Raw genomic sequence first — 115343 nt, forward strand, 5'->3', positions numbered from 1 at the left:
GGGACGCCGCTGCGCGCGCCGGACGCGGTGACCGTCGCCCACGGCTGGTCCTCCGCCGCGCTGACCCCGTACCCGCTGCGGGACGGGGCGGCGCCGAAGGCCGGCGAGGTTGTGCTCCAGCGGGAGTTCGGCGCGCGGGTCGGGCAGACCGTGCGGCTGACCAGCCGCACCGGGGCCGTCGAGCTGCGGGTGGCCGGGATCGTCGAGGGCGACGTCCCCGGTCAGGGCGCGGTGTTCGTCGTCGACGGGCAGGTCGGCGAGCTGTCCGGGCTGACCGGGCCGACGGCGGTCGCGGTGCGGGCCGACGCCGGTGGGATCGACGCGCTGCGGGCGCGGCTGGGCGACGCCGCGAACGTCCACACCGGAGCCGACCGGGTGACCGGCGACCTGCCCGGCGCGATGCCCGACTACATCGGCGCCATCTCCATCTTCGGGTTCGTCCTGGGCATCACCGGGTTCGCCGCGGTGTTCGTGCTCACCGGGACGGTCTCGCTCGGGGTCCGGCAGCGGCTGCGGGAGCTGGCGCTGCTGCGTACCGCCGGCGCCACCCCCGCCCAGCTGCGCCGCCTGCTGCGGCTGGAGGTCGTGCTGGTCACGCTGGCCGCCTCGGTGCCGGCGGTGCCGGCCGGGATCCTGGTGGCGGAGCTGGTGGCGGCCCGGTTCCGGGACCTGGGCGCGGTGCCGCCGCAGTTCACCGTCTCGCTCAACCCGCTGGTGCTGGTCGCGGCCGTGGCCGTGGGGCTCGCGGTGACCGTGCTGGCCACCGGGATCGCGGCCAGGCGGGCGGTGCGGATCGCGCCGACCCAGGCGCTGCGCGAGACGGTGACCGCCAGCGGCGCGGGGTGGCTGCCCCGGGTCGTGGTGGCGGCGGTGCTGGTCGCCGGGGCGGTCGCGGTGCTGAGCCTGGTGCCGCTGGGCGGGCCGTTCGGCATGGGCATGGGGTTCGTGTCCTGCTCGCTGCTGCTGTGCGCGGTCGCCGCGCTCGGGCCGATCGTGGTCGGCGCGCTGACCACCCTGCTGTCCCCGCTGGCCGCGCTGGGCGGGGTCCTCGGCCGGGTGGCCGGGGCGATGACCAGGGCGGAGAGCCGGCGGGTCGTCGGGGTCGCCGTGCCGCTGACGCTGATGTTCGCGATCAACGCGACGATGCTGCTCAACGGCGACATCCTCACCGAGGTGACCGCCGGCCAGCAGGCCGCCCGGGGCGCCCCGGCGACCGTGCGGGTCGCCGCCACCAACGCCCCCGGTCTGCCGTTGGACACCGCCGGGGAGGTCGCCGCCCTGCCGGGCGTGACCGGCTCGGCGGCCACCCTGGGCACCCGGGTGGTGGTCGACCTCGGCGGCAAGCCCGAGGACTACCCCGCCCAGGGCCTGCGGGTCACCGGTGAGCGGGCGCTGGACCTCGGGGTCACCTCCGGCGAGGTCGACCCGAGGGACGGCACGGTCGCTGTCAGCGAACCGCTGGCGGCCGACCTGGGGTGGCGGGTCGGCGACCGGCCGGTGTTCTGGCTGGCCGACGGCACCCGCACCGAGCTGACCGTGACCGGCGTGTACGCGCACTGGCGCGGCTTCGGCGACCTGGTGCTGCCCGCCGGGCTGGTGGCCGCGCACGATCCGGGCGGGCTGGTCTCGGCGCTGTACCTTCGGGGCGGGCCGGAGTTGGCTGCCTCGGTCACCGACCGGTGGCCGGCGCTGGCCGCCGCCACCGACCCGGGTGCCGCCCCGCCGGACGCGGCCAACCAGCAGGCGGCGTGGGAGCTGATGGTGGTGATCTCGCTCGGGTTCACCGCGATCGCCGTGGTCAACACGTTCGCCGTGGCCACCGGGGCGCGTCGCCGGGAGTTCGCGGACCTGCGGCTGGCCGGGGCTACCCCGCGTCAGCTGCACCGGATGCTGACCGGCGAGACGGTGATCACCGTCGCGGTCGCGCTGGTGCTGGGCTGCGTGATCAGCGGGGCGGTGGTCGGCACGTTCAGCGTCGCCCAGGACGGCACCTGGCGGCTGTTCGCCGAGCCGCTGCGCTACCTGACGATGGTCGGCGGCGTGGCGCTGCTGGGGCTGGTCGCCGGGGCGGTGCCGGCGCGGCTGGTGGTCCGCCGCCGCGCCCTGCCGCTGGTCGAGGAGGTGGGCTGAGGGTGGTGCGCCGGGCGGGCCGGGCGGTGGCTCATCTGGTGACCAGTGTGGTCGCCGGGCCGTTCGTGTTCGCCTGGGCGCTGGCCACCACGCTGGTCAGCGGCCTGCTCTCGTTCACCTATCTCGCGCCGCCGGTGTTCCTCGGCGCGACCTGGGTGACCCGGCGGGTCGCCACGGTCGAGCGGCTGCGGGCGGGGCTGGTGCTGGGCCGGCGGGTGGAGGCGCCCTACGGCCCGGCACCGCGCACGCACCTGTGGCGCCGTGGCCGCGCGCTGGTGCGGGAACCGGCGACGTGGCGGGACCTGGCGTGGTGCGTGCTGGCGCTGCCCTCGGGGCTGGTGGGTCTGGCCGGGCTGATCGCCACGGCGGTGGACCTGGGGCTGGTGCTCGCGCCGGCGTGGCTGTGGTCGGTGCCCAACCCGTACCTGCCGGCGGCGGTGGACTGGATGTTCAACACGGTCGGCGGGCGGTTCGTGCTCACCGTGGCCGGGCTGGCGCTGGCCCCGGTCGCCTGGTGGATCGTCACGACGCTGGCCAGGGCGCAGGCCACCGTGGCCGCGGCGTTGCTGGAACCGGGTCCCCGGCAGCGGCTGGCCCGCCGTGCCGCCCAGCTGGCCGACACCCGCCGGCGGGTGGTCGACGCGCAGGCCGCCGAGCTGCGCAGGATCGAACGCGATCTGCACGACGGGGCCCAGGCCAGGATCGTGGCCGCCGGCATGACCCTGGCGCTGGCGCAGCGCCAGCTGGGTGGGCAGCCGGCCGGGGCCGAGGTGGCGACCGCGCGCCGGCAGTTGGACGAGGCGCTGGCCGAGCTGCGCCGCCTGGTGCGCGGGATCCACCCGCCGATCCTCACCGACCGGGGTCTGGTGGCCGCGCTGGCCGCTCTCGCCGGGGACGCGCCGTTGCCGGTGGCGATCGAGGCCGGTGAGCTGGGGCCGCTGTCGCCGGCGGTGGAGTCGGCGGCGTACTTCGTCGCGGCCGAGGCGCTGGCCAACGTCGTGAAGCACGCCGGGGCAAGCGATTGCGCCGTCACCATCGCCTGCGACGGCGACCTGCTGACCGTCGAGGTGCGCGACGACGGGCGGGGCGGCGCCGACCCGTCCGGGTCCGGTGTGGACGGTCTACGCCGCAGGGTCGAGGCCCTGGACGGCACGTTGTCGGTCACCAGTCCGGTCGGTGGTCCGACCGTCGTCCACGCGGAGTTGCCATGCGGATCGTGATCGCCGAGGACCTGTTGCTGCTGCGCGAGGGGTTGGTGCGGCTGCTCACCGGGACCGGGCACGAGGTGGTGGCCGCCGTGGCGTCCGCGCCGGAGCTGGAGGCGGCGGTGGCCGCCCACCGGCCCGATCTGTCCATTGTGGACGTACGGTTGCCGCCGGGTTTCCGCGACGAGGGACTGCGCGCGGCGCTGGCCATCCGCCGCCGCGAACCCCGGACACCGATCCTGATCCTGTCCCAGTACGTCGAGCGGGTGTACGCGGCCGAGCTGATCGCCGACGGCAACGGCGCGGTCGGCTACCTGCTCAAGGACCGGGTGACCGCACTGGACGAGTTCCTCGACGCCATCGAACGGGTCGCCGCCGGCGGCACGGCCATGGACCAGGAGGTCGTTCGCCAACTGTTCGCCCGCAACAGCGGCGACCGTGGGGTCGCCGCGCTCAGCGCGCGGGAACGGGAGGTGCTCGGCCTGGTCGCCCAGGGCCTGTCCAACTCCGCGATCTGCGCGGCGCTGACCCTCGCACCGGCGTCGGTCGACAAGCACATCGGCAACATCCTCACCAAGCTGGACCTGCCGCCGGCACGGGACTCACACCGGCGGGTCCGCGCGGTGCTCGCCTATCTCAACCAGTGATTCGAGGAATCACCCGCCGCCGCACCGGGTTGTCACCGGTATGAGCATCGAGATCGGCGTGATCCTGCCGACGTCCACACCAGACCCCGACCGCCCGGTTCTTGGCGACGTCCGCGCCAGCGCCCGGTTCGCCGAGCAGGCCGGGATCGACTCGGTGTGGTCGACCGACCACCTGGTGGCCAGTGGCCCGATGCTGGACAGCACGGTCGCCCTGGCGACGGCCGCCGCCGTCACCGACCGCCTCACCATCGGCTACAACGTGATGCTGCTGTCGCTGCGCCCCTCGGCGTGGGCGGCCAAGCAGGTGGCCAGCCTGCAGTACGTCTCCGGCGACCGGCTGGTCCTGGGCGTCGGCACCGGGAACCCGGCACACGGCGACACCGCGTGGCGCGCGGCCGGACTGTCCTACGCCGACCGGGGAGCGCACACCGACGCCGCGCTGCGGGTGCTGCCGGGTCTGGTCACCGGCCAGCGGGTGGAACTCGACGACGGCACGCGGGTCGCGATCGCCCCCGGCGCGACCATGCCACCGGTCGTGGTGGCCGGCGACGGGCGGGCCGCACTGCGCCGCGCGGCCCGTTTCGGCGACGGCTGGGCGACCATCGCCGCGCCGCCGAGGCGGGTGGCGCAACGGCTGGCCGAGATCGCCGAACTGGCCGCCGGGCACGGTCGTGCGCCGGTGCGGGCCACGGTCGTCGCGCCCGAGTTGGATGCCGATCCCGCGCGGGCGGCCGAACAGCTCGCCGAGTACGAACAGGCCGGCACGGAGCGGGTGATCCTCGCCCCGACCGGGCCGGACTGGCAGCGGGACTACGAGCACGCGGGCGCCCTGCGCGCGGCGTACACCGGGTAATCGGTCGACTGTCCGAAATGGACCGGCGTAGGCTGCGCCGGTGAACAACGCCGTGCGCTGGTCGAACGACATCCTGGCCTTCGTCCTGGAACTGGGTGCGCTGGGCGCCCTGTGCTACTGGGGTTTCGCGACCGGGTCGACCGTGCTGACCAAGCTCCTGCTCGGGCTCGGCGCACCGCTGCTGGCGGCCGTGGCCTGGGGACTGTTCGCCGCGCCGAAGGCGACCTTCGCGGTGCCGCTGGTGGCGGTGCTGGTGGTCAAGGCTGCCGTGTTCGGCGCGGCGGCGCTGGCGCTGTACGTGCGCGGGCACCGGACACTGGCCATCGGGTTCGCCGTCGTCGTGGTGGTGAACACGGTGATCGTGACGATCGCACGCGCCAACGAGAGCTGAGCCCGACCGGCGACGACGCGGGCGCTGTCGGGCGAGGATGTGGAGCGCTACCGGGCGACGATGTGCAGCGCGACGCCGACGGAGATCAGGATCGCGCCCAGCAGGATCAGCGCGCCGGTCGCGGTGAGCGCACCGGCGACGAACACCAGGCCACCGACGATGTCGACGGCCAGCCGGGTGGCGAGCCGCTGGTAGGGCCGGGGAGCCGGCTCGTGGTCGCGCAACATCCTGGCGAGCACCGGATCATCGGTTTCGAACCACTGCTCGATCGCTCTGAGATGGCGGTGTTCGTCATGGCTGAGCATGCTCACTCCCGCGCGTCGGTGCCCTGGCCGCCTCCGTCGAGGCCTGTGGTGGCGGTTACCCCGTCGTCGCGGCGGGAAACCCGGCGCAGCACACCGGCGATGGCCAGCAGCGCGATCGTCGCCACGCACACCGTGGCGACGGCCGCCAGCAGTGGGAGCTGGAACTGCGGCTGACCGGGCGTCGGCCTGGTCTGGACCAGCAGGTGCGTCATCAGCGCCGTGACGCCCAGGGTGAACGGGGCCGCGAGCCCCGCCAGTACCGGCGGTGCCGCCGCCTGGTCGGCCAACCGCTCGGCGACCGCCGCGACCCCGGCGACCGTGCCGACCCCGGCGGCCAGGACCAGCACCGGTTCCAGCGCGACAACGACCGTCTCGTTCGGACTGTCCATCCCGGAGACCAGGTACGCGGCGACCAGGCCGGCGATGACCACCAGCAACCCGCCGACCCCGAGCCGCAACCGCCACCGGGACAGCGCGGCCAGGAACCCGAGCGGCACCGCGGCGACCGCCACGGTCAGCGCCAGCGTCGGCGCCTGCACCTGGGCCAGCGGCACCGGCATCACGATCGCGCCGAACACCCCGAGCAGAGCTCCGGCGACCAGACCGCCGAGCAGCGCCCGCCACCCGGCCACCGCACCCACCACCAGGCCACCGGCGAGCATCCCGATCCCGAGAAGGAGCAGGGCCTGGTCGGGATCCCCCAGGTTGAACGCGGCGCGCGGCGACGGCCAGAGCAGCAGCAGTGCCAGCGGGGCGAGCGAGGCCACCGCGCCGGCCACGGTGACCCGCACCGGCGGCCGCTCGATCCGCCCCGACCCGGCGGCGAAACCGGCCAGCGCGGTCACCGCCGCGACACCCACCAGCACCAGGACCAGCGTCGGCCGGAACTCCCGGAGCGGGTCGGTCTGGTCAAGGTGGACGAACGTCAACGTGCCCACCAGCTGGCTCGCCACCGCCGCACCGGCCAGCGCCACCCCGACCGCGTGCCGCCCCGCCTGCCACACCACCATCGCCGCGCCCAGCGCCCCCACGACGGTCAGCGGCGGCCAGCACGCGCTCACGGCCAACACCAACCGGAACGTCAGGTCGTTGCTGACCAGGTCGGGTGTCACCCCGGCCTCCCGGAGGTTCGCGGGCACCGCGCACGCCGCGCCGGCCAGCAGCAGCACCGGCCAGCCGCGCGCCGGCGCCAGCCGCCAGACGAGCAGCGCGAGCACCGCCGCCACCACCGGCGGCCACGCCGGCAGCCCGCCGAACTCGACACTGCTCACCAGCGTGCTCAGTCCGCCGGCGGAGGTGTTGAGGGCGAGCAGGAGAAGGCTGCCCACCGCGGCGACGATCACCAGGTACGGGCGTCTGACGGCGTCCGGCATCGTGGTTCCCCCAGGATTGTCCACCCGATCGGGCGAGCATCATGGCACGGGCGGGTCAGCCCGGGAACCCCAACCGGTCACTGATCTCGTCGGCGCCGTCGATGAGCGTGGTGGCCCGCTCGTGCAGCACCGTCTCGGTCAGCCGGTGCGCCGGACCGGACGCGCTGAGCGCCGCGAACACGTTGCCCTCCGGGTCGCGGACCGGTGCGGCGACCGCGTTGAGCCCCACCTCGTACTCCTCGACCGTCACCGCGTAGCCGCGCCGCTGGACCGTCTCCAGGTGTTCGGCCAGCTGGTGGCCGGTGGTGATGGTGTTGCGGGTGAACCGGCGCATGTCGCGGGACATCAGCTCGGCGCGGCGCCGGGCGGTGCGGTGGGCGAGCAGGACCTTGCCGCTGGAGGTGGCGTGCAGCGGGGTGAGCAGCCCCACCCAGTCCGCGCAGCCGCCGCCGACCTGGTCCAGGTTCACCGCGTACCGGGCCTGCGCCACCGCGATGTTCACCGTCTCGCCGAGCTCGCCGGCCAGGCGTTCGCACACCGGACGCCCCCGGCGGGTGATCTCCAACCCGCCGGACACCGCCCCGGCCAGCCGCACCACCCCGAACCCCAGCCGGTAGCGCCCCCGATCCTGCGACTGCTCGACCAGCCCACGCCGCTCCAGCGCGTTGAGCAGGCGAAACGCCGTCGACTTGTGCACCCCCAGCTCGGTGGCGACCTCGCTGACGCCGCCGTCGCCCTCCCGCGCCAGGATCTCCAGCACGCTGATCGCCCGGTCGACCGCCTGCACGCCGGTGCCGGTCCTCGTGACGCTCATGGGCCGCACTATAGGCAGACCTACGATGTGCCCGTGACCATCAGCGTGTTCGACCTGTTCAGCATCGGTATCGGACCGTCCAGTTCGCACACCGTCGGCCCGATGCGCGCGGCGCGCACGTTCGTCGACGGGCTCGCGGCCGACGGACTGCTGGACTCCACCCGCTCGGTGCGCGCCGAGCTGTTCGGTTCGCTGGGCGCCACCGGCCACGGGCACGGCAGCGACCGGGCGGTCCTGCTCGGCCTGGAGGGCGCCGACCCGGAGACCGTCGACACCGACTCGGTGACCGAGCGGGTCGACCGGCTGCGCGCCGCGCGCCGGGTGAGCCTGGCCGGCAGCCGGGAGATCGCGTTCGACCCGGACACCGACCTCGTGCTGCACCGGCGCCGCAGCCTGCCGGCCCACCCCAACGGCATGCGGTTCCACGCCCGCGGCGAGGGCTGGGAGCGCGAACGCACCTACTACTCGGTCGGCGGCGGGTTCGTCGTCGACGAGCAGGCCCAGGGCGCCGACCGGATCAAGGTCGACGACACCGAGGTCGCCCACCCGTTCCGCACCGGCGCCGAACTGCTCGCCCACTGCCGGCGTACCGGCCTGGCGATCAGCGACATCCTGCTGGCCAACGAGACCTCCTGGCGCGGCCACGCCGAGATCACCGCCGGCCTTGACCGGATCTGGGAGGTCATGCGCGAGTGCGTGCAGCGGGGCTGCACCCGCGACGGCGTGCTGCCCGGCGGGCTGAAGGTCCGCCGCCGCGCGCGGGAACTGCATGAGCGGCTCTGCGCGGAACCCGAGTCGCCGGACCCGCTGCGGGTGATGGACTGGGTGAACCTGTACGCACTCGCGGTGAACGAGGAGAACGCGTCCGGCGGGCGGGTGGTCACCGCGCCGACCAACGGCGCGGCCGGCATCATCCCGTCGGTCCTGCACTACTACGACCGGTTCGTGCCAGGGGCGTCGGCGCAGGGCGTGCGCCGGTTCCTGCTCACCGCCGGCGCGATCGGCGTGATCTACAAGGAGAACGCGTCGATCTCCGGTGCCGAGGTCGGCTGCCAGGGCGAGGTCGGCTCGGCCTGCTCGATGGCCGCCGGGGCGTTGTGCGAGGTGCTCGGCGGCACCCCCGAGCAGGTGGAGAACGCCGCCGAGATCGGCATGGAGCACAACCTGGGCCTGACCTGCGACCCGGTGGGCGGCCTGGTGCAGATCCCGTGCATCGAACGCAACGCGATGGCCGCGGTGAAGGCGATCAACGCCGCCCGAATGGCCATGCACGGCGACGGCAACCAGGTGGTCTCCCTGGACAAGGTGATCAAGACCATGCGGGAGACCGGGCGGGACATGAAGGTCAAGTACAAGGAGACCGCCCGCGGCGGGTTGGCCGTCAACGTCATCGAGTGCTGATCAACCCGCGCGGGCGGGGGCGGTCACCGGCGGGCGAAGTCCGGGGCGTGCTCGGGGCGCAGACCGATCGCCACCAGGTACGCGGGAATCGTGCGCAGTACGGGGAACATCCGGGTCATGGCCAGCGGGCCCTTGGGCAGGTGATCCCGTTCGCCGGTGATCACCGGGCCGATCACCACGCCCTGCAGGAACCGTTGCAGGGCCTGGGTGGCCGCGGTCGGCAGCCAGCGGCGACGCCGGATCCCGGCCAGGTGTGCCGCGTCGACGCGGCCGGTGCGCAGCGGTCCGGCGAGCAGGGCGGCGGTGGCGACGGCGTCCTGGACGGCGACGTTGATGCCGACGCCGCCGATCGGGGACATCGCGTGCGCGGCGTCGCCGATCAGCAGCAGGCCGTCGGTGTGCCAGCGGTGGAGCCGGTTGAGCCGTACGTCGAGCATCTTGACCTCGTCCAGCGAGGTGATGGTGTCGACCCGGTCGGCGACCTCGGGGGCGAGGGCGGCGATCCTGGCGCGGAAGCGTTCGACGCCCTCGGCGCGCAGGGCGGCGTCGTCGCCCTTCTTCAGGAAGTAGGCGACCTGGTAGTAGTCGCCCCGGTTGATCAGGATGACGAACTCGTTGCCGCGCACGTGGGCCTGGATGCCGCTGACCTCGCCGCCCTGTTCGGGGCGGGGCAGGCGGAACCACCAGACGTCGAACGGGACGGGGAACTCCTTGGCGTGTAGGCCGATCTGGTCGCGCAGCAGCGAGGTGCGGCCGTCGCAGGCGACGGTCAGGTCGGCCCTGATCTCGCCCTCGGTGCCCTCGGCGGTGCGGTAGCGGGCGCCGACGACCCGGCTGCCCTCCCGGATCACCTCGGTGACCTGGGTGTTCATCCGCAGGGTGAAGGTCGGCTCCTGCTTGGCCGCGTCGGCCAGCAGGTCGAGGAAGTCCCACTGGGGGACGGTGGCGACGTAGTTGTAGGGCGGACGCAGCCGGGTGAACTCGCCGATCACCGCGACGCCGCCGGCCGGGTCGGGGAACGCGATCCGTTCCAGGCGGCTCTGTGGCAGGGCCCGGAACTCGGCGCCGAGGCCGAGTTCGTCGAGCAGCCGGACGGTCGAGGCGTGCACGGTGTCGCCGCGGAAGTCGCGCAGGAAGTCGCCGTGCTTCTCCAGGACCTGGACCTCGACGCCGGCGCGGGCGAGCAGCAGGCCGAGCACCATCCCGGCGGGACCGCCGCCGACGACCAGGCAGGTTGTCCTCTCCATGACCCCTCCAGTATTCATCACATGTTGAATAACTCCAGGATGCACACGTCCGACGCCCGCGTCAAGGGGCCGGCCGGAGGAGCGCGGGGAGCCCGACGGGCGGAATCCTCGAAACAGGTTCCCCGGAATTGTCGGAGAATTGTCGTTGATTTCCGGCCGTCTTCTGGGGACACTTCTGGTGTGCACCGAGGACGGTTCGACGAGGATTCCCCGGCGGTGTCGGGTCCGGGTCGATGTGTGTCTCATTGGGCCGTTCGTGGCCAGTTGCTGACACATCCGTAACGCGGGACTGACAACCAGCGATACAGCCTAATCAGCGGCCGCTGGAGTCTCGCTCACTTAATCGTGACAGAAGCTCGACTATCACCTCGTTAGCCGAATCGGCGGAGGGCGGCCACGGCCTAGCCTCTCCTGATGACCTTTGGGCTTGTGCCGTTCCCGACCGGCGCCACCTCGGCTGCTCGCAGGCTGGCGCGCGCGGGAGGAATATCGCACCAGCCCGCCACAATTCACGCCGTCTGTCTCGACATCGACGACACACTCGTCGACTTCACCGCGACCGCCCGAAAGGCCCTTTCGGACATGATCGGTCGCGACGACATGTGGTTGAAATGGCAACGAACCACCGACGAGCACGTGGCGAAGGTCGTCGCCGGGGATCTCGCCTACGAGGACATGCACGAGGCAAGAACCAAGGCGTTCATGGCCGATCTCGGCGCCCTGCTGGACGACGATCTGGTGGCCGTGCTGGAGCGCCGGCGCAGTACCCAGCTGCGCACCACCTGGCGGCTGTTCGAGGACACCCTGCCGTGCCTGGACTGGCTGCGCGCCGCCGGACTCAAGCTGGCCGCTGTGACCAACGCCTCAGGGGCGCACCAGCGGACCAAACTGGAGCGTCTGGGCATCGGCCGCTTCTTCGACACCGTGCTCATCGCCGGGGAACTCGGCGCCGCCAAGCCCGACCCGGTGATCTTCCACACGGCCTGCTCGCGGATGGACGTCGATCCCGACCAGACCCTGCACGTCGGCGACCTCCTGGAAGCCGACGCCCTCGGCGCCCGCGACGCCGGCCTGCACGGCGTCTGGCTCAACCGCTCACTGGACGACGCCCGGCCGGCCACCGGCATCGCCATGATCGAGACCCTCGCCGACCTGCCCGAACTGCTGGTCACCGAGTACCGGACGCCCACGCTGGCTGTCACCGGACCCCTGTCAGGGGGAGCCGATTTCCGGTCGGCACGGGGTGTGGTCTAACATCTGTTCCCGTCACTACGGACAGTGAGTCGCAAGCTCCTGGGCCGCCGTGACATTGGGGTATGGTGTAATTGGCAGCACGACTGATTCTGGTTCAGTTAGTCTAGGTTCGAGTCCTGGTACCCCAGCGGAGAGAACGAAATCACCAGCTGATAAGGTTCTCCCGATCCTGGCCCCGTCGTCTAGCGGCCTAGGACGCCGCCCTCTCAAGGCGGTAGCGCGGGTTCAAATCCCGTCGGGGCTACATCCAGTCATGGTGGCGTTGACCTGTGTCAACGCCACCATGACTTGTTTCTGCGGCACTGCCGGCGGGGCCCGACAGGGTTCGCGTGGAATGCCTCGTGGAACGAACGCCGGCGAGCGGCTATCCACAAAGGACTGTTGGTGGAACGGGCTGTGCCCTGCGGGTCGACCGGCTCGTCCTTCGGTGGCCCGGCGTCGTCGTCGAACGGTTGCCGGGCGATCCAGGACCCGGCTGGTGGACGAGTGGTTGCGAGCCGGACCGTGCCGGACGGGGTGCTGTGACCGCGTGCCTGCCCTGTCGTGAGCCGTGCACGCTGGGGCCGCCGGTGGACGCGGTCCGACGCGGTACCGCAGAGGTGGACGGTCTGCGGTTGACCGAACCCCACCGTGCGGGCCAGGCGGGCGGTGCTGGCCATGTGGCGGACCGAGGCCGTGGGCGACCTGCACCGGGCGGTGGTGCGCACGCTGCGGGAGGTGGCCGACGGTCCAGGGGTGGATCATCGGCAACGGGCGGAGATCCGCTACGGGCTGGGCAGACTCCTGGTGCGGTAGGACGAGTACGAGGCCGGTGACGCCGAACTGGAGCGCGCGGCGAGTGGGTTGGCGCACGACCCGGCCACCGCCGGGTCGGTCATGACCTACCTCGCGTGGCCGCTGACCACCCCGTGGCCGGCTTCCCGGCACCGGTACTGGTTACGCAGGGCGACAGCACTGCTGCCGCAGGGTGCGAGCGTCCGGCGTCAGTCTCGAACCATCGCGACCCAGCTCAGCTCGGCCATGCGCAAGCTGGGCGTGCCGTCGCGGACCGCGCTGGCTGTGACGGTCCTCCGGGACGGCCGCCATCTGGCGGGCGCCGACTGGTCCGTTCGGGCGTGTACCTGACGTGTCCCGGTCATCGACCGGTGTTCTTTCAGCATTCCGACTGATCGCAACGGCGGTCCTCTCGTCGACGCTGAGGCCTGACCGAGCACCCGATCGAGGAGGCAACCCACATGCCGCAGGATCGGCCGACCGACCCGGACGCGGCGGGCAGCGTGCCTGTCGAACCGCCGGCAGCGGACCCGGCCGAGCTGTCGAGCGCCGAGCCGGACCAGGTCACGGGCGCCGACGGGTCGGGTGCGCCGAAGCGAGGGCGACCCGAGGGCTTCGAACCGTTGTGAGCCGACAACCCCGATGCCATTTTTGGGAGTACGTAGTGAAGATGGGAAGTACCACAGTGAGACGCGGTGCCGCCGCGCTCGCCACGGCCGCAGCGCTGGCGGTGGCGGGCCCGGTGCCGGCGTCCTCCGCCGCACCGCCGACCGACAGCGGCGGTCTCGACAGCTCCGGCATGGACAAGCTGGCGTCCTCGTTGCTGACCGGGTTCGAGAAGTCGGGAGGCGCGTCGCAGGACTTCTGGGTGTCCTTCGACGACCGCGCGGACCTGACGGGCGCGGCCGAGATCGAGAACTGGGCCGAGCGGGGCCAGTTCGTGGTGGACCGGTTACGGGACACGGCGAAGAAGGCTCAGGCCGACACGGTGTCCGCCTTGGACGCCGCCGGGGTGGACTACAAGTCCTACTGGGTCACCAACGCGATCCGGGTGCACGGCGGCGACATGACGCTGGCCGTGCGACTGGCCGGCGAGGCCGAGGTGGAACGCGTGTTCGCGCCCGTGGCCTACGAGCGTCACGAGCCGGTGGAGCAGAAGGTCACCGGGAACCGGCTGAATGCGGCCGAGGTCGTCGAGTGGGGCGTGTCCAACATCAAGGCCGACCAGGTGTGGGAGCGCTACGGCGTACGCGGCGACGGGATCGTGGTCGCCAACATCGACAGCGGTGTGCAGTTCGACCACCCGGCGCTGGTCTCGTCGTACCGGGGGTACGACGCGGAGAAGGGCTCGTTCGACAACGACTACAACTGGTTGGACGTGTCGGGCTCGTCGTCGTATCCCAACGACGGGCACGGGCACGGCACGCACACCATGGGCACCATGGTCGGCGACGACGGCGCGGCCAACCGGACCGGTGTCGCGCCGGGCGCCAGGTGGATCGCGGCGAACGGCTGTTGCCCGTCGGACCAGGCGCTGATCGACTCGGCGCAGTGGATGCTCGCACCGACCAAGGTGGACGGTACGGCGCCCGACCCGGCGAAGCGGCCGCACGTGGTGAACAACTCGTGGGGCAGCGACGTGCCGACCAATGACCCGTTCATGGAGGACATCCTGACCTCGTGGGCGGACGCGGGGATCTTCGGTGTCTGGGCCAACGGCAACGACGGCGCGCTCGGTTGCGAGTCCTCGGGGACGCCGGGCAGCCGGACGATCAACTACTCGGTCGGCGCCTACGACTCCGCGAACGCGATCGCACCGTTCTCGGCGCGGGGACCGGGGCAGGACGGCGAGGTCAAGCCGAACATCACCGCGCCAGGCGTGAACGTGCGGTCCGCGATTCCTGGTAACCGCTACGGCACCATGTCCGGCACCTCGATGGCCACGCCACACGTGGCGGGAGCCGTGGCCCTGCTGTGGTCGGCCGACCCGTCGCTGGTCGGCGACCTCGACCGCACCCGACAGCTTCTGGACGACACCGCGACGGACACCGCCGACGACCAGTGCGGCGGCACCACCGACGACAACAACGTCTTCGGCGAGGGCCGGTTGGACGCGCTGGCGCTGGTGAGCGCCACGAACCAGGCCGAGCTCGGCGAGGTGACCGGCACGGTGACCCACGACGGGACCGGTGAGCCGGTGCGCGGCGCCGCCGTGCGGCTCACCTCCGGCGACCTGGTGCGCTCCGTGCGCACGGCCGACGACGGCTCCTACGGCGCGAACGTGCCGGTGGGGGAGTACCAGGCGACCGTGACCGCGTTCGGTTACGAGACGACCACGGTCGCCGTCACCGTGACGGCCGGCCAGACCACGAACACCGACGTGCGCATGCCAGCGGTGAAGGGCTTCACGGTCTCCGGGAAGGTTCTGGACGAGGCGACCGGCAAGCCGTTGCCGGGCGCGAAGGTCACCGTCGCCGGCACCCGGTTCGCCACCACCACCGGCGCGGACGGCGGCTACTCCGTGCCGAACGTGCCGGGTCCGGCCAGCTACCTGCTCACCATCGACGGCGGACGATGCACGACCGGTCCGCTGCACCGCGGCATCGACCTGCGGGGTGATCTGACCGTGCCGACGATCAGGGCGCCGCGCCAGATCGACACCGCTATGGCGGATGGCTGGTGGGACGGTCCCTACGGATACAGCTGCGTCCAGGAACCGGTCGAGTGGATCGGCGGTGACACCGAGATCGAGCCGCCGACCTCCACCTGGGGGGCGACGAAGCTGACGATGCCGTTCGGGTTCACCTACTACGGCCAGTACTTCGAGACGCTGTACGTGAACTCGCACGGTATGGCGAGCTTCTCCAGCTACGGCGAGGAAACCAGGATCAACTTCGGAGTGAAGGCGTTCTACTCGACCTTCGTCGAAGATCCGGACTCGAAGATGTACACCAGGTCGGCCGGGCAGGCGCCGAACCGCACGTTCACCGTGGAATGGCGTGAGCACGCGATGGCGAGCTACGCCGGGCTGGTCACGGCCGCGCTGACCCTGCACGAGAACGGCGACATCGTGTTCGCGTACAAGGATCTCGATCCGAACAACCTGGGTGAGTTGGGTGCGGCGGCCGAGATCGGCCTTGAGTCGCCCAGCCCGGACCTCCAGGCCGGGAAGCCGAACGCGCTCACGCTGTCCCACTACGAGCCGGTGCTCAACGACGACTACCAGTACCACTTCTCGTTGCCGTCGGCCGGCACGGCCATCGGCAAGGTGACCGACCAGAAGACCGGCAAGCCGATCCCGGGGGCCACGGTCGACCTGTACGGCCCCACCGGCAAGTTGGTTCGTCGCCAGCTGACCGACGACGCCGGCCGGTACCGCGCCGAGTTGTTCACCGGTCAGCGCTACCGGATCACCGCGGTCGCCCCACCCGGGTTCACCGTGGTGTCCAGCAAGGACGTCACGACGACGGCCGACCGGGGGGTGATCACGGTCAACCACGCGTTGGGGTCCGGCGGTTTCGACGTCGGTCAACGAGAGCTGAGAATCCGTGCCGGGGACACGAAAGCCCTGCGCGTGACCAACAGCGGACGAGAACAGCTCGACTGGTACGCCACCGCGCGGGTGCCGGGGTCGGGTCCGGCGCCGGGAACCGCACTGGGCTCGCTCACGATGAACGTTGTGGTCACCGGTGTCGAAGAGGTGAACGAGACCTACTGGGTCAGCAGCGTGGCCAGCACCGGCGGGCAACTGGCCCAGGTCACCGCCAACGGCAGGCCGACCGGCAAGGTGATCGACACGGCGTCCGTGTCGAGACAGCTGGGGACCGCGACCCAGGTCGTTCCAGGCGACCTCACCTGGCTGCCCCGCCGGAACTGGTTGTGCATGAACGTCCTGCAACCGGTCACCGTGTCCGACATCGTCTGCGTGGACCCGAACTCGTCCACGGTGACGAGACGGATCCCGACGGGGATGCCCGCCACCACTCGTGGGGTCGGGTTGGCCTACGACGAGGACCGTGACCTGTTCTTCGTCGGCGTCGCCCACGTCAGGGCCGGCTACCAGCAGCGCATCCTGACGATCGAGGGCGTCGAGCACCAGGATCCCGGCACCACCGTGAACACCTGTCTGATCACCAGGCAGGCCCGGGGCCTCGGCTGGAATCCGACGTCGCGCTCACTGTGGACGACCTCCCAGCAGCTGACGGACTTCCCCGTCAAACAGCGCACCTGGCTGCGTCAGGTGGATCCGGAGACCTGTTCGGAGATCTCCGCGATACCCCTTGACCCGGCACAGGGCCTGTCGACCATGGGCCTGGACCTCGACCCGGAGGGCAACGCGGTCACCACGGTCACCGCCAGGTTGGGATTCAGCACGGTGGCAACGGGTGATCCGATCGCGAAGCGGGTTGACTGGTTGACCCTGTCTCCGGCGCAGGGCTCCCTCGACGCCAGGCGACGCCAGAACATCGACCTCACCGTGAACCCCGCGACCGTTCCCGACGGTGCGGACACGGTCGAGGTGGTGCTCCACGGGAACGGCGGCGCGACCCCCACGGTCACGATCCCCGTCACCGTGACCCGCTGACGAACCTGGCACGACGGCGCCCCCGGAACTCGGTTCCGGGGGCGCCGTCGTGCGTCGAGGACGGCAAACGGCCAGGACGCGGTCCGCGCCCTGGAGTTGGGGCGTCGGCAGAGCAGATCACGGCCCGTTGTCGCCGTCGAGCGGCCGGGGCGCAGGGGTCGACTCATCAGTGCCGAAGGTGGACATCCCGACGGTCGCGATTGGTGCGATCCGATGTGCGGACAATTTCTACCTGATCGAGTGACTACAGGGCTTTGTTCAAGGTCGGCGTCCTAGGGTTGCGGTCATGCATCTGGCTCCTCATGAGCGCGACAAACTTCTGGTGTATGTGGCGGCGAAACTCGCCGAGGAAAGATTGGCGCGCGGTGTTCTGCTGAACCACCCGGAGGCGATCGCGCTGATCACCAAACACATCCTCGAAGGTGCCCGGGACGGGAAGTCGGTGGCGACGCTGATGCAGACCGCGCGGTGTGTGCTCCGGGTGGGGCAGGTGATGGACGGGGTGCCGTCGATGATCGACGAAGTGCACGTCGAGGCCACTTTTCCGGACGGCACGAAGCTGGTCGTGGCGGAGAGCCCGATCCACCTGCCGTGAGTCCGGGTACCAGGTCCGAGGACGAGGAGTCGTGAACGCGTGAAACCGGGAGAAATTCTGCCGGGTAGCGGAGACATTCCGCTCAACCCCGGTGCGGAGACGATCGAGGTCACCGTGGACAACACCGGCGACCGGCCTGTTCAGGTGGGTTCGCATTATCATTTCGCGGCGGTGAATCCGGCGTTGAAGTTCGACCGGGCGGCGGCCTGGGGATTTCGGCTGAACATTCCGGCGGGGACCGCGAAGCGGTTCGAGCCGCGCCGCTACGGTCCGGTCGAACTGGTGCGCATGGGCGGTGACCGGGTCGTGCCCGGGCTGCGTCCGGAGTACGCGGGCGAGCTCGACGACCGGGGCGCGGATCCGACGCCCTACGAGTACGGCGCCAAGGGTGAGGGGCCGGCCCGGTGAGCGGGGCCGCGCCCACCCCGCGCGACAAGTACATCGACCTGTTCGGCCCGACCACCGGCGACCGGATCAGGCTCGCCGACACCGACCTGTTCATCCAGGTCACCGCGGACCTCAGCCAGGGCGCCGGCTCGGGCGACGAGGCGGTCTTCGGCGGTGGCAAGGTGATCCGCGAGTCCATGGGCCTGTCGAGCCGGACCCGCGCCGGCGGCGGCACCGTGGACGTGGTCATCACCGGCGCGGTCGTGCTCGACCACTGGGGTGTGGTGAAGGCCGACGTCGGGATCCGCGACGGCCACATCGTCGGGATCGGCAAGGCCGGCAACCCGGACGTCGACCCGTCGGTCGACCCCGCCCTGGTCATCGGACCGTCCACCGAGGTCGTCGCCGGCAACGGGAAGATCCTGACCGCCGGTGGGGTCGACTGCCACGTGCACTTCATCTGCCCGCAGACCGCCCAGCTGGGACTCGCCTCGGGGCTGACCACGTTGATCGGCGGCGGCGCCGGACCGGGCGAGGGCAGCAAGGCCACCACGGTCACCGCCGGCCCGTGGAATCTCGCCCGGATGGCGCAGGCGCTGGACACCCTGCCGGTCAACGTCCTGTTCCTCGGCAACGGGTGCTCCACCAACCCGCGGGCGCTGCGCGAACAGCTCACGGCCGGGGCCGGCGGCCTGAAGATCCACGAGGACTGGGGCGCGACGCCGGCCGTCCTGGACATGGCGCTGCGGGTGGCCGAGGAGACCGGGATCCAGATCGCGCTGCACGCCGACACCCTCAACGAGGCCGGGTTCTACGAGTCGACCCGCGACGCGATCAACGGCCGGTCGATCGCGGTGTTCCACGCCGAGGGCGCGGGCGGCGGGCACGCCCCGGACATCGTCAAGGTCGCCGGGCTGCCGAACGTCCTGCCCTCCTCGACCAACCCGACCCGCCCGCACACCGTCAACACCGTCGACGAGCACCTGGACATGGTCATCGTCTGCCACCACCTGAACAAGGCGCTGGACGAGGACATGGCCTTCGCCGCCAGCCGGATCCGCGCCGGCACCATCGCGGCGGAGGACGTGCTGCAGGACATGGGCGCCATCTCCATCATGAGCTCCGACGCGCAGGCGATGGGCCGCATCGGCGAGGTCGTGTCGCGAACCTGGCAGACCGCGCACGTGATGAAGGCCAAACGCCCCCACGAGGAGAACCAGGGACCGGCGGACAACGTGCGGGCCCGCCGCTACGTCGCCAAGTACACGATCAACCCGGCCATCGCGCACGGCATCGACGCCCACGTCGGGTCCGTGGAGGTCGGGAAGATGGCCGACCTCGTGCTGTGGGACCCGAAGTTCTTCGGCGTGCGACCGCACGTCGTGCTCAAGGCCGGGTTCGCCGCCTGGGCCGCGATGGGCGACGCGAACGCGGCCATCCCCACCCCACAGCCCTACCTCGGCCGGCCGATGTTCGCCGCCCAGCCGCGCGCCGCCTCGGCCAGCAGCGCGTTCTTCGTCGCCCCCGGCGCGGACGTCGCCGCGCTGCGGGACCTGGGGGTCACCGCCGACCTGGTGCCGATCGGGAGCACCCGTGACGTCGCCAAGGAACACATGAAGGAGAACTGCGCGACACCGCTGATCGAGGTCAACCCGGACACCTTCGCCGTCACCGTCGACGGGGAACGCGTCGTCGAGAACCCGGTCAAGGCCGTGCCGATGGCCCAGCGGTACCACCTGTTCTGATGCCCACCATCCGCAACGGGCTCGCCGTCCTCGCGCTCGCCGACGCCCGCCTGCCCAACGGCGGCCACGTGCACTCCGGCGGCGTCGAGCAGGCCGCCGCCAGCGGTCTGGTCACCACCGTCGAGGACCTGCGCGAGTTCCTCTACGGGCGGCTGCGTTCGGCGGGGTTCACCTCGGCGGTGTTCGCCGCCGCCGCCACGCACGCCGCCGCCAACGGCGAGGTCGACTGGCTGGTGCTCGACGCCGAACTCGACGCCCGCACCCCGTCGCCGGCCCAGCGCGAGGCGTCCCGCGCGCAGGGCCGGGGCCTGGTCCGCGCCGGTCGGGCCGCCTGGCCATCGCCGGCGCTGGACACCCTGGTCGCCGTCACCGGCCGGCCGCACCACCCGCTCGTGCTCGGGGTGCTGGCCGCCGCCGCGGGCACCGAGCCGTGGGCGGCGGCGCTGGTCGCCGGCTACCAGTCGGTCAGCGGCCCGTCGTCGGCGGCCGTCCGCCTGCTCGGACTCGACCCGTTCGCGGCCAACGCCGTGCTGGTCGACCTGTCCGGGGAACTCGACCGCCTCGCCGACACCGCCGCCGCGCTCGCCCACCTCCCCCCGGGGGACCTCCCGGCGCCCGGGTCACCGGCGCTGGACCTGCTCGCCGAAGCACACCACCACCATCACCGAGAAGAGGTGCGTCTCTTTGCCTCCTGACGGCCACCACCCGCACGGCCACCGTCACCCGGTCTCGTTCGACCCGACGGTCACCGACCACGACCGCCACGAACCAACGCCCCTGCCCGGGCGGCCGTTCCGGCTCGGCATCGGCGGGCCGGTCGGGAGCGGCAAAACCGCGCTGACCGCCGCCCTGTGCCGCGCGCTGGGCCCCGACGTGAACCTGGCCGTGGTCACCAACGACATCTACACGACCGAGGACGCCGACTTCCTCCGCGCCGCCGGTGTCCTGGACCCCGACCGCGTCGAGGCCGTCCAGACCGGCGCCTGCCCGCACACCGCCATCCGCGACGACATCACCGCCAACCTCGACGCCGCCGAACGCCTCCAGGAACGCCACCCCGACCTCGAACTGATCATCATCGAGAGTGGTGGCGACAACCTCACCGCCGTCTTCAGCCGGGGTCTGGCCGACCGGCAGATCTTCGTCGTCGACGTCGCCGGCGGCGACAAGGTGCCCCGCAAGGGCGGCCCGGGGGTCACCACGGCCGACCTGCTCGTGATCAACAAGGTGGACCTGGCCGAGCACGTGGGCGCCGACATGACCGTCATGGTCGCCGACGCCCACCGCATGCGCGGGGACCGGCCGGTCACCACCCAGTCGCTCACCCGCACCCCCGACGCCCCGGACGTCGCCGGCTGGGTGCGTCAGCAACTCGCCGTCCCTCTCGGCGTCTGACCCGTGCGATCCGAGGCGATCCTGGAGGTCGAACGACTCGCCGACGGCACCACGACCATCCGGGAGCTGCGCTCCGAACCGCCGACCCGGCTCATCCCGCGCCGGTCGGCGGTGCCCAGCCGCGACGGCGGCGTGACCGTCCGCACGGTCGCCTCGGCCGCCGGCCCGCTCGGCGGTGACCACCTGCGCCTGCGGGTCCGGGTCGGGGCGGGCGCACACCTGCGGCTCATCGGCACCGGCGCCACCCTCGCCCTGCCGGGGCCCCACGGTGAACCCAGCACCTCGACCGTCCACCTCCGGATCGACCCCGGCGGACGACTCGAGTACCTGCCCGACGAGACGATCGTCTGCGCGGGCGCGGACCACCACACCGAACTCCGCGCCGACATCGCCGCCGGCGGTGAGTTCCGCCAGCGCGAGATCCTCATCCTCGGCCGGCACGCCGAACCGCCCGGCCGGCTCACCACCGGCACCTACCTCACGCGCGCCGGACGCCCCCTGCTGCGCCAGACCCTCGACCTCACCGACCGCAGACTCCTGGCCAGCCCCGGCTACCTGGTCGGCAACAAGGTCCTGGCCACCGAGATCGTCGTCGACGACCGGACCCCGCCGGGCCCCGCCGCGGGCGACGGGTGGTCACTGACCCCGCTGGCCGGCGGCGGCGCCCTGGCCACGGCGCTGGGCCCCGAGCATGTGACCGCCGTGCACCGGCTCGCCGCCGCGCTCGACGGCACGCGCCTCAGGTGAAGACGGTGGTGGTCAGGATCTTGGTGACGGTGTCCTGGACCGGCTTGGTCAGTTCCCGCTTGTCGCCGTCGCAGCGGACGTGGACCAGCAGGTTGCCCTTGCGGAACATGAAGTACATCAGGACCATCACGCCGTTGTGGCGGGGGACGGTGCCCAGGCCCTCGTCGATCTGGGGGCCGAGGTTGTCGACGGTGTTCCGGTCGTCCTTGAGGTCGAAGACCCTGGCCGCGGTGCCCTCCAGTTCCTTCTTGCGGTCCGCGTAGGACTTCGCCGCCTCGGTGTTGTCGGAGACGTAGACCTCGATCGTCCTGCCCGCCACGACGTAGTCCGACCAGTAGACGGTGGCGAACTCGAACGTGAGCTCCTCACCCAGCTCCGCCGGCACCTCCAGGCTGAACGGCACCACCGGCGGCGCCTGGTCGATCGGGCCCTTGCCGGTCAACGTCGTCTCGTCGAACTGGACGCTGGTGAACACCTGGTCGCCCAGGTCCAGGACGTCCTCGGGCAGGCCGTCGGCGGTGGGGGCCGACATCGTCAGGGTCACGGTGACCGCGCCCTTGGCGGCGATGTAGAACCGCTGCGTCGTCGGCTCCTCACCGGGGTCGTCGAACGACATGTCGCCCCAGTAGCCGGGCACCCCGTCCACCTCGAACTCGGTGGGCTGGACGTTCTTCTCCTTCCACAGCTCCATGTTGCTGTCGAGCAGCTCGGAGTCGTCGCGCGCGGACTCCTGGACCCGGAACCCGATCATGAACTCGACCGGGTCGAGCGTCGTCGTGTACAGGCCGGTCAGGTAGTGCTGCCGGAAGCTCTCGACCTGCTCACCGGCGTCGAACGTGATCGGCGGCTGGCCGTACTCCGGGGTCATCCTGACCGGCTCGGCCGGCGCCCCGCCGCCGTCCGACGAGCCAAGCGGCACCGCCGTGCCCGACACCTGGGTGGCGCAGCCGGCGGTCACCAGCGACACCACCGCCGCCAGGGCCGCCACCACACGCGACGTTGACCTCATCTGGTTACCAGCGCTTCCTGATCGGGGACCGTCCCGACATGGTGCCCGGTCGGTCCCGCCCGGCGCAGTCGTTCCGCTGTCCTCGCGCTGTCCCCGCGCGCTCACACTCCACAGAGGAACCGTGCGGGGTCGCGACGTCACAATCCGTCGAGCTGTCTCGTCGGTGTACCGGAGAGCTTCGGCACACAGGTGGGAGACGACAGGTGGCGACAGACACAACGACCGGCGGTCGCGCGCTGGTGGTCGGCCTCGGGGTGAGCGGGATGGCCACGGCGCTGCGGCTGCGGCAGATCGGCTGGACGCCGGTCGTCGTCGAGCGGGCCGCGCGCCGGCGCGCGGGCGGGTACTTCATCGCGATGTTCGGCCCCGGGCTGGCCTCGGCCAGACGACTCGGGATCCTCGACCGGCTGGAGAACAAGAACGCGGGCGGCGTGTCCTTCGACGTCGACCGGGCCGGGCGGCGCAAGCCCGCCCTCAGCTTCCAGGACTTCCCCGGCCCGCCGTGGCTCATGCGCCGCGGTGACCTGGAACAGGCCGCCTACACCGCGCTGCCCGACGACGTGGAGATCCGCTACGGCACCGAACCGACCGCCATCGCCCAGGACGCCGACGGGGTGGACGTCACGCTCACCGACGGCGCCGGCGACACGGTCACCGAACGGTTCGACCTGGTCGTCGGCGCCGACGGGCTGCGCTCCACGGTGCGGCGGCTGGTGTTCGGCCCGCACGAACGGCACCTGCGCCGCCTCGACCACATGGCCGTCGCCTTCCAACTGCCCGGCCCGCTGCCCGGCCACCGCGGCGACGACGGCGTCATCATGCTCGAACCCGGCCGGTCGATGTGGGTGTTCCCGTTCCGCGACAACCCACCGACGGTGTTGCTGAACTACCGCACCGACGACGTGGACGCCGAGTTCACCCGCCCGCTGGAGCAAAGACTGCGGGAGGTCTTCGGGCCGGAGCCCACCGGCGCGGCGCTGGGGGCGGCGCTGGACGCGCTCGGCTCGGCCGACAACGTGCTGTTCGACTCGGTCGAGCAGGTGCACCTGGACAGCTGGCAGCGCGGCCGGGTCGTGCTCGTCGGCGACGCCGCCTGGTGCGTGACGCTCTACTCCGGCATGGGCGCCTCGTCGGGCATGGCCGGCGCCGACCTGTTGGGCACCATGCTGGCCCGCCACCCCCGCGACCTGCCGGCGGCCCTGGCCGGCTGGGAGCGGCGGCTGCGCCCGCACATCGAGTTCCTCCAGCACAACGGCCAGCAGATGCGCAACCTGTTCGTGCCGCCACACCGCGGCCAGATCCTGCTGCGCCGGATCATCGTGCGGCTCAGCCGGTTCCCGCTCACCGCCCCGCTGATGACCATGGTGCGCGACCGGGGCAAGGTCGGGCGGATGATGCGGGCGGACTTCGCCCACCCCGACCCGGTGTACGCGTAGGGTCGGGGGTCGTGACGGAACGGATGCCCGACGACCTGCCGGTGGTGGAACGCACGGCGGTGCGGGTCGTGGTCATCGACGTGCGGGACGCGATGCTGCTGTTCCACACCCGCCAACTCCAGTACCCCGAGCACGGCACCTGGTGGGAACTTCCGGGCGGCGGGATCGACCCGGGGGAGACCTACGCGCAGGCGGCTGTCCGCGAACTCCACGAGGAGACCGGGATCGTCGCCGAGGCCGCGCGGATCGGCACCCCGAACTGGCGCCGCCGCGCGACCTTCAAGCACCGGGGGGAACGGCGGCTGCAGGACGAGGTGATCGTCACCCTGCGGCTGCCGGTCCCCGGCCCGGACCTCGACACCTCCCGGCGCACCGACTACGAGCTGGAGGACTACTTCGACCACCGCTGGTGGCCGGTGACCGAGGTCCTCGCCAGCACCGGGAGGTTCTACCCCGGGCGGCTGCCGGCCCTGCTGGGCCCGTTCCTGGCCGGCGAGCCGATCGAGGAGCCGTTCGAGGTGTGGTCCTGACGGTGGTCACCACTCAGTCGTAGACGTCCTGGTTGAGGAACCGGGCGAACGCCCGCCACGAGTTGGGCCCCATCACGCCGTCGACCGGCCCGGTGTAACCCCACTGGGCGCCCAGCCGCTGCACCGCCGACCAGGTGTTCACGCCCGGAACGCCGTCGACCGGCCCGGTGTAGCCGTACCCGCGCATCGCGCGTTGCAGCGCCATGTACGTGTACTGGCCGGGGGCACCGTCGATCGGCCCGGTGTAGGACCACTCCAGCGACAGCCAGTGCTGGGCCCGCTGCCAGAACACCGGCCCCGGCACGCCGTCGGTCTCGGTGGTGGTCTTGGGCAGCTTCGCCGGCTCGCCCGGGGTGACCACGTCGAACGCGCCCGGCCTGGCGACGTTCAGGTCGACGCGCAGGCCGCCGACCGTGCCCTGGGAGGTGTACTGGTGCGCGCTCCAGCCCGGGTACGCCCCGCCGAGGTTCGGCTCGCCGGGGTAGCTGCCGTTGTTGGCGCCCCAGGACGCCACCCACAGCTTCGCGCCGGTGGCGATGGTGCGCGGCCACGAACCGGCCCGCAGCGCGGAGGAACTCATGTACAGCCACGGCACGTGGTCGCCGATCCGGTCGTGCACGCGGGTGAAGAACGCGGCCACCTCGGCGTCGGTCCACAGTCGGGTCGAGTCGTCGAGGATCTCGTTGTCCAGGGCGATCACGTCACCGCGCCGGTAGTCCACCAGGTTGTTCACCAGGTGGTCGGCCGCCTGCCCCGGCGTGGAGAAGTCGCCGGTGACCCAGTAGTGGCCGACCCGCAGGCCGGCCGCCCTGGCCCCGGTGACCTGGGTGGCGTAGTGCGGGCTGGTGTACGGGCCCTCCCGCAGTTGCGAGCCGCCGGCCTTGACGATCACGAACTCGTGGCCGTCGGCGCGGGCCCGCGCGAAGTCGATACCGGCCTGCCAGGTGGACACGTCGATGCCGGTGACGACGTCGGGTGGCAGCGCGGCGGAGGGAACAGCGGTCGGTGTCGCGACGGCGATCGCCGCCGCGACGAGTGTCTGTGCCAGCACGGGGGCCCCTTAGTCGTACTTGTCCTGGTTGACGAACCGGGCGAAGCCGCGCCACGAGTTCGGGCCCATCACGCCGTCGATCGGCCCGGTGTAGCCCCAGCGGGCGGCCAGCCGCTGCACCGCGGCCCACGTGTTCACCCCGGGCACGCCGTCGATCGGGCCGGTGTAGCCGTAGCCCCGCATGGCCCGCTGCAACGCGGCGTAGGTGTTGACGCCGGGGACGCCGTCGATCGGGCCGGTGTAGCCCTGCTCGATGCGCAGCCAGTTCTGGGTGCGCTTCCACATGATCGGGCCGGGCACGCCGTCGGACTCGGTGGTGGTCTTGGGCAGGCCGCCGCCACCGCCGCCGAGATAGGTCAGCGGGTTGATCCGGGTGCCGGACGGGTTGATCATGTGCCAGTGCAGGTGCGGCCCGGTGGAGTTGCCCGAGCCCGGCGCGCCGGCCGCCCCGCCGGACAGCGCCACCACCGCGCCCATGCCCACGCGGGTTCCGTTGCCCAGCAGGAACTGCGACAGGTGCATGTACTGGGTGCGGTAGCCGTTGTCGTGGGCGATGGTGACGGTGTGCCCACCGGTGCCGTTGTAGGGGATGTTGGTGACCACACCGCCGCCGCAGGCCGGCAGCCGGGTGCCGACGCCCATCCCGAAGTCGATGCCGCCCGCCGATCCCCGGTCGAGGTGCTCCTGCCAGGTCCCGGTGATCGGGTAGCCGCTGAAGGGGTTGTAGAAGCCGGGAACGGCGGCCAGGGCCTCACCCGCGCCGATCCCGACCCCGGTGGCCGCCACCGCCCCGGCCACCGCCGTGCCCCGCAACAACGTTCGCCTGGTGATTCCGTCCATTGACCGACTCCCGGGTGTCGAGGTGCTGTGCGCTCGAACCTAGGGACCGCGCGGGAACCGGGCATCGTGCGTTCGACCGACGGCCATTCGGGCCAGTCACAGGTCGTCGAGCTCCACCAGGCCGTCCTGGATGGCGCGGGCGACCAACGCGGCCTTGGTCGGTGCCTCGCGGCCGCGCATCGCGTACTTGACCCGGATGTGTTCGAGGTGGGTGTTGACCGTGCTCAGCGAGATCCCCAACCGGCGGGCGACGTAGTCCTTGGACTCCGACTGGAACCACTCGACGAGCACCTCGGTCTCCCGCGCGGAGAGCACCGGCCGGTGCGCGGAGCGGTCGCCGGCCAGCGCCCCGGCCAGCGCGGGCGGGGTGTAGGGCTGGCCGGCCGCCGCGGTGACCGTGGCCTCCAGCAGGTGTTCGGCGCCCTCGGCCTTCGTCAGGTAGCTCAGCGCGCCCAGCTCCAGACAGCGCAGGGCGATGTCGTCGTCGGCGCGCATCGAGTAGACCACCACCCGCCGGCCGGCCCGCACCAGCCGGCGCAGCTCACCCAGGGCCGGCGCCGGACCGCCCAGGTGCAGGTCGAGGATGACCACGTCGGCGGTGGCGCCGGGGCCCAGCCACGCGGCCCGCACGTCCGTCCCGGCGGCGCACACCTGGATCGGCGGGTCGCCGCAGGACAGCCAGTGCGCCACCCCGGCCTGGATCGCCGGATGGTCGTCGATCACGACGGCGGTGACCATCGGGCCTCCGTTCGTTGGTACTCACCATAAGTGCCGGACTCGACCTCGACGCCGTGCGCCGCCCACGCGACCTGCGGCCCGGCCACCGCATCCGACACCACGGCCACCCGGACCTCCGTCGCCGTGCGCAGCACGCTGACCCTGGCCCTGGTGCGCGCGTGGGACAGCGTCACCGCGACCGGGGCGGTCAGTTCGCGGCGCACGGGCGCCGGCACCGCGACGGCCGCGCCGCTGACCGCGAGCGAGACGTCCACCCCGCGCCGCTCGGCCACGTCCAGACACGCGGAAACCTCGTGCACCAACGGATCCGGCACCTCGTCGTTCTCCGCGAACAGCCGGCGCAGCTGGGTCGCGGCCAGCGCGCAGCGCCGCCGGGCCGGCTCGCCGCGCGGGTCGAGCACCCCGTCGGCCAGGTCGGCCAGCAACGGCAGGGTGGTGCCCAACTGGCCGGCGAACACGTCCCGCTGGCCGCGCTCGGCCTGCTCGACGGCCAGCACCCTGGTCGCCAGCCGGTCCCGTTCGGCGGCCACCGCCATCGCCTGGGCGGTGCGCCGGTGCAGCATCCGCGCGATCAGCGCCACCGCCAGCTGCACGCTCAGCGTGCCCAGCGCGACCGTGCCCGCCTCGGCGATCCGCTCCCGGTCCGGCGACCCGGCGACCGGGAACCAGACCACGCTCACCGCGACGTGCCAGCCGAACGCGACCAGCAGCGGGCCGACCCGGTCCAGCAGCAGCACCAGCAGGTGCCAGCCGACCAGGCCGAACGACCAGTCCGGCACCGGCCCGGCCGGCCCGGCCAGCGCCGTGGCGGCGAACGCGGCCGCCAGCACCACCACCGTGCCGCCGGCCACCACCCACACCGGCGGCTCCGTACGCCGCGACACCCAGCCGGCGCACGCCGCGCTGACCACGGCCAGCGCGACGAACGCGACCACCGCCACCCACCGCGCCCGGTACTCCTGGCCGACCAGTTGGGACAGGCACAGGCCGAACTGCACGGCCACCGCCACCCCGAGCAGCACGACCCGCATGGTCGCCGGCACGGGGCCGGCCGGGCGCTCAGCCACGGGGCCACACCAGCCGCACGGTCGTTCCCGCCCCGGGCGAGGACACGACGGTGGCCTGCCCGCCGACGGCGGCCAGTCGTTCCACCACCGACCCGCGCAGCCCCCGCCGACTGGTTGGGACCGCGTCCGGCGAGAACCCCGCGCCCGCGTCGCCGACCAGCACCACCGCGCGCCCGTCGCCGGTCTCCACCCGCACCGTCGCGGCGTCCACCCCGGCGTGCCGCTCGACGTTGGCCAGCGCCTCCCGCACCGCCCGGACCATCGCCAGCGCCACCGACGCGGGCACCGTGGATTCGTTGTGCGCCACCACGTTGACGGTCAGCGGGCCCCTGGCGGCGACCGCACGGACCGCACCGGCCAGGCTCACCGGACTGTCCTGTGTGGTGTGCCCGCCGGCGGTTCCGGTCAGCACGGCCAGGTCGCGTCGCGCGTAGCCGGCGATCTGCTCGGGATCGGTGTCCCGGCCGTGCACCGCCACCAGCAGGAACGTCGAGGACGCCGTGTCGTGCAGCAGCGCGAGGTACTCCCGTTCCCTGCGGTGCCTGGCCAGCGCCACGGCCTCGGCCCGCGCCAGCGCGGTACGCCGCGCCCGCAGCCGGTCCACCCGGCGGCTGGACCGCCGCAGCACCGTGAACGCCAGGCGCGCCAACGCCCCCTCGACCAGCAGCCGCACCACGATCGTCCCGGCGCCACCGTCGACCACGGCGACCTCCACGGCCAGCAGCCCGGCGGCGACCGGCACCGCGAGCCGCGCCGGCCACTCCCACTGCACGGTGATCGCCGTCGCGGTCAACACGTTGAGCGCCCACTGGTTCGGTTCGCCGCCGCCGAGCTGGTCCTGGCAGCCGACGACCGCCACCACCCTGGCGACCGCCAACACCAACGCCAGCGGCGCGGCCCGCCCGGTGAGCGCGGTCGCCACATCCACCACGGCACCCACCGCCACCAGCGTGAACAGCGCCCAGCCGAGGCCGGTCGCGTCGTCGGGGACGGCGAGCAGCCCGAACGCGCTCACCAGCAGCAGCACGATTCCGCGCATGGGACCGGCGAACCGGCGCGCGGAGGTGAGTAACTCGGCCTCGACACTGCCCTCGCGGCCACCGGGCGACATCCGAGGAACCTTAGCCAACACGGCCGTCGTGGCCCAGCGAACTCGGTACGTTACTGATCGTGGAAGAGGAAGAGGCCGTCTGGTTCGTCGTGCTGCTCGTGGCGGGAGTCATGCTCCTGGTGGTGGCCCTGCTGGTTCGTCGCGCCCGCCGGTCCACGCCCACCTCGCCGCAGCAGACCGCGCCGGAACTCACGGCGCCGGTGCGCCGGTTCGAGGTGGTGGCCATCGGCCTTCCCGGGGCGGGCAAGACGATGTTGCTGACCAGCATGTACCAGAAGCTGCACACCTCGGCGGGCCGGGGTTTCCACGTGCACGCGCCCCAGGACCAGGTCGCCCGGATCAACACCTGGTACGGCCAGGTGAACGGCACCGAGTCCGACTGGCCGGCCGGCACCGCGCGCGGCGAGACCCGCTCGTTCGACTTCACCCTGCTGCACGACCACGCCCCGACCGGCGTCGTGCCGGGCATCGAGATCGGCTACCTCGAGTACGCGGGCGAGTTGCTCGCCGACCCCGACCTCAGCGGCTCGACCACCCGCCAACACGTCAGCACGGCGATCGGCAACGCCGACGCGCTGCTGGGCATCATCGACGGTCTGCTGGTCCTGCGGGCCTACGAGGGCGACCGGCGGGCCCGTAGCGACCTGCAGATCTCACTCAACACGATGATCAACGTCATGCTGCGCTCACCGGCGCCGGTCGCGTTCGTCGTCACCAAGTGGGACCTGCTCGACGGGTTCGGCCAGGACGAGAACGTGCGCCTGGGCAAGGTCCGTGACCTGCTGCTGGCCGCCGACGGCTTCCGTGACCTGGTGTCCACGCACGCCGCCCGCCGGATCGTGCGGCTCATCCCGGTGTCGGCCGTCGGGCCGGAGTTCGCCCGGCTGGCCGACGGCAAGATCCGCAAGCGGCCCGACGGCCAGCTCGCCCCCTACGGCGTGGAGCTGCCGTTCTGCGCGGTGGTGCCGGACGCGGTCAGCCAGGCCGAGGCCGCCCTGGACCAGCAGACCCGGGAGACCCTGCGGCGGGAGGCGAAGGAGGCCGCGCGGGTCGGTGTCCGGGAGACCCTGCGCCGGGTCGGCACCTGGCTGACCGCCCAGTCCGGCCGCTCCCTGGTGTCGCTGACCGGCCTGAGCCTGCTCGTCGAGGTGGCCGCCGCCGAGGAGACCCAGCGCAACCCACCGCTGCGGGAACGGCTCTCGGCCGCCGACCAGTACGCCGAGGGCGTCATCCAGTCCCGGCGCGCGGTGCTGGAGGCGCTGCGCCACCAGCTGGCCGTCCTCGACGCCCGGCTGCCCAACGCCCGGCTCGACGGGGGCCACTGATGGACGCCTGGCCGTTCCTGGTCGCCCGTGGCCGCCGCCGGGGGCACACCGTGCTGCTCGCGCCCGCCGCCCTCACCACCCCGGGGGTGATCGAGGACGTCGTCGGCCCGGTGCCCGAGGGCCGGGGCCACCACCAGGCCGACGCGCCAGGCGGCCTGCACCTGGTGTGGACCGAACACCGGGTGACCGACACCGAACTCGGCGGGGATGCCACCGACGAGCACGGTCGCCCGCTGCGGCTGTTCGCCGGCTGGGTGTGCGTCGGGGCGCGGACGGTGGCCGTCGACCAGGCGGACCTGGCGCACGTGCTGGCCGCCGGGCTGGCCACCTACCGCCGGTTCCTGGCCGACGAGGACAGGTTCACCACCGAACCGGCCGGGGCGTTCACCGCGCGTTCGCGGATCGTGCCGGTGAGCCGGCCGGCGTCGGCGCGGCGGGCGTCCAGGACGTGGGGGCTGGCCGGGCTGGGGGTGCTCGTCGTCGCCGTGGTGACCGCGATCCTCCTGCTCACCACCGGCGGCGAGGAGCCGGACCCGGCCTGCCCGCCACCGCCGCGTCCCGGCGGTCCGCCGCCGGTGTCGGCCTCCGAACGCGCCGCGACGGCGGCGCCCTGCGAACCCGATCCCCGGCCCTGACCCGCCGAACCTCACCCCCACCAGGCGACGCGCGCGAGCGGCGCGCGGGGCATCGTCGGATCCGGCGCAACCGCCTGGTCGAGTGATGGAGAGTCCCCATGTCGCAGCGTTACTACGAGTTCCGCGTGACCGGTCGGCTCTCGGACCGGGCCCGGCACGCGGTCGACGAGTTCTGTGAGGTGTCGGTCGAACCGGCGCCGCCGGAGACGATCATCTCCGGCACCATGGTCGACGACTCGCACCTGCACGGGATGCTGGCGCTGTTCCAGAACCTGGGCATCGAGGTCGTGTCGATGCGCCGGGGCCCGGACCTGGAGGGCTGACTCAGCCGCCGCCGCGCGCGCCGAGCAGCGCACCGGCCCAGCGCGCCCTCGGGTCGATGTCGATCAGCAGTGCCTTGGCCAGCAGGGTGAGCGGGATCGCCAGGATCGCGCCCAGCGCCCCGAGCATCCACGCCCAGAACAGCAGCGCCAGGAACGCCACTGTGGTCGACAGGCCCACCGCGCCGCCGACGTATCGTGGCTGGATCAGCGACTGGCACACGAAGTTGAGCACGCAGTAGATCACGATCACCAGGACCATCGGCTGCCAGCCGCCGTCGAGCAGCGCCAGCAGCGCCGGCGGGACCAGCCCGAGAACGAACCCGATGTTGGGCACGTAGTTGGTGATGAACGCCAGCAGACCCCACACCAGCGCCAGCGGGATGCCCAGCAGCATCAGCGCCACCGTGTCCAGCACCGCCACCAGCAGCCCGAAGACGGTGGTGACCACCAGGTACCGGCGGGTGCCCCGGGCGAAGTCGGCCAGCGCCACGGCGACCGCCGGCCGGTCCTGGGCGATCTCGGCCAGCCTGGCCGGCGCGGCGGAGGCCTCGATGCTCAGGAACAGCAGCAGCGAGAGCACGAACACGATGTTGGACACCAGCCCGCCGACGCTGGCGAGCACCGAGCCGGCCACGCCGGCCAGCTTGCCCAGGTCAAGCGACTGGGTGATCTGGTGCAGTTCGTCGCCGTCGATGCCCAGGTCCGCGAGCCACGCGGTCGCGCCGGCGATCAGGTCGTCGGCGCGCGCGGCGTAGTTGGGCAGTTCACCGGCCAACTGCGCGACCGACACGACGAGCACCAGCACCATCACCAGCATCACGCCGAAGACCGCCAGCACCAACGCCGTGGTCGCCAGCCAGGCCGGCATTCCCTTGCGCCGCAACCAGGTCCGTACCGGGCTGACGGCGATGACGATGATCAGCGCCAGGAACACCGGGCCGACGAGCCAGGACATCGCCTTGATCCCGGCGCCGGTGACCACCGCCGCCGACGTGCCGAGCAGCACGACCAGCCCGCGCGGCAACCCGGACCGGGGCACCCCGCCGGTGGCCGCGCCGACCGCCCCGCGCCGCCGAGGGGACGGTCGGGGCGAGACGGTGCCGGGCGTGTGCCGGGGCCTGGTCACTGGCGCAGCATCGCGTGGGTGAAGCGTGCGCCGTGGTGCTCCTCGCGCTGTCGCGGGGTGGGGTGGAAGTCGGGCTTGAGGTCGAAGTCGACCCGGATCACCTGCCCGGTGAACTGGCTGATCGGACCGTACTCCTCGGACACCGGCGAGCCCTTGTCCCAGCCGATGTCGAACGTCTCGTCCATCGAGTAGCCGATACCGACGGTGCGCGCGATCGCGCCGTGCGCGACCTCGGTGTCGTCGACGAACAGCCGGGCGTTGCCGCCGGCGCCGAACGGCTCGGTGCCGGTCTTCTCGAACTCGTAGCGCAGGGTGTGCTCGCCGGGCTCCAGGGGCTTGTCGGCCCGCAGGTAGGTGTAGACCGGGCCCGGCAGGTTGTAGCAGAACGTCGGCACCGAATGCTTGAGATACAAGGAGAATCCCGCGCTGTCGCCACCCATGGCGACGATCGGGCCGTGCGCGCCGCCGTCCGGGACCTCGATCCGAGCGGTCATCGACCACGACCGGTTCTTGGTGTTCGGCCCGGCGAACTCCTGGATGCGCACCGCGCCCGGGTAGAAGGTCATCCGGTCGCGCCCGGCGTAGAGGCCCTCGCGGCCCAGCGCGCGTTCCATCATCCGGTCGTCCAGCGGCAGCACCTGGTGGCGGCCGGCCTCGGCCCACCACAGCCCGGCGAGGTCGATGAGCTTCTTGACCATCGGGTCGTTGAGGTCGGAGGTGTCCCGGCCGTGCATCAGGTCGTTGCTCTCCGACGGGTCGGCGTCCAGGTCGTAGAGCTCCCAGTGGTCCTCGTCGAAGCTCCACGCGGCACGGTTCTCCCACGGCTTGCGGCCGTGGTAGGTGACGATCTTCCAGTTGTCCCGGACCAGCCCCCGGTTGCCGAGCATCTCGAAATACTGGGTGGTGTGGGTGGTCGGCGCGTCCGGGGCGTCGAACGAGTAGCGCATCGACACGCCCTCGATCGGCGCCTGCTGCACGGTGTTGACGAACCGGGGCGCGTCGACGCCGATCGCCTCCAGCACGGTCGGCACGATGTCGGTCACGTGGTGGTACTGATGGCGCAGCCCGCCGTGGGCGGCGATCCCGGCCGGCCAGTGCACCACCAGCGGGTTGCGCACCCCACCGAAGTGGACGTACTGCTTGCACAGCTGGAAGGGCGTGTTGCCGGCGACCGCCCAGCCGACCGGGTAGTGGTTGTAGGACCCGGGCTGGCCGAGCTGGTCGAGCCGTGCGAGGTTCTGCGCGACGGTCTCCGGGATCATGTTGGCCACCGACTGCTCGTTGAACAGCCCGGTGAGCGTGCCCTCGCCGGAGGAGCCGTTGTCACCGACGAACAGGAAGATCAGCGTGTTGTCCAGCTGTTCGGTCCGCTCCAGGAAGTCGATCAGCCGGCCGATCTGCGCGTCGGTGTGCTCCATGAACCCCGCGTACACCTCGGCCATGCGGGTGAAGACGGTTTTCTCGTCGGCCGAGAGCTCGTCCCAGCGCTGCACGCCCTCCAGCATCGGCGCGAGCTTCGTGTGCTGGGGCAGGATGCCCATCTCCTTCTGCCGCTCCAGGACCTGCTCGCGGTAGGCGTCCCAGCCAAGGTCGAACCTGCCCCGGTACTTCTCGCTCCACTGTGGAGCGACGTGGTGCGGGGCGTGGCAGGCGCCGAAGGCAAGCCAGGTCAGCCACGGTTTGTCCGGCGAGACCGAGCGGTGCTGGGCCAGCCAGCTGGTCGTGCGGTCGACCAGGTCCTCGGACAGGTGGTAGCCCTCGCTAGGCAGCTTCGGCTGGTCGATCGCCTCGCGGTCGACGAACAGCTTGGGGTACCACTGGTCGCTGTCGCCGCCGAGGAAACCGTAGAAACGGTCGAACCCGAACACCGGGCCGGTCGGCCAGCGGTCGTAGGGCCCGGAGATCGCGGTCTCCTCCGCCGGGGTGTTGTGCCACTTGCCGACACAGAAGCTGGTGTAGCCGTGCTGGTGGAGCATCGCCGGCAGGCCGGCCATGCTCTGCGGCTGACGGGCGTTGTAGCCGGGGTAGCCGGTGGCCAGCTCGGTGATGTTCGCCATCCCGACCGAGTGGTGGTTGCGGCCGGTGATCAGGCAGGAGCGGGTGGGCGAGCACAGCGCGGTGGTGGTGAAGTTCGTGTAGCGCAGGCCGTTGTCGGCCAGTCGCTGGATGTTGGGGGTGCGGATGAGACCGCCGAACGGCTCGGTCCAGCCGAAGCCGATGTCGTCGATGATCACGTACAGCACGTTGGGCGCGCCGGGCGGCGCTGTCGGCGGCATCGGGAACGCCGGCTCGGACTCCTTGTAGGTCCGTCCGATCCGACCGGGGAACCGGTCGCCCTCCCGGTAGGTCTTCATCTCCTCGGCCATGCCGCCTCCTCGGGTGCGTGACGCACGCCCGACAGCGTGGGTTCGCGACGACCCGCGCGCATCACCCGCGACAGGTGGGTGGTGGCCGGGCGGCCCGGCGCTCAGGTGAGGCCCAGCCGGCGCCCGGTGACCACCGCGGCCCGGCGGTTGTTCACCCCGAGCTTGGCGTAGATGGCGCGGACGTGGGTCTTCACGGTGTTCACCGACACCGTCAGCTCGCTGGCCACCTCGTCGAGCGACTGCGGGGTGCACAGCCGGGCCAGCACCGCCCGTTCCCGTTCGGTCAGCACGCCGTCGGGCCGACCGTCCAGCGCGGACAGTTGGCGGGAGAGCCGCCCGGCGAACTCGTCGCAGCGGCCGAACCCGCCGATCTGCTCGCGCAGCAGCTGACGCACCGACGGGTCGGCCTGGTGGAAGGGCCGGACCAGGGTCGCCGGCTCGGCCAGCGTCAGCGCCGCGGTCAGCGCGGCGCGGGCCCGGGTGCGGTGGCCCCGGCGGATCTCCAGCGCGGTCTCCAGCAGCCGGGCCTCCAGCAGGGTCGCGGCCCGCACGACCGGCGCCGTCCCGTCGAGCACCTCGCGCACCGCCACCTCCGCCTCGGCGGGCGCGTCCTGGGCGAAGGCGTTCCAGGCGCGCATCAGCGACACCTCGGCGACCGGACCGGCGTTGGCCCGCGTCCAGGTCGCCACGTCCTTGGCCAGCAGGTCCCGGCCCAGTACCAGCGCCGCGCGGTACTCGAGGAGCGCGCCGCCGACCAGCATCTGCGCCGGCAGGCCGGTGCCGGCCGCACGGCGGGCTTCGCGCAGCAGGGCCAGCCCGTCGGCCCGGCGGCCGGTGTCGAACGTCGCCGCCCCGGCGATCGCGTCGATCAGGTAGCGAAGGCGCGGCGGGGCCGGCTCGGGGACGGCGGCCGCCGCGAGCCGGGTGCGGTCCAGGGCACCGGCCGGGTCCAGGCGCATCAGCCGAGCCAGGCCGCCCAGCGCGTGGTCGATGGCCAGCGCGGGGTCGGTCCGCCAGCCGTGGACCTGGGCGATGGCCAGCGACTCCACACAGGCGGACTCCATCGCCTCGTACTCGCCCTCCAACGCGCGGAGCACACCGAGCGCGGTCAGGGCCTGGACGGTGACGTAGTCGAAGCCGTGGTCGCGGGCCAGTTTCACCGCCAGCTCCAGCTCACCGCGCGCCATCGGCGACGGCCCGCCGCCCAGCAGCGTCCAGCCCAGCCCCAGCCGCGCCCACGCCTCCAGGTCGGTCCCGGCCAGCTCCGAGGCCAGCCGCTGCCAGTCGGCCGTACCGGTCGCCGTGGTGGTCGCCGTGGTGGTCGCCGTGCCGGTGGTCAGCTGGAAGGTGGCGGTCGCCAGGCGGTGCGGGACCAGCAGGTCCTCGCCGGGGTCGGCCGGCCACAGCTCGGCGCAGCGGCGCAGGCCGGCGCGGGCACCGGCGACGTCGTGGCCACGCAGGTGGGTGAGCACCCCGACCAGCGTCAGCCACGGGTCGCGGTCGACCTCGGCGCCGGCGGTGGTCAGCGCGCGACGCACGATGTGCCGGTCGCCGGACATCAGCAGCGGCAACGCGTACTGGCGCAACAACGCGACCGAGGTGGCCGGCTCCCCGGTGCGCGCGGCGTGGTCGAACGCCTTGCCGGGCTGGGTCGCGGCGGCGAACCAGGCCGCCGCGCGGGCGTGCAGCTCGGCGGCCAGTTCGGGCCGCTGGCGGGACAGGTCGGCGCGCAGGTAGGACCGCAGCAGCGGGTGCATCCGGAACCACTGCCGGTCCGCGCCGATCCCCATCATCAGCGAGCTCTCCCGCTCCAGCGCGGCGAGCACCGCGCCGGCGTCGTCGCGTCCGGACAGCACACCGGCCAGGACCGGGGTCACCTCCTCGCACACGCTCACCACCTGGAGCAGGTCCCTGGTGGGCGCGGGCAGCCGGGTGAGCACCTCGCTGACCAGGAAGTCGGCCACCGCGCGGTCGTTGCTGGCGAACTGTTCGAGGAACGCGTCGTGGTCGGCGACCTCGAGCAGCGAACGCGCCGCCAGCCGCAGCCCGGCGGCCCAGCCGGCGGTCTGCTCGACCAGGCGGCGGACCTGGTCGTCGGTCAGCGGCACCCCGGCCAGCCGCATCAGCTCGGCGGTGTCCTCATGGGACACCCGCAGCTCGTCCATCCGCAGCTCGGCCAGCCGGGACTGCAACCGCAGGCGGGCCAGCGGCAGCGGCGGATCGGCCCGGGTGGACAGCACGATCCGCAGGTTGTCCGGCTGGTGCTGGATGAGCGTGGCGATGCCGTGCAGGGTCTGCTCGCCGCTGATCTCGTGCACGTCGTCGAGCACCAGGTAGGCGGGGTCGGGAAGACCGGCGAGCGCGTCGACGACCTCGGCGAGGAACGCCGGGGTGTCCGCGCGGCCGGGGGCGGCCGGGCCGGGGGTGCCGCCCCGGGCGTGCACGGCGCTGACCACGGCCGTCCAGAAACGGTCGGTGGTGTTGTCGTCGGCGTCCAGCGACACCCAGATCTTGTCGGCCGTCCCGGTGGCGGCGACCCAGTCGGCCAGCAGCAGCGTCTTGCCGTAGCCGGCCGGCGCGCACACCAGCGTCACCGGGTACCCGGCGGCCAGGTCGGCCAACCGCCGGCGCACCCGTTCGCGCGGCACGAACGTCGCCGGCAGCTGGGGGATGGCGGTCTTGGCGCGCGGGATCGGCCAGCGGCGCGAGGAGGACCTGGTCATCGCACTCACCACTTCCCGGTGTCGACGGTGGCCGGGTTGCCCGCCGCGGCCGCCTCGGCGAGCAACCCGCGCTCCGAGGCGACCTCGACGGCGTCGCGGCGCCGGGTCACGCCGAGCTTGGCGTAGATGGCGCGCACGTGGGTCTTCACGGTGTTGGGGGAGACCGTGAGGTCCTTGGCGATCTCGTCGAGCGAGCGGGCGGTGGGCAGCATGCGCAGGATGCCGCGCTCGCGCGGGGTCAGCGGCACCGGCAGCGGCGGCAGGTCCAGCCCGCGCAACGTGGCGAACGCCCGCTGGGCGAACGGGTCCAGCGCGCCGAACGACCCGAGACCGGCGGTCAGCAGCTCCACCACGTCCGCCCTGGCGAACACCACCGGGTGCAGCACGTCCAGGCGCTCGGCGCCGCCCAGCGCCCGGCGCAGCGCGCGCAGCGCCGGCTCCCGTTCACCCGCGCCCAACGCGGCCTCACAGCTCAGCAGCCACGCGTCGATCACCGTCCAGCCGACGACGATCCGCGCGGTGCCCTCCAGCAGCGGCGCGATGATCCGGTCCACGGCGTGGTGGCGGCCCAGCGCCAGCTGCGCCCGCGCCCGCATCAGCTCGATCTCCCCGGCGTCCGGGATCGCCGCCTGCGCCCAGTCCAGCAGCTGGCCGGCGGCCTGGCCCCAGCCCAGCAGCAGCGCCGCCCGGTGCCCGAGCACGGCGGTCAGCGCGACCTGGTCGTCGGGCAGCCGGGCCGTCCCGGCGATCAGCGGGGCACGCTGGAGGCGCCGCGCGCCGGTCGTCCACTCGCCCAGCTCGAACTCCGCCGCGCCGCGCACGGTCTCCACCAGCAGCCGGGGCCCGCGCCCCGCCGGGTCGTCGGCCAGCTCGTCGGTCACCGTGGCGGCCCGGGTGGCGTGCTCCAGGCCCGCCGCCGGGTCGGCCGCCAGCAGCGCGCCGTAGCCGCGCAACGCGTCGGCCGTGGCGGCGGTGACGGTGTGCCGCCAGCCGTGCCGGGAGCCGAGCCGGTCGGCCTCCCCGGCCAGCGCCGGCACCCGGCCGTGGTCGCCGCTGGCGGCGGCCAGCGCGGCCAGCGCGGTGAGGCACTGGGCCGTCAGGTACTCGTGGCCGTGTTCGCGGGCCAACGCGGTGGCCGCGTCCAGGTGCTCACGCGCGGCCGGCGCCCGCCCGGCGGCCAGCAGCGCCGTGCCCCGGCAGAGCCTGGTCAGCGCGTCGAGCAGCGGGTCGTCCTCGTGCCCGTGGTCGAACTGGTCGGTGGCCAGCAGCTGCTCGTCGACGTCCCCGCCGAGCTGGGCGCGGCGGGCGAGCACCAGGCGGCGCAGCGTGGTCAGTTCGGCGGAGGCGTCGGCCGGCCAGGCGGCGTCGGCGGTGGCCAGGTCCCGCTCGGCCCCGGCCGGGTCGGCGTGTTCGAGCCGCAGCAGCGCGGCGACCAGCGCCAGCCGGCTGTCCCGGGCGACGAGGTCCTGGCCGGCGACCTCCAGCAGCCGGCGGACCAGGTCGTGGTCGCCGTCGAGCACCAGGGCGGTGGCGAACCGGGTGGCCAGGTCGCCGGCCGTCGCGGCGTCGCCGGCCTCGATGGCGTGTGCCAGGGCCCGCGCCGGCTGCCCGTCGGCGGCGAACCAGCCGGCGGCGCCGGCGTGCAGCCGCGCCGCCCGGCCCGGGGTCTGCCGGGTGAGGTCGGCCAGCAGGTGCGAGCGCAGCAGCGCGTGCACGTGGTACCAGGTCCTGGTGGTGTCGACCGGGGTGACCAGCGAGGTCAGCCGGGTGAGCGAGTCGAGCAGCGCACCGGCGTCGGCCCGGCCGGACAGCTCGGCGGCCAGCGGCGCGGACACCTGCTCGCAGACGCTGATGGCGGCGAGGAACTCACCCAGTTCGGGTGGCAGCCCGGAGAGCACCTCGTCGACCAGGTAGCCGCCGACGACCCGGTCGTTGGCGGCCAGGTCGTCGAGCACCCGCTGGTGCTCACCCTCGGCCAGCGACAGCGCCGCCAGCCGCAGCCCGGCCGCCCAGCCCTCGGTCTGGTCGAGGAGGTCACCGAGCTGCGCGGTGTCCAGGTCGATGCCGGCCGCGTCGAGCAGCGCGCCGGCCTCACCGGCGGAGAACCGCAGGTCGGCGGCGCGGACCTCGGTGAGCTGGTCGGTCAGCCGCAGCCGGCCCAGCGGCAGCAGCGGGTCGTGCCGGGCGGCCAGCACCAGCCGCAGCCCGGCCGGGTGGTGGCGCAGCAGGGTCTCCAGACCGTGCAGTGGGCGCGGGTCGGTCAGCTCGTGGACGTCGTCGAGGACCAGCAGCACCGGCTCGTCCAGCTCGTCGAGCGCGTTGACCAGCTCGGCCAGGAACCGGGGGTCGGAGCTGGGGTCGGGTGGCAGCGTCAGCGCGCGCAGCGGGCTGGTGGGCGGCACCGTCTCACAGCCGGCCATGGCTTCCAGCAGCGCCGACCAGAACCGGTCGTCCTCGTTGTCATCCGAATCGAGTGAGACCCAGGCTGTGTCGTGCGTGCCTCGGCCACGCACCCACTCCGCGAGCAGCAGCGTCTTCCCCGTTCCCGCCGAGGCGCTCACCAGAGTGACCATCGCACGAACAGCGCCGTCCAGCAGCGCGAGCAGCCGGGGCCGGGAGACCAGCTGGGGTGGCAGCGCCGGCACGGCGAGCTTGGTTCTCGGCACCCGCCGTCTCCGGTCGCCGGTCGCTGGTTCGGGCATCGGATCGTCCACCCCCGATACCTACGGTCGCACCGCCGCGAGCCTCTGGCCAGCGCAAACGCTGACCTCACCACATTCAGGTGATGGGTCGTGAGCGGTGCTGGGCGAGGGCGTCGGCGACGCTGGCGAACAGCCGGTGCTCGCCGGTGAGCCGGTCATGGTCGCTGGTCCCGCGCAGCGTGCGCCGGGGCCGGCGGTTGAGCGCGGCGAACCACAGCGCGACCCCCCGCCGGGCCAGCTCGTCGTGCAGTTCGCCGAGCACGCCGGAGGCGGTGAGGTCGACGTCCGGGACGGCGCCGAGGTCGAGCAGCAGCACCCGGGTGCCGGGCGTGACGAGCGCGTCGACCCGGTCGGCGACCCGGTGCGCGTTGGCGAAGTACAACTGGGCCTCCACCCGCACGACCAGCAGCCCGTCCTCCTCGGCGGTGACGTACACCGGCGGGTGGTTGGCCTGGTACAGCACCACGAACAGGGCCAGCCCCACCGACACCAGCAGCCCGGCCAGCGGCCCCAGCAGCAGCGCCCCGGCCAGCGCGGCCAGCGCCACCACCAGCTCCGGGTGCCGCCGCCGCGCGATCCAGACGAAGGTGTGCGGGTCGACCAGCCCGGCGGCGATCACCAGCACCAGCCCGGCCAGCGACGCCCGGGGCAGCGGCGCCAGCAGGGGGGACAGCGCCAGCAGCGCGGCGCCCGCGCACAGCGCGGTCACCAGCGAGGCGCCCTGGGAGCGCGCGCCGGCCGCCTGGTTCACCGCCGTCTGGGACATCCCGCCGGCGGCCGCGTACCCACCGAACAGTCCACTCGCGACGTTCGCGGCGCCCAGCACCACCAGCTCCCGGTCCGGGCGCAGCGGCGGGTCGGCGCGTTCGCGGAACACCCGCGCGGCGGTCATCGACTCCAGGAACACGATCAGCGCGATGCCCACCGCGCCCGGCAACAGCGCGAGGGTGAGACCCAGGTCGGGCAGCCGGGGCAGCGGCAGCCCGCCGGGCACCGAGCCGATGACCGGTACCCCGCGCCCCTCCAGACCGAACGCCGCGCTGACCGCGATCGCCACGGCCACCACGATCAGCGGCCCCGGCCAGCGCGGTCGCAGCCGCAGCACCAGCAGCAGCGCGACCGTGCCGGCGGCCGTCGCGAGGACCAGCCAGTCGATCCGCCCCAGCTGGCCGAGCGCGTCGCCGACCTGGTCGAGGAAACCGTTGCCGGACACCGGGACGCCCAGTACCGCGCCCAGCTGGCTGGCGGCGATCACCAGCGCGAGCCCGGTCCGGAACCCGACGATCACCGACCGGGGAACGAAGTCCGCGAGGAACCCCATCCGCAGCGCCCCGGCGGCCAGCAGCACCGCGCCGGTCAGCACGGCGAGGGTGAGCGCGGCGGTCGACGCGTCGGCCCGCCCGGACACCGACGCCACGGCGGTGGCGGTCAGCACGGAGTTGGTGGAGGTCGTGCTCACCGACAGCGGCCGGGACGTGCCGGCCAGCGCGTAGACCGTCATCGGCACGAGCGCGCAGTACAGCCCGGCCTGCACGGGCAGTCCGGCGATCGCCGCGTAGGCCATCGCCTGCGGGAGCACCACGGCCGCGGTCGCCAGCCCGGCGAGCACGTCACGACGCAGCCACGCCCGCCGGTACCCGTTGAGCAGGCCGGCCCCGGGAGTGGTCAGCCGGACACGTCCCGGCTCGGCGGTGTGCCGTGCGGGCCGGGCGCCACCCGGCGTTCGAGACGTTCCAGCAGCAGGGGACCGATCATCGCCACGGCCAGCACCAGCACGACGACGGCTAGCACGGGACTGTCCTGAACACTGCCCTGACCATGGTGTCTCCTCCCGTTGCGCCGGCCAACGGTGCCACGGCGCCGGGGGAGCGGTCCTCATCCGGCCTGGGTGAGGACGCTCGCCTCCCCGGTGGACCACCCTGGGCCGATGACCGGTGGTGGCGGGAGGTCGCGGGACTGGTTGCCCGCGGCGGGGTGGCTGCGCGGCTATCGCGGCCCGTGGTCGGTGGACGTGCTCGCCGGGCTGACCGTCGTCGCGCTGGTCGTGCCGGAGGGCATGGCCTACGCCCAGGTCGCCGGGATGCCGCCGCAGACCGCGTTCTACGCCGCGCCGATCGCGTTGCTGCTCTACGCGCTGCTGGGCACCTCCCGCCAGCTCGTGGTGTCGTTGTCGGGCACGGTGGCGGTGCTCTCGGCGGCGACGGTCGGTGCGCTGGCCGCGCAGGGCGGTGCCGAGTTCGCCGCGCTGACCGCCGCGTTGGCGATCCTCACCGGCCTGGTCGCGCTGGCGGCGGGAATCCTGCGGCTGGGCCGGTTCTCGCAGTTCTTCTCCGAGTCGGTGCTCACCGGGTTCGTCACCGGGCTGGCGCTGGTGATCGCCGTCAAGCAGGTGCCCAAGATCCTGGGGATCGACGGCGGCGGCGACGGGTTCTTCGACCGGGTGTGGACGATCCTGCGCCAGCTCGGCCAGATCCGGCCGCTCACCCTGCTGGTCGGGCTGTTCGCCATCGCGGTGATCGTGGTGATCGGCCGGTTCTGGCCGAAGGTGCCGGCCTCGCTGGCGGCACTGGTGACCGGGATCGGGGTCTCGGCGGTGTTCACGTTGTCCGACAACGACGTCGACGTGGTCGGTGACCTGCCCAGCGGCCTGGCGCCGCCGGCCCTGCCGGACGTGTCCTTCGGCGACCTCGCGGGCCTGGCCGCCGGTGCGGTCGGGCTGGCGCTGGTCACCTTCGCCGAGGCGATCGGGGTGGCCCGCAGCCTGGCGAACAAGCACGGCTACGAGGTCGACGCGGACGCGGAGCTGCGGGCGTTGGGAGCGGCCAACATCGGCGCCGGCCTGTTCCAGGGCCTGCCGACCGGGTCGAGCCTGTCGAACTCGGCGGCCAACGACGCGGCCGGCGCGCGGACCCCGGTGTCGCTGATCGTCGCGGCGGTGCTGACCGCGTTGGTGGCGTTGTTCCTCACCGGACTGTTCACCCCGCTGCCCGAGGCGACGTTGGGCGGCATCGTGGTGATGGCCGTGGCCAGGATGATCAAGGCGCGCGAGCTGGCCCGGCTGTGGCGCGTGCGGCGCGCCGACTTCCTGCTCGGCGTGGTCGCGCTGCTCGGGGTGCTGGTCTTCGACGTGCTGCCGGGCCTGGCGATCGCCGTGGTCTGCTCGGCGTTCGTGGTGATCTACCGGGCGGCCAACGCCCGCCCCGCCGCGCTGGGCCGGGAGAAGGGCGGGCCGGACCTCGTCGACGTCGGGCAGAACCCCGACGCCCACGCCTTCTCCGGGGTGCTGGTGGTGCGGCCCAACGCGCCGGTGTTCTTCGCCAACGCGGTCTCCCTGCGGGACTGGGTGGTCGGCCGGCTGGGTGACCAGCACGCCGTGGTGCTCGACCTGGAGGCGACCACCGACCTCGACGTGCCGGCCGCCGACATGATCCGTGAGCTGCGCGCCGATCTCGGCCGCCGGCACGTGGCGCTGCGCCTGGCCCGCGTGCACCACGGTGTGCGGGAGATGTTGTCCCGCGCCGGGGTCATGGACGTGGTCGGCGCCGACCACGTCCACGGGTCCACCCGGGAGGCGATCGACGCCGCCGGCCCGGCGACCTGACGGCGACGTGACTCAGCCGGCGAACCCGCTGATCGCGTCGCCGACGAGCTTCACGCCGATGACCGCGCACAGCACCGCCAGGATCACCGCGTTGTTGCGTCCCAGCCAGGTCTTCAGGTGGCCCAGCAGCACCGGCGCCCGCTCGCCCATCGTGAGGTACACCACCACCGGCAGTCCCACCCCGAGCGTGCCGATGACCGCGAACACCAGGTAGGCCACCACCTGCTGTCCGCCGGGGATCCCGGTCTGGGCGATGGCGGCGGCCGCCGCCACGGCCAGCAGCAGGTTCTTCGGGTTCACCCCGGCCAGGACGGCGGCCGTGCCGATCGCCCTGCCCGGCCCGAAGCGGTCGATGGCCCCCATCCACTTCGGCATCTCCGGTTGTTCGTCGCCGTGCGGGCGCTTCCCGACGTTGCGCACGGCCACCACCAGCACCCCCAGGCCCAGCACCAGTTTGAGCCAGCTGACCCAGGTCGCCGGGGAGCCGCCGGAACTGGCGTGCGGCCCGGCGACCAGCAGCACGACCGCGCCGACGACCCCGAGCCCGGCCAGCCAGCCGAGCACGAACGCCGGGCCGTTGGTCCGCGCCCGGGGCGTGGTCAGCATCAGCACCACGGCGATGATCGGCAGCGGGCTCAGCGCGACCCCCACCGCCAGCGGGAGAACCTGTCCGATCGCACTGCCCATGATGGCTCCGGATCTTCACGAGAGATCGCCCGTCGCGGGTGAGGGCACCCGCCCGCCGCGCGGGAAGGCTGCGGGGCGAACGGTCGACACAGGAGGAACAGATGACGACGCTCACAGTCTGGAAGTTCGACGACCCGGCCGCGGCGGACACCACCGTCGCCACCCTGGAGAACCTGGCCAAGCAGGAACTGATCACCGTGCACGACGCGGCGACGGTGTCCTGGCCGACCGACGCGAAGAAGCCGAAGACCCGTCAGCTGCGGAACCTGACCGGAACCGGCGCCATGGGCGGGATGCTCTGGGGCATGCTGTTCGGCCTCATCTTCTTCGTGCCGCTGCTCGGTGCCGCCATCGGCGCGGCGACCGGCGCGTTGGCCGGCCGCCTCACCGACGTCGGCATCGACGACGACTTCATCAAGTCGGTGCGTGAGCGGATCACTCCCGGGACCTCGGCGCTGTTCCTGATGTCCAGCGACGCGGTGCCCGACAAGATCCGGGCCGCGATCAACGATCTCGGTCTGCGGCCGGAGCTGATCCAGTCGAACCTGTCCACCGACCAGGAGACCGCGCTGCGCGAGATGATCTCGTCGTAGCGGCTAGTCCTCCATGCGCATCTCGCGCCCGTGCACGGCAAGGGCGTAGATGACGATCACGTCGATGGCGATGACCACGACCGCCCACACCGGGTAGGCGGAGATGAACGCCAGGTTGACGATGGCGCTGATGGACGCCAGGGCGATACCGCCGATCCTGGCGGCGGTGTTGCCGGTCATCACGCCGGCACCGATCAGCACCGCGAGCACACCGATACCGAGGTGGACCCAGCCCCACGCCGTGTAGTTGACGTTGACGATCAGGCCGGACTCCTCCACGACGTAGAAGCCGGAGTTGAACAGGGCCACCAGGCCCTCGATGGCCTGGAACGCACCCAGCACCATCATCATGATGCCGGCGAACACGATCCAGCCGAGCCACCCCGACCGCCGGGTCACGCCGGTGTCGGCGGTGGCTCTGGTCTCGGGATAGGCGTGCGCGCCGGTGCCAGGCATCCGCATGGCACCCGCTCCGGTGTTGGACATGGCGATCCGTCCTTCCTTCGGGGACCTCGGTCTCCGCACGAGCATCACCCGTCCGGGGGTCGCCTACCTCATCCCGAGCGGGTGAAGCGGCCCGCCGGGCCTGGTGGCGGGTTTCTCACCCGCGCGGGAGGAGGGCCAGTGCGGCGCGCGGCGGCACGCTCACGCCATGACGCCGCCGCTGCCACAGGAGTGACCGATGGGGACGCTGCTGCTGGAACTGACTCCGTTCGCCATCGGGCTCGCGGTCAGCCCGGCCACGATCGCGGTCACCATCATGTTCCTCACCTCGGACCGCCCGGTGGGCAACGCGCTGGCCTTCGCCGGTGGTTTCGGCGCGGTCTACGCCGCGCTGTCGGTGATCGTGCTGGTCGTCGTGGGAGCCGCGAGCGAGCCGCTGATCAGCCAGACCGCCAAGGCGGTGATCACGATCGCGGTCGGTCTGCTCCTGCTCGCGCTCGGTATCAAGTCGGGGCGCAGTCCCCAGTCGAACACCGGGTTGTTGTCCAGGGCGGAGCACACCTCACCGCGCAAGGCGTTCACGCTCGGCCTGGTGGTCGCGGTGGTCAACTGGAACGTGCCGCTCTACCTCGGCGGACTCGCCACGATCACCGCCTCCGGCGCCGACGTGGGCGCGACCATCGCCGGCGCGCTGCTGCTGTTGTTGGGGGCTGAGGCGGGACTGCTGGTGCCGGTCCTGTGGTACGTGCTGTGGCCGCGCGGCGCCAGCCGGGGTCTGGCACGGGTCAAGACCTGGTTCGGCCGCCACGAGAAGAAGGTGGTGTTCGGGGTGCTGGTGGTGTTCGGCGTGGTGTTCGTCGTCAAGGGCATCGCCGGCCTCTGAGCGTCCCGACCGGACCTTCTCGCGGGCGGCTCAGCTTTCCCGCATGGCGCGGCGGATCTCCTCCAGCCGGTCGCGGCCGGCCTTCTCCCGCGCGGCGAACTGCTCGTCCACCGACCGTCCCTGCGGTGTCTGCGCGGCCAGTTCACCGCTGCCGGCGGACGTGGCGAAGCGGTTCTCGATCTGGTCCCGGACGTAGTCGAAGTTCGGCACGCCGCCCTCGGTGTAGTCGCCCGGCGGCACCTGGACCGGCGCCGGGTCCTCGACGATCTCGGCGTCGATGGGCGCGTTCTCCGGGGTCGCGGGGTTCGCGGAATTCGCGGAATTCTCCGTGTGCTCCGGGTTCGGTGCGTTCGGGTCCTGTGGGTTGGTCATGGACCCATTGTGCGCAAGAACACGCGACCGTGCCGCGAGCGGGGTGTGCGCTTGCCGACAGATCCGTTGCTCTACAGGCGTGCCTGCAACGCGTCCGCGGCGGCGAGCAGGTCGGCCGCCCAGCGCGCGCCGGGGCGGCGGCCCATGCGGTCGATCGGCCCGGAAACCGAAACAGCCGCCACAACAGCCCCATTCGCATCACGCACCGGCGCGGACACGCTTGCCACGCCTGGTTCCCGCTCGCCCACGCTTTGTGCCCAGCCGCGCCGACGGACCTCCAACAACGCGCGTTCCCCGAACACAGCGTCGGTCAACAGCGCACGCTGGGTGGCCGGGTCGGTCCACGCGGCAAGGACTTTCGCGCCGGAGCCGGCCGTCATCGGCAGCCGGGCGCCGACGGGAACCGTGTCCCGCAACCCGGATGGCGGCTCGGCGGTGGACACACAGATCCGCTGCGCACCGTCGCGACGGTAGAGCTGCACGCTCTCCCCGGTGCGGTCGCGCAGCCGGGGCAGGACCGAACCCGCCGCGTCGAGCAGCGGGTCGACCGCGCCGCCGGCCAACTCGGCCAGCGCGGCGCCGGGGCGCCAGCGCCCGTCGGATCCCCGGCGCAGTAACCGATGCACCTCCAACCCGACCGCCAGCCGGTGCGCGGTGGCGCGCGGAAGTCCCGTTCTGGTGCAGAGCTCCGCGAGGCCACATGGCTCCTTGGCCACGGCCTCCAGAACGGCCATTGCCTTGTCGAGAACTCCGATGCCGCTATGCTGTCCCACGTATCGATACTATGTTCCCGCTATATGGGAAGTCCAGTCTCCCGCTCAGTGGGACCGCTCTTGTGGAAGTCGATGGTGAATCCAGATGGCCAGAACTCTCGCCGAGAAGGTGTGGGAACAACACGTCGTACGGTCCGGCAGCGGCGCGGAACCGGACCTGCTCTACATCGACCTCCACCTCGTCCATGAGGTGACCAGCCCGCAGGCCTTCGACGGGCTTCGCCTGGCAGGACGTCCGGTCCGCCGGCCGGACCTGACCATCGCGACCGAGGACCACAACGTCCCCACGGTCGGGATCGACCTGCCCATCGCGGATCCGGTCTCCAGGACCCAGGTGGACACCCTGCGCGCCAACTGCGCCGAGTTCGGCATCCGCCTGCACCCCATGGGCGACGTGGAACAGGGCATCGTGCACGTCGTCGGCCCGCAGCTGGGCCTGACCCAGCCGGGAACGACGGTGGTGTGCGGCGACTCGCACACCTCCACCCACGGCGCCTTCGGCGCGCTCGCCTTCGGGATCGGCACCTCGGAGGTCGAGCACGTGCTCGCCACCCAGACCCTGCCGTTGCGCCCGTTCAGGACGATGGCGATCACCGTCGACGGCGACCTGCGCCCCGGGGTCACGGCCAAGGACATCATCCTCGCCGTCATCGCGCGGATCGGCACCAACGGCGGCCAGGGACACGTCCTGGAGTACCGGGGCCGGGCCATCGAGCAGCTGTCGATGGAAGCCCGGATGACCGTGTGCAACATGTCCATCGAGGCCGGCGCGCGGGCCGGCATGATCGCCCCGGACGACACCACCTTCGCCTACCTGAAGGGCCGTCCGCACGCGCCCCGGGGCGCCGACTGGGACGCCGCCGTCGCCGCCTGGCGGGAACTGCGCACCGACGAGGGTGCGACCTTCGACACCGAGGTGCGCATCGACGCCGCCGAGCTGACCCCGTTCGTCACCTGGGGAACCAACCCCGGTCAGGGTTTGCCCCTGTCCGAGCGGGTTCCCGACCCGGAGACGATCCCGGACGAGAACGAGCGCCGTTCGGCGGAGAAGGCACTCGCCTACATGGACCTGGTCCCGGGCACCCCGCTGCGCGAGATCCACGTCGACACCGTTTTCCTTGGCTCCTGCACAAATGGTCGAATCGAGGACCTGCGGGCCGCCGCGGAGGTGTTGCGCGGCCACCGGGTCGCCGACGGGGTCCGGATGCTCGTCGTGCCGGGATCGATGCGGGTCAGGCAGACCGCCGAGGCCGAGGGACTGCACGAGATCTTCCTCGGCGCCGGGGCCGAATGGCGGGCCGCCGGGTGCTCGATGTGCCTTGGCATGAACCCCGACCAGCTCAGCCCGGGGGAGCGCAGCGCGTCCACATCGAACCGCAACTTCGAGGGCCGGCAGGGCAAGGGCGGCCGGACCCACCTGGTCTCGCCGCTGGTGGCGGCCGCGACCGCCGTACGCGGCACCCTGTCCTCCCCGGAGGACCTCGTCGCCAGCCACGCCGTGACCAGCAACGCTTCGCACTGAGAGGGGCACAACCATGGAGCCGTTCACCACGCACACCGGGGTCGGTGTGCCGCTGCGCAGGTCCAACGTGGACACCGACCAGATCATCCCGGCCGTGTACCTCAAGCGGGTGAGCCGGACGGGCTTCGAGGACGGCCTGTTCGCCGCCTGGCGCTCCGACGAGCACTTCGTGCTCAACCAGGAGCCCTACCGCGCCGGCAGCGTCCTGGTCGCCGGGCCGGACTTCGGCACCGGCTCCTCCCGGGAGCACGCCGTCTGGGCGCTGGCCGACTACGGGTTCCGGGTGGTGATCTCCTCCCGCTTCGCCGACATCTTCCGGGGCAACGCCGGCAAGCAGGGCCTGGTGGCGGCCGAGTGCGCGCAGTCCGACGTCGAGCTGCTGTGGAAGCTGCTGGAAGCCGAACCGGGCACCGAGGTGACCGTTGACCTGCGGGACAAGACGGTGCGCGCCAAGGACTTCACGGCGGCGTTCCAGATCGACGACTACACCGCCTGGCGGCTGCTGGAGGGCCTCGACGACATCGCTCTCACGTTGCGGCACGAGGAAGCCATTGGGACCTTTGAGGGGGGTCGCCCGAGCTGGAAGCCGGTCACCTCTACACTTCCGTCCTGAGGCTGCCGATTAGCCACCACGCAACGGAATCAGACCCCCATAGCGGGGAAAATGGGCGAGTCGCGTGGAAATTGTGCCGAGTTAGGCATACGGTGGCCAGAAGTCGGCCGGTTTGGCCGAGAACGCAAGTGTGGTCAACGGAGGACTGAAGGGTGAACAAGGCCCAACTCATCGAGGCGCTCTCGGATCGCCTCGGCGACAAGAAGGCTGCCGGCGCCGCCGTCGACGGTCTGGTCGACGTGATCGTTCGCACGGTCAACAAGGGCGAGAAGGTGAACATCACCGGCTTCGGGGTGTTCGAGAAGCGCGCTCGTGCCGCTCGTACCGCGCGCAACCCGCGCACCGGCGAGACGGTGAAGGTGAAGAAGACCAACGTGCCCGCCTTCCGGGCAGGCACGACGTTCAAGGACGTCGTCAGCGGCGCCAAGAAGCTGCCGAAGGCCGCGACGACCCGCACTCGGGCCGCCGCCGCCAAGCCGGCCACCACGCGCACCGCGGCCGCACGTCCGGCCACCACGCGCGCGGCCGCGACGACCCGTACGCGGGCCGCCGCTGCCAAGCCGGCGACCACGCGCGCCGCCGCGGCCAAGACCTCCACGAGGTCGACGGCCACCAAGGCCACCACCGCCAAGAAGGCCACCACGGCCAAGGCGACCACGGCCAAGACGACGGCCGCCAAGGCGGCGCCGAAGACGGCCGCGAAGGCCACGGCTTCCCGCGCGACCGCCGCCAAGGCGCCGGCCGCGAAGAAGGCCACCGCGACCAAGGCGACCGCCAAGGCCCGTCCGGCCGCGAAGAAGGCCACGTCCACGCGCAAGAAGTGACGTAGCGAGTTCCACCCGTGAAGGCCATCCGCCACCCGGCGGATGGCCTTCACGGCTGTTGGACGTACTCCGCCGCGACCAGTGCCGGGTCGCCGCCGGCGGTGAAGAACAGGACCCACACGCTGGCCTTCTTGCTCTCCGGCCGGCGCATCGGCAACAACTCCGGTACCGGCGCCGATCCCGCCGAACCGGCCACTCGGGACAACAGGTCCGGAATGACCCCGCCCTGGCTGCACACCACCGGGCACCCGCCGCCGGCCGCGATCTCCAGGAACCGGGCCACCGCCGTCTCCTCGGCGCCCGCGTATCCCTTTTCGGACAGCAGAGGTTCGGTCAGCACCGAAACACCGGCCTGATCGGCGATCCCCGCGACCGTGTCCACGCAGCGCACGAGCGGGGCGGCGTGCACCCGATCCGGCGCGTACAGGCCGGCCAGGGCGGTCAACGGCGGCAGCTGACGCCGGCCGGTGGCCGACAGCGGACGCCGCGAGTCCGGCCCGTCCCACCCGGCCCGGCTGCCCGCCTTCGCGTGCCGCACGAGAAGCAGCGCCGTCAGCTCGGCCGGCAGGTCCGCGAAGGCCGCCACCATCCGCTCGTCGTGCGGGTAGGACAGGTGCCGGACCGCCTCCACCAGCGGGTACCAGCGCAGCGCGTCGACCTCCTCGTTGGGCGCGAACCGGCCCGCCAGCGCCAGGGCGGCGAAGTAGTCGACGTGCTTGGTGGCCCTCCTCGGCCTGGTCACCGGGTAGCGGACCTGGCCGAGGTGGCGTCCCAGCGCGACGCGGAACCCGGTCTCCTCGGCCACTTCGCGCACCGCCGCCGCCCGGGTGCCCTCACCCGGTTCGAGCTTTCCCTTGGGCAGGCTCCAGTCGTCGTAGCGCGGCCGGTGGACCAGCGCGATCTGGAGTGTCCGGCCGGTCCGGTCGTCGGGATCCGGTCGCCAGAGCACCGCGCCGGCGGCGTCGATTCGGTCGGACACCGACTATCCCTGGGACAGGTGCCGGGACAGTAGTTGGGCCTGGTGGTCCCTGACCGAGGAACCGTCCGCCGGGGACGCGGTCCAGTCCCCGTCGTGCTCGAGCACCCAGCACCGGGTGGAGGGGTCGAGCGCGGAGGTGAACATCGCGTCCAGCTGCGCGGTGAGCCGGGGATCGGTGATTCTGACCTGCACCTCGACCCGGCGGTCCAGATTGCGGTGCATGAGGTCGGCACTGCCGATCCAGTGCTCGTCCGAACCGACGAAATGGAACACCCTGGAGTGCTCCAGGAACCGTCCGAGAATGGAACGCACCCGGATGTTCTCCGAGAGCCCGGCGATTCCCGGCTTCAACGCGCAGATCCCCCGAACCACGATGTCCACCTCCACCCCGGCCTGCGACGCCCGGTACAGCGCGTCCACGACCTGCTCGTCGACCAGGGAGTTGATTTTGATCCGCACCCCCGCCGGCCGCCCGGCGCGCAGGTGCTCGATCTCCCGGTGGATCAGCTCGACGATCCCGCGCCGGATCCCGTACGGCGCCACCAGAAGGCTGCGGTACTCGTCCTGGCGGGCGTAGCCGGTCAGCACGTTGAACAGGTCGGTGAGGTCCGCGCCGATCGACGGCTCGGCGGTGAGCAGGCCGATGTCCTCGTAGAGCCGGGCGGTCTTCGGGTTGTAGTTGCCGGTGCCGATGTGGCAGTAGCGGCGGATGACCGAGCCCTCCTGGCGCACCACGAGCGCGGTCTTGCAGTGCGTCTTGAGCCCGACCATCCCGTACACCACGTGCACGCCGGCCTTCTCCAGCTTGCGTGCCCACTTGATGTTGGCCTGCTCGTCGAAGCGCGCCTTGATCTCCACCAGTGCCACGACCTGCTTGCCGGCCTCGGCGGCGTCGATCAGCGCGTCGACGATCGGCGAGTCACCGGAGGTGCGGTAGAGCGTCTGCTTGATGGCCAGCACCTTCGGGTCGTTGGCGGCCTGCTCGATGAACCGCTGCACGCTGGTCGAGAACGAGTCGTACGGGTGGTGCACCAGCACGTCGCCCTCGTCGCGCAGCGCGGCGAACACGCTCTTGGGCGACTCGCGTTCGCCGAAGGCGGGATGGGTGGCCGGCACGAACGGCGGGTCCTTGAGCTCCACCCGGTCCACGCCGTAGAGCTGCCACAGGCACACCAGGTCGAGCAGTCCCGGCACCACGACCACGTCGTGCGGGTCGACCTCCAGTTCGCGCAGCAACAGTTCGAGCATGTGCTCGCTCATGTCGTCGGCGACCTCCAGCCGCACCGGCGGCCCGAAGCGACGCTGCGCCAGTTCCCGTTCCAGCGCCTTGAGCAGGTCCTCGTCCTGGTCCTCCTCGACCTCCAGGTCGGCGTTGCGGGTGACCCGGAACGCGTGCACCTCGGTGACCTGCATTCCGGTGAACAGGTCGCCCAGGTGCGCGGCGATCAGCTCCTCCAGCGGAAGGAACGTGGTGTCGTGGGCGTCGCGGGCGCGGTCGACCGGAACGAGGCGGGACACGTTGTCCGGCACCTTGACCCTGGCGAAGCGTTCGCCGCCGCCGGCCGGGTCCCGCACGGTCACCGCGAGGTTGAGCGACAGACCGGAGATGTAGGGGAAGGGGTGGGACGGGTCGACCGCGAGCGGCGTGAGCACCGGGAAGATCTGCTCGCGGAAGTAGCGGGTGAGCCGTTCGTGCTGCTCCTCGGTCAGTTCGGCCCAGCCGGCGACCCGGATCCCGCGCTCGGCCAGCGTCGGGCGCAGCCGCATCTCCCAGGCGGCGGCGTGCTGTTCGGCCAGTTCCTGGTTGCGTTTGGCGATGTAGGACAGCTGCTCGCGAGGGGTGAGACCGTCGGCGCTGCGCACGGTCAGCCCGGTCTCCTCGCGGCGCTTGAGCCCGGCGACCCGCACCATGTAGAACTCGTCCAGATTGGACGCGAAGATCGACAGGAACTTGGCCCGCTCGAGCAGCGGCTGGGAGGCGTCCTCGGCCAGCGCCAGCACCCGGGCATTGAAGTCCAACCAGGACAGTTCACGGTTGAGGTAGCGGTCGTCGGGCAGGTCGGGCGGCTCGTTCTGGCTGACCTGCGGGGTGACCGCCGGCGGCGCGGAGGGCACGCCCCGTGGCTCGGGGGCGGTGACGGCGGGTGGCGCGGTCGGGGCGCCGGACGCGGTCGCGCCGGCGGTGTCGGAGGTGGTGGTCGGGGTGCTCGGCTGCTCCATGCTCTCCGTGCTCACACCCCCATTGTCCAGCAATCACGGGCCGGCGGTCGATCGTTTCGCCAGGGCATACGCGGTGCGCTGGCCCAGCCCGAGAGCGGTCGCCTCGGCGAGATCCGCCGCGGTGTCCACGTCACAGCGCAGCGTGGCGAGTCCGGCGCGCACCGCGACCGCGCCACTGGCCAGATGTGCGTGCGCGGACCCGGTGCCGAAGCGCGGGTCCAGCGGTGCGCCGGGCGCGGAGAGCAGCAGCGTGGTCCCGGTCGTCTGCCGGTCGGCGCAGAACGCCCGCCGCCCACCGGCCTCGGTGATGGCGGCGGTGAGATCCTCCGGGCGCAGCGCCGGCAGGTCGGCCTGCAACGCGCCGACCACACCGCCGGGATCGTCGGCGCGCACCAGGTCGGCGCCGTGCTGGAGGGCCGCGTTGAGGCCGGGCAGGCCGCCCTCGTCGACCGGTTCCACGCCGGTTCCGGCCAGTTCCGCGGCGATCTCCTTGGCGACCCGGGTGTCCTCACACACCACCAGCACCCGCCGCACGCCCCGCGCCGAGGCGGCCGCGGCCACCGTGTCCAGCAACAACGCGAGCACCACCTCGGCGTGCGGGCCACCGATCGCGCCCCGCAGCCGGGTCTTCGCGCGGTCCAGCCGTTTGATCGGCACCACCAGGTCAACTCCCTGCTCCACGAAGCACATGGTGGCGCAGGTGCGAGTGCCACCTCACGACCGGGGCATACTCACGTCATCCGACGACGAAGTGAGGAGCGCACGTGCCGGCACGAATCGAGAAGAGCGGCTTCTGGGTCACGATGACCGCGTTGATCTTCTACCCGCTCTCCTGGATCGGCAAGACGCTGCCGCAGGGCAGGGAGCGCCTGCGCCGCGAGGGCGGCATGCTGCTGGTGATGAACCACGTCTCGCACCTGGACCCGCCGGTCGACGCGGTGTTCGTGCACCGGCAGGGCCGGGTACCCCGGTTCCTGGCCAAGGAGAGCCTGTTCAACACACCGGTGTTCAAGCACATGATCGGCGGTGCGGGCAGCATCCCGGTGACGCGGCGGTCCTCCGGCGCCTCGGAGAGCCTGCACCACGCCAACGACGCGTTGCGCGAGGGCAAACTGGTGGTGATCTACCCGGAGGGCACGATCACCAAGGACCCCACCGGCTGGCCGATGCGGGCGCGGACCGGGGTGGCGCGGATCGCGCTGGACAACGACGTTCCGGTGATCCCGGCGGCCCGCTGGGGCACCAACCACATCTTCGACGGGTACACGAAGAAGTTCCGGCCGTTCCCGCGCAAGAAGGTGCACATCAAGGTGGGCGAGCCGGTCGACCTGTCGGCCTACCGGGGCCAGCCCATCACCACCGACCTGTTGCGCGAGGTGACCGACCTGCTGATGGTCCAGGTGCGGGACCTGCTGGCCGAGATCCGGCAGGAGCAGGCGCCGGAGGAGTTCTTCGTGCCCGGCCGCAAGCGCGCGGACTGACCCATGGGACCGATCGCCGTGTTCGGTGCCGGGTCGTGGGGCACCACGTTCGCGAAGGTGCTCGCCGACGCGGGCAGCGAGGTGACGTTGTGGGCGCGCCGGGCCTCGGTCGCCGAGTCGATCACGACCAGCCGGACCAACCCCGACTACCTGCCGGGGGTGGAGCTGCCGGCCACCCTGAAGTCCACTTCGGATCCCCGGGTGGCGTTGGCGGGGGCGTCGGCGGTGGTCCTGGCGGTGCCCAGCCAGAGCCTGCGGCACAACCTGACCGCGTGGCGGGGCCTGATCGACCCGTCGGTGACGCTGATCTCGCTGGCCAAGGGCGTGGAGCTGGGCACGCTGGCGCGGATGTCGCAGGTGGTCGTCGAGGTGTTGGGGGTGCCGGAGAACCAGGTCGCGGTGGTGTCCGGACCCAACCTGGCCAAGGAGATCGCCGCCGAGCAGCCCACCGCGGCGGTGATCGCCTGTACCGACCACGACCGGGCCGTGCGGGTGCAGCAGGCGTGCACCACCGGCTACTTCCGCCCGTACACCATCACCGACGTGGTCGGCGCGGAGCTGGGTGGGGCGTGCAAGAACGTGATCGCGTTGTCCTGCGGCATGGCCGGCGGGCTCGGTTTCGGTGACAACACGCTGGCCACGCTGATCACCCGTGGGCTGGCCGAGACCGCGCGGCTGGGGGTGGCGCTGGGCGCGGACCCGATGACCTTCGCCGGCCTGGCCGGTCTCGGTGACCTGGTGGCGACCTGTTCGTCGCCGCTGTCGCGCAACCGGACCTTCGGCGAGCGGCTGGGCCGGGGCGAGACCGTGCGCCAGGCCCAGGACGCCGCGCACGGGCAGGTCGCCGAGGGCGTCAAGTCCTGCTCGTCGATCCGGGACCTGGCGATGCGCCACGGGGTGGAGATGCCGATCACCGAGGTCGTGCACCGCGTCTGCCACGACGGGTTCGACCCGAGGGAGATGGCCGCCGACCTCATCGGTCGCAAGACCAAGCCGGAACGCTGAGCCCCCGGTCATCCCACTGGGTGGACCGCCTTGACCACCGGGCGGTCCACTGGTGTCCTGGGTGTCGTGTCCACCAGCGTGCGCTTCTGCCGAGTCGCCAGCGCGCTGTGTCCTTCCCACTGATCGAGCCGCCGCCCACCGCAGCCTCGCCAGGGAAGGTCCAGGGAGACCCATGTTCGCCGTGCCGGACAACACCATCGCCTCCGCCGCCGTCGCCCCGACGGTGCACCCCGCACTGATCGCCCGGCAGTTCGCCGCCGACCGCCGCCGGTGGGCGCACCTGCTGCGCTACGACCCCGACGAGCGTTACGTCGCCCTCGTGCACCGCGTGCCCGGCCAGGAGGTCTGGCTGATGAGCTGGCTGCCCGGCCAGGGCGCCCTGCCGCACGACCACGGGGCGAGCACCGGCGCGTTCACCGTGGTGTCCGGCGAGCTGACCGAGCACGTGCTGCGCGACGGCTCGACGCGGCGGCTGGTGGCCGGGCAGTCGCGGGTGTTCGCGCCCGGCTACGTCCACCGGGTGCGCAACGACGGCCCCGACCCGGCGGTGAGCCTGCACGTCTACCGCGCCGAGCGGACCGTGCGTGACTACCCGGTGGCGCTGTCGCGGGTGTCCTGATCGGGCGCCGGCCGGCCGGTCACGTGCGCGGGCACGGCGACGCCATCGGGCAGCAGCGGGCAGTCCCGCGGGGTGCCCCAGGACCGGTGCAGCGGCAGCCACCCGGCCCAGGTCGGGCGGTCGAGGTCCTCGGGCTCGTCGCCGGGCGGGCCGGTGCGGATCTTCACGGCGGCCTCGGTCAGGTCCAGCGCGAGGACGGCCGTGGCGGCCAGTTCACGCTGGTTGGGTTCGCGCGCGTAGTCCCAGGAGCCGGGCGCCAGGTGCTCGGTGATGACCCGCAGCGCGGCGAGTTTCTCCTCGCGGCCGGTCACCGGCTCGGCCTGGCCGTGGACGACCGCCGAGCGGTAGTTGGCGGAGAAGTGGAACACCGCGCGGCTGTAGACGATCCCGTCGAGCAGGGTGACGTTGACGCAGATCTCGGCCCCGGCCCCGGCCGCGCGCAGGCTCGCCGCGCCGGTGGAGCCGTGCAGGTAGAGGGTGTCGCCGTGGCGCCCGTACCCGGTCGGCAGGACGACCGGGGCACCGTCGGCGACGAACGCGAGGTGGCAGATCAGCCCGGCGTCCAGGACGGCGTGCAGTGCGTCGCGGTCGGTGACGGCCCGCTTGCGGCCTCGGTGGATGGTGCTGCGTTCGGTGGGAGACAGTTCACTCACCTGACCAGCATCGCCGCCGTAGTGGCATCCTTGAAGGGCCACAGGTAGTCGTTTTTGGAAGGCCACTTTCATGCCGGAGACACCCGTCCTGCCGGTGACGCTCGACCGCGCGTCACCCACGCCGCTGGCCGTCCAGCTCGCCGAGCAGCTGCGCGCCGCCGCCGGCGACGGCCGGCTGCGCAGCGGTGACCGGCTGCCCTCGACCCGCGCGTTGGCCGGCGAGCTGGGCGTGAGCCGGACGGTGACCGCCGCCGCCTACGAACAGCTGCACGCCGAGGGCTGGATCGCCGGCCGGCACGGCTCGGGCACCTACGTGACCACCGAGCCGCCCGGCACGCGCGGCCCGTCGACCGGGCCCGTGCGCCACACCACCGCCGACGAGTCGGCCGTCGACCTGACCCCCGGCTCGCCGTGGGCCGGCGGCATCGACCAGGCCGCCTGGCGGCGCGCGTGGCGGGCCGCCGCGCACGTGCCGCCGATGGTGCGCCCCACCCGCGCCGGCCTGCCCGCCTACCGCGCCACGGTGGCCGAGCACCTGCTGCGCCACCGCGGCCTGCGCGTGGGAACCCTGTCCGGCCTCCTGACCGGCACCCTGTCCGGCCGGGACGGGCACGAGGCCGTCCTGGCGACCTCGGGCACCAGCTACGCGGCCGCCGAACTGGCCAACGCCGTGCTCCAGCCCGGCGACGTGGTCGCCGTCGAGGAACCCGGCTACCAGCGGGCCGTCGGCGCGCTGCGCGGCGCCGGGCTGACCGTCGTGCCGGCGCCGGTGGACGCCGACGGCCTGGTGATCGACTCGGTGCCGGCGACCGCCCGCGCGGTCTACTGCTCGCCGGCCCACCAGTACCCGCTGGGCGGCCGGATGTCGGCCGCGCGGCGGGTGGCGCTGGTGGAGAGCGCGCGCGAACGCGGCTGGCTGGTCATCGAGGACGACTACGACGGCGAGCTGCGCTACGACGTCGCCCCGCTGCCGCTGCTGGCCGCGCTGGCCCCGGACGTCGTCGTGCATCTGGGCACCACCAGCAAGATCCTCACCCCGACGCTGGGCATCGGCTGGATGGTCGCCCCGCCCCGGGTCGTCAGCGCGGTCCTGGCCCACCGCGACCGCACCGGCTCCGGGCCGGCGCCGGCCGGCCAGCTCGTGGTGGTCGAGTTCGCCCGCAACGGCGACCTCGGCCGGCACCTGCGGCGGCTGCGCCGCGAGCTGTCCGAGCGCCGCTCGCTGGTGGTGGACACGTTGGTGCGCGGCGGGGTCAGGGTGCTCGGCGACGAGGCGGGGGCGCACGTCGTGGTGCCGGTGTCCAGCGCCGAGGCCGAGCGTGAGCTGGTCCGCCGGGCACTGGGCCGGCGGCTGCTGCTCGACGGCCTTGCCCGCCACCACGTGGGCCGCGCGCGGTGGTTCGGCATCGCCCTGGGCTACGCCGCGTGCTCGCGCGAGGAACTGCACGACGCGCTGCCGGTGCTGGTGGAACTGGTGCGCGGCGGTGGCTGAGGAGGCCGGGTAGGGTCGGGCGCCATGGCCAGCCAAGAGCGTATCCGCGTGGCAGTCGTGTTCGGTGGACGCAGCAGCGAGCACGGGGTGTCCTGTGTGTCCGCGGCGAGCGTGCTCGCCAACCTCGACACCTCCCGTTTCGAGGTCCTGCCGGTGGGCATCACCGAGCGGGGCGCCTGGGTGCTCGGCCCCGCCGATCCCGCGCGGCTGGAGATCGCCGACCGCACGCTGCCGACGGTCAGCGGCGGCACCGTGCTGACCCTGCCGGCCGACCCGACGACCACCAGCCTGGTGGTGCTCGAACGGGGTCGCGAGGGCGAAGTTTTGTCCACAGTGGACGTCGTGTTCCCGGTGCTGCACGGCGCCTACGGCGAGGACGGCACCATCCAGGGCCTGCTGGAGATGGTCGGCCTGCCCTACGTCGGCGCCGGGGTGCTCGCCAGCTCCGTGGCCATGGACAAGGAGTTCACCAAGAAGCTGCTCGTCGCCGAGGGGCTGCCGGTCGGCCCCTACGAGGTCCTGCGCCGGGGCGAGGCGACCCTGAGCCAGGCCCAGCGCGACCGGCTCGGCCTGCCGGTGTTCGTCAAACCGGCGCGCGCCGGCTCGTCCACCGGCATCACCCGGGTCGCCGACTGGTCCGAACTGGACGGTGCGGTGGCCGCCGCGCGGGCCATCGACCCCAAGGTGCTCGTCGAGGCCGCGATCGTCGGCCGCGAGGTCGAGTGCGGGGTGCTGGAGTTCCCCGACGGGCGGGTCGAGGCCTCGCTGCCGGCCGAGATCCGGATCAGCGCCGACGGGCCCGAGTGGTACGACTTCGAGGCCAAGTACCTCGACGACGTGAGCGAACTGGACATCCCGGCCAAACTCGACGACGACGTGGTCGAGCGGCTGCGCGCGATGGCCGTCACCGCCTTCCACGCCCTGGAGGGCCAGGGCCTGGCCAGGGTCGACTTCTTCGTCACCGACGACGGCACGCCGATCATCAACGAGCTCAACACCATGCCCGGCTTCACCCCCACCTCCGCCTACCCCAAGATGTGGGCGGTCACCGGCCTCGACTACCCGACCCTGCTGTCCACATTGGTCGACACGGCCCTCGCCAGGGGCACCGGACTGCGCTGACCATGCTGCTGTGGATCAACGGCCCGTTCGGCGGCGGCAAGACCCAGACCGCGTACGAACTGAACCGCCGGTTACCCGGCAGCGTCGTCTGCGATCCCGAACGCGTCGGCTTCGGCCTGCACCGGATGATGCCCCGGGCCCTGCGCGGTGACTTCCAGGACCTCCCCGCCTGGCGACAAGGGGTCTTCGAGGTGCTGGACCTGGTGCTGGCGCACCACCGTGGTCCGGTGATCGCACCGATGACGCTGGTCGAGCCGGCCTACTTCGCCGACATCGTCGGCCGGCTACGGGAACGGGGCCACGACGTGCGGCACTTCGCGCTGCTGGCCACCCGCGAGACCGTGCTGCGCCGGCTGCGCGAACGCGGCCTCGGTCACCTGCTGGCCGCCGTCGGTCACGCCGACGTGGCGCTGCGGCGGGAGAGTTTCGCCGTGGCCAACCTCGACCGGTGTCTGCGACGGCTGGCCGAGCCGGAGTTCGCCGAACACCTGTGGACCGACGACCAGACCGTGCCGCGCGTGGCGGAGCGGATCGCCGCCTCGGCCGGGCTCACCCTGGCGCCCAACACCGACTCCGCGCTGCGCGGACGGCTGCGCCGGGCGGGCGTCGGCCTGCGGCACATCAGGCTGGGGTGAGCGGCTACCGGACCTCGACCGGAGTGGCGGCCAGGGTCGCGGCGATGGTGGCCGACAGCTGCTGCAGGGAGCCGGTTCCGGTCTCCGGCGGCAACGTCACCGCCGCGTACACCGGCCGGTCCACCACGTAGCTGGTCCGCGCGCCCGCCGGGTCGACCACGGTCAGCCACTGGACGCCGTCGATCACCGTCAGGTCCGAGACCGGGTTCAGCTCCGCCGGCCGGGACAGCCCGCAGCGCAGCACCACCGGCTCGCCCCGGTCGGTGCCCCAGGCGGCGGTGGCCGGCGGGGCCGGTTCGGCGATCGGGAGCCGGCGCAACGGGTCACCGGTGTCGGGCAGTTCCTCGGGCAGCGCGGCGGTCAGCGCCGCGCACTCGGCCGAACCGGCCGACGGGGCGTCCACCGGCACCAACGGAACCGGACCGGTGCGCGCGGGCCCGGTCGTGGCGGTCGTGGCATCATCCGCACCGTCATTCGCACGGCCGGTGCCCGTACCGTCACCCTCGCCACCGAGGACCTGGCTCAGTACGACCACACCGACCAACAACAGACCGACCAGCCCCGCCGCGACCCACAGCGCGACCGGCGAAGGTTGCTTGTCCGACACGGCCCCAACTAGAGCAGGTCCTAGAGATGCACCACCGGGCAGGTCAGTGTTCGGGTGATCCCGTCCACGTTCTGGATGCGGGCCACCACCAGTTGGCCGAGGAGGTCGACGTTCTCCGCCTCGGCGCGAACTATCACGTCGTAGGGGCCCGTGACATCCTCGGCCGTGGTCACCCCGGCGATCTCCGCGATCTTGGCGGCGACCGCGGCGGCCTGACCGACTTCCGTTTGGATCAGGATGTACGCGTGGACCACGGCGCGCCCCTTCGTGTCGAACAGTCCTCAAGAGGTAGGAACGTGAGCAGCAAAAGATACCGCAGTTCTCGATCGTTTGGGGATCCGACTATCGGAGGTGGTCGTGCCAGAGAGCGATGAACCGCGGGAGACCGTGGGGGACGTCGGCGAGTTCGGGCTGATTCGCAGGGTCACGGCGGGCCGTCGCCAGCCGGCGACGACCCTGCTCGGGCCCGGCGACGACGCCGCCGTGGTGGCCGCGCCGGACGGGCGGGTGGTCACCACGACCGACGTCCTCGTCGAGGGCGTGCACTTCCGGATGGACTGGTCGACGCCGGAACACGTTGGGCGCAAAGCGATCGCGGTCAACGTGTCGGACATCGCCGCGATGGGCGCCGTGCCCACCGGACTGCTCGTCGGCGTCGCCTGCCCGAGGACCACCCCCGCCGAGGTGATCGAGGGCATGGTGTCGGGCATGTGGCAGGAGGCGGCCCGCGCCGGCGCGGGGATCGTCGGGGGTGATGTGGTCGCCGCCGAACAGATCGTGATCTCGGTCACCGCCCTGGGAGATCTCGAAGGTCGCGCCCCGATCACGCGTGGCGGAGCCCTGCCCGGCGACGTCGTCGCGGTGTGCGGTCGCCTCGGCTGGTCGGCCGCCGGACTGGCCGTTCTCGGCCGGGGATTCCGCTCGCCGGTGTCGGTCGTCGGCGCCTACCGCTCGCCCGAACCGCCCTACCCGGCCGGCCCGCAGGCCGCGCAGGCCGGCGCCACCTCGATGATCGACCTGTCCGACGGGCTGCTCGCCGACCTCGCGCACGTGGCGACCGCGTCCAGTGTGGCCATCGACGTGCAGACCTCGCAGGTACTGGTGCACCAGCGGCTGGTGGAGGTCGCCTCCGCGCTCGGCGCCGACGCCCGGCACTGGGTGCTCACCGGCGGCGAGGACCACGCGCTGGCGGCGACCTTCTCCGACCCGGCCGCCGTGCCGCAGGGTTGGGCCGTGATCGGCACCGTGCGCCGGGGCGGCGGCGTCACGGTCGACGGCCGCGAGTACGAGAAACCGCCGGGGTGGCAGCACTGGCGGTGACCCAGGCCGCATGGCGTCCCGGCGGTCCGCGCGGGCAGGATCGGGGAGTGCGCATCGATGTCATCCCCTACGACCACCCGGACGCGGTCGCACTGATCGCCGAGGTGCAGCAGGAGTACGTCGTCCGGTACGGCGAGATCGACCACACCCCGGTCGACCCGGCCCAGTTCGCCCCGCCGGAGGGCCTGTTCCTGGTCGGCTACCACGACGGAGCCCCGGTCGCCTGCGGCGGCTGGCGGGTGTACGGCGAGGACGCGGCGGAGCTGAAACGGATGTACGTCCGCCCCGCCGGGCGCGGCCTCGGCCTGGCCAGGGCGATGCTCGCCGAACTGGAACGCACCGCGGCCGCCGCCGGCCGGCGGCGGATCGTGCTGGAGACCGGCTTACGTCAGCCGGAGGCGATCGCGCTGTACCGCTCGTCCGGGTACGCGGAGGTGCCCCGGTTCGGCTACTACGCCGACCAGCCGACCGCCGTGCACCTGGGAAGGATGCTCGCCGAGAACGCCGAGGAGCCCGTGTGCCCGTCTACGCGCTAGGAGACCACGAACCGTCCATCCACCCGGACGCCTACGTCCACCCCGACGCGGTGGTGATCGGCAACGTCCACCTGGCGGCCGGGGCGTCGGTGTGGCCGACGGCCGTGCTGCGCGGCGACTCCGGCGGGATCTGGGTGGGGGAGCGGACCAACGTCCAGGACGGCACCATCGTCCACTGCACCGAGTGGCACCCGACCAGGATCGGCGCCGACTCCGCCGTCGGCCACAACGCCCACATCGAGGGCGCCACGATCGGCACGGGGTGCCTGGTGGCGTCCGGCTCGGTGCTGCTCAACGGATCGGTGCTGGAGGACGGCGCGGTCCTCGGGGCCGGGGCGGTCATGTCGTTCAACGGCCACATTCCCGCCCGCCGCATGGCACTCGGTGTGCCCGCGCGGTTGCGCGAGGCCTACGAGGTGCCCGAGGAGATGGTGACCGGCATCGTCACCAACTACGTGGCGCGCATCGCCACGTACCGTAAGGGTCTGCGCCGGCTGTCCTGAGCCACCCGATAGGGTCTGCTGCCGTGACGGCACGACCCCTGTCCGAAATAGTCGAACCCGGTTGGGCCACGGCCCTTGCCCCGGTCGAGGACCGCATCGCCGCGATGGGCGAGTTCCTCCGCGCCGAGATCGCCGCCGGGCGGAAATACCTGCCCGCCGGTGAGCACGTGCTGCGCGCGTTCCAACAACCGTTCGCGGACGTCCGCGTCCTGATCGTCGGCCAGGACCCGTACCCCACGCCAGGACATCCGATCGGACTGTGCTTCTCGGTGGCGCCGGACGTTCGCCCGCTGCCCAAGAGCCTGGTGAACATCTACCAGGAGTACGGCGAGGACCTGGGGCACCCCCGGCCCACCAACGGCGACCTGTCCCGGTGGACCGAGAACGGTGTGCTGCTGCTGAACAGGGCACTGACCGTCGAGCCCGGCCGGCCCAACTCCCACCAGGGCAAGGGGTGGGAGGAGGTCACCGAGCAGGCGATCCGGGCGCTGGCGGCGCGCGGCGGGCCGCTGGTGGCGATCCTGTGGGGACGCAACGCGCGGAACCTGAAGCCGCTGCTGGATCCGGTGCCGTGTATCGAGTCGGCGCATCCGAGCCCGTTGTCGGCCCGGTCGGGGTTCTTCGGGTCCCGGCCGTTCTCCCGGGCCAACGAACTGCTGGAGAAGCAGGGAGCCTCCCCTGTGGACTGGAAGCTGCCCTAGTTCCCGACAACCATCCACAGCCCCGGCCTTCGTCGCCAAGAACTGTCGGTACCGCGCGATAGACTGGAAAACGGGGGGATCCCCACGGCCCTGACCAGGCAAAACCCTGGAAAAGTCGACGTGGGGGTCGGGGTCACGAGGTGCTGGGACAGGGCTGGTGGGCCGCGCGGTTCGAGCCCGCCGCGGCGAACCCGGCCTCGGTCGAGGAGTCTCCTGGGCGGGCGGCAAATAAAAAAGGCCGGACTCCTGAGGAGTCCGGCCTTTCACGTCTCGATCTCAGCCGCGAGTAACCTTGCCGGCCTTCAGGCAAGAGGTGCACACGTTCAGCCGCTTACGCTGCGAGATGCCGATCCTCGCGCGCACGCTCTGAATGTTCGGGTTCCACCGGCGACTCGTGCGCCGGTGCGAGTGCGAGACCGACTTGCCGAAGCCTGGCCCCTTGCCACAGACGTCGCAGACGGCAGCCACGTCAGGCACTCCTTTCTCGGGGAAACACCGACCGGATACGGTCAGCACGCTATCCCTGTCGGCGCTCGTGCCGAGCAGGCGTTGACAGAATACACAGCACGCCTCGGCGCCCGACCAGCCGGCCCACTAGTCTCCGCATGTCGCCGGCGCACGGGGAGGACTCATGCTGCGGTCACTGGACGCGCCCGCCGTGCGCCGCTGGGCGGTCGCCTGTGTGCAGTCGCTCGACGCGCATCGGGACGCCATCGACCGGATCAACGTCTTTCCGGTGGCCGACGGGGACACCGGGTCCAACCTGCTGCACACGATGCGCGCCGCGTTGGACGGCCTGCTGCGCGCACCGGCCAGGACGCGGTCGGTGGCGGGGGCGGCGTTGACCGCCCTGGCGCGCGGCGCGCTGGCCGGCGCCAGGGGGAACTCCGGGGTCATCGTCTCGCAGGTGTTGCGGGGGTTCGCGGACGCGGTGACCGACCCGGCGGTCGAGTGTGACGGGCCCGCGCTGCGGGCGGCGTTGGCGGCCGCAGCGCGCCGGGCCGAGGCGGCGGTGGCCGAGCCGGTGGCGGGCACGATGCTCAGCGTGATCGCGGCGGCCGCCTCGGCGGCGCGGGACGCCGAGGAGTTGGGGGAGGTCGCGGCCGCCGCGGCGGCGGGGGCCGCGTCGGCGTTGGCGGACACGCCCCGGCAGTTGGCGGTGCTCGCCGACGCGGGGGTGGTGGACGCGGGGGGACGCGGGGTCGTCGTGTTGTTGGAGGCGCTGGTCGCGGTGGTGAACGAGCAGCCGGCGGCCCTCGTGGCCGCCGCCAGGGCGCGGGAGATGCCGGCGCCGGAACTGTCGATGTACACGGCGCGGGAGTCCGGCTCGGACCAGTTCGCCTACGAGGTCATGTACCTGCTGGAGGACGTGCCCGCCGCCGACGGGGGCGATCCGGTCGGCCGGCTGCGGGACACGCTGGTCGGGCTGGGGGACTGTGTCTCCGTCGTGGGCGACGGGACCGGGCTGTGGACCGTGCACGTGCACTGCAACGACGTCGGGGCGGCGATCGAGGTCGGTGTCGAGACCGGGCGGCCACGGCAGATCCGGGTCGCCCGGTTCGCCGACGCGCCCACGGCCGAGTCCTCCCGGTTCGTGCGGGACCGGGCGGTGGTGGTGCCGGTGCGGGCGGCCGAGCTGGCAGACCTGCTGGCGGGGGAGGGGGTCACGGTCGTCCCCGTCGACCGGGGCGACCCCACGTTCGGGCTGGTCAGCGCCATCACCGCGACCGGGGCGGCGCACGTGACCGTGTTACCCGCCGAGTCGGCGCTGGTGGAGGCCGCCGACGAGGCGTCCATCCGGGCGGTGGCCGCCGGGCAGGACGTCGTCGTCGTGCCGTGTGCGTCGCCGGTGCAGGTGCTCGCGGCGGTGGCCGTGCACGACCCGCGCCGGCGCGCGGGGGACGACGTGGTCGCCATGGCCGAGGCGGCGGCGGCCACCCGGCGGGGCGAGGTCACGGTCGCCGCCGAGGCCGGCATCACCTGGGTCGGGGCGTGCGCCGCCGGTGACGTCCTCGGCTTCGCCGACGGGGAGGTCGTGCTGATCGAACCCGGGCCGGCGGAGGTGGACGTGCTGGACCGGGCCGCGTGTGGCGTGCTGGAACGCCTCCTGGGCACCGGCGGCGAACTCGTCACCGTCCTGCTCGGCGCCGACGCGCCCGAGCCGCTGGCCGACGAACTGGCCGACTACCTGCGCCGCGAGCACCCGGCCGCCGAGGTCGTCGTCTACCACGGCGGTCAGCCCGACGCGGTGGTGATCCTCGGCGTCGAATAGGCCGTCGAACGGGCCGTCGAACGGGCCGTCGAGTGGGTGCTCACCAGCCGGTGGAGCCGTCGACGCGTTCGCGGAGCAGGTCGGCGTGCCCCAGGTGGCGGGCGTACTCGGCGATCAGCCGCAGCAGCACCCAGCGCAGCTGGAACCGGTCACCGGTCTGTACGCGCGTGCCGGTGGCGTCGGGGGACGCGGCGGCCACGATCTCCCGGGACCGGGCCACCTGGGCCCGCCACACCGCCAGCGCCTCGTCGAAGTCGCCGTCGAGGCGTTCGAAGTCCTGTTCGGGGTCGTCGTCGCTGTAGTACAGGATCTCGGTGTCGTCGCCGGCGAACTGCAGGTGCAGCCACCACCGCTCGACCCCGGCCAGGTGCCGCACCAGGCCGTGCAGGGTCAGCCGCGACGGCGGCACCAGCGCCTCGGAGTGCTCGCGGCCGGGGATCCCGGCGCACTTGAGGACCAGCGACTCGCGCTGGAAGTCGAGGTAGGCCGACAGCATGGCGTGCTCGTCGGCGATCAGCGGCGGGTCGGAGCGGCTGGGGTCGGTGAGCTTGGGCGGGGCGGTGGACTCGGGCAGTGGGGTCAGCTCCATGCGCACAGCCTCGCAGCCCGGTCCGACGTTTTCCCGACTCCCGTCGGCGGCTGTCGGTGCGGCGCGACATAATCGCGGGCGATGGTCTCCCTGGACGACAAGCTTGAGCTGGCGGTGGGCGCGAAGACCGCCAAGGCGCTGGCCGGTGCCCTTGACCTGCACACCGTCAACGACCTCGTGCACTACTACCCCCGTCGCTACGCCGAACGCGGCGAGCTGACCGACATCGCCGGGCTGGAGATCGGTGAGCACGTCACCGTGCTCGCCAAGGTCCGCACGATCAACGAGCGGCGCATGCGGCAGCGGCGGGGCTGGATCCTCGAGGTCGTCATCACCGACGGTTCCCGCACGCTCAACTGCACCTTCTTCAACCTGCGGCAACACTCGGTGAAGCTGAAGCCGGGGGTGAGCGCGCTGTTCGCCGGCAAGGTGTCGATCTACCAGAACAAGCTCCAGCTCACCAACCCCGAGTACCAGCCGATCGAGGAGGAACAGGACGACGCCGGCGAGTCGATCGGCGAGTCGATCGACGAGTTCCTCGGCCTGATCCCCGTCTACCCGGCCGCCGCCAAGATCCAGTCCTGGCAGGTCGCCCAGTGTGTCCAGCAGACCCTCAAGCTGCTCGACACCATCGACGACCCCATGCCGGAGCGGCTGCGCGGCGACAAGCTCAGCTACGACGAGGCGATCCGCGCGATCCACTCCGCCCGCGACTGGGCCGGGGTCGGCGCGGCCCGCAACCGGCTCAAGTGGGGGGAGGCGTTGGCCGTGCAACTGGCGCTGGCGCAGCGTCGCGTCGCCGCCACCGCGCGCCCGGCGCCGGCCTGCCCGCGCGTCGAGGACGGCCTGCGCGCGGCCTTCGACGAGCGGCTGCCCTTCGAGCTGACCAACGGCCAGCGGGAGGTCGGCGAGGCCATCGCCACCGACCTCGGCGGCGAGCACCCGATGAACCGGCTGTTGCAGGGCGAGGTCGGCAGCGGCAAGACGATCGTGGCGCTGCGCGCGATGCTCCAGGTCGTCGACGCCGGCCGGCAGGCCGCGTTGCTCGCGCCGACCGAGGTGCTCGCCGCCCAGCACGCCCGCTCGCTGGGCAGGATGCTCGGCGATCTCGCGCAGGCCGGTGAGCTGGGCGGCGCCGAGCACGCCACCCGGATCGCGCTGCTCACCGGCTCGCTGCCGGCCGCGGCGCGCAAGCAGGCGATGCTCGACGTGGTCAGTGGCGCGGCCGGGATCGTCGTCGGCACGCACGCGCTCATCCAGGACAAGGTGTCCTTCGCCGACCTCGGGCTGGTCGTGGTCGACGAGCAGCACCGCTTCGGCGTCGAGCAGCGGGACGCGCTGCGCACCAGGGCCGGCGAGAACGCCAGCCCGCACGTGCTGGTCATGACCGCCACCCCGATCCCGCGCACGGTCGCCATGACCGTCTACGGCGATCTGGAGACCTCCTCGCTGCGTGAGCTGCCGGCCGGCCGCTCACCGATCACCACGGCCGTGGTGCCGGTCGCGGAGAAGCCGGCGTGGCTCGACCGCGCGTGGCAGCGGCTGCGGGAGGAGGTCGCGCAGGGCCATCAGGCCTATGTGGTCTGTCCGCGCATCGGCGAGACCGACGAGGCGGCCGAGCTGGAGGCGTTGGAGAAGGACGACGGCAGTGGCCGGCGCCCGCCGATGGCGGTGCTGGACGTGGCCGCCGAGCTGAACGAGGGCCCGCTCAAGGGGCTGCGGCTGGCGATCCTGCACGGGAAGATGCCGGCCGACGACAAGGACACGGTGATGCGCGCGTTCGCCGCCGGCGAGGTGGACGTGCTGGTCGCGACGACCGTCGTCGAGGTCGGGGTGGACGTGCCGAACGCGACCGGCATGGTCATCATGGACGCCGACCGGTTCGGTGTCAGCCAACTCCACCAGCTGCGCGGGCGGGTCGGGCGTGGTTCGGCGGCCGGGGTGTGCCTGCTGGTGTCCGAGGCGCTGTCGGGTACCGCCACCCGTGACCGGCTGGACGCCGTGGCGTCCACACTGGACGGATTCGAACTGGCCCAGGTGGATCTGGAGATGCGCCGGGAGGGCGACATCCTCGGCGCCACCCAGTCCGGCAAGCACTCCCAGCTGCGGCTGCTGTCGCTGCTGCGTGACGCCGACCTGATCGCCCAGGCCCGCGAGGTCGCCCAGCAGCTGGTCGGCGAGTCGCCGGACCTGGCCGAGTACCCGGGGCTGGCGCGGATGGTCACCAGCCTGGTCGGGGAGTCCCGGGCGGAGTTCCTGGAGAAGGTCTGAGTCCACTCAGGACGACAAAAGGGGCGCCCCGGCGGGGGCGCCCCTCGCTGTCCGTCGTTACTTCCCGTTGACCCGGGAACCGGGTTTGGGCTGGTTCTCCTTCGGCGCCTTGTCCCTGGCGGTGTCCTCCACCAGGGGGACGGCCATCGACACGGTGTCCGGGTCCGGCCCGGCGGCCGACCCCATCGCCGTGGCGAAGTGGCGCCTGGCCTCGCCGAGGATGGCGTAGGTCGCGCTGACCTGCTCGGAGACCCGGCGCTCGAAGTCGTCGGCGCGCCGGGTGCGGTCGTTGGCCTCGGCCAGCCGCTGCTCGGCGTCCTCGATGATCTTCGCGGCGCGGATCTTGGCGTTCGCCTGCTGCTCGGACAGCTCCTTCTCGATCCGGCTGCGACGCTCGCCGATCTCCTTGTCGCTGGCCTGCCGGCGGGCCTCGGCGTCGGCGACGGTCTTGTCCGCCTGCTGCTGGGCCATCGTCTCCAGCTCGACGATGTGCTTCTCGGCGGCCACCCGCTTGTCGGCCAGCGTCTTGTCGGACTCCTCGGCGCGACGCCGGGCCTCCTCGACGATCCGCGTCGCCTGCGTCTGGGCGTGCTCCTGGCGCTGGGCCAGCGCCTGCTCGGCCTCGGCCTGCTCGGCGGTCCACGCCTCGCGCACCTTGGCGACCTCGCGCTCGGCGTCGGCGACGATCCGCCCGGCCCGGTCCTTGGCGACCGCGGCCCGCTCGGCCAGCTCCCGCTCCAGCTCGGCGCGCTGGGCCTCCATGGCCAGCTCCGCCTCCTGCTCCAGCGAGGTCCGCTTGTCGGCGGCCTTGGCGTCGAGCAGCTCGCGCTGACGACCGGCCTCGGCGTCGCGCTGGTCGCGGCGTTCCCGCGCGGCCGCGTCGAGCTGGGCCATGCGTTCCTCGTTGGCCCTGGTCGCCCGCTCGACCTCGAGCCGGGCGTCGGCCATCAGCTGCTCGTGCTCGGCGGCGGCGCGGGCCCGCAGACCTTCGTACTCGGTTTCGAGGGCCGCGTGGTTCTTCGCGTACTCCTCCTCGAGCGCCTTGCGGCGGCGGGCCAGCTCGGCGGTGGTCGCCTCGTGCTTGGCCTTCTGCTCCTTGGCGTACTCCGCGACGTCGGCGCGCACCCCGGCGGCGTACTCGTCGGCGGCGGTCTTGGTGGACGCCACGTAGGCGTCGGCGTCGGCGCGCAGTCCGGTGGCGTGCTCGTCGGCTTCCTGGCGCACCCCGGCGGAGTACTTGTCCGCGGCCTCCCGGGTGCTGGAGGCGTGCTCGTCGGCCTTGGCGCGCGTCGAGTGGCTGTACTCGTCGGCGTCGGCTCTCGTGGTGCGGTCGTAGTTCTCGGCGTCGCGCTTGAACTCCGCGATCTCCTCCTCGGCCAGCTGCCACATGAGCCGCTGACGTTCCGACATCGCCTCGTTGCTCGTCGGGTTCGAGGTGATGCGGTTGAGTTGGGCCTTCGCGTCGATCAGCTGCTGTTGGGCGCTTCCGAGCGCCTTGGTCAGCTCAGCGACCTTCGTGACGGCCTCGTCACGACTCTTCTGAACATGACCCAGGTCGAAGGTCAGTCGCGTGACTCTCTCGTTGACCTGGCGCTGGTTGTAGCCCCGGAGAACGGTGTCGAATCGGGGGACTCGGCTGTTTGCGTCGGAATCACCAGCAGGCATTGCCCCACTTTAGAGGGTCCCTCAAGAGGTGAACATCGGTGGCCGCGTAAAACCCCCGGCGGCGGCCATCTCACCGCTCGAAACGGTGAGATGGCCGCCGCCCCCTGGTGATCACCGCACGGGATGTGGTACTCCTTGCGGTTCATCGATCAGGCGATCAGCTGACGGTGAATTGGCTCCCGGGAATTGCGACTCACCGTGAGGACGAATTCGACCGGGCCACCAGTTCGCGCGCCCGAGCAGTGCCATCAGTGACGGCAGCACCAGAACACGGATCACCATCGCGTCGACGAACACCGCCACCGCGAGTCCGACGCCCATCTGCTTCATCTCGCTCATGCTCAGCGTCGCGAAGATCGCGAACACCGACACCATGACCATGGCCGCGCTGGTGACCACGCCGGCCGAGCGGGTGATCCCGTACTCCACCGCCTGCCTGTTCGGCAGACCGCGCCGCGCGGCCTCCCTGATCCGGCTCACCACGAACACGTGGTAGTCCATGGACAGTCCGAACAGGACGGCGAACAGGAACAGCGGGATCCAGGCGACGATGGCGCCGTTGGAGTGGAAGCCGAGGATGCCCTCCGCCCAGGTGTTCTGGAACACCAGCACCAGCGTGCCGAACGCGGCCCCGGCCGACAGCGAGTTCAGCAGCAACGCGGTCAACGCGACCGCGATCGACCGGAACGTGGCGAACATGATCACGAACGTCAGCAGCAGTACGAAGCCGATGACCCAGGGCATCCGCTCCTCCAGCAGCCCCGTCGAGTCGGCGTCCGCGGCGATCTGCCCGCCGACGGCGTGCTCCCCGCCGACCGGGTCGAGCGCGGCCGGCACGAGGTCCTCGCGCAACCTGTCCAGCGAGTCGGCGGCGCCGTCGGTGCCCGGTTTCTGGGTGGTCGGCACGAGCAGCTCGCTCACCCGGCCGTCGTCGGACACCTGGATCCTCGGGTCGGCGACGCTGGCGAACAGCGGGTCGTCGCGGGTCTGGTCGTAGAGGGTGCCCAGGGCGGCGCGGACCTCGTCGGCCTGGTCGGGTTCGGCGCGCACGGCCACCACGTGGTTGACGCCCTCGCTGGGGAACGACTCGGTCATCCGGTCGTAGGCCCGCATCACCGCGATGTCGCGCGGCAGGTCGTCCACGTCGCTGTTCTTGAGCTTGAGGTCCAGCGCCGGCCAGGCCAGCGCGCCGAGCGCGGCCAGCGTGATCAGCAGGGTCACCAGCGGGTAACGCAGGGCCGGGCGCAGCAGCGTTGGCCAGACCCTCGGCGGGCCGGAGCGGTTGGTCAACCGCCACAGCAGCGGGACCCGGGGCCGGTCGACGAACCGGCCGAGCTTGGCCAGCAGCGCCGGCAGCACGGTCAGCGAGCCGAGCACGGCCACCGCCACCACGATGATCGACCCGGTGGCCAGCGAGGTGAACACCGCGTCGCTGGTCAGGTAGAGCCCGGCCATCGAGACCATCACCGCGAACCCGGAGACCACGACCGCGTGCCCGGAGGTGGCCGCCGCGATCTCCACCGCCCGCACGTGCGGGTTGCCCCGCTGGCGTTCCTCGCGTTCGCGTTTGAGGTAGAACAGCGAGTAGTCGACGCCGACGGCCATGCCCATCAGCAGGATGACGCTGGAGATCGTCTCCACGGCCGGGAACACGTGCGAGGCGAGCCCGGCCAGGCCGAAGGCCGACCCGACGGCCGACATCGCCAGCAGCACCGGCACCCCGGCGGCGATGATCGCGCCGAACGCGATCAGCATGATCACCAGCGTGACCGGCAGGCTGATGAACTCGGCCTTGGTCAGGTCCTGCGAGACCTGCTCCCAGATGCCCTTGTCGATCGACTCGCCGCCGACCTGTTCGACCCGCAGGTCCGGGTGGTCGCGTTGCAGCGCGGCGGTCTCGTCGAGCAGCGCGCCGACGTCCTCGTCGGCGTCGCCCTCGCGCATGGTCACCTGGACCAGCAGCGCCCTGCCGTCCGGCGATGCCACCGGGTCGGCGACCTCGGTGACCTCGGGCAGCGCCAGCATCCCCTCGCGGACGTCGGCGGCGGCGCCGGCCGCCGCCGCCTGGTCGAGGTCCCCGGACCTCGCCGTGATGATCACGTTCTCCTTGGCGGGGTCGTCGAAGTCCCCCGAGTTGACGATCGCGGTCGCCCGGCCGGACTCGCCGGTGGCCATGTCCTCGTCGGTCGCCTCGTTGGTACCCACCCACGACCCGGCGGCGAAGCACACCGCGACGAACACGACCCACAGACCTATCGCCCGCCACGGATGCGTCGCGCTCCACCTCGCGACGCGCACCGTTGTTGGTTGCTTGCTCACGTGCTCGCCCTCTCTGCACAGATCCCTGGATGGGAGAATCCCGGTTGAATCCCGGTTGAATCCCCTTGCCGGACAACGGATTCATCGTGGCGATCAGCGGGGAGGGAATCACGGGTGCGCTCCCCCGAACAGGGGGTGGGGCTAGCCCTACCGCGTACCTGGCAAATGGTGAACCTTGCTCACTTCTTCACCGAGGACTAACGACAATGAGTATGAAACCGCACAACGGGAAGCAGTTCATCGCGAGTGTCGGGGTCGCGCTCCTGGTCGCCACGGTCACCACCGTGCCGGCGCGGGCGGCCGTCGCCGAGGAGTCCGGCTACATCGTGGTGCTCTCGGCCGAGGCCGGGCAGCGGATGGCGTCGGCCACGGTGTCGTCACGGGCGGCCGAGACCGCCGACCGGTTCGACAGCACCGTCGAACACACCTACACGGCCGCGTTGAGCGGTTTCTCGTTGTCGCTGACGGCCGCCGAGGCGGCCGAGTTGGCCGCCGAGCCGGGCGTGGCCGATGTCGTCCGGGACGGCAAGGTCAAGCTCAAGGGCGCGGGGGAGCAGCTCAACCCGCCGTCGTGGGGTCTGGACCGGATCGACCAGCGGGTCGGGCTGGACGGGAAGTACCGGTACCCGAACAAGGCGTCCAGCGTGACCGCCTACGTGATCGACACCGGTATCGCCCCGCACAACGACTTCGGGGACCGGGTACAGCCGGGGGTCGACCTGGTCGACGGCGACGACGACCCGCTCGACGGCAACGGCCACGGCACGTTCGTCTCCGGCATCATCGGCGGCGAGATCTACGGCGTGGCGAAGAAGATCAAGATCGTGCCGGTGCGGGTGCTCAACGACCAGGGCTCGGGGACCTACTCCGGTGTGATCGCCGGCATCGACTGGGTCACCCAGAACGCGGTCCGCCCCGCGGTGGCGAACATGAGCCTGGGCGGCAGCGCGAACACCGCGCTGGACAGCGCGGTGCGCGGCGCCATCGCCGCGGGCATCCCGTTCACCGTCCCCGCCGGCAGTTCGGCCACCGACGCGTCGAACTTCTCACCGGCGCGGGTGGCCGAGGCGATGACGATCGGCGCGACCGGGTCCAACGACTGCGTGGCACCCCAGTCCAACTACGGAGCGGTACTGGACATGTACGCACCGGGACTGAACATCACCGGTCCGTGGCTCGGTGACGGCGACGGCTCCAACACCATCTCCGGCTCGTCGTTCGCCGCCGCCCACGTCGCCGGCGCGGTCGGCATGTACCTGCACGCGCACCCGAACGCGACCCCCGGCGCCGTGTCGGCCGCCCTGGTGGCGGCGGCCAGCGACGTGGTGTGCAACGTGCCGCCGAACACGCCGAACAAACTGCTCTACGTCTGGTGGTGAGCCTCGGAGTGGCCGGTGACACCGGCCACTGGCTGGGACGATGGTCCCGGTTGGCGGGAAGGGCCAAGTAGAGTCGCGTGGACGTCCCCCCTAGCCAGGAGGTTCGCCCATGTTCCGCAAGGTCCTCGTCGCCAACCGGGGTGAGATCGCGATTCGCGCGTTCCGTGCCGGCTACGAGCTGGGAGCCGGCACGGTCGCGGTCTTCCCCCATGAGGATCGCGGCTCGCTGCACCGGATGAAGGCCGACGAGGCCTACGAGATCGGTGAGCCGGGGCACCCGGTCCGCGCCTACCTGTCCGTCGAGGAGATCATCGGCGCCGCCCAGCGGGCCGGGGCCGACGCGATCTACCCGGGCTACGGGTTCCTGTCGGAGAACCCGGAGCTGGCCCGCGCGTGCGAGCGCGAGGGCATCGTGTTCGTCGGACCGTCGGCCGACATCCTGGAGCTGACCGGCAACAAGGCCAGGGCGGTTGCCGCCGCGCGCGCCGCCGGCCTGCCGGTACTGCGCTCCTCGGCGCCGTCCTCGGACGTCGACGAGCTGCTCACCGCCGGCGGCGAGCTGGGGTTCCCGCTGTTCGTGAAGGCCGTCGCCGGTGGCGGCGGCCGGGGGATGCGGCGGGTGCTGGAGCCAAGGGCGCTGCGTGAGTCGCTGGAGGCGGCGATGCGCGAGGCCGAGTCGGCCTTCGGCGACCCGACGGTGTTCCTGGAGCAGGCCGTGGTCTCGCCCCGGCACATCGAGGTGCAGATCCTCGCCGACGGCACCGGTGAACCGGGCGGGGTCATTCACCTGTTCGAGCGGGACTGCTCGGTCCAGCGCCGCCACCAGAAGGTCATCGAGATCGCCCCGGCGCCGAACCTGGACCCGGACCTGCGCGCGCGGATCTGCGCCGACGCCGTCGCCTTCGCCCGGCACATCGGCTACCGCAACGCCGGCACCGTCGAGTTCCTGCTCGACCAGTCCGGCAAGCACGTGTTCATCGAGATGAACCCCCGGATCCAGGTCGAGCACACGGTCACCGAGGAGGTCACCGACGTCGACCTGGTCCAGTCGCAGCTGCGGATCGCCGCCGGGGAGACCCTGGCCGACCTCGGCCTGCGCCAGGAGGACATCCGGCTGCGCGGCGCGGCCCTGCAGTGCCGGATCACCACCGAGGACCCGGCCAACGGCTTCCGCCCGGACACCGGCGTGATCAGCCACTACCGCTCGCCGGGCGGCGCCGGCATCCGGCTCGACGGCGGCACCTCCTCCTCCGGCACGGTGATCAGCGCGCACTTCGACTCGATGCTGGTGAAGCTGTCCTGCCGGGGCCGCGACTTCACCTCGGCGGTGGCGCGGGCGCGGCGCGCGGTGGCCGAGTTCCGCATCCGGGGTGTGGCGACCAACATCCCGTTCCTGCAGGCCGTGCTGGACGATCCGGACTTCATCGCCGGGCGGGCCACCACCTCGTTCATCGAGGACCGGCCCTACCTGCTCACCGCCCGCCAGCCGGCCGACCGGGGGACCAGGCTGCTGACCTACCTGGTCGACGTCACGGTCAACAAGCCGCACGGCGAGCGCCCGGAGGTCATCGACCCGGTGGCGAAGCTGCCGGCGGCCGCCCAGGGCACCCCGCCGCCGGGGTCCAAACAGCGACTCACCGAGCTGGGCCCGGAGGGTTTCGCGCGCTGGCTGCGGGAGTCGAAGGCCGTCGGGGTCACCGACACGACCTTCCGTGACGCGCACCAGTCGCTGCTGGCGACCCGGGTGCGGACCAAGGACCTGGTGACCGTGGCGCCGCACGTGGCGTCGATGACCCCCGAGCTGCTGTCGGTGGAGTGCTGGGGCGGCGCGACCTACGACGTCGCGCTGCGGTTCCTGGCCGAGGACCCGTGGGAGCGGCTGGCGGCGCTGCGTACCGCGATGCCCAACCTGTGTCTGCAGATGCTGCTGCGCGGGCGGAACACGGTGGGCTACACGCCGTACCCGACCGAGGTCACCACCGCGTTCGTCCAGGAGGCGGCCGACACCGGTATCGACATCTTCCGGATCTTCGACGCGCTCAACGACGTCGAGCAGATGCGCCCGGCGATCGACGCGGTGCTGGCGACCGGCACGGCCGTCGCCGAGGTCGCGTTGTGCTACACCGCCGACCTGTCCGACCCGGCCGAGCGACTGTACACACTGGACTACTACCTGAAGCTGGCCGAGCAGATCGTCGGTGCCGGCGCGCAGGTGCTGTGTGTCAAGGACATGGCCGGGCTGCTGCGCCCGCCGGCCGCGCACCGGCTGGTGACCGCGCTGCGCAAGGAGTTCGACCTGCCGGTGCACCTGCACACCCACGACACCGCCGGTGGCCAGCTCGCGACCTACCTGGCGGCGATCCAGGCCGGGGTGGACGCGGTCGACGGCGCGAGCGCGTCGATGGCCGGTACCACCTCCCAGCCCTCGCTCTCGGCGATCGTCGCGGCCACCGACCACGGTCCCCGGGAGACCGGGCTGGACCTGCGGGCGGTGTGCGACCTGGAGCCGTACTGGGAGATCGTGCGCAAGGTGTACGCGCCGTTCGAGGCGGGGCTGCCGGGGCCCAGCGGGCGGGTCTACACCCACGAGATCCCCGGCGGTCAGCTGTCGAACCTGCGGACCCAGGCCGCGGCGCTGGGCCTGGCCGACCGGTTCGAACCGATCGAGGCGACCTACGCGGCGGCCGACCGGATGCTCGGCCGGCTGATCAAGGTGACCCCGTCGTCCAAGGTGGTCGGTGACCTGGCGCTGCACCTGGTGGGCGCCGGGGTGGACCCGGCGGAGTTCGAGGCAGACCCGGGTCGTTTCGACGTGCCGGCCTCGGTGATCGGCTTCCTGCGCGGCGACCTCGGTGATCCGGCCGGCGGCTGGCCGGAACCCTTCCGTGCCAAGGCGTTGCGGGGCCGGGCGGAGCCGAGGCCGGTGGCCGGGCTCACCGAGGAGGACCTCGCTGGCCTGGCCGGGGACCGGCGGGCGACGCTCAACCGGCTGTTGTTCCCCGAGCCGGCCAAGGAGTTCCTGGCCCACCGCGAGCAGTTCTCCGACACCAGCGTGCTGGCGAGCAAGGACTTCTTCTACGGTCTGCGCCCGCGCAAGGAGTACCCGGTGGACCTGGAGCGGGGCGTGCGGCTGCTGATCGAACTGGAGGCGATCGGTGAGGCCGACGAGCGCGGCATGCGCAACGTGATGGCCAGCCTCAACGGCCAGCTGCGCACGATCCAGGTGCGGGACCGGTCGGTGGCCTCGGACCTGCCGGTGGCCGAGCGGGCGGACCGGTCCGACCCTGGCCACGTCGCCGCGCCGTTCGCCGGGGTGGTGACCCTCGCGGTGGCCGAGGGCGACGCGGTGGAGGCCGGCGCGACGGTCGCCACGATCGAGGCGATGAAGATGGAGGCGGCGATCACCGCGCCGAGGTCGGGCACCGTGGCGCGGGTGGCGATCGGCTCGGTCGCCCAGGTGGAGGGCGGCGACCTGTTGGTGGTGCTCGCCGATTAGCCGAGTGTCCGGCAGAGGTTCTCCTGGGTCCCGGCGGCGACCGTCAGGTGGCGGGTGCCGTCGGGGTCCATGGTGATCACGTGGACGCCGTCGAGGCGGTAGTAGCCGCGTGCGTAGGTGTCGGTGTCGCGGAAGCCGATGCTGAACGGGCCGGCGCCGGTGAACGACTTCATCGTGCCGTCGGGGTACAGCTCGACCCAGGCGTGCCCGGACAGGTCGCGCACGGTCGACTCGCCGGTGGCGAGGTTGGTGAACCGGGTGATCAGCGTGCCCCGGTACTCGACGAGGCGTTCGGAGCCGTCGGCGTGGCGCGCGTCGACCCGGTACTCCTCCTCGTCCTGGACGGCTGTCACGTCGAGGTCGTAGTCGCAGGAGCGGCCGGCGGGGGAGACGAAGTCGGTCGTGCGGTAGGGCTGCCACGGCTCCGGTCCGGCCTCGGCGGAGGCGGCCGGCGCGGCCAGGGCCGTCAGCGCCACCGTCAGCGCCACCGTCAGCGCCACCGTCAGCGCCACCGTCAGCGCCACCGTCATCGCCGCCGTCATCGGTGCCACCATCGCTGTCACGGTCCACGCACGTACCCGCATCGGAACCCCTCTCGCTAACCTGTTGACTGGATTCAAGTGGTTAGGCGACGGGCCTGTCAAGGAGGTGGAATGGCCCAGAAGATGCCGCCGTACGCGGTGCTGGTCGACGACTACCCGCTGCCCAGACCGATCGCCGGGCATCCCGCGCTGGAGTTCTGCAACACCTGGGCGGGCTGGGCCGACCCGGACACCCACGGCTCGGAGTGGCTCACCGACTTCGACCGGTTCGTGGTGTGGGCGCGGTTCACCGGGCTGATCACCGAGGCGGCCGCCGGGCGGCTGCGTGGGCGTACCGCCACGGCGGTGCTGGGCCGCGCCCGCGCCCTGCGGACCGCGCTGTACGACGTCGCGCTGCGCCGGGACGGCGCGGGCCTGGCCGTGCTGGCCGCCGAGGCGGAGGAGGCCAACCGGTCGACCCGGCTCGTGGCCACCGGCTCGACCATCCACTTCGAACTCCCCGACGACCGGGACCCGTTGCTGCCGCTGCGATCGGTCGCACTGTCCGCTGTGGAACTGCTGGGCGGACCGGACCGGGACGCGATCCGGGCGTGCCCCGGCGACGGCTGCGGCTGGCTGTTCCTGGACCGCCGGGGCCGGCGGGTCTGGTGCAGCATGGCCGCCTGCGGCAACCGGGCCAAGGTCCGCGCCCACGCCGCCAGGAACAAGTGAGAGTCACCCCTGGAAATTCACTCCGACTGATTACTCCAGTGGCGATCATGCCGAACCCGGAGTTACCGTGTGTCACCGGCTGGGGGGCCGGTTCGGCCGGTGGGGGCTGGTCGGTGAATCTTTTGGGGGATTCAAATGACTGTACGTTCCTTCGACGTCGTCGCGCTCCAGGTTCCGATCGTCTACAACACCTACGGTGATCACGACCGCGACGGCACCCTGTTCACCCTCGCCGAGAACGCCGCGCACCTGCGCTCGATCGGCGAGCACTTCCCGAACCCGTTCCCGGACCCGCTGACCCAGCCCGACCAGCTGCCGGTACCGGACCCGCTGGTCCGCCCGCTGGTGCTGCGGGTGCACGCCGGCGACACCGTCGTCGTCCGGTTCCACAACCAACTGCGCCGCCGCGCCGGGATCCACCCGCGCGGCGTCGGCTACGACGTGCGCACCGCCGACGGCGGCCAGGTCGGCCGCAACCGCGACTCGGCCGTCGAGCCCGGTGACCGCCACGAGTACACCTGGGAATGCGCGGAGGAGGGCGTGTTCCTGTTCAACGACCTCGCCGACCTGCGCGGCGGCGAGGAGGGCTCCAACGCCCACGGCCTGTTCGGCGCCCTGGTCGTCGAGCCGCGCGGCGCGACCTGGACCGACCCGGTCACCGGCGAGGAGATCAGCGACGGCCTCTACGCCGACGTGCACGTGCCCGGCGAGCCGAGCTTCCGCGAGTACGTCGTGTTCATGCAGGACGAGACCGACAACCACAACCCGGTCAACCCGCCGCACCCGGCGCACTTCTGCGACGAACCGCGCCCGCACGGCCACTCCGTCGCCCAGGGCCAGCCGAGGCTGGTGCCCGAGATCTTCCCGGAGCACGGCGACCCCGAGCACGGCGGGCACGCCTCCGGTGAGGCGGCGCACTCGATGATGTTGATGAGCCTGCGCACCGAGCCGATGGGCTGGCGTTCGCTGGCCTACGAGCGGCTCATCGACCAGGGCAGGCTCGACCTGACCCGCGACCAGATGGTCGGCGAGGAGCAGCACCACAGCTCGTGGCTGTTCGGCGACCCGTCGACGCCGATCCTGCGCGCCTACCCCGGCGACCGGTCACGGATCCGCCTGGTACACGCCGGGGTCAAGGAGACCCACGTCTTCCACCTGCACCTGCACCAGTGGCACGCGGTGCCGGGCAACGAGAACTCGCCGATCATCGACTCGATCTCGATCAGCCCGCAGCAGGCGTTCACCATCGAACCGATCGGTGGCGCCGGCTCGGTGCAGAAGGCGACCGGCGACATCATCTGGCACTGCCACCTCTACCCGCACTTCCACGCCGGGATGTGGGGCATGTGGCGGGTGTTCAACACCCTGCAGGACGGCAGCGGCCACTACCCGGACGGCACGCCGATCGCCGCGCTGCGCCGGCTGCCCGGCCACGACACCCCGCCGGCACCCACCGCGCGGCGGCCCGGCTTCCCCGGGTTCATCCCCGGTGAGTTCCCGCAGAAGTCGCCCCGGCCGCCGCGCACCCCGCTGATGCCCGAGGGCATGGGCCGGGAGCCCACCGAGTTGGAGCGCGACGCCTTCTGCGAGGACCCGCAGCCCGGCGAGGCGTTCACCAAGTCCACGTTGGACCCGTCGGCGCCGGTGCGCCGCTACGACCTGGTGGTGCTCCAGGGAAACATCAACTACTACAACACCTCCGGCGGTCACGGGAACAGCTGGCACGACCACCGGGGCGTGTTCTTCGTCCTGGCCGAGGAGATCGAGGCGGCCGGCGGCGTCGAGGAGTTCCAGCGTCAGCTGGAGGAGGGCACCCGCGAGGTCGCGCCGATCGCCATCCGGGGCCGCAAGGGCGAGGTGATCGAGCTGTCGCTGACCAACGAGCTGCCGGTCGGCTGCCACGAGTCGACCGCCTTCGACCCGGTGCTGCCGCTGCAACCCGAGTGCGGGCTGCACGTCCACCTGGTCAAGTTCGACCCGCTGGTCTCCGACGGCGCGAGCGTGGGCTGGAACTACCTGTCCGGCACCGCGACCACCGACCAGGGCGACGAGGCCCGCGAGCTGTACCGGACGTGGATCTACCGCTGGTACTGCGACGAGGAGTTCGGCACGGTGTTCTTCCACGACCACCTGCTGGCCAACGAACGGCAGCGGCACGGGCTGTTCGGCGCGATGATCGCCGAGCCGGAAGGCGCGGTGTGGGTCGACCAGCACGACCACTCGCGCGAGGTGCGCAACGGCAACCAGGCCGTGGTGACGCTGCCCGACGGCACGGCCTTCCGCGAGCAGGTCCTCGCCATGGCCGACTTCGTGCCGCTGGTCGAGCACGGCCACGGCGAGGCCGGCGCGCCGATCAACCCGCCGGCCTATCCCGGAGGGCTGGAGGACCACGGCACGGTCGCCGTCGGCTACCGGTGCGCCCCGCTGCACGAACGCCCCGGCGCGCCGGACGAGTTCTTCTCCTCGGCGGTGCACGGCGACCCGGGGACCCCGCTGCTGCGCGGCTATCCCGGCGAGGACATCCGGCTGCGGCTCTACCAGGGCTCGCACGAGGAGCAGCACACCCTGACCGTGCACGGGATGCGCTGGCACGCCTGGCCGGCCGACCCGGCCTCGCCGGTGCGTGACCAGCAGACGCTGGGCATCTCCGAGGCGTTCAACCTCCACCTCGAACCCGACGCCTCACCCGGCGACCACCTGTGGGGCTTCACCGCCGCCGACGACACCTGGCTCGGCGCGTGGGGTCTGTTCCGGCTGCACGAGTCCGAAGTGGACGACCTGCCGGCACTGCCGGGCGCGTTCGCCGGCCCGCCGCTGCCGCCGTTCACCCGGCCCGACCGGCGCTACCGGGTCCGCGTGCGTCCCCGGGAGATCCACTACAGCGACCAGCGCAGCGACCCGTTCGGCCTGATGTACAGCGTGGACGGTGGGCCGGCGGAGCAGACCATGGTGCTGCGCTGCCGGGTCGGCGAGTGGGTGGAGGTCGAACTGCACAACGAGCTGTCCGGCCCCGGCGAGGCGACCCCGTTCGACCCGGAGTTCTCCGCCAAGGACGACCCGGACAGCCGCGAGATCTCCGAGTGGGTGTCGCTGCACGCCGGTTCGCTGCTGCGCACCGACGTGCGCACCGGCGACGGGTCCCACGTCGGGGACAACCCGACCAGCCTGGTCAAGCCGGGCGACTCGGTGCGGCTGCGCTGGTTCGCCGACCGGGAAGGCGTGGTGCTGCTCCAGGACCGCGCCGACATCCGCAACCACCGCCACCGTGGGCTGGTCGGCGCGCTGGTGGTCGAGCCGGCCGGTGCCACACCGGCCGACTGGACCGGCGCGCGGACCCGGCTGCGGCTGCCCGACGGCTCGGTCGAGCACGAACTGGTGCTGGTGTTGCAGGACGGGGTGCGCCTCTACCACGACGGTGACCCCACCCAGCCGGTGACCGACCTGGACACCGAGGTGGTCGACCAGGGGCAGAAGGCGTTCAACCACCGCAGCGCGCACCTGCTGCCGCGCCACCCGTCGCTGGCGGACCCGGAGCCGCGGACCCCGGTGCTGGAGGTCCGCCGGGGCGACGCGGTGCGGCTGCACCTGGCGGTGGGCGCCGACCGGGGCCGCAACCACAGTTTCGAGGTGCACGGCCAGACCTGGCCGATGGAGGAGCACCTGGACGGGCCGAGGGTGGGGTCGCTGGGCGCGTTGAGCGCCGGCAGCGTGCGGTCGCTGCGGTTCACCGCCGACCGGCGCGGCGACTGGGCCTACCGGACCGGTCAGCTGCGCTGGGGCCTGTCCGAGGGACTGTGGGGGCTGATCAGGGTGCGGTAGCGCCGGGTCCGTTCGGGTCGGTTCAGGACGGCCAGGACGGGTCGGAGGTCAGCACGGTGAGCCGCTGGGTCGCGCGGGTGAGCGCGACGTAGAGCGTGCGGGGACCCGTGGTGGCCTCGCTGACCAGCTCGGTCGGCTCGATCAGCACGACCGCGTCGTACTCGAGGCCCTTGGCCTCCACGCCGTCCACCACCGACAGCCGCGAATCGTCCACATCGGACAGCATGGTGCGCACCCCGGCCAGCCTGCTGGTCGGGGTGATCACCCCCACCGTTCCGTCCACTTCGGACAGGATGGTGCGGGTCTCGTGCAGCACGGCCGCCGCCAGCTCCGACTGGGCGACCGTGCGCACCGCCGGCTTCACCCCGGTACTGCGCACCGCCTTGGGCAGCTGGTCGGGAGTGGACACGTCGGTCACGACCTGGGCGGCCAGCTCGAAGATCTCCGCCGAGTTGCGGTAGTTGGTGTTCAGCGTGAACCGCCGCAGCGCCGTGCGGGGACCCAGCGCCGAGGACCGCGCCGAGGCCGCCTCGTCCGGATCGGGCCAGGAACTCTGCACCGGGTCGCCGACCACCGTCCAGCTCGCGTACTTGCCCCGCCGCCCGACCATCCGCCACTGCATCGGCGAGAGGTCCTGCGCCTCGTCCACCACGATGTGCGAGTACTCGTCGTAGTGCTCGGTGCGGCGGTAGGCCGGCGCGTCCCCGCGCTCGCCCCACGCCCGCAGCTCCGCCGCCGCCGCCGCGGCCAGCCGGCGGCGGTGGCGCTTGGACGGCTGACCCAGCAACACCCGCAGCTCGTCGAGCAACGCCACGTCGGCGACCGTCGGCCCCTGCCCGCCGGCCCACGACGACGCCAGCAGACCGATCTCCCGGTCCGACAGCGACCGGCCGGCGGCACCGGCGATCCTGGCCGGGTCGGCCAACGAGGCCAGCACCTCGGCGGCCGTGCGGATCGGCCACCACACCACCACGAACCGGTGGAAGTCGATCCGCTCGCCCAACGCCGTGACCAGCTCGTCGTGGTCCATCCCCGGACGGCCGTCGGCCTGGCGCCACAACGCCTCCAGCAGCGCCTCCGCCGCGTCCACCCGCGACTGGTTGGGCGGGCGCCCGGCGGAGTGCACCTGCCGGCGGACCTTCGCCAGCTCCCGCGCGTCGAGCTTGAGGACCTCGCCCCGGTAGGTGATCCGCAGCTCCCTCGGCGCGTCCGGCGGCTCCTCACGCAGCACCCGCTTGAGGATGCGCCGCATCCGCAGCGATCCCTTGATCCGCGCGACCTCCGGCGGGTCGGCGCCGACGGCGAGGGCGCCGTCGAGAACCTCGCCCAGCGAACGCAGTTCGACGGTGTCCTCACCCATCGCCGGCAGCACGCGGGAGATGTAGGAGGTGAACGCCGGCGACGGTCCGATGACCAGCACACCGGACCCGCCCATCCGCCGGCGGTCGCGGTAGAGCAGGTAGGCCACCCGGTGCAGCGCCACGGCGGTCTTGCCGGTGCCCGGCCCGCCGGTGATCTCGGTGATCCCGCGCCACGGCGCGCGGATCGCCTCGTCCTGCTCCTTCTGGATGGTGGCGACGATGTCGCGCATCCGGTCACCCCTGGCCCGGGTGAGGCTGGCCATCAGCGCGCCCTCACCGACCACGGCCATGCCCTCTGGCCGCTTCTCCGGCGCCAGCAGGTCGTCGTCGATGTCGACCACGCTCTGGCCGGTGGACCGGATGACCCGGCGGCGCACCACGTCCATCGGCCGCTCGGCGGTGGCCTGGTAGAAGGCGGCCGCCGCCGGGGCGCGCCAGTCGGTGACCAGGTTGTCGAAGTTCCCGTCGCGGATGCCCAGGCGCCCGACGTACATGGTCTCGCCGTCGCCGGTGTCCAGCCGGCCGAAGACCAGACCCTCGTGCTCGGCGTCGAGGCTGCGCAGGATCTGGTTGGCGTGGCGCACCATCACGTCACGTTCGAACAACATCGAGGCCTGCTCGAAGATCGCCTCGTTGCGCGCGCCGTGGGCGAGCTGGTCGCCCTTGCGACGCATGTCTCGTGCCTCGACGCGCATGTCCTCGACGCGCGCGTACACGACATCGACGTGCGCCTGCTCGACAGCGATCTCGGCCTGCCTGACAGAGATGTGCGACACGCACTCTCCCTGGGGTGCCTGCGAGTGTGGAATGGGAAGAGCGAGCCTACGCGAAATGACGCGCCCGGGGGTGGACACCCTGATCACAGATTCCCGCGAGACGATGTCCCGGTGACCAGGATCGTGGCCGGGACCGCCGGTGGACGCCAGCTCGCCGTGCCGAGGCGCGGCACCCGGCCGACCTCGGATCGCGTGCGGGAGGCCCTGTTCAGCGCGGTCGAGGCCGCGCTGGACCTCGACGGCGCGCGGGTGCTCGACCTCTACGCCGGCACCGGAGCGCTCGGGCTGGAGGCGCTCTCGCGTGGGGCGGCTCACGCCACGCTCGTCGAGTCCGACGGCGGCGCGCTGGCCGTGCTGCGCCGCAACGTCGCCGCGCTCGGGCTCGCCGGCGCGGTGGTCCGGCCGGGCAAGGTCGCGACCGTCCTGGCGACCCCGCCCGACCAGCCCTACGACCTCGTGTTCGCCGACCCGCCCTACGCCCTGCCCGCCGGCGCGCTGAGCGCCGACCTGACCGCGCTGGTGGCCTGGACCCGTCCCGGCACGGCGGTGGTGGTCGAGCGGGCGAAGCGGTCACCGGAGTTCACCTGGCCGCCGGAGTACGAGCCCGGCCGGGTCCGGCACTACGGCGACACGTCGCTGCACTGGGCCCACCTGGGTGATCGCGTGTGATCCCGCAGGTGATCACGGCCACCGTTGGCCGTGACCGACCGCGTGTGGCTGATACGGTCCGCCAATGAGGCGCGCGGTGTGTCCTGGCTCCTACGACCCACCCACCAACGGCCACCTCGACGTGCTCGAGCGCTGTGCGGCCGTGTTCGACGAGGTCGTGGTCGCGGTGTTGATCAACAAGAACAAGCGTGGTCTGTTCACCGTCGACGAGCGGATGGAGATGCTCGCCGAGTCGGTGTCCCACCTGCCCAACGTGCGGATCGACTCCTGGCACGGCCTGCTGGTCGACTACTGCCGCCAGCACGGCATCCAGGCCATCGTCAAGGGCCTGCGCGCGATCAGCGACTTCGACTACGAGCTGCAGATGGCGCAGATGAACCAGCAGCTCACCGGGGTGGAGACGCTGTTCATGCCGACCAAGCCGCTCAACAGCTTCCTGTCCAGCTCACTGGTCAAGGAGGTCGCCACCTACGGCGGCGACGTCTCCCACCTGCTGCCCGAGACCGTGCACCGCCGCCTGGTCAAGCGCCTGGCCGAGAGGGACTGAGCGCCAGCTTCATGCCGACGTGGCTGGCGGTGAAGCCCAGGCTCTCGTAGAACCGGTGGGCGTCGGTCCGGCTGGCGTCCGAGGTCAGCTGGACCATGATCGCCCCGGCCTCCCGCGCCCGGTCCACCGCCCACCGGGTCAGCTCGCCGCCCAACCCGGCGGCCCGCCGGTCCGCGCGCACCCGGACGGCCTCGATCAGCGCGCGGGTGCCGCCCCGCCGGGACAGCCCCGGGATGAACGTCAGCTGCAGGGTGGCGACCACCTCGCCGTCGACCTCGGCCACCGCCAGGTACTGGCGCTCGTCCCGGTCGATCTCGGCGAACGCGCTCGCGTAGGCCGGGTCGCCGGGGGACTCCCTGGTCGCGCCGAGCGGGTCGTCGGCCAGCATCGCGACGATCGCCGGCACGTCCTCGGACCGCGCGCGGCGGATGGTCGTGTTCATGGTGCCCAGTGAAACCCATCGCTCACCGACGATCGTCGGCTACTGTGCGTCATCCATCGGCGCTACCGTCGGACGATGAGCACGACGATGAGCAACGTCACATCCAGGCCCGTGAAGGTGCTACTCACGCTGCTGGTCGCGGCGGTGGCCCTCCTCGGACTCACCTCCGCCACCTCCGCCGCGCCGGCCGTCCTCGCCCAGCCGGTCTGCGGCGACACGTCCAGCTACGACCTCGTGCCGCTGGGGGACCTGCCGGCCGAGGCCGCCGACACCGCCGAGCTGATCGCCGACGGCGGCCCGTTCCCGTACCCGCAGGACGGCACGGTCTTCGAGAACCGCGAGGACCTGCTGCCCGACTGCGCCAGCGGCTACTACCACGAGTACACGGTCGAGACCCCCGGCAGCCCGGACCGGGGCGCCCGGCGGATCGTCACCGGCGAGGACGGCGAGCACTTCTACACCGACGACCACTACGCCAGCTTCGTCCTGATCGACCTGGGCGGCGGCGGGCCCACACCGCCGCCCTCCGGGTGCGGTGACCCGTCGGGCATCGACGAGGCCGGGCTGTCGACCCTGCCGGCGCAGGTCGCCGACACCGTCGCGCTCGTCCGGGCCGGCGGGCCCTACCCGTTCCCCGGCGACGGCCAGACCTACGACAACCGCGAGGGCGTGCTGCCCGACTGCGCCGCCGGCTACTACAGCCTGTACACCGTGCCCACCCCGGGCGCCCCCGACCGGGGCGAACGGCGCCTGGTCGCCGGCGAGGACGGCGAGTTCTTCTACACCCCCGACCGGTACGCGACCTTCGTGCTCGTCGACCTGCTGGGCTGACACGCCAACTTGGGCCAACCTCCACCGTTCGCCCTGCGCGAGGCGGCAAACTGGACCCCGGAGTTTCGCGTGGGGCGGCGGAGGAGGCCCGGGGTGTACAAGGTGTTCGAGGCGCTCGACGAACTCGTCACGATCCTGGAGGAGGCCCGGGGCGTGCCGATGACCTCCAGTTGCGTCGTGCCCCGGGGCGACATCCTGGAACTGCTCGACGAGGTCCGGGACGCGCTGCCCGCCGAGGTCGACGACGCCCAGGACGTGCTCGACCGCAAGGACGAGATCATCGGCAACGCCGAGCACGAGGCCGAGCAGTCGGTGAGCAAGGCCACCATGGAGGCCGACAAGCTCCTCGACGACGCCAAGGCCCAGGCCGACCGGATGGTCGCCGAGGCCACCGCGCACGCCGACCGGCTGGTCGCCGACGCCGAGGCGCAGGCCGGCCGGACCATCGCCGCCGGCCAGTCCAAGTACGACGAGGTCGTCTCCCGCTCCCAGCTCGAGGCCGACCGGATGATCCAGGCCGGCCGCGAGTCCTACGAGCGGCTGGTCGAGGACGGCCGCATCGAGCAGGAGCGCCTGGTCGCCCAGACCGAGGTCGTGCGGGCCGCCCACGAGGAGTCCTCGCGGGTGCTGGACGCCACCGCCGACGAGGCCGCGCGCCAGCGCGCCGAGTGCGACGAGTACGTCGACGGCAAGCTCGCCGAGTTCTCCGACCTGCTCAGCCACACCCTGCGCACGGTCGGCAAGGGCCGCGCGCACCTGCGCGGCGCGTCGGCCATCGGCTCGACCGCCGGCCTGGGGTCCGGCGGCGCGGCGCCGTTCGACTACACGGCCTGAGCCGCGTCCCCGGCCGGCGTAGGCTGGATGGGCCACGCCGCGCTCGCGGGTGGCCGGAACCAACCGTTGGGAAGCGTCGAGTTCGCCATGTCCGAACGCAAGAGCCCGTGGGTCATCGACACCAGGGAACTCGGGCGTCGCGCGGGTCTGTCCCGCGAGGTGCACCGGATCGCCCCCACCGAGTCCGCGCTCGGTGTCGAGGGCGTCATCTCCGTGCCCAAGGGCGCCGAGGTCCGCCTGGACGTGCTGCTGGAGTCGGTGGTGGAGGGTGTGCTGGTGTCCGGCACGGCGTTCGCGCCGGTCGAGGCCGAGTGCTCCCGCTGCCTGGACCCGATCCGGGGCGAGGAGATCGAGGTCGAGTTCACCGAGCTGTTCGCCTACCCGGACAGCGCCACCGAGCAGACCACCGACTCCGACGAGATCGCCCGGCTGGTCGACGACCTGGTCGATCTGGAGCCGGTGGTGCGGGACGCGGTCGTGCTGACGTTGCCGAGCGCGCCGCTGTGCCGGCCCGACTGCGCCGGTCTGTGCCCGGACTGCGGTGTCAAGTGGGCCGATGCCGGTCCCGATCACCGGCATGAGACCATTGACCCTCGATGGGCCGCGCTCACCGAGCGGTTCAGCACGGATCGGGACGAGTGAGCGTGCCGTCCGGTCCCACCCTGTCGTTGAAGGAGAGTTAGTCGTGGCTGTCCCCAAGCGGAAGATGTCGCGTTCGAACACGCGTACGCGCCGGTCGCAGTGGAAGACCAGCGCTCCGCACCTGGTCGCCTGTTCCAACCGGGCGTGCCGTCAGCCCAAGCCGCAGCACGTCGTCTGCCCGGCGTGCGGTCAGTACGACGGCCGTCAGGTCAACGAGCCGGCCTGACCGGGGCGGGTGAAGGTGGCCGGTGTCTGTGGCGGGTAGGGCGGCGCGGGGTTCGGCAGCCGACCCCGCGGAACTGCTCGAAGCGCTCGGCGTCGAACTCGACGACGAGCTGTTGACGCTTGCCATGACCCACCGCTCGTACGCCTACGAGAACGGTGGGTTGCCGCCCAACGAGCGGCTGGAGTTCCTCGGTGACGCCGTCCTGGGCCTCATCGTCACCGACCACCTGTACCGCACGCACCCGGATCTGCCCGAGGGCAATCTGGCGAAGCTGCGGGCCAGCGTGGTCAACATGCACGCGCTCGCCGGCGTCGCCCGCGACCTGGGCGCCGGCGGTCTCGGCCCGTACCTGCTGCTGGGCAAGGGCGAGGAGCTGACCGGCGGCCGGGACAAGGCGAGCATCCTCGCCGACGGCATGGAGGCCGTGATCGGCGCGGTCTACCTCCAGCACGGCGTCGAGATCGCCCGCCAGCTCGTGCACCGGTTGTTCGACCCGCTGCTGGCCGAGGCCCCGCTGCTGGGCGCCGGGCTCGACTGGAAGACCTCCCTGCAGGAGCTGACCGCGCAGGCCAGTCTCGGTGTGCCGGAGTACCGGGTGCGCGAGGAGGGTCCCGACCACCGCAAGGAGTTCACCGCCACGGTGATCGTCGCGGGTCAGGACCGGGGCACCGGCGACGGCCGGACCAAGAAGGAGGCCGAGCAGAAGGCCGCCGAGGCGGCCTGGCGCACGCTCTCCGAGCTGGTCAAGCCCGCCGACCAGGAACCGGATGCCTGAGTTACCAGAGGTCGAGGTCGTCCGTCGCGGGGTCGACGCGCACGCCACCGGCCGGCGGATCAGCTCGGTCGAGGTCCTGCATCCCCGCGCGATCCGCCGCCACCCGCCGGGCGCGTCCGACTTCGCCGGCCGGCTCACCGGCCGCCGGATCGAGGCGACCCGCCGGCGCGGCAAGTACCTGTGGACCGAGCTGTCCGGCGGTGACGCGCTGCTGGCACACCTGGGGATGAGCGGACAGCTGCTGGTCCAACCCGCCGGCACCCCCGACGAGAAGCACCTGCGGGTGCGGTTCCGGTTCGACGACGACGGCCCCGAGCTGCGGTTCGTCGACCAGCGGACCTTCGGTGGGTTCTCGCTGGGGGAGCTGGTGACCGTCGAGGGCACGGTGGTGCCCGAGCCGATCGCGCACATCGGACGGGATCCGATGGACCCGCTGTTCGACGCGGCGGCGGCGGTGGCCGCGTTGCGCCGCCGGCGGACCGAGCTGAAGCGGGCGCTGCTCGACCAGCGGTTGGTGTCCGGGATCGGCAACATCTACGCCGACGAGGCGTTGTGGCGGGCGCGGCTGCACTGGGCGCGGCCGACCGAGCTGATCTCCCGGGCCAAGGCCGTCGAGGTGCTCGGCGCGGCGACCGACGTGATGAACGAGGCGCTGGGCGAGGGCGGGACGTCGTTCGACGCGCTCTACGTCAACGTCAACGGGGAGTCGGGGTACTTCGAGCGCAGCCTCGCGGTGTACGGCCAGGAGGGGGCGCCGTGCCGGCGGTGCGGGCGGCCGATCCGCCGGGAGCCGTTCATGAACCGCAGTTCCTTCTCCTGCCCACGCTGTCAGCGCCGGTAGCCGGTTACGAGGCGGCCGTCGGCCGGCAGCGGCCACGGTCCTTGGCGCGCAGCTGGGCGGTCATGCCGGCGTAGCCGGGGCCGGGGCCGGGCGGGATGCCGGTGAGGTCGTCGACCGACATGGCCGGGCCGGGCAGTTCCTGGTCGAACATCACCCGCACCAGGCCGTCGAGCAGCAGTTCCAGGTGCCGGTGGCTGAGCAGGTGGTTGGCCTCGGGGTCCATGGCGCCGGGCAGCGGCGGGGTGAACCGGATGATCAGCAGGCTGATGTCGCCGCTGGTGACGTCCAGGCGCAGCGAGCCCTCGCGGTGCGCGGCCGAGACCAGGGCGTGCACGGCGTCGCGGGACTCCTTGCGGGCGGCGAGCAGTTCGTCGTCCATGGCGATGCGGTCGACGAGGACCGGCATGACCACGCCGATCCGCAGGTCGATCGAGTCGTGCATGTAGCGGGTCATCGCCGCGAAGGCGTCGGCCTCCTCGGCGAGCGCGGTGGCCGCCTCCTCGCTGTTCTGGCGCAGCATGTCCAGCGCCACCTGCCGGAGTAATACCGAACGGTCGGGAAAATGCCGGTACAGGGTGGCGATGCCCACCTTCGCCCGCCGCGCGATCTGGTCCATCGGCGCGGTCGGTCCCTGCTCGATGATGAGGTCAACGGCGGAACGCAGGATCTGCTCCCGGTTGCGGAGCGCGTCCGCCCGGGTCCGTCTCTGTCGTGGCCCTCGTTCGGCAGTGTCGTTCATGGTGGCCTTATCCGGAGGAAATCGGGAGACAAACGCTACTGCAGAACACTGGAGTATCACCAGGCTCTTTTGTTGACATTGCAATTACCAGATCGGCGTCAGGATCTCGTCAAGGCACCGGTGGGTCGTTCGTCCTGTTCGCGCAGGGGGCGGAGACTGTGCACGTGGACACCAGCGAGCCCCGGCGTGGCGAGCTGCGCATCTACTTCGGCGCGGCCCCGGGTGTCGGCAAGACCTACGCCATGCTCGGCGAGGCGCACCGGCGGGTCGAGCGCGGCACCGACGTGGTCGCCGGCCTGGTCGAGACCCATGAGCGGGCGCGCACCGACGAACTGCTCGCCGGCCTGGAGGTGGTGCCCAGGCGGACCGTGTCCCACCAGGGCCGCGACCTCACCGAACTCGACCTGGACGCCGTGCTCGCCCGCCGCCCGGAGGTCGTGCTGGTCGACGAGCTGGCGCACACCAACGCGCCAGGCTCCCGCAACGCCAAGCGCTGGCAGGACATCGAGGAGCTGCTGGAGGCCGGCATCGACGTGCTGTCCACCGTCAACGTGCAGCACCTGGAGAGCGTCAACGACGTGGTCGAGCGGATCACCGGCGTGCGCCAGCAGGAAACCGTGCCCGACGAGGTGGTGCGCCGCGCCGAACAGCTGGAGCTGGTCGACCTCACCCCGGAGGCGCTGCGCCGGCGCCTGGCGCACGGCAACGTCTACCCCGCCCGGCGCATCGACGCGGCCCTGGGCAACTACTTCCGGCCCGGCAACCTGATCGCGCTGCGTGAGCTGGCGTTGCTGTGGGTGGCCGACCAGGTCGACGTCGCCCTCCAGCGCTACCGGGCCGAGCAGCGGATCACCGACACCTGGGAGGCCCGCGAGCGGGTGGTCGTGGCGGTCACCGGCGGCCCGGAGACCGAGACGCTGGTGCGCCGCGCGAGCCGGATCGCGGCCAGGGCCGGGGCCGAGCTGATGGTGCTGCACGTGCTGCGCGGCGACGGGCTCAAGGGCGCCTCACCCCGCGCGGTGGCCCAGATGCGGGCGCTGAGCAAGAACCTCGGCGCGACCTTCCACACCGTCGTCGGCGAGGACGTCCCGGACGCGCTGCTGGACTTCGCCCGGGGCGTCAACGCCACCCAGCTGGTGCTGGGCACGTCCCGGCGGTCGCGGGTGGCGCGGCTGTTCGACGAGGGCATCGGCGCCGGCGTGGTGCAGCGGTCCGGCCCGATCGACGTGCACATGGTCACCCACCTGGAGGCCCGGCGCGGCTGGCGGCCCAGCCCCGGCGGCAGCCCGCTGTCGGTGTCCCGCCGGGTCGCCGGGTTCGTGCTGGCGGTGCTCGGCACGTCGCTCGCGACCCTGGTCGGGGTGCTGCTGCGCGACGACTTCAGCGTCTCCACCGACCTGGTCGCCTACTTCCTGGTGATCGTGCTGGTCGCCCTGGTCGGCGGGCTGGCGCCGGCGCTGCTGGCGGCCGTGCTGGCCGGTGGGCTGCTGAACTACTTCTTCGCCGAGCCCTACCACTCGCTGGCGGTCGCCGACGAGGAGAACCTGATCATGCTGGTGGCGCTGGTGCTGGTCGCCGTGCTGGTCGCGCTGGTCGTGGACCAGGCGGCGCGGCGCACCGCCCAGGCGGCCACCGCGCGCACCGAGGCCGCCCTGCTCACCTCCTACGCGCGGACCGTGCTGACCTCGCCGAACCCGGTCGACCGGCTGCTGGAGAAGGTCCGGGAGAACTTCGGCCTCACCTCGGTGGCGCTGCTGGAACGCGACGCCGGGGAGTGGCGGCGGGTGGCCGCCGTCGGCGCGCACCCCTGCCACGCCCCGGACGAGGCCGACGCGGACGTCGTGGTGACCCCGGACGTGCACCTGGCGCTGCGCGGGCGGGCGCTGCCGGCCGACGCGCAGGGCGTGCTGGAGACCGTGGCCGGGCAGGCACTGCTGGCCCTGCGCCAGCAGCGGATGGCCGCCGAGGCCGAGGCGGCCCGGCGCCACGCGGAGACCACCGAGCTGCGGACCGCGCTGCTCTCGGCCGTCGGTCACGACCTGCGCACCCCGCTGACCTCGATCAAGGCCGCCGCCGGCAGCCTGCGCGCCCCGGACCTGACGCTCTCGCCGCAGGACTCCGAGGAGCTGCTGGCCACCGTCGAGGAGTCCGCCGACCGGCTCTCCGGCCTGATCGACAACCTGCTGGACTCCTCCCGGCTGGCGACCGGCGCGGTCCGCCCCCGGCTGCGGCCGGTGACCTACGACGAGGTCGTGTCCCGCGCGCTGTCCGGGGTCGAGGGCCGGGCGGCGGTGCAGGTGGACGTGCCGGAGTCGCTGCCACCGGTGCTCGCCGACCTCGGTCTGCTGGAACGGGTGGTGGCCAACGTGGTGGACAACGCGCTGCGGCACGGCTCACCCGGCCTGGCGCGCGCGGTGCCGCCGGCCGAGCCGCCGATCGCGATCCGGGCGAGCGCGCACGACGACCGGGTCGAGTTGCGGGTCGTGGATCATGGAAGAGGGTTGCCGAAGGGCACGGACACCGTGTTCGCGCCGTTCCAGCGTCTCGGCGACTCGACCAGTGGCACCGGGCTGGGGATGTCCGTGGCGAAGGGCTTCATCGACGCGATGGCGGGAACGATCGGAACCGAGGACACCCCCGGCGGCGGCCTGACCGTCGTCATCTCCCTGCCGACCGTGGGCGGTGACCGGTGACCAGGGTGCTGGTGGTGGACGACGAGCCGCAGATCGTGCGGGCGCTGCGGATCAACCTGACCGCGCGCGGCCACGAGGTCGCCACGGCGCTGACCGGCACCGAGGCGCTGCGGGTGGCGGCCTCGTTCCGCCCGGAGGTGGTGATCCTCGACCTGGGGCTGCCCGACCTGGACGGCACGGCGGTCATCGAGGGCCTGCGCGGCTGGACCACGGTGCCGATCATCGTGCTGTCGGCGCGCACCGACTCCGGCGACAAGGTCGCCGCCCTGGACGCGGGCGCCGACGACTACGTCACCAAGCCCTTCGGCATGGACGAACTGCTGGCCCGGTTGCGCGCGGCGGTGCGGCGGGCGTCGGCGGCGGCGCCGGGGGAGGAGGCGGTGGTGGAGACCGCCGCGTTCACCGTCGACCTGGCGGCCAAGAAGGTGCTGCGCGAGGGCGCCGAGGTGCACCTGACGCCGACCGAGTGGGGGATCCTGGAGCTGTTGGTGCGCAACCGGGGCAAGCTGGTCGGGCAGAAGCAGCTGCTGCAGGAGGTGTGGGGTCCGGCGTACGCGTCGGAGACGCACTACCTGCGGGTGTACCTGGCCCAGCTGCGGCGCAAGCTCGAACCGCGGCCCTCGCGCCCCCGGCACCTGGTGACCGAGGCCGGCATGGGTTACCGCTTCGAGGTCTGAGGGATTCAGTACCCGAAGTTCTGGGTCCAGTACCAGCCGTCCTTGTCCAGGCCGACGCCGATGGCGCTGAGCTGGCAGTTCAGGATGTTGGCGCGGTGGCCGTCGGACTCCATCCAGCTGTTCATCACCTGGGTGGCCGACCGCTGGCCCCTGGCGATGTTCTCCGCGCCCGGCTCGGAGTAGCCGGCGGCGATGATCCGCTCGGCGAACCCGACGCCCTCGGGCGTGGTGTGGTCGAAGTAGTCGCGGTCGGACATGTCCGAGCTGTGGCCCCGCGCGGCCTTCACCAGCTGGGGCACGATCCGCACCGGGCCGCAGCCGCGCTGTTCGCGGGCCGCGTTGACCAGCGTGACGACCTGTTCCTCCTGGCTCACCTGCGGGGGCTCGGTGTTCCTCGGCGGGGTCGGCGGGGCCTGGGTGGCCGGCTGCTCGGCGGAGCTGGGGGGAGGCTGGGGCGGTGCCGGTGGGGTGGTCGTCGTGGTGGTCGGGGCGGGGGAGGGCGGGGAGGTCTGCGAGCTCGGGGGGTCACCGGGCTCGGAGTGGGGGGCGTCGGTCGACCCGGCCTTCTCCACGGCGAGGTCGACCCGGCCGGAATCGGCGACGGACTCGGTGTTGGCCAGGAAGGTCGCGGCTCCCGCGGTGAGGGCGCCGATGAGGGCCGCACTGAGCGCGGGAAGGACGTGGGGGCGTCTCCGTGAGGAGGTCACGATCCGGCAACGTACCACCAACGGGTGACGGGAGAAAGCCGGGATCAGATACCCGAGGTAGTTGGCGGTGCGGTTACCGTGACAGTTTCGCTCGTGCTGTTACTCAGGCCTTTGTTGTCAGTCACGGTGAGCGTCACGGTGTACGTGTCGCCCAGACCGTAGGTGTGCGTGGTGGTGGCTCCGCTTCCGCCGGACTTGTCGCCGAAGCTCCAGCGGTAGGAAGCGATCGAGCCGTCCGGATCCACCGAACCGCTCCCGTCGAACGAGCAGGTCAGATCCGTGCAGCCGAAGGTGAAACTCGCCGAGGGCGGCTTGTTGGCCGGCGGCGGGGGCGTGGTGGTCGTCGGATTGGGCTTGGGGGAGGTGCCCGGCGTCCTGGTCGGCTCGTCCGTCTGTTCGGTCGTGGTCGTTGTCGTGGTGGTCGTCGTTGTCGTGGTGGTCGACGACGAGGACGACGGGGCCGAGGACGACGCGGCCGTCGTGGTGGTGGTCGTGACGACGTCGGTGGTGTCCCACTCGGTGGTCTCCACCGAGCCCCGGTTGGCCGGGGGCGGGGCGGCCTTGTCCTCGCCGGACCCGGCCAGCGACGCGACCGTGGCGAACACCGTCGACACCACCACGGCGGCCACCCCGAGTGCGAGGTAGGGCGCACGCGGCGACCGCGGGTTCGCCTCGTCGGACGGATCCGGTAAGGGCGTCAGCTCGTCACCGTGTTCGGACATGCTGGGACCCGACCTCCTCGAACTGCGCCATTGCTCCGGACGGCGTAGTACAGCAGCGGTAGGTTATCGCCGTGCGCCACACCGTAGTTGACCAGCCCGTGCGGGTGACCGCCTGGGTCCACGGACGGGTCCAGGGCGTCGGGTTCCGCTGGTGGACCCGAGCCCGTGCCCGCGAGCAGGGGCTCACGGGCTACGCCCGCAATCTCAACGACGGACGGGTGGAGGTGGTTGCGGAGGGATCCCGATCCGCCTGCGACACCCTGCTCGACCTGCTGCGATCCGGCACCACACCCGGCGAGGTGAGCACCGTCGTCGAGCACTGGACACCGGCGAAGGGGACCTTCGAGGGCTTCGAGGAGCGCTGAGCCGGCCCCGCCGAACGGAAAACGATCGATAACGTCGTGGTCACGGCCCGGCCAAGGTTGAACCTGAAGCCGGGATGAGGCGTAATTCTGCGGTGTGGGGAACACCCCGGACCAGGAGGACGAGCTCATCCGTGAGCTCTACAGCCGCTATCGGCGGCCGCTCTACGGCTACGTGCTGAGGGCGGTTGGCGGCGACCATCAGCACGCCGAGGACGTCGTCCAGGAGACGCTGCTGCGCGCGTGGCGCAACGCGCACTCGCTGTCGGTCGACCAGGCGGGGCCGTGGCTCTACACGGTGGCGCGCAACCTGGTCGTCTCCGGCTACCGCAAGCAGAACGCCAGGGTCGACGAGGTGCCGATCCTGGAACGGGACTGGGCGCGGCCCACCGACGACTTCGACCGGGTCCTGCAGGGCTGGCAGGTCGCCGAGGCGATGCGCGCGCTGTCCAAGGACCATCGCGCGGTGATCGCCGAGCTGTTCTTCCGCCGCCGCACGATCACCGAGGCGGCGTCGGTGCTCGGGGTGCCGCCGGGCACGGTCAAGTCCCGCTCGTTCTACGCGCTGCGGGCACTGCGGGACGCGCTGGAGGAACGGGGGGTGACCGAGCCGTGAACAACTGCACCCAGACCGTGACGCTGGGCGCGTACCTGCTCGGCGCGCTCGAACCGCCGGAGCGCTACGAGTTCGAGGCCCACATCGCCGGCTGCGACAGCTGCCGCACCGAGCTGATCCGGTTGGCGCCGCTGCCCGGGATGCTCAACCAGATCTCGGTCGAGGACTTCGACGAGGGCCTGCACCCCGGCGAGCTGTACCCGACGGCGCCGATGCCGATCCAGACGCTGGCCGCCCCCGCGTCCAAGACCGTGCTCCCGCCGCCGGAGCTGCTGGTTCCCCGGGAGTCGCCGGAGCCGGCGCCGCCGAGGGACACGCCGGGCTCGCAGGACACCGTCGAGTTCGTCCCGCCGCAGCGCAACCGCTACCGGCGGGTCCTGGTGGCCGCCGCCGTGGTGGTGGCCGTTGCGCTGGGCAGCGTGCTGGGCTGGCAGCTGCTGCGGGAGCCACCGGCCGAGGTCGCCGACCCCGGCATCACCTGGTCGGCGACCGCGCCGGAGAGCGACGTGCGGGTCGACGTGCGGCTGCTCGACCACGAGTGGGGCACCGAGCTGCGGATGAAGATCGCCAACGTTCCGCCAGGCCGGCGCTGCTACGCGATCGTCTACGACCACTACGGCCGGCGGGAGATCGCCGGCTGGTGGGGCACCGACCACAACTCCGGCGAGGAGATCGTGGCGCCGACCTCGTTCCAGCGCAGCAAGATCGCGCGGATCGAGTTCAAGCTGGAGGACGAGATCACCTTCCTGACGGTGCCCGCCCCGGTCGGCTGAGCTCGGCGAACACCCGGGAACCGGCACGTCCCACGTCCGCCGGGGGGCCACGGGTACCCTCGTCCGGTAGACCGCCGGCACCGGTTACCTGAGAGGCTCGCGACTCGTGCATCTGAAGAGTCTGACGCTCAAGGGGTTCAAGTCGTTCGCGTCGGCGACCACGTTGCGGTTCGAGCCGGGGATCACCTGCGTCGTCGGACCGAACGGGTCCGGCAAGTCGAACGTGCTGGACGCCCTGCGCTGGGTCATGGGCACCCAGGGTGCCAAGGACCTGCGCGGCGGCAAGATGGAGGACGTCATCTTCGCCGGCACCGCCGGCCGCGCCCCGCTGGGCCGCGCCGAGGTCAGCCTCACCATCGACAACTCCGACGGTGCCCTGCCGATCGACTACACCGAGGTGTCGATCACCCGCCGGATGTTCCGCGACGGCGCCAGCGAGTACGAGATCAACGGCAACACCTGCCGGCTGATGGACATCCAGGAGCTGCTGTCGGACTCCGGCATCGGCCGCGAGATGCACGTGATCGTCGGTCAGGGCCAGCTCGCGCAGATCCTGGAGTCCAAGCCAGAGGAGCGCCGGGCGTTCATCGAGGAGGCCGCCGGGGTCCTCAAGCACCGCAAGCGCAAGGAGAAGGCGCTGCGGAAGCTGGACGCGATGCAGGCCAACCTGACCCGGCTGACCGACCTCACCAGCGAGCTGCGCCGCCAGCTCAAGCCGTTGGGCAAGCAGGCCGAGATCGCCCGCCGGGCCCAGGCCGTGCAGTCCGAGCTGCGTGACGCCCGGCTGCGCCTGCACGCCGACGACCTGGTCACCCAGCGCACCGACCTGGCGCGGGAGCAGGCCGACGAGGCCGCCGCGCGTGCCCGCCGGCACGAGGTCGAGCAGATGCTGGAGGTCGTCGACTCCCGGCAGACCGAGCTGGAGGAGCAGCTGGCGGTCGACGCGCCCCGGCTCGCCGCCGCCCAGGACACCTGGTACCGCCTCTCCGCGTTGGAGGAGCGGCTGCGCGGCACCGTGCGGCTGGCCGTCGAGCGCGAACGCCACCTGTCGGCCGAGGTCGAGTCCCCGCACGGGGGCCGCGACCCGGACGACATGGAGGAGGAGGCCACCGAGATCGCCATCCGCGAGGCCGAGCTCGGCGAGCACGTCGAGGTGGCCAGGGGGATCCTCGGCGAAGCCGCCGAGCGGCGCGCGGAGCTGGAGGCCAGGGTCTCGGCGGCGGAGAAGGCGCACCTGGCGGCGGTGCGCGCGGTGGCCGACCGGCGCGAGGGCCTGGCCAGGCTCGCCGGCCAGGTCGAGGCGCTGCGCAGCAAGACCAACGCCACCGCCGAGGAGATCGAGCGGATGTCCTCGACGCTGGTCGAGGCGACCGAACGCGCCGAGGACGCGGCCGTGGAGCTGGCCGAGGCCGAGGCGGAGACCGGTGTCGAGCAGACCGACGACCAGGGCCTGACCGAACGCCTCGACCAGGCCAAGGAGGCCCAGCGTGCGGCCCAGGCCAGGGTCGAGGAACTCGTGGCCGCCGAGCGGACCGCCGAGAAGGACATCGCCTCGTGGCGGGCGCGGGTGGACGCGCTGGCCATGGGCCTGTCGCGCAAGGACGGCGCCGGCGCGCTGCTGGCCGCCGGGGACCGGCTGCCGGGGCTGCTGGGCTCGGTGGCCGCGCTGCTGACCGTCGAGCCGGGGCACGAGGCGGCGTTGGCCGCCGCGCTCGGCCCGGTCGCCGACGCGGTGGCGGTGTCCTCCGGTGACGACGCGGTGGCGGCGCTGCGGCTGCTGCGCGCCGAGGACGCCGGCCGGGCCGGGGTGCTGGTCGGCGGCTGGGCGCAGGCCGACCGGGTCGGCTGGCCGCAGCTGCCGCCGGACGCCCGCTGGGCGGTGGACCTGGTGGCCGCGCCGGAGTCGCTGCGGCTGGCGGTGTTGCGGGCGCTGGACCGGGTCGTGGTCGTCGGTTCGCTGGCCGGCGCCGCCGAGCTGGTGAAGCGCTTCCCCGACGTGCGGGCGGTGACCGCCGACGGTGACGTGCTCGGCGCGCACTGGGTGGTCGGCGGCGCGGACCGGGGCCAGAGCGTGATCGAGGTGCAGGCCGCGGTCGACGAGGCCAACGAGAAGCTGGCGGTCAGCGAGCACGCCGCCGAGCGCGCGGCCGCCGCGCTGGCGGGGGCGAAGGCCGAGCAGCAGGCCAGGGCGGCCGACGTGGCGACCGCCGCCGAGGCGCGCAACGAGGCGAAGGTGCGGGCCGCGCGGTCGGCCGAGCGGCTCAACCGGCTGCGGCAGGCGGTGCGTTCGGCGCAGGCCGAGGCCGAGCGGATGCGGTCGCAGCGGACGAAGGTCGAGCAGGCCCGCGAGGAGGCGCTGACCACGCTGGCCGGGCTGGAGGAGCGCCTGGCCACGGCCGAGGAAGCGCCGATGGACCACGAGCCGGACACCGCCGAGCGGGACGAGGCGTCGGCGGAGCTGGCGACCAGCCGCCAGCAGGAGATGGACGCGCGGCTGGCGCTGCGCACCGCCGAGGAACGTCACCGCGCGCTGCACGGCAAGGCCGAGGAGCTGCGCCGCGCGGCCAGGGCCGAGCGGGAGGCCAGGGAGCGGGCGGCGCGGGTGCTGGCGGCCAGGGCCAGGGGGGCGGCGGTCGCGCGGGCCGTGGTCTCCGGCGGTGAGTTGGCGCTGGAGCGGATCGGCCGGTCGCTGGCGGCCGCGGCGGCCGAGCGCGACGAGGTACAGGCCTCGCGGCACGAGCGGGAGCGGGTGCTGGTCGATGTCCGCAACCGGGTCCGGGAGCTGTCCACCGAGCTGGAGAAGCTGACCGACGCCGTGCACCGCGACGAGGTGCTGCGCGCCGAGCAGCGGCTGCGCCTGGAGCAGCTCGAGGCCAAGATCGGCGAGACCTTCGGCATCGGCCTGGAGGACCTGGTCGCCGAGTACGGGCCGGCTGTCCCGGTGCCGCCGAGCCAGGCGGAGGTGGCCGAGTTCGAGGCGGCGAAGGAGCGCGGCGAGGCGGTCGTCGCGCCGGCGCCGATCCCCTACGACCGGGACACCCAGGCGCGGCGGGCCAAGCGCGCCGAGCGGGACCTGACGTTGCTGGGCAAGGTCAACCCGCTGGCGCTGGAGGAGTTCGCGGCGCTGGAGGAGCGGTACAAGTTCCTGTCCACCCAGCTGGAGGATCTCAAGGCGACCCGGCGTGACCTGCTGACGGTGGTCAAGGAGGTCGACGACAAGATCCTTGAGGTGTTCACCTCGGCCTACGAGGACGTGGCGCGCGAGTTCGAGGTGGTGTTCTCGACGCTGTTCCCCGGCGGCGACGGCCGGATGGTGCTCACCGAGCCCGACGACATGCTGACCACCGGTGTCGACGTGGAGGCCCGCCCGCCCGGCAAGAAGATCAAGCGCCTGTCGTTGCTGTCCGGTGGGGAGAAGTCGCTGGTGGCGGTGGGCATGCTGGTGGCGATCTTCCGGGCGCGGCCCTCGCCGTTCTACGTGATGGACGAGGTCGAGGCGGCGCTGGACGACGTGAACATGCGCCGGCTGATCGGGCTGCTGCGGGAGCTGCGGGACAACTCGCAGTTGATCATCATCACCCATCAGAAGCCGACCATGGACATCGCCGACGCGCTCTACGGCGTGAGCATGCGCGGCGACGGCATCACCCAGGTCATCTCCCAGCGGCTGCACGCCAAGGCCGACCGGAAACAGCCGGCCCCGACGGCGGTCCCGGCGGCGGTGGCGGCAGCCGCCCCAGCGGCGGCACCGGCCGAGATCCCGGCGGCGATGCCGGAAGCGCTCCCGGCGGAGGTCCCGGCGGAGGCCCCGGCGGCGATACCGGGGGAGGCCCCGGCGGACGTCCCGGCTGCCGAACCCGCCGAATAAACCGTTCGCGCCGTGCGCGCCGGGGCCTCACACTCCGGCCATGTACCGAGTACGAACCGCGTCGCCGGCGGACCTGCCGAGCGTGATCGAGCTGGTCACGCGTCTGCAGGCGGATCCGGCACACCACATCGCCTACCACGGGGACTCGCCGGCGGAGGTGACCGAGGAACTGGCCGGGCTCGGCGGTGACTGGGCCGACCTGGCCGTGGTCGCCGCCGACGAGAACGGCCGGCTGCGGGGCGTGCTCAGCGTCGAGGTGGTTCACGAGGGGACCAGGGTGTTCCTGCACGGTCCGTACGTCGACGTCCCGGTCAACCACCCGGCCGCCGGCCAGCTGTGGCGCCGCACGGCCGACGCGCTGTTCGCCGCCGCCCGCGCCCTGCCGGCGATGACCAACGTGTCCGCCGTGGACTTACTGGGTCATCGCGACCACCGCCTGCTGGCCGACTTCGCCGCCCGCCACGAGATCCCCACCGGCGCCACCGTCCGCGTGTTCGACATCGCGGGGGCGGCGTTGGACGCGCTGGTCGGCCAGGCCGCCCAGGCCCAGCCGCGTCAACCGGACCGGGTCGTGGTCCTGCCCGACGACCCCGCCGTGCACACCGCCGTCGCCGTCCTGCACGACCGGTGTTTCCCCAACGCCCCCACCCCCGGCCCCCGGCTGGTGTCCGGCGAGGACGGGCACACCGTCGTCGTCCTGCTGGGCGAGGGCGGCCTGCTCGGCTACGCCGCTGGCTACGCGCAGGAACGCGAGTACTACGTGGACGCCGTCGGCGTCGACCCCGGCATGCGCGGCGTGGGCATCGGCCGGCTGCTGGTCCGCCGGCTGCTGGGCGAGCTGGCGGCGCGGACCGGCACCCGTGACCGCGCGTCGGCGACCATCAACCTCGGCAACGAGGCCTCCGAGCACCTGTTCACCGCCCTGGGTTTCGGCGCCCGCACGGAACTGGTCAGCTACCGCCGCCGCGACCTCACGCCGCCCGCGCGCTGACCTGCTCGGCCGCCGGCTCCGGCGGCCGGCCGCGGTGACGCAGGGCGAGCAGGCCGCCGACGACCAGCGTCACCGCGACCCCGAGCGGGGTGTACCACCAGCTGACCAGCGTGCGGACGCCCTCGGCCGGGGCGGCGGCGGAGAAGTCGACGGTGATCGAGGACCACTCGCCGTGGCCGTTGGCCACCGGATCGGCCTCGGCCGATGGCCCGACGAACTTGACCCCCAGGATCACGAACGTCATCACCGCCACGGTGACCACGAACGCGACGATGCCGTCGGCCTGGGTGGCCCGCCGCACGATCAGGCCGAGCAGGAACGCGCCGAGCAGCGCGCCGTAGGTGTAGCCGGTGATGCCCAGCGCCTGCACCACGATCGGATCGGCGGTGGTCTGGTTGGCGGTGGCGAACAGCCCGGCGCAGATGATCAGCAGCCCGGCCCACACCACCGTCCAGATCCGGCCCAGCCGCAGCCGGTGCTGGTCGGTGAGCGGGCGGCGGACGACCCGTTCGTAGACGTCGGTGACCGTCGCCGACGCCAGCGCGCCCAGCGACGAGGACAGCGCGGCGGCCAGGATGCCGGCGATCACGAACCCGGACAGGCCCGAGGGCAGCTCGGTGACGATGAACGACGCGAACAGCTCGTCGCGGTTGGCGAGCCCCAGCCCGCCGTCGGCGACCGGGTCGGTGGGCACCGCCGCCTGGTAGAACGCCCACATCATCACGCCGATGACCAGGAAGAACGCGAACTGCAACACGACGACGAAGCCGCTGGCGATCAGCGCCTTCTGCGCGGCGCGCTTGTCCCTGGTCGCCAGCAGCCGCTGCACGATGAGCTGGTCGACCCCGTGGGAGGCCATCGCCAGCATCGCCCCGCCGAAGAACGCCGCGATGAACGGGTAGCTGCCGGTGAGCACGTTGGAGGAGAAGTCGAACAGCTGGAACTTGTTGGCGTCCATGGCATCGCCGAACCAGCCGGCGGGCAGCGCCCCGGCCAGCGCGATCACCACGATGATCCCGCCGATGACGTACCAGACCATCTGGATGGCGTCGACCCACACGACCGCGCGCACCCCGCCGACGAACGTGTAGACGACCATCGCGATGCCCAGTACGGCCACGATCGCCCAGTAGGAGGCGTTGACGCCGTAGGAGGCGAGCACGACCTTGATCGGGATGGCGGTGGCGAACAGCCGGATGCCGTCGGCCAGCAGCCGGGTGAACTGGAAGGTGATCGACGCGGTGGCGCGCATGCCGTCGCCGTAGCGCTGGCCGAGGAAGGCGTAGGCGGTGACCAGTTCCCCGGCGACGTAGCGGGGCAGCAGGACGAACGAGACGATGATCCGGCCGACGATGTAGCCGAAGGCCAGCGTCAGGTAGGTCATGCCGCCGGCCTGGGCGGGCGCGACGTAGGCGACGACCGGGACCGACAGCACGGTCAGCGTGGAGGTCTCGGCGGAGACCACCGACACGCACACCACCCACCACGGGATGCGCCGCTCGGAGACGAAGTAGTCGGTCGCCGAGCGCTGGCGACCGCCGATGAGTACACCGAGCAGTGGCATTCCCACCAGGAACGCGACGATGATCGCGACGTCGAGCGCGCGCACGGTTTACCTCCCGCTGGTCGACGGTTGCCGCACCCGTAGTCGGGTGGGGGCCTCGGTCGCCGGTTCGGGCAGCCGCAGCGGCGCCGCGCCGGGGGTGATCGAGCCGAGGACGCGTGGACCGGCGGCGCCGGTCGCGTGGGGAACGTTGCCCGGCGCGCCGTTCCAGGACAGGAAGCCGAGCAGCGCGGTCAGGTAGGCCTCCTTGGCCTCGGTCGGCAGGCCGAGGTCGTCGCTGGTGTCCAGGGTGACGCCGTCGCCGAGACGGCGGCGCAGCGCGGCCATCAGTGTCGGGTTGCGGACGCCGCCGCCGGCGGCCACGACCCGGCGCACGCCGCCGGCCAGGCAGGCGTCGGCGATGGTGGCGGCGGTCAGCTCGACCAGGGTGGCCAGCAGGTTGGGGCCGCTGATGTGCCGGTCGACCCTGGCCAGCGCGGCGTTGAGGTAGTCGCGGTGGAACCGTTCCTTGCCGGTCGACTTGGGTGCGCGCCGGGCGTAGTACGGGTCGGCGAGCAGGACGCCGAGCAGTTCCTCGTCGACCTTGCCCTGGCCGGCGAGGTCGCCGTCGACGTCGAGTTGCCAGACGCCGTTGGAGATGGCCCTGGCGGCGACGTCGAGCAGTGCGTTGCCGGGTCCGGTGTCGAACGCGACCGGCGGGCGGTGGGCCTGGACGACGGTGACGTTGGCGATCCCGCCGATGTTCAGGCCGGCGGTGACGGTGTCGGGGTCGTGCAGCCACAGTTGGTCGAGCAGGCTGGCCAGCGGGGCGCCGTGCCCGCCGGCGGCGACGTCGCGGGCGCGTAGGTCGGCGACGACCGGCAGCCCGGTGCGTTCGGCGATCCAGGCCGGTTGGCCGATCTGCAACGTGCCGAGTGCCTGGCCGCCGCCTCCGCCGTTGCCCTCGCCCGGTTCGGCGATCCAGTGGTAGAGGGTCTGCCCGAGGGAGGCGACGAGGTCGGCTGGTCCGAGGGTGTCGAGGGCGTCGGCGGCGGCGGCCGCGAACGCCTGCCCGACTTCGGTGTCCAGTCGACACAGTCGTTGCGCGGTGCACCCGTTCGGCGGCAGGGCGCCGAGCAACCGGCCGCGCAGGTCTGGTGCGAAAGGCACCTCGAGGTGGCCTCGGGGCGTGAGGTGGATGGTTCCCCCGGTCAGTTCCAGCTCGGCGAGGGCAACGTCGACGCCGTCCATCGACGTTCCGGACAGCAACCCGATCACCCGGCACGTAGTCACTCAGTGTGGGTATGCCACCAGGTCATGGGTGTGCAAGATGGATCGTTAGTTCTTGACCTAATTGATGTCAGATCGGTTGGGTATTCCCGCTGGAAGGTATAGACCAAGGCGCTATCGTGTGTCACCCTGCGCCGGGGAGCGGGCTCACGCAGTGACTGGGACGCGAGGTTGAGGAGCGAGCATGACCAAGATTCCGAGTGGGTGGAGCAGGAGGAACTTCCTGCGTGGGGCACTCGCGACCGGCACGCTGGTGTTGCCGGGCTCGAGCGTCCTGATCGGCTGCGCGACGTCGGGAGGTGGCCAGGAACAGACCGAGGGCAAGGTCAGCGACGACAACCCGTTGGCGGTACCGGTCGACCAGCCGATCGAGATCTACATCTTCAAGGGCGGCTTCGGCGACGACTACGCCACCCAGATCCACGAGCCGATGTACAAGAAGCGCTACCCCAAGGCCGAGATCAAGCACAAGGCCGAAGTGGACATCGCGGGCGCGCTCCAGTCCCGGTTCGTCGCCGGCAACCCGCCGGACTTCGTCAACGACTCCGGCGACGGCGTGATCCCGCTGGGCCAACTGGTCGACGACAAGCAGCTCTACGACCTGACCGACCTGCTCGACGCCCCGAGCTGGGACGACCCGAACGTCAAGGTCCGCGACACCATGATCCCGGCCGCCATCGAGGAAGGCACGTTCGGGCAGACCCCGTACGTGCTGAACATGGCGATGACCATCTACGGCCTCTGGTACAACAAGACGCTGTTCGACAAGAACAGCTGGGCCCCGCCGACGACGTGGGCCGAGATGACCGAGCTGTGCAAGGAGATCAAGGCCGCCGGTATCGCGCCGTGGACCTACCCCGGTGTGCACGCCCGGTACATGACCTGGCCGCTGCTCACCATGGCCGCCAAGCTCGCCGGCGAGCAGGTACTGATCGACATCGACAACCTCAAGGAGAACGCCTGGAAGCACGAGGCGCTCAAGGAGTCGGCCGCCGCGCTGGCCGGGCTCAAGACCAGCGGCTACATCCTTGAGGGCACCGAGGGCATGGACCACATCCAGGCCCAGGGCGCGTGGAGCGCGGGCAAGGCGGCGTTCGTGCCGTGCGGGTCGTGGCTGGAGAGCGAGCAGTCCGACGCCACCCCGAAGGAGGGCTTCGAGTTCGCCTACCTGCCCGAGCCCGCGCTCAGCGAGGACGGCGCGCTGCCCAAGGAGACCCTGCGCGCCGCGCCCGGCGAGCCCTACATCGTGCCGGCCGCCGCCAAGAACCCGCGCGGTGGCCTGGAGTACATGCGCATCATGCTCTCCAAGGAGGGCGCGCAGGGCTTCACCAAGGAGCTGTCCAGCCTGACCGTGGTCAAGGGTGCCGCCGACGGCCTGGAACTGAGCCCCGGCCTGGTCTCGGCCCAGGAGGCGCTGGGCAAGGCCGACGACAACGTCATCAACTGGCGCTACCAGACCTGGTACGCGACCATGTGGAACCCCGGCATCAACGCGCACATGGGTGACCTGCTCGCCGGCCGGACCAAGGTGGACGAGTTCCTCGACGCGTGCGAGGGCGAGGCCAAGAAGGTCCGCGACGACGACTCGATCACCAAGTACGAGCGCTGACACCGGAGTCCTCGTTGTCGACCGACGTGTCCATTCGCAACTCCGTGCCACGGCGGCCGACCTCGAAGGCCGGACCTGCCCTGCAGCACGGGAAGGTCCGCTTCGTGGTGGCCTTCCTGGCGCTGCCGGTCGGGCTGTACGCACTGTTCGTACTCTCCCCGTACGTCCAGGCGATCTACATCTCGATGACCGACTGGACCGGGCTGACCGGTGACCAGACGTTCCTCGGGCTCGACAACTACGTGCGTCTGGCGGGCGACGGCCAGTTCCTGATCGCGTTGCGCAACAACGGGATCCTGCTGGTCGTCGTCCCCGCGCTGACCGTGCTGCTCGGCCTGTTCTTCGCCTCGATGCTCAACGTCGGCCGGCGCGGCCGGTCGGGCATCGAGGGCGTGCGCGGGTCCAAGGTGTACCGGGTCGTCTACTTCTTCCCGATGGTGCTGTCGGTGTCGATCGTGGGCGTGCTGTTCAAGTACGTCTTCGCGCCGACCGAGGCCGGCGGGGTGTTCAACGGCATCCTGCGCGGCATCGGCCTGGAGTCGCTGACCGCGCCGTGGCTGGGCGATCCGGCGTTCGCGTTCTGGATCGTCGTGCTGGTGATGGTCTGGTCGTTCGTCGGGTTCTACGTGGTGCTGTTCTCCGCGGCGATGCAGTCCATCCCCAAGGAGATCTACGAGGCGGCGCTGCTCGACGGGGCCACCCGGTTCCACACCTTCCGGCACGTCACCATGCCGCTGGTGTGGGACACCGTGCAGGTCGGCTGGGTGTACATGGCCATCCAGGCGATGGACGCCTTCGCGCTGGTGCACATCATGCTGGGCATCGGCGGCGGCCCGTCGCGCGATGGCGACGTGCTCGGCCTGGCGCTGTACCGCAGTGCCTTCAACGATTACCGGTTCGGCTACGCCTCGGCGATCGGCGTGGTCCTGCTGTTGCTGACCCTGGTCGTCTCGGCGGTGTTCCTCCGGGCGGCCCGGCGGGAGCGGGTGGAGTTGTCATGACCGTTGTCTCGTCCCCGCCGCAGGCGCCGGCCGCGCCGCCGCCCCGCCGCCGCACCCCCGGTGTCGGCTTCGGGGAGGGCGCGGTCAACCTGCTCAACGGGGCGTTCCTGTTGCTCTGGGCGCTGATCACGACCCTGCCGCTGGTCTGGGCGATCATCTCGTCGTTCAAGACCAACCGGGAGTTCCTGGCCGACCCGTTCGGTCTGCCGGCGGCCGCGCGGTTCGACAACTTCGCGCGCGCCTGGACGGCGGCCAACATCGGGCAGTACTTCGTGAACAGCGTCCTGGTCGTGGTGATCTCGGTGCCGCTGACGATGCTGCTCGGCGCGATGGCCGCCTACGTGTTGGCGCGCTACGAGTTCCGGGGCAACCGGCTCGTCTACTACGGCTTCGTCGGCGGGATGATCTTCCCGGTGTTCCTGGCGTTGGTGCCGCTGTTCTTCGTGGTGCGCAACCTCGGGTTCATCCCGGGGATCGGACCGCTGCTCGGGTTGAACAGCTACCTGTCGCTGGCCCTGGTGTACACGGCGTTCTCGTTGCCGTTCACGGTGTTCTTCCTGACCGCGTTCTTCCGCACCCAGCCGACCTCGATCGCCGAGGCGGCCATCGTGGACGGTTGCTCGCATTTCGGGTTGTTCTTCCGGGTGATGCTGCCGATGGCCAAGCCGGGGTTGATCAGCATCGGGCTGTTCAACGTGCTGGGTCACTGGAACCAGTACGTGCTGCCGGTGGTGCTGATGAACGACCCGGAACGCAAGGTGCTCGCCCAGGGGCTCGCGGCGCTGGCGATCAGCCAGGGCTACCGGGGTGACTGGACGGCGCTGTTCGCCGGGCTGGTGATCGCGCTGCTGCCGGTGCTGATCGTGTACGTGCTGTTCCAGCGGCAGGTGCAGGCCGGGCTGACCGCCGGTGTGCTGAAGTAGCTCTTGATCTCGACCTAACTGGAGGTCCTAGCGTCGGGTCATGCACGCGATCCGGCAACACGCCTTCGGTCCACCGTCCACCCTGAACCTGGAGTCCGTCCCCGACCCGGTGCCCGAGACCGGCCAGGTGCTGATCCGGGTCGGCGCGGCCGGGGTGCACCTGCTGGACACCGCGATCCGGTCGGGGACCGGCGGCGGGCCCTTCGGTCTGCCGGACCTGCCGATGACCCCCGGCCGCGAGGTCGCCGGGGTGGTCGACCGGGTCGGCCAGGGTGTGCCGGCGTCGTGGCTGGGCCGGCGCGTGGTCGCCCACCTCGGCCAGGCCAGCGGCGGGTACGCGGAGCTGGCGGTGGCGGCGCTGACCTCGCTGCACGAGATCCCGGACGGGGTCAGCGACGAGGCCGCGGTGGCCACCATCGGCACCGGGCGCACGGCCATGGCGATCCTGGCCGACGCCCGGATCACCGAGGACGACGTGGTGCTGGTGCCCGCCGCGGCCGGCGGCATCGGCGCGTTCGTGGTGCAGGCCGCGCGCAACGCCGGCGCCACGGTCATCGGCCTGGCCTCCACCACCAAGCTCGACGTGGTCCGGGGCCTTGGCGCGGACCTGGTCTTCGACTACACGCTCGACGACTGGCCCGACCGGGTCCGCGAGGCCCTCGGCGACGACGAGGTGACCGTGGTGCTCGACGGTGTGGGCGGCACACCGGGCCGCGACGCCCTGGACCTGCTCGGCGTCGCCGGCCGGCTGGTGATGTTCGGCTGGTCGGCCGGCCCGCTGGAGCTGTCGGCGGCGGACTTCTACGGCCGTGGCCTGACGGTCTCGGTGCCGATCGGCCAGCGGATCGTGCGCGAGCCGGGACTGCTGCGGGAGCTGGAGGAGCGGGCGCTGGCCGAGGTCGCCGCCGACCGGATCCGCCCGCTGACCAACCAGCCCATCCCGCTGGCCGAGGCGGCCCGCGCGCACGCCGAGCTGGAGGGCCGGGGGACCGTGGGCAAGGTCGTGCTGGTCACCCGGTGACGGTCAGACGGTGATGACGACCTTCGCGCGGGCGTGCTCGTGCTCCACGTACCGGATGGCCTCGGCGGCCTCGCGCAGCGGGTAGGTGCGGTCGATGGCCGGGGTCAGTGACCCGGCCTCGACCAGCTCCCGCAGCGAGGCCAGGATCCGGTGGTCGGGTGCGGTGCTCAGCAGCATCACCCGGTGCGCCTTGGCGAAGCGCGACATGACCGTGCCCTGCAGCACCAGGCCCATCGGCCCGAGCAGGCTGCCGCCCTCGTACACGCCGCCGCCGGAGAGCACCAGCCGCCCGCCGGGCGCCACCGCCCGCCGCAGCGCCGCGAGCGGATGGTTGCCGACCAGGTCGAACACCACGTCGTAGCGCTGCTCGCCGGCGGTGAAGTCCTCGCTGGTGTAGTCGATGACGTGGTCGGCGCCCAGCGAGGCGACGAGTTCGACGTTGCGGGTGCTGCACACGCCGGTGACTTGAGCGCCGAACGCCTTGGCCAGCTGCACGGCGAACGTGCCGACCCCGCCGGACGCGCCGTTGACCAGCACCCGCTGCCCGGCGCTCACCTCGCCGAGGTCGCGCAGCCCCTTGAGGGCTGTGTTGCCGGCCAGCGGCAGTGCGGCGGCCTGCTCGAAGGTCAGGCCGGCTGGCTTGTGGTCGACGCCGTGTTCCGGCACGCGGGCGTACTCGGCGAACGCGCCGTCGGCGTCGCCGAGGTCGCCGTAGACCTCGTCGCCGGGGCGGACGCGGGTCACCCCGTCACCGACGGCCTCGACGACGCCGGCGAAGTCGCGGCCACGGACCCTGGCCCGGGGTCTGCGTAGGCCCATCGTCAGCCGGGCGAAGTAGGGGTCGCCGCGCATGACGTGCCAGTCGTAGGCGTTGACGGCCGCCGCGCGGACCCGGACGAGGACCTCGCCGGGGCCGGGCTCCGGCCGGTCGATCTCGCGGAGTTCCAGGCTGTCGGCGCAGCCGTACCGATCCTGCACAATCGCCTTCATCACGTGCTCCCGGTGGGGTGGGGGAAGTGGTCGCGCAACGTTGTCAGCGACGCTACGAGCACGTGGGCCCGGTCACATCCGGGAACGCCCCTAGTTGGCCCACGGATCCCGCTGGCCGTCCGGTGATGCGAGGATGGCGCCCGTGTCCAGCACCGTGATCGTGATCATCGTCGTCGTCGCCGTTGTGCTGTTGGTCGCGCTCGTCGTGGGCGTGCGACTGAGCCGGCGTCGGCGGATCAGCCTGACCGAGCAGAAGCCGGCCGAGCAGGACAAGCCCAAGGGCTACCAGGCCGGCGGCGGGATCAGCCTCGCGCCCGGCGGCCAGCGCACGGCGGACGAATCCCCGGCGGCCACCGCCGAGAAACCAGCCGAGAAACCAGCCGAGAAACCAGCCGAGAAGCCGGTCGAGGAACCCGCTGAGGAACCCGCCGAGGAACCCGCCGCGGAGCCCGAGCCGGTCGCCGAACCGGAGCCGGCGCCCGCTCCCGAGCCCGTCGAGGAGATCGCGCCGACCAGCGGGCGGCTCGAACGGCTGCGCGGGCGACTGGCCCGCTCCCGGTCCACCTTCGGCACCAGCCTGCTGGGCCTGCTGGGCGCCGGCGACCTGGACGAGGACTCCTGGACCGACGTCGAGGACACCCTGCTGCTGGCCGACCTCGGTGCCGCCACCACCCAGGAGATCGTCGACCGGCTGCGCTCCGAGCTGGTCTCCCGGGGCGTGCGCACCGCCGACGGGGCGCGGGCGCTGCTGCGCGACGTCCTGGTCGACGTGCTGCACCCGGAGATGGACCGCGCCGTGCGCGCGCTGCCGCACGAGTCGGACGAGGGCAGGCTGCCGGCCGTCGTGCTGGTCACCGGCGTCAACGGCACCGGCAAGACCACCACCACCGGCAAACTGGCCAGGGTGCTGGTCGCCGACGGCCGCACGGTCGTTCTCGGCGCGGCCGACACCTTCCGCGCCGCCGCCACCGAACAGCTCGCCACCTGGGGCTCGCGGGTCGGCGCGGAGATCGTGCGCGGCAAGGAGGGCGCCGACCCGGCGGCGGTGGCGTTCGACGCGGTCAAGCGCGGCATCGAGTCCGGGGTGGACGCCGTGCTGGTGGACACCGCCGGCCGGCTGCACACCAAGACCGGCCTGATGGACGAGCTGGGCAAGGTCAAGCGGGTGGTGGAGAAGCAGACCAAGGTCGACGAGGTGCTGCTGGTGCTGGACGCCACCACCGGACAGAACGGCCTGACCCAGGCGCGGGTGTTCGCCGAGGTCGTGGACATCACCGGCATCGTGCTCACCAAGCTCGACGGCACCGCCAAGGGCGGCATCGTCTTCCAGGTCCAGCGTGAGCTGGGTGTTCCGGTCAAGCTCGTCGGTCTCGGTGAGGGCGCCGACGACCTGGCTCCCTTCGAGCCGGGTGCCTTCGTCGACGCACTCCTGGGTTAGGAGAGGGTCCATGGAGTTCCAGGACGTGGTGCGCCGGCGGCGGATGGTGCGCCGCTACCAGGACCGGCCGGTACCGGAGCAGGTGCGCGACCGCCTCCTGGACAACGCCACCCGGGGCCCGTCGGCCGGCTTCTCCCAGGGCCAGGCGTTCCTGGTGCTGGAGGGCGCGGACCTGGCGCGGTTCTGGGCGGTGGACGACCTGTGGGCGGTCGACTCGGTGCAGGAGACCGCGCCGCTGGTGATCGTTCCGCTGTCCTGCAAACGGGTGTACCTGGACCGCTACGCCGAGCCGGACAAGGGCTGGGCCGACCGCGACGAGGCCCGCTGGCCGGTCCCGTTCTGGCACATCGACACCGGCATGGCCGCGCTGCTGATCCTGCAGACCGCCGTCGACGAGGGTCTGGGCGCGCTCTACTTCGGCCTGCCGCCGGGCAGCGTCGAGGCGTTCCGCGCGGAGTTCGGCGTGCCGGCCGACCACGAGCCGATCGGCGCGATCGCCCTCGGCTACCCCGACGAGCCGGCCCAGCACCAGCTGTCCTCGGCCCGCACCCGCCCGCGACGCGACCGTGACGAAGTCATCCACCACGGACGGTGGTGATCGGACCTAGGGTGTAGACCATGGTCGACACCCAGGTACTCGGCGCAGCGGTCGAGCGTAGCGAGGAGATTCTCACCCCGGCGGCGCTGGCGTTCGTCGGCGAACTGCACGAGCGGTTCGCCGGCCGCCGCGACGAGCTGCTCGCCGCCAGGACGGCGCGCCGCGAGCAGGCCGCGCGCACCGGAACGCTGGACTTCCTGCCAGACACCGAGCGGGTACGCGCCGCCGAGTGGCAGGTCGCGCCGGCCCCGGCCGACCTCGCGGACCGGCGGGTGGAGATCACCGGGCCGACCGAGCGCAAGATGGCGATCAACGCCCTCAACTCGGGCGCGCGGGTGTGGCTGGCCGACCTGGAGGACGCCAACACCCCGCACTGGACCAACGTGGTCGCCGGCCAGGTCAACCTGTTCGACGCGGTGCGCGGCACGATCAGCTTCACCTCGCCCGAGGGCAAGAGCTACGCGCTCTCCGATGGCGTGCGCCCGGCGGTGATCGTCATGCGGCCCCGGGGCTGGCACCTCGACGAGCGGCACCTGACCGTCGACGGCCGCCGGGGTGTCGGCGCGCTGGTCGACTTCGGGCTGTACTTCTTCCACAACGCCGCCGCGCTGCTCGAACGCGGCAGCGGCCCGTACTTCTACCTGCCGAAGATGGAGAGCCACCTCGAGGCGCGGCTGTGGAACGACGTGTTCACCTTCGCCCAGCAGCGCCTCGGGATCCCGCACGGCAGCGTCCGGGCGACGGTGCTGATCGAGACCAT

106 protein-coding genes and 2 tRNA genes (2 of these 108 running past the window's edge) are annotated in these 115343 nt (G+C 72.3%); 69 read left to right on the plus strand and 39 right to left on the minus strand.

Annotated features, from left to right (window positions below; all coding sequences use genetic code 11):
* The 5 genes in view from BLA60_RS23250 to BLA60_RS23270 are tightly spaced (at most 40 nt apart) and all read left to right on the plus strand, a layout consistent with a single transcriptional unit that may run on beyond the window.
* Positions 1–2130, plus strand: partial view of an FtsX-like permease family protein gene (locus BLA60_RS23250; protein ID WP_075135090.1) — the 3' portion only. The gene continues 363 nt to the left of window position 1, outside the view; 2130 of the gene's 2493 nt are visible here — the last part of the coding sequence; its start codon lies off the left edge, out of view; it ends in the stop codon at positions 2128–2130.
* A gap of 2 nt (positions 2131–2132) precedes the next feature.
* Positions 2133–3350 (plus strand): sensor histidine kinase, encoded by a 1218-nt coding sequence (locus tag BLA60_RS23255; protein WP_075135091.1) that lies wholly within the window; start codon positions 2133–2135, stop codon positions 3348–3350.
* Positions 3338–3982 (plus strand): response regulator transcription factor, encoded by a 645-nt coding sequence (locus BLA60_RS23260; protein WP_075135092.1) that lies wholly within the window; start codon positions 3338–3340, stop codon positions 3980–3982. Before BLA60_RS23255 ends, BLA60_RS23260 begins: the two co-directional genes overlap by 13 nt.
* 40 nt (positions 3983–4022) lie before the next feature.
* Positions 4023–4835 carry an LLM class flavin-dependent oxidoreductase gene (locus tag BLA60_RS23265; protein WP_075135093.1) on the plus strand — a complete coding sequence of 271 codons (813 nt, stop codon included), beginning with the start codon at positions 4023–4025 and terminating at the stop codon, positions 4833–4835.
* 40 nt (positions 4836–4875) lie between these two features.
* Positions 4876–5226 (plus strand): YrdB family protein, encoded by a 351-nt coding sequence (locus BLA60_RS23270; RefSeq protein WP_075135094.1) that lies wholly within the window; start codon positions 4876–4878, stop codon positions 5224–5226.
* A gap of 47 nt (positions 5227–5273) precedes the next feature.
* Here BLA60_RS23270 and BLA60_RS23275 read toward each other — a convergent pair whose 3' ends face one another.
* The 3 genes from BLA60_RS23275 to BLA60_RS23285 are packed head-to-tail and all read right to left on the minus strand — an operon-like array spanning position 5274 to position 7718.
* A complete protein-coding gene (locus BLA60_RS23275) occupies positions 5274–5531 on the minus strand; it encodes a DUF3040 domain-containing protein (protein ID WP_075135095.1) in 258 nt (85 codons plus the stop codon).
* A 2-nt stretch (positions 5532–5533) separates the two neighbouring features.
* Positions 5534–6904 (minus strand): hypothetical protein, encoded by a 1371-nt coding sequence (locus BLA60_RS23280; protein WP_075135096.1) that lies wholly within the window; start codon positions 6902–6904, stop codon positions 5534–5536.
* A gap of 55 nt (positions 6905–6959) precedes the next feature.
* Entirely contained in the window at positions 6960–7718 is a 759-nt protein-coding gene (locus BLA60_RS23285; protein WP_211288820.1) for an IclR family transcriptional regulator, read from the minus strand.
* A gap of 33 nt (positions 7719–7751) precedes the next feature.
* Here BLA60_RS23285 and BLA60_RS23290 point away from each other — a divergent pair, with 33 nt between their 5' ends.
* Positions 7752–9119, plus strand: coding sequence for an L-serine ammonia-lyase (locus BLA60_RS23290; protein WP_075135097.1), 1368 nt, complete (start codon positions 7752–7754; stop codon positions 9117–9119).
* Between the two features lie 23 nt (positions 9120–9142).
* Here BLA60_RS23290 and BLA60_RS23295 read toward each other — a convergent pair whose 3' ends face one another.
* A complete protein-coding gene (locus BLA60_RS23295) occupies positions 9143–10366 on the minus strand; it encodes an FAD-dependent oxidoreductase (protein WP_211288821.1) in 1224 nt (407 codons plus the stop codon).
* Between the two features lie 414 nt (positions 10367–10780).
* Here BLA60_RS23295 and BLA60_RS23300 point away from each other — a divergent pair, with 414 nt between their 5' ends.
* From BLA60_RS23300 to BLA60_RS23350, 13 genes are all read left to right on the plus strand, one after another.
* Entirely contained in the window at positions 10781–11620 is an 840-nt protein-coding gene (locus tag BLA60_RS23300) for an HAD family hydrolase (RefSeq protein ID WP_084735205.1), read from the plus strand.
* A 56-nt stretch (positions 11621–11676) separates the two neighbouring features.
* Positions 11677–11748: transfer RNA gene (locus BLA60_RS23305), tRNA-Gln, on the plus strand.
* 43 nt (positions 11749–11791) lie between these two features.
* Positions 11792–11864: transfer RNA gene (locus BLA60_RS23310), tRNA-Glu, on the plus strand.
* A gap of 386 nt (positions 11865–12250) precedes the next feature.
* Positions 12251–12415, plus strand: coding sequence for a hypothetical protein (locus BLA60_RS43520; RefSeq protein WP_154814533.1), 165 nt, complete (start codon positions 12251–12253; stop codon positions 12413–12415).
* 48 nt (positions 12416–12463) lie between these two features.
* A complete protein-coding gene (locus BLA60_RS23315) occupies positions 12464–12745 on the plus strand; it encodes a helix-turn-helix domain-containing protein (RefSeq protein WP_075135099.1) in 282 nt (93 codons plus the stop codon).
* 110 nt (positions 12746–12855) lie between these two features.
* The gene (locus BLA60_RS43525) at positions 12856–13023 is read left to right on the plus strand and encodes a hypothetical protein (RefSeq protein WP_154814534.1); all 168 of its coding nucleotides are present in this window, start codon (positions 12856–12858) and stop codon (positions 13021–13023) included.
* A 56-nt stretch (positions 13024–13079) separates the two neighbouring features.
* Positions 13080–16979 carry a S8 family serine peptidase gene (locus BLA60_RS23320; RefSeq protein ID WP_075135100.1) on the plus strand — a complete coding sequence of 1300 codons (3900 nt, stop codon included), beginning with the start codon at positions 13080–13082 and terminating at the stop codon, positions 16977–16979.
* Positions 16980–17265: 286 nt separating this feature from the next.
* Positions 17266–17574: an urease subunit gamma gene (locus BLA60_RS23325; RefSeq protein ID WP_075135101.1), complete on the plus strand. Its 309-nt coding sequence runs from the start codon at positions 17266–17268 to the stop codon at positions 17572–17574.
* Positions 17575–17613: 39 nt separating this feature from the next.
* Positions 17614–17982 (plus strand): urease subunit beta, encoded by a 369-nt coding sequence (locus tag BLA60_RS23330; protein WP_075135102.1) that lies wholly within the window; start codon positions 17614–17616, stop codon positions 17980–17982.
* Positions 17979–19706: an urease subunit alpha gene (locus BLA60_RS23335; RefSeq protein WP_075135103.1), complete on the plus strand. Its 1728-nt coding sequence runs from the start codon at positions 17979–17981 to the stop codon at positions 19704–19706. Before BLA60_RS23330 ends, BLA60_RS23335 begins: the two co-directional genes overlap by 4 nt.
* Positions 19706–20401 (plus strand): urease accessory protein UreF, encoded by a 696-nt coding sequence (locus tag BLA60_RS23340; protein ID WP_075135104.1) that lies wholly within the window; start codon positions 19706–19708, stop codon positions 20399–20401. Before BLA60_RS23335 ends, BLA60_RS23340 begins: the two co-directional genes overlap by 1 nt.
* Positions 20391–21101: an urease accessory protein UreG gene (ureG, locus tag BLA60_RS23345; protein ID WP_075135105.1), complete on the plus strand. Its 711-nt coding sequence runs from the start codon at positions 20391–20393 to the stop codon at positions 21099–21101. The genes BLA60_RS23340 and ureG overlap by 11 nt, the downstream gene beginning before the upstream one ends.
* A 3-nt stretch (positions 21102–21104) precedes the next feature.
* Positions 21105–21848 (plus strand): urease accessory protein UreD, encoded by a 744-nt coding sequence (locus BLA60_RS23350; protein WP_075135106.1) that lies wholly within the window; start codon positions 21105–21107, stop codon positions 21846–21848.
* Here the strand turns inward: BLA60_RS23350 and BLA60_RS44895 are convergent.
* The gene (locus tag BLA60_RS44895; RefSeq protein ID WP_211288822.1) at positions 21841–22836 is read right to left on the minus strand and encodes a hypothetical protein; all 996 of its coding nucleotides are present in this window, start codon (positions 22834–22836) and stop codon (positions 21841–21843) included. The genes BLA60_RS23350 and BLA60_RS44895 overlap by 8 nt on opposite strands.
* Positions 22837–23060: 224 nt before the next feature.
* Here BLA60_RS44895 and BLA60_RS23360 point away from each other — a divergent pair, with 224 nt between their 5' ends.
* Positions 23061–24293 carry an FAD-dependent monooxygenase gene (locus BLA60_RS23360; protein WP_245812104.1) on the plus strand — a complete coding sequence of 411 codons (1233 nt, stop codon included), beginning with the start codon at positions 23061–23063 and terminating at the stop codon, positions 24291–24293.
* An 11-nt stretch (positions 24294–24304) separates the two neighbouring features.
* The gene (locus BLA60_RS23365) at positions 24305–24823 is read left to right on the plus strand and encodes an NUDIX hydrolase (protein WP_281257473.1); all 519 of its coding nucleotides are present in this window, start codon (positions 24305–24307) and stop codon (positions 24821–24823) included.
* Between the two features lie 13 nt (positions 24824–24836).
* Here BLA60_RS23365 and BLA60_RS23370 read toward each other — a convergent pair whose 3' ends face one another.
* The 5 genes from BLA60_RS23370 to BLA60_RS23390 all read right to left on the minus strand — a co-directional run bounded on the left by BLA60_RS23370 (position 24837) and on the right by BLA60_RS23390 (position 29630).
* On the minus strand, positions 24837–25874 hold the full coding sequence (locus tag BLA60_RS23370; protein WP_075135109.1) for a GH25 family lysozyme: 1038 nt from the start codon (positions 25872–25874) through the stop codon (positions 24837–24839).
* Positions 25875–25883: 9 nt separating this feature from the next.
* Positions 25884–26714, minus strand: a complete 831-nt coding sequence (locus BLA60_RS23375; RefSeq protein WP_075135110.1) for a peptidoglycan DD-metalloendopeptidase family protein — start codon at positions 26712–26714, stop codon at positions 25884–25886.
* A gap of 96 nt (positions 26715–26810) precedes the next feature.
* A complete protein-coding gene (locus BLA60_RS23380; protein WP_075135111.1) occupies positions 26811–27452 on the minus strand; it encodes a response regulator in 642 nt (213 codons plus the stop codon).
* Positions 27434–28519 carry a sensor histidine kinase gene (locus BLA60_RS23385; RefSeq protein ID WP_245812105.1) on the minus strand — a complete coding sequence of 362 codons (1086 nt, stop codon included), beginning with the start codon at positions 28517–28519 and terminating at the stop codon, positions 27434–27436. The genes BLA60_RS23380 and BLA60_RS23385 overlap by 19 nt, the downstream gene beginning before the upstream one ends.
* Complete coding sequence (locus BLA60_RS23390) at positions 28512–29630, minus strand: sensor histidine kinase (RefSeq protein WP_162293000.1); 1119 nt, start codon at positions 29628–29630, stop codon at positions 28512–28514. Before BLA60_RS23390 ends, BLA60_RS23385 begins: the two co-directional genes overlap by 8 nt.
* Before the next feature lie 59 nt (positions 29631–29689).
* On the opposite strand from BLA60_RS23390, the gene BLA60_RS23395 reads away from it, so the two are divergent.
* The 3 genes from BLA60_RS23395 to BLA60_RS23405 all read left to right on the plus strand — a co-directional run bounded on the left by BLA60_RS23395 (position 29690) and on the right by BLA60_RS23405 (position 31913).
* Complete coding sequence (locus BLA60_RS23395) at positions 29690–30955, plus strand: hypothetical protein (protein WP_084735207.1); 1266 nt, start codon at positions 29690–29692, stop codon at positions 30953–30955.
* The gene (locus tag BLA60_RS23400; protein ID WP_075135112.1) at positions 30955–31590 is read left to right on the plus strand and encodes a hypothetical protein; all 636 of its coding nucleotides are present in this window, start codon (positions 30955–30957) and stop codon (positions 31588–31590) included. The genes BLA60_RS23395 and BLA60_RS23400 overlap by 1 nt, the downstream gene beginning before the upstream one ends.
* Positions 31591–31688: 98 nt before the next feature.
* Entirely contained in the window at positions 31689–31913 is a 225-nt protein-coding gene (locus tag BLA60_RS23405) for a hypothetical protein (protein WP_075135113.1), read from the plus strand.
* A gap of 1 nt (position 31914) precedes the next feature.
* Here BLA60_RS23405 and BLA60_RS23410 read toward each other — a convergent pair whose 3' ends face one another.
* From BLA60_RS23410 to BLA60_RS46275, 6 genes are all read right to left on the minus strand, one after another.
* Positions 31915–33039, minus strand: a complete 1125-nt coding sequence (locus BLA60_RS23410; RefSeq protein ID WP_425427081.1) for an AI-2E family transporter — start codon at positions 33037–33039, stop codon at positions 31915–31917.
* Positions 33036–35405: an arylsulfatase gene (locus BLA60_RS23415; RefSeq protein ID WP_211288824.1), complete on the minus strand. Its 2370-nt coding sequence runs from the start codon at positions 35403–35405 to the stop codon at positions 33036–33038. The genes BLA60_RS23410 and BLA60_RS23415 overlap by 4 nt, the downstream gene beginning before the upstream one ends.
* 101 nt (positions 35406–35506) lie before the next feature.
* Entirely contained in the window at positions 35507–38128 is a 2622-nt protein-coding gene (locus BLA60_RS23420) for a winged helix-turn-helix domain-containing protein (RefSeq protein WP_075135114.1), read from the minus strand.
* A gap of 5 nt (positions 38129–38133) precedes the next feature.
* Positions 38134–40830, minus strand: coding sequence for a helix-turn-helix transcriptional regulator (locus BLA60_RS23425; RefSeq protein ID WP_075135115.1), 2697 nt, complete (start codon positions 40828–40830; stop codon positions 38134–38136).
* Between the two features lie 76 nt (positions 40831–40906).
* Complete coding sequence (locus BLA60_RS23430; protein ID WP_162293001.1) at positions 40907–42439, minus strand: SulP family inorganic anion transporter; 1533 nt, start codon at positions 42437–42439, stop codon at positions 40907–40909.
* Between the two features lie 56 nt (positions 42440–42495).
* Complete coding sequence (locus BLA60_RS46275; RefSeq protein WP_281257474.1) at positions 42496–42621, minus strand: hypothetical protein; 126 nt, start codon at positions 42619–42621, stop codon at positions 42496–42498.
* Positions 42622–42757: 136 nt separating this feature from the next.
* Here BLA60_RS46275 and BLA60_RS23435 point away from each other — a divergent pair, with 136 nt between their 5' ends.
* A complete protein-coding gene (locus BLA60_RS23435) occupies positions 42758–44431 on the plus strand; it encodes a SulP family inorganic anion transporter (protein ID WP_075135116.1) in 1674 nt (557 codons plus the stop codon).
* Positions 44432–44443: 12 nt separating this feature from the next.
* On the opposite strand, the gene BLA60_RS23440 is transcribed toward BLA60_RS23435, so the two are convergent.
* A complete protein-coding gene (locus BLA60_RS23440) occupies positions 44444–45118 on the minus strand; it encodes a GAP family protein (RefSeq protein WP_075135117.1) in 675 nt (224 codons plus the stop codon).
* A 101-nt stretch (positions 45119–45219) separates the two neighbouring features.
* Here BLA60_RS23440 and BLA60_RS23445 point away from each other — a divergent pair, with 101 nt between their 5' ends.
* Positions 45220–45711 (plus strand): DUF1269 domain-containing protein, encoded by a 492-nt coding sequence (locus tag BLA60_RS23445; protein WP_075135118.1) that lies wholly within the window; start codon positions 45220–45222, stop codon positions 45709–45711.
* A 3-nt stretch (positions 45712–45714) separates the two neighbouring features.
* Here the strand turns inward: BLA60_RS23445 and BLA60_RS23450 are convergent, their stop codons facing one another.
* Positions 45715–46197, minus strand: coding sequence for a DUF7144 family membrane protein (locus tag BLA60_RS23450; RefSeq protein WP_245812106.1), 483 nt, complete (start codon positions 46195–46197; stop codon positions 45715–45717).
* 196 nt (positions 46198–46393) lie between these two features.
* Here BLA60_RS23450 and BLA60_RS23455 point away from each other — a divergent pair, with 196 nt between their 5' ends.
* The gene (locus BLA60_RS23455; protein WP_075135119.1) at positions 46394–47038 is read left to right on the plus strand and encodes a GAP family protein; all 645 of its coding nucleotides are present in this window, start codon (positions 46394–46396) and stop codon (positions 47036–47038) included.
* Positions 47039–47068: 30 nt separating this feature from the next.
* Here BLA60_RS23455 and BLA60_RS23460 read toward each other — a convergent pair whose 3' ends face one another.
* On the minus strand, positions 47069–47410 hold the full coding sequence (locus BLA60_RS23460) for a hypothetical protein (protein ID WP_075135120.1): 342 nt from the start codon (positions 47408–47410) through the stop codon (positions 47069–47071).
* 71 nt (positions 47411–47481) lie between these two features.
* A complete protein-coding gene (locus tag BLA60_RS23465; protein ID WP_211288825.1) occupies positions 47482–48183 on the minus strand; it encodes an IclR family transcriptional regulator in 702 nt (233 codons plus the stop codon).
* 85 nt (positions 48184–48268) lie between these two features.
* On the opposite strand from BLA60_RS23465, the gene leuC reads away from it, so the two are divergent.
* The 3 genes from leuC (at position 48269) to BLA60_RS23480 (ending at position 51142) form a co-directional block, all read left to right on the plus strand.
* Positions 48269–49705: a 3-isopropylmalate dehydratase large subunit gene (gene leuC, locus BLA60_RS23470; RefSeq protein WP_075135122.1), complete on the plus strand. Its 1437-nt coding sequence runs from the start codon at positions 48269–48271 to the stop codon at positions 49703–49705.
* Between the two features lie 13 nt (positions 49706–49718).
* Positions 49719–50318: a 3-isopropylmalate dehydratase small subunit gene (gene leuD / locus BLA60_RS23475; protein ID WP_075135123.1), complete on the plus strand. Its 600-nt coding sequence runs from the start codon at positions 49719–49721 to the stop codon at positions 50316–50318.
* Positions 50319–50470: 152 nt separating this feature from the next.
* Positions 50471–51142, plus strand: coding sequence for an HU family DNA-binding protein (locus tag BLA60_RS23480; RefSeq protein WP_075135124.1), 672 nt, complete (start codon positions 50471–50473; stop codon positions 51140–51142).
* A gap of 49 nt (positions 51143–51191) precedes the next feature.
* On the opposite strand, the gene BLA60_RS23485 is transcribed toward BLA60_RS23480, so the two are convergent.
* From BLA60_RS23485 to cofC, 3 genes are read right to left on the minus strand one after another with little or no spacing between them, the layout of a single operon-like run.
* Positions 51192–52121, minus strand: a complete 930-nt coding sequence (locus BLA60_RS23485; protein ID WP_075135125.1) for an NUDIX hydrolase — start codon at positions 52119–52121, stop codon at positions 51192–51194.
* Between the two features lie 3 nt (positions 52122–52124).
* A complete protein-coding gene (locus BLA60_RS23490; protein WP_084735209.1) occupies positions 52125–54341 on the minus strand; it encodes an RNA degradosome polyphosphate kinase in 2217 nt (738 codons plus the stop codon).
* Between the two features lie 33 nt (positions 54342–54374).
* On the minus strand, positions 54375–55022 hold the full coding sequence (gene cofC / locus BLA60_RS23495; RefSeq protein WP_425427082.1) for a 2-phospho-L-lactate guanylyltransferase: 648 nt from the start codon (positions 55020–55022) through the stop codon (positions 54375–54377).
* 122 nt (positions 55023–55144) lie between these two features.
* On the opposite strand from cofC, the gene BLA60_RS23500 reads away from it, so the two are divergent.
* The 3 genes from BLA60_RS23500 to BLA60_RS23510 all read left to right on the plus strand — a co-directional run bounded on the left by BLA60_RS23500 (position 55145) and on the right by BLA60_RS23510 (position 57446).
* Entirely contained in the window at positions 55145–55822 is a 678-nt protein-coding gene (locus tag BLA60_RS23500) for a lysophospholipid acyltransferase family protein (RefSeq protein ID WP_075135262.1), read from the plus strand.
* A 3-nt stretch (positions 55823–55825) separates the two neighbouring features.
* Positions 55826–56827 (plus strand): NAD(P)H-dependent glycerol-3-phosphate dehydrogenase, encoded by a 1002-nt coding sequence (locus BLA60_RS23505; RefSeq protein ID WP_075135128.1) that lies wholly within the window; start codon positions 55826–55828, stop codon positions 56825–56827.
* Positions 56828–56999: 172 nt separating this feature from the next.
* On the plus strand, positions 57000–57446 hold the full coding sequence (locus BLA60_RS23510; protein ID WP_075135129.1) for a cysteine dioxygenase: 447 nt from the start codon (positions 57000–57002) through the stop codon (positions 57444–57446).
* On the opposite strand, the gene BLA60_RS23515 is transcribed toward BLA60_RS23510, so the two are convergent.
* Positions 57416–58099 carry a pyridoxamine 5'-phosphate oxidase family protein gene (locus BLA60_RS23515; RefSeq protein WP_075135130.1) on the minus strand — a complete coding sequence of 228 codons (684 nt, stop codon included), beginning with the start codon at positions 58097–58099 and terminating at the stop codon, positions 57416–57418. The two genes, BLA60_RS23510 and BLA60_RS23515, sit on opposite strands and share 31 nt — an antisense overlap.
* 70 nt (positions 58100–58169) lie before the next feature.
* Between BLA60_RS23515 and pdxR the strand changes: the two genes are divergently transcribed.
* The 3 genes from pdxR to BLA60_RS23530 are packed head-to-tail and all read left to right on the plus strand — an operon-like array spanning position 58170 to position 61348.
* Positions 58170–59591, plus strand: a complete 1422-nt coding sequence (pdxR, locus tag BLA60_RS23520; protein WP_075135131.1) for a MocR-like pyridoxine biosynthesis transcription factor PdxR — start codon at positions 58170–58172, stop codon at positions 59589–59591.
* A gap of 24 nt (positions 59592–59615) precedes the next feature.
* Complete coding sequence (locus BLA60_RS23525) at positions 59616–60713, plus strand: D-alanine--D-alanine ligase family protein (protein ID WP_075135132.1); 1098 nt, start codon at positions 59616–59618, stop codon at positions 60711–60713.
* 2 nt (positions 60714–60715) lie between these two features.
* The gene (locus BLA60_RS23530; RefSeq protein WP_075135133.1) at positions 60716–61348 is read left to right on the plus strand and encodes an AAA family ATPase; all 633 of its coding nucleotides are present in this window, start codon (positions 60716–60718) and stop codon (positions 61346–61348) included.
* Positions 61349–61352: 4 nt separating this feature from the next.
* Here BLA60_RS23530 and BLA60_RS23535 read toward each other — a convergent pair whose 3' ends face one another.
* Positions 61353–61955 carry a DUF3515 domain-containing protein gene (locus tag BLA60_RS23535; RefSeq protein WP_075135134.1) on the minus strand — a complete coding sequence of 201 codons (603 nt, stop codon included), beginning with the start codon at positions 61953–61955 and terminating at the stop codon, positions 61353–61355.
* A 20-nt stretch (positions 61956–61975) separates the two neighbouring features.
* Entirely contained in the window at positions 61976–62209 is a 234-nt protein-coding gene (locus tag BLA60_RS23540; RefSeq protein ID WP_075135135.1) for an Lrp/AsnC ligand binding domain-containing protein, read from the minus strand.
* A gap of 103 nt (positions 62210–62312) precedes the next feature.
* Here BLA60_RS23540 and BLA60_RS23545 point away from each other — a divergent pair, with 103 nt between their 5' ends.
* From BLA60_RS23545 to BLA60_RS23560, 4 genes are read left to right on the plus strand one after another with little or no spacing between them, the layout of a single operon-like run.
* The gene (locus BLA60_RS23545; RefSeq protein ID WP_154814536.1) at positions 62313–63275 is read left to right on the plus strand and encodes a thiamine-phosphate kinase; all 963 of its coding nucleotides are present in this window, start codon (positions 62313–62315) and stop codon (positions 63273–63275) included.
* Between the two features lie 47 nt (positions 63276–63322).
* On the plus strand, positions 63323–63811 hold the full coding sequence (locus BLA60_RS23550) for a GNAT family N-acetyltransferase (RefSeq protein WP_075135137.1): 489 nt from the start codon (positions 63323–63325) through the stop codon (positions 63809–63811).
* On the plus strand, positions 63793–64314 hold the full coding sequence (locus BLA60_RS23555) for a gamma carbonic anhydrase family protein (RefSeq protein ID WP_075135138.1): 522 nt from the start codon (positions 63793–63795) through the stop codon (positions 64312–64314). Before BLA60_RS23550 ends, BLA60_RS23555 begins: the two co-directional genes overlap by 19 nt.
* Before the next feature lie 23 nt (positions 64315–64337).
* Positions 64338–65015 carry a uracil-DNA glycosylase gene (locus BLA60_RS23560; RefSeq protein ID WP_075135139.1) on the plus strand — a complete coding sequence of 226 codons (678 nt, stop codon included), beginning with the start codon at positions 64338–64340 and terminating at the stop codon, positions 65013–65015.
* 276 nt (positions 65016–65291) lie between these two features.
* On the opposite strand, the gene rpmB is transcribed toward BLA60_RS23560, so the two are convergent.
* The gene (gene rpmB, locus BLA60_RS23565; protein ID WP_075135140.1) at positions 65292–65483 is read right to left on the minus strand and encodes a 50S ribosomal protein L28; all 192 of its coding nucleotides are present in this window, start codon (positions 65481–65483) and stop codon (positions 65292–65294) included.
* Between the two features lie 163 nt (positions 65484–65646).
* On the opposite strand from rpmB, the gene BLA60_RS23570 reads away from it, so the two are divergent.
* Entirely contained in the window at positions 65647–67287 is a 1641-nt protein-coding gene (locus BLA60_RS23570; RefSeq protein WP_245812107.1) for a DAK2 domain-containing protein, read from the plus strand.
* Between the two features lie 40 nt (positions 67288–67327).
* Here BLA60_RS23570 and BLA60_RS23575 read toward each other — a convergent pair whose 3' ends face one another.
* Entirely contained in the window at positions 67328–67876 is a 549-nt protein-coding gene (locus BLA60_RS23575) for a DinB family protein (protein WP_075135141.1), read from the minus strand.
* A gap of 81 nt (positions 67877–67957) precedes the next feature.
* Here BLA60_RS23575 and recG point away from each other — a divergent pair, with 81 nt between their 5' ends.
* The gene (gene recG / locus BLA60_RS23580) at positions 67958–70147 is read left to right on the plus strand and encodes an ATP-dependent DNA helicase RecG (protein WP_075135142.1); all 2190 of its coding nucleotides are present in this window, start codon (positions 67958–67960) and stop codon (positions 70145–70147) included.
* Between the two features lie 57 nt (positions 70148–70204).
* Here recG and BLA60_RS23585 read toward each other — a convergent pair whose 3' ends face one another.
* Complete coding sequence (locus BLA60_RS23585) at positions 70205–71812, minus strand: coiled-coil domain-containing protein (RefSeq protein ID WP_075135143.1); 1608 nt, start codon at positions 71810–71812, stop codon at positions 70205–70207.
* A gap of 111 nt (positions 71813–71923) precedes the next feature.
* Positions 71924–74053 carry an MMPL family transporter gene (locus tag BLA60_RS23590; RefSeq protein WP_075135144.1) on the minus strand — a complete coding sequence of 710 codons (2130 nt, stop codon included), beginning with the start codon at positions 74051–74053 and terminating at the stop codon, positions 71924–71926.
* Between the two features lie 284 nt (positions 74054–74337).
* Between BLA60_RS23590 and BLA60_RS23595 the strand changes: the two genes are divergently transcribed.
* Entirely contained in the window at positions 74338–75510 is a 1173-nt protein-coding gene (locus BLA60_RS23595; RefSeq protein WP_075135145.1) for a S8 family peptidase, read from the plus strand.
* A gap of 109 nt (positions 75511–75619) precedes the next feature.
* On the plus strand, positions 75620–79006 hold the full coding sequence (locus BLA60_RS23600) for a pyruvate carboxylase (protein ID WP_075135146.1): 3387 nt from the start codon (positions 75620–75622) through the stop codon (positions 79004–79006).
* Here the strand turns inward: BLA60_RS23600 and BLA60_RS43535 are convergent.
* Entirely contained in the window at positions 79003–79560 is a 558-nt protein-coding gene (locus BLA60_RS43535) for a hypothetical protein (protein WP_154814537.1), read from the minus strand. The two genes, BLA60_RS23600 and BLA60_RS43535, sit on opposite strands and share 4 nt — an antisense overlap.
* Positions 79561–79659: 99 nt before the next feature.
* On the opposite strand from BLA60_RS43535, the gene BLA60_RS23610 reads away from it, so the two are divergent.
* Positions 79660–80259, plus strand: coding sequence for a CGNR zinc finger domain-containing protein (locus BLA60_RS23610; RefSeq protein WP_084735212.1), 600 nt, complete (start codon positions 79660–79662; stop codon positions 80257–80259).
* A 135-nt stretch (positions 80260–80394) separates the two neighbouring features.
* On the plus strand, positions 80395–84078 hold the full coding sequence (locus BLA60_RS23615; protein WP_075135147.1) for a multicopper oxidase domain-containing protein: 3684 nt from the start codon (positions 80395–80397) through the stop codon (positions 84076–84078).
* Between the two features lie 22 nt (positions 84079–84100).
* Here BLA60_RS23615 and BLA60_RS23620 read toward each other — a convergent pair whose 3' ends face one another.
* The gene (locus BLA60_RS23620; RefSeq protein ID WP_075135148.1) at positions 84101–86215 is read right to left on the minus strand and encodes a HelD family protein; all 2115 of its coding nucleotides are present in this window, start codon (positions 86213–86215) and stop codon (positions 84101–84103) included.
* Between the two features lie 111 nt (positions 86216–86326).
* Between BLA60_RS23620 and rsmD the strand changes: the two genes are divergently transcribed.
* On the plus strand, positions 86327–86884 hold the full coding sequence (rsmD, locus tag BLA60_RS23625; RefSeq protein WP_075135149.1) for a 16S rRNA (guanine(966)-N(2))-methyltransferase RsmD: 558 nt from the start codon (positions 86327–86329) through the stop codon (positions 86882–86884).
* Between the two features lie 64 nt (positions 86885–86948).
* Positions 86949–87431, plus strand: coding sequence for a pantetheine-phosphate adenylyltransferase (coaD, locus tag BLA60_RS23630; RefSeq protein ID WP_075135150.1), 483 nt, complete (start codon positions 86949–86951; stop codon positions 87429–87431).
* Here the strand turns inward: coaD and BLA60_RS23635 are convergent.
* Positions 87406–87873: a GNAT family N-acetyltransferase gene (locus BLA60_RS23635; protein ID WP_154814538.1), complete on the minus strand. Its 468-nt coding sequence runs from the start codon at positions 87871–87873 to the stop codon at positions 87406–87408. The two genes, coaD and BLA60_RS23635, sit on opposite strands and share 26 nt — an antisense overlap.
* A gap of 111 nt (positions 87874–87984) precedes the next feature.
* On the opposite strand from BLA60_RS23635, the gene BLA60_RS23640 reads away from it, so the two are divergent.
* From BLA60_RS23640 to mutM, 6 genes are all read left to right on the plus strand, one after another.
* Positions 87985–88704: a guanyl-specific ribonuclease gene (locus tag BLA60_RS23640; protein ID WP_342744770.1), complete on the plus strand. Its 720-nt coding sequence runs from the start codon at positions 87985–87987 to the stop codon at positions 88702–88704.
* A gap of 93 nt (positions 88705–88797) precedes the next feature.
* Positions 88798–89538 carry a DivIVA domain-containing protein gene (locus BLA60_RS23645; protein WP_075135153.1) on the plus strand — a complete coding sequence of 247 codons (741 nt, stop codon included), beginning with the start codon at positions 88798–88800 and terminating at the stop codon, positions 89536–89538.
* 87 nt (positions 89539–89625) lie between these two features.
* Complete coding sequence (locus BLA60_RS23650; protein WP_075135265.1) at positions 89626–90180, plus strand: YceD family protein; 555 nt, start codon at positions 89626–89628, stop codon at positions 90178–90180.
* Positions 90181–90223: 43 nt separating this feature from the next.
* Positions 90224–90406 (plus strand): 50S ribosomal protein L32, encoded by a 183-nt coding sequence (gene rpmF, locus BLA60_RS23655; protein ID WP_075135154.1) that lies wholly within the window; start codon positions 90224–90226, stop codon positions 90404–90406.
* 28 nt (positions 90407–90434) lie between these two features.
* Complete coding sequence (rnc, locus tag BLA60_RS23660; protein ID WP_075135155.1) at positions 90435–91181, plus strand: ribonuclease III; 747 nt, start codon at positions 90435–90437, stop codon at positions 91179–91181.
* On the plus strand, positions 91174–92022 hold the full coding sequence (gene mutM, locus BLA60_RS23665) for a bifunctional DNA-formamidopyrimidine glycosylase/DNA-(apurinic or apyrimidinic site) lyase (protein WP_075135156.1): 849 nt from the start codon (positions 91174–91176) through the stop codon (positions 92020–92022). The genes rnc and mutM overlap by 8 nt, the downstream gene beginning before the upstream one ends.
* Positions 92023–92026: 4 nt before the next feature.
* On the opposite strand, the gene BLA60_RS23670 is transcribed toward mutM, so the two are convergent.
* The gene (locus tag BLA60_RS23670; RefSeq protein ID WP_075135157.1) at positions 92027–92761 is read right to left on the minus strand and encodes a TetR/AcrR family transcriptional regulator; all 735 of its coding nucleotides are present in this window, start codon (positions 92759–92761) and stop codon (positions 92027–92029) included.
* A 158-nt stretch (positions 92762–92919) separates the two neighbouring features.
* On the opposite strand from BLA60_RS23670, the gene BLA60_RS23675 reads away from it, so the two are divergent.
* Both BLA60_RS23675 and BLA60_RS23680 read left to right on the plus strand, forming a co-directional pair.
* Positions 92920–95454 carry a sensor histidine kinase gene (locus BLA60_RS23675; RefSeq protein ID WP_154814539.1) on the plus strand — a complete coding sequence of 845 codons (2535 nt, stop codon included), beginning with the start codon at positions 92920–92922 and terminating at the stop codon, positions 95452–95454.
* A complete protein-coding gene (locus tag BLA60_RS23680; RefSeq protein WP_075135159.1) occupies positions 95451–96131 on the plus strand; it encodes a response regulator in 681 nt (226 codons plus the stop codon). The genes BLA60_RS23675 and BLA60_RS23680 overlap by 4 nt, the downstream gene beginning before the upstream one ends.
* Before the next feature lie 5 nt (positions 96132–96136).
* On the opposite strand, the gene BLA60_RS23685 is transcribed toward BLA60_RS23680, so the two are convergent.
* Positions 96137–96838, minus strand: coding sequence for a CAP domain-containing protein (locus tag BLA60_RS23685; protein ID WP_075135160.1), 702 nt, complete (start codon positions 96836–96838; stop codon positions 96137–96139).
* Positions 96839–96882: 44 nt separating this feature from the next.
* Positions 96883–97113: a PKD domain-containing protein gene (locus BLA60_RS45645; protein WP_425427084.1), complete on the minus strand. Its 231-nt coding sequence runs from the start codon at positions 97111–97113 to the stop codon at positions 96883–96885.
* A 4-nt stretch (positions 97114–97117) separates the two neighbouring features.
* Between BLA60_RS45645 and BLA60_RS45650 the strand changes: the two genes are divergently transcribed.
* The 6 genes from BLA60_RS45650 to BLA60_RS23715 all read left to right on the plus strand — a co-directional run bounded on the left by BLA60_RS45650 (position 97118) and on the right by BLA60_RS23715 (position 104170).
* On the plus strand, positions 97118–97483 hold the full coding sequence (locus tag BLA60_RS45650) for a hypothetical protein (protein WP_245812109.1): 366 nt from the start codon (positions 97118–97120) through the stop codon (positions 97481–97483).
* Positions 97484–97631: 148 nt separating this feature from the next.
* The gene (locus BLA60_RS23695) at positions 97632–97925 is read left to right on the plus strand and encodes an acylphosphatase (protein WP_075135162.1); all 294 of its coding nucleotides are present in this window, start codon (positions 97632–97634) and stop codon (positions 97923–97925) included.
* A gap of 94 nt (positions 97926–98019) precedes the next feature.
* A complete protein-coding gene (locus tag BLA60_RS23700) occupies positions 98020–98538 on the plus strand; it encodes a sigma-70 family RNA polymerase sigma factor (RefSeq protein WP_075135163.1) in 519 nt (172 codons plus the stop codon).
* The gene (locus BLA60_RS23705; RefSeq protein WP_075135164.1) at positions 98535–99311 is read left to right on the plus strand and encodes a zf-HC2 domain-containing protein; all 777 of its coding nucleotides are present in this window, start codon (positions 98535–98537) and stop codon (positions 99309–99311) included. The genes BLA60_RS23700 and BLA60_RS23705 overlap by 4 nt, the downstream gene beginning before the upstream one ends.
* 106 nt (positions 99312–99417) lie before the next feature.
* Positions 99418–103179, plus strand: a complete 3762-nt coding sequence (gene smc / locus BLA60_RS23710; RefSeq protein ID WP_084735213.1) for a chromosome segregation protein SMC — start codon at positions 99418–99420, stop codon at positions 103177–103179.
* Positions 103180–103219: 40 nt separating this feature from the next.
* Positions 103220–104170, plus strand: a complete 951-nt coding sequence (locus BLA60_RS23715) for a GNAT family N-acetyltransferase (RefSeq protein ID WP_075135165.1) — start codon at positions 103220–103222, stop codon at positions 104168–104170.
* Here BLA60_RS23715 and BLA60_RS23720 read toward each other — a convergent pair.
* Both BLA60_RS23720 and BLA60_RS23725 read right to left on the minus strand, forming a co-directional pair.
* A complete protein-coding gene (locus tag BLA60_RS23720; RefSeq protein WP_075135166.1) occupies positions 104151–105779 on the minus strand; it encodes a sodium:solute symporter in 1629 nt (542 codons plus the stop codon). The two genes, BLA60_RS23715 and BLA60_RS23720, sit on opposite strands and share 20 nt — an antisense overlap.
* 3 nt (positions 105780–105782) lie before the next feature.
* Positions 105783–106964: an anhydro-N-acetylmuramic acid kinase gene (locus BLA60_RS23725; protein WP_075135266.1), complete on the minus strand. Its 1182-nt coding sequence runs from the start codon at positions 106962–106964 to the stop codon at positions 105783–105785.
* Between the two features lie 223 nt (positions 106965–107187).
* Here BLA60_RS23725 and ngcE point away from each other — a divergent pair, with 223 nt between their 5' ends.
* The 4 genes from ngcE to BLA60_RS23745 all read left to right on the plus strand — a co-directional run bounded on the left by ngcE (position 107188) and on the right by BLA60_RS23745 (position 111557).
* Entirely contained in the window at positions 107188–108612 is a 1425-nt protein-coding gene (gene ngcE, locus BLA60_RS23730; protein ID WP_075135167.1) for an N-acetylglucosamine/diacetylchitobiose ABC transporter substrate-binding protein, read from the plus strand.
* A 104-nt stretch (positions 108613–108716) separates the two neighbouring features.
* Complete coding sequence (locus BLA60_RS23735; protein ID WP_245812110.1) at positions 108717–109613, plus strand: carbohydrate ABC transporter permease; 897 nt, start codon at positions 108717–108719, stop codon at positions 109611–109613.
* On the plus strand, positions 109610–110536 hold the full coding sequence (locus BLA60_RS23740; RefSeq protein ID WP_075135168.1) for a carbohydrate ABC transporter permease: 927 nt from the start codon (positions 109610–109612) through the stop codon (positions 110534–110536). Before BLA60_RS23735 ends, BLA60_RS23740 begins: the two co-directional genes overlap by 4 nt.
* Before the next feature lie 40 nt (positions 110537–110576).
* Positions 110577–111557 (plus strand): zinc-binding dehydrogenase, encoded by a 981-nt coding sequence (locus BLA60_RS23745; RefSeq protein ID WP_075135169.1) that lies wholly within the window; start codon positions 110577–110579, stop codon positions 111555–111557.
* A 3-nt stretch (positions 111558–111560) separates the two neighbouring features.
* On the opposite strand, the gene BLA60_RS23750 is transcribed toward BLA60_RS23745, so the two are convergent.
* On the minus strand, positions 111561–112547 hold the full coding sequence (locus tag BLA60_RS23750; RefSeq protein ID WP_075135268.1) for an NAD(P)-dependent alcohol dehydrogenase: 987 nt from the start codon (positions 112545–112547) through the stop codon (positions 111561–111563).
* A 133-nt stretch (positions 112548–112680) separates the two neighbouring features.
* Between BLA60_RS23750 and ftsY the strand changes: the two genes are divergently transcribed.
* The 3 genes in view from ftsY to aceB are tightly spaced (at most 20 nt apart) and all read left to right on the plus strand, a layout consistent with a single transcriptional unit that may run on beyond the window.
* Complete coding sequence (ftsY, locus tag BLA60_RS23755; protein WP_425427083.1) at positions 112681–113985, plus strand: signal recognition particle-docking protein FtsY; 1305 nt, start codon at positions 112681–112683, stop codon at positions 113983–113985.
* Positions 113986–113995: 10 nt separating this feature from the next.
* A complete protein-coding gene (locus tag BLA60_RS23760) occupies positions 113996–114583 on the plus strand; it encodes a nitroreductase family protein (protein WP_075135171.1) in 588 nt (195 codons plus the stop codon).
* A gap of 20 nt (positions 114584–114603) precedes the next feature.
* Positions 114604–115343, plus strand: partial view of a malate synthase A gene (gene aceB / locus BLA60_RS23765; RefSeq protein ID WP_075135172.1) — the 5' portion only. It continues 838 nt past the right edge of the window; the window shows 740 of its 1578 coding nt (coding positions 1–740); its start codon is at positions 114604–114606; the stop codon falls past the right edge of the window.

Origin of the sequence: Actinophytocola xinjiangensis (genome assembly GCF_001921215.1) — a bacterium.
GTDB classification, from domain to species: Bacteria; Actinomycetota; Actinomycetes; order Mycobacteriales; family Pseudonocardiaceae; genus Actinophytocola; species Actinophytocola xinjiangensis.

Excerpts from the sequence above, each read along its gene's own strand:
- BLA60_RS23260 (WP_075135092.1), top strand. The coding sequence starts at position 3,338 with ATGCGGATCGTGATCGCCGAGGACCTGTTGCTGCTGCGCGAGGGGTTG.
- BLA60_RS23265 (WP_075135093.1), top strand. The coding sequence starts at position 4,023 with ATGAGCATCGAGATCGGCGTGATCCTGCCGACGTCCACACCAGACCCC.
- BLA60_RS23275 (WP_075135095.1), bottom strand. The coding sequence starts at position 5,531 with ATGCTCAGCCATGACGAACACCGCCATCTCAGAGCGATCGAGCAGTGG.
- BLA60_RS23280 (WP_075135096.1), bottom strand. The coding sequence starts at position 6,904 with ATGCCGGACGCCGTCAGACGCCCGTACCTGGTGATCGTCGCCGCGGTG.
- BLA60_RS23285 (WP_211288820.1), bottom strand. The coding sequence starts at position 7,718 with ATGAGCGTCACGAGGACCGGCACCGGCGTGCAGGCGGTCGACCGGGCG.
- BLA60_RS23295 (WP_211288821.1), bottom strand. The coding sequence starts at position 10,366 with ATGGAGAGGACAACCTGCCTGGTCGTCGGCGGCGGTCCCGCCGGGATG.
- BLA60_RS23300 (WP_084735205.1), top strand. The coding sequence starts at position 10,781 with ATGACCTTTGGGCTTGTGCCGTTCCCGACCGGCGCCACCTCGGCTGCT.
- BLA60_RS43525 (WP_154814534.1), top strand. The coding sequence starts at position 12,856 with ATGCCGCAGGATCGGCCGACCGACCCGGACGCGGCGGGCAGCGTGCCT.
- BLA60_RS23325 (WP_075135101.1), top strand. The coding sequence starts at position 17,266 with ATGCATCTGGCTCCTCATGAGCGCGACAAACTTCTGGTGTATGTGGCG.
- BLA60_RS23340 (WP_075135104.1), top strand. The coding sequence starts at position 19,706 with ATGCCCACCATCCGCAACGGGCTCGCCGTCCTCGCGCTCGCCGACGCC.
- BLA60_RS23375 (WP_075135110.1), bottom strand. The coding sequence starts at position 26,714 with ATGGACGGAATCACCAGGCGAACGTTGTTGCGGGGCACGGCGGTGGCC.
- BLA60_RS23380 (WP_075135111.1), bottom strand. The coding sequence starts at position 27,452 with ATGGTCACCGCCGTCGTGATCGACGACCATCCGGCGATCCAGGCCGGG.
- BLA60_RS23390 (WP_162293000.1), bottom strand. The coding sequence starts at position 29,630 with ATGTCGCCCGGTGGCCGCGAGGGCAGTGTCGAGGCCGAGTTACTCACC.
- BLA60_RS23400 (WP_075135112.1), top strand. The coding sequence starts at position 30,955 with ATGGACGCCTGGCCGTTCCTGGTCGCCCGTGGCCGCCGCCGGGGGCAC.
- BLA60_RS23405 (WP_075135113.1), top strand. The coding sequence starts at position 31,689 with ATGTCGCAGCGTTACTACGAGTTCCGCGTGACCGGTCGGCTCTCGGAC.
- BLA60_RS23415 (WP_211288824.1), bottom strand. The coding sequence starts at position 35,405 with ATGGCCGAGGAGATGAAGACCTACCGGGAGGGCGACCGGTTCCCCGGT.
- BLA60_RS23420 (WP_075135114.1), bottom strand. The coding sequence starts at position 38,128 with ATGACCAGGTCCTCCTCGCGCCGCTGGCCGATCCCGCGCGCCAAGACC.
- BLA60_RS23425 (WP_075135115.1), bottom strand. The coding sequence starts at position 40,830 with ATGCCCGAACCAGCGACCGGCGACCGGAGACGGCGGGTGCCGAGAACC.
- BLA60_RS23435 (WP_075135116.1), top strand. The coding sequence starts at position 42,758 with ATGACCGGTGGTGGCGGGAGGTCGCGGGACTGGTTGCCCGCGGCGGGG.
- BLA60_RS23440 (WP_075135117.1), bottom strand. The coding sequence starts at position 45,118 with ATGGGCAGTGCGATCGGACAGGTTCTCCCGCTGGCGGTGGGGGTCGCG.
- BLA60_RS23445 (WP_075135118.1), top strand. The coding sequence starts at position 45,220 with ATGACGACGCTCACAGTCTGGAAGTTCGACGACCCGGCCGCGGCGGAC.
- BLA60_RS23450 (WP_245812106.1), bottom strand. The coding sequence starts at position 46,197 with ATGTCCAACACCGGAGCGGGTGCCATGCGGATGCCTGGCACCGGCGCG.
- BLA60_RS23455 (WP_075135119.1), top strand. The coding sequence starts at position 46,394 with ATGGGGACGCTGCTGCTGGAACTGACTCCGTTCGCCATCGGGCTCGCG.
- BLA60_RS23460 (WP_075135120.1), bottom strand. The coding sequence starts at position 47,410 with ATGACCAACCCACAGGACCCGAACGCACCGAACCCGGAGCACACGGAG.
- leuC (WP_075135122.1), top strand. The coding sequence starts at position 48,269 with ATGGCCAGAACTCTCGCCGAGAAGGTGTGGGAACAACACGTCGTACGG.
- leuD (WP_075135123.1), top strand. The coding sequence starts at position 49,719 with ATGGAGCCGTTCACCACGCACACCGGGGTCGGTGTGCCGCTGCGCAGG.
- BLA60_RS23490 (WP_084735209.1), bottom strand. The coding sequence starts at position 54,341 with ATGGAGCAGCCGAGCACCCCGACCACCACCTCCGACACCGCCGGCGCG.
- BLA60_RS23500 (WP_075135262.1), top strand. The coding sequence starts at position 55,145 with ATGACCGCGTTGATCTTCTACCCGCTCTCCTGGATCGGCAAGACGCTG.
- BLA60_RS23505 (WP_075135128.1), top strand. The coding sequence starts at position 55,826 with ATGGGACCGATCGCCGTGTTCGGTGCCGGGTCGTGGGGCACCACGTTC.
- BLA60_RS23510 (WP_075135129.1), top strand. The coding sequence starts at position 57,000 with ATGTTCGCCGTGCCGGACAACACCATCGCCTCCGCCGCCGTCGCCCCG.
- pdxR (WP_075135131.1), top strand. The coding sequence starts at position 58,170 with ATGCCGGAGACACCCGTCCTGCCGGTGACGCTCGACCGCGCGTCACCC.
- BLA60_RS23525 (WP_075135132.1), top strand. The coding sequence starts at position 59,616 with ATGGCCAGCCAAGAGCGTATCCGCGTGGCAGTCGTGTTCGGTGGACGC.
- BLA60_RS23530 (WP_075135133.1), top strand. The coding sequence starts at position 60,716 with ATGCTGCTGTGGATCAACGGCCCGTTCGGCGGCGGCAAGACCCAGACC.
- BLA60_RS23570 (WP_245812107.1), top strand. The coding sequence starts at position 65,647 with ATGCTGCGGTCACTGGACGCGCCCGCCGTGCGCCGCTGGGCGGTCGCC.
- BLA60_RS23575 (WP_075135141.1), bottom strand. The coding sequence starts at position 67,876 with ATGGAGCTGACCCCACTGCCCGAGTCCACCGCCCCGCCCAAGCTCACC.
- recG (WP_075135142.1), top strand. The coding sequence starts at position 67,958 with ATGGTCTCCCTGGACGACAAGCTTGAGCTGGCGGTGGGCGCGAAGACC.
- BLA60_RS23585 (WP_075135143.1), bottom strand. The coding sequence starts at position 71,812 with ATGCCTGCTGGTGATTCCGACGCAAACAGCCGAGTCCCCCGATTCGAC.
- BLA60_RS23595 (WP_075135145.1), top strand. The coding sequence starts at position 74,338 with ATGAGTATGAAACCGCACAACGGGAAGCAGTTCATCGCGAGTGTCGGG.
- BLA60_RS23600 (WP_075135146.1), top strand. The coding sequence starts at position 75,620 with ATGTTCCGCAAGGTCCTCGTCGCCAACCGGGGTGAGATCGCGATTCGC.
- BLA60_RS43535 (WP_154814537.1), bottom strand. The coding sequence starts at position 79,560 with ATGGTGGCACCGATGACGGCGGCGATGACGGTGGCGCTGACGGTGGCG.
- BLA60_RS23610 (WP_084735212.1), top strand. The coding sequence starts at position 79,660 with ATGGCCCAGAAGATGCCGCCGTACGCGGTGCTGGTCGACGACTACCCG.
- BLA60_RS23615 (WP_075135147.1), top strand. The coding sequence starts at position 80,395 with ATGACTGTACGTTCCTTCGACGTCGTCGCGCTCCAGGTTCCGATCGTC.
- coaD (WP_075135150.1), top strand. The coding sequence starts at position 86,949 with ATGAGGCGCGCGGTGTGTCCTGGCTCCTACGACCCACCCACCAACGGC.
- BLA60_RS23635 (WP_154814538.1), bottom strand. The coding sequence starts at position 87,873 with ATGAACACGACCATCCGCCGCGCGCGGTCCGAGGACGTGCCGGCGATC.
- BLA60_RS23650 (WP_075135265.1), top strand. The coding sequence starts at position 89,626 with ATGTCCGAACGCAAGAGCCCGTGGGTCATCGACACCAGGGAACTCGGG.
- mutM (WP_075135156.1), top strand. The coding sequence starts at position 91,174 with ATGCCTGAGTTACCAGAGGTCGAGGTCGTCCGTCGCGGGGTCGACGCG.
- BLA60_RS23670 (WP_075135157.1), bottom strand. The coding sequence starts at position 92,761 with ATGAACGACACTGCCGAACGAGGGCCACGACAGAGACGGACCCGGGCG.
- BLA60_RS23715 (WP_075135165.1), top strand. The coding sequence starts at position 103,220 with ATGTACCGAGTACGAACCGCGTCGCCGGCGGACCTGCCGAGCGTGATC.
- BLA60_RS23725 (WP_075135266.1), bottom strand. The coding sequence starts at position 106,964 with ATGGACGGCGTCGACGTTGCCCTCGCCGAGCTGGAACTGACCGGGGGA.
- ngcE (WP_075135167.1), top strand. The coding sequence starts at position 107,188 with ATGACCAAGATTCCGAGTGGGTGGAGCAGGAGGAACTTCCTGCGTGGG.
- BLA60_RS23740 (WP_075135168.1), top strand. The coding sequence starts at position 109,610 with ATGACCGTTGTCTCGTCCCCGCCGCAGGCGCCGGCCGCGCCGCCGCCC.
- BLA60_RS23745 (WP_075135169.1), top strand. The coding sequence starts at position 110,577 with ATGCACGCGATCCGGCAACACGCCTTCGGTCCACCGTCCACCCTGAAC.
- BLA60_RS23750 (WP_075135268.1), bottom strand. The coding sequence starts at position 112,547 with ATGAAGGCGATTGTGCAGGATCGGTACGGCTGCGCCGACAGCCTGGAA.
- ftsY (WP_425427083.1), top strand. The coding sequence starts at position 112,681 with ATGGCGCCCGTGTCCAGCACCGTGATCGTGATCATCGTCGTCGTCGCC.
- BLA60_RS23760 (WP_075135171.1), top strand. The coding sequence starts at position 113,996 with ATGGAGTTCCAGGACGTGGTGCGCCGGCGGCGGATGGTGCGCCGCTAC.